The organism is Lactobacillus sp. B4005, from assembly GCF_026536045.1.
In the GTDB taxonomy this organism is placed as follows: Bacteria; Bacillota; Bacilli; order Lactobacillales; family Lactobacillaceae; genus Lactobacillus; species Lactobacillus panisapium.
Map to the genome: position 1 here is coordinate 351,018 of NZ_JAFNOZ010000001.1, position 115,343 is coordinate 466,360.

At 37.3% G+C, this 115,343-nt stretch carries 93 protein-coding genes, 1 pseudogene and 1 riboswitch (1 of these 95 only partly in view); of the genes and pseudogenes, 83 read left to right on the forward strand and 11 right to left on the reverse strand.

What is annotated here, in order from left to right; all coding sequences use genetic code 11:
* From J3U73_RS01785 to J3U73_RS01795, 3 genes are all read left to right on the forward strand, one after another.
* Positions 1 to 1,008, forward strand: a 1,008-nt coding sequence (locus J3U73_RS01785) for an SLAP domain-containing protein (RefSeq protein WP_267409403.1), incomplete at its 5' end; no start/stop codon positions are given.
* A gap of 388 nt (positions 1,009 to 1,396) precedes the next feature.
* Positions 1,397 to 13,645, forward strand: coding sequence for an SLAP domain-containing protein (locus J3U73_RS01790; protein ID WP_267409404.1), 12,249 nt, complete (start codon positions 1,397 to 1,399; stop codon positions 13,643 to 13,645).
* 273 nt (positions 13,646 to 13,918) lie between these two features.
* Positions 13,919 to 24,238 (forward strand): SLAP domain-containing protein, encoded by a 10,320-nt coding sequence (locus J3U73_RS01795; protein WP_267409405.1) that lies wholly within the window; start codon positions 13,919 to 13,921, stop codon positions 24,236 to 24,238.
* Between the two features lie 84 nt (positions 24,239 to 24,322).
* Here the strand turns inward: J3U73_RS01795 and J3U73_RS01800 are convergent, their stop codons facing one another.
* From J3U73_RS01800 to rpsD, 3 genes are all read right to left on the reverse strand, one after another.
* A complete protein-coding gene (locus tag J3U73_RS01800; RefSeq protein WP_267409407.1) occupies positions 24,323 to 25,639 on the reverse strand; it encodes a replication-associated recombination protein A in 1,317 nt (438 codons plus the stop codon).
* Entirely contained in the window at positions 25,639 to 26,109 is a 471-nt protein-coding gene (locus J3U73_RS01805; RefSeq protein ID WP_267409408.1) for a YueI family protein, read from the reverse strand. The genes J3U73_RS01800 and J3U73_RS01805 overlap by 1 nt, the downstream gene beginning before the upstream one ends.
* Before the next feature lie 69 nt (positions 26,110 to 26,178).
* Positions 26,179 to 26,790, reverse strand: coding sequence for a 30S ribosomal protein S4 (gene rpsD, locus J3U73_RS01810; protein ID WP_103751508.1), 612 nt, complete (start codon positions 26,788 to 26,790; stop codon positions 26,179 to 26,181).
* Positions 26,791 to 27,216: 426 nt separating this feature from the next.
* Here rpsD and ezrA point away from each other — a divergent pair, with 426 nt between their 5' ends.
* From ezrA to mreD, 10 genes are all read left to right on the forward strand, one after another.
* Positions 27,217 to 28,932: a septation ring formation regulator EzrA gene (ezrA, locus tag J3U73_RS01815; protein WP_267409409.1), complete on the forward strand. Its 1,716-nt coding sequence runs from the start codon at positions 27,217 to 27,219 to the stop codon at positions 28,930 to 28,932.
* Between the two features lie 273 nt (positions 28,933 to 29,205).
* Positions 29,206 to 30,363 (forward strand): cysteine desulfurase family protein, encoded by a 1,158-nt coding sequence (locus J3U73_RS01820; RefSeq protein ID WP_267409410.1) that lies wholly within the window; start codon positions 29,206 to 29,208, stop codon positions 30,361 to 30,363.
* A 6-nt stretch (positions 30,364 to 30,369) separates the two neighbouring features.
* Positions 30,370 to 31,587, forward strand: a complete 1,218-nt coding sequence (thiI, locus tag J3U73_RS01825) for a tRNA uracil 4-sulfurtransferase ThiI (RefSeq protein ID WP_267392727.1) — start codon at positions 30,370 to 30,372, stop codon at positions 31,585 to 31,587.
* 270 nt (positions 31,588 to 31,857) lie between these two features.
* The gene (locus tag J3U73_RS01830; protein ID WP_267409411.1) at positions 31,858 to 34,497 is read left to right on the forward strand and encodes a valine--tRNA ligase; all 2,640 of its coding nucleotides are present in this window, start codon (positions 31,858 to 31,860) and stop codon (positions 34,495 to 34,497) included.
* A 1-nt stretch (position 34,498) separates the two neighbouring features.
* The gene (locus J3U73_RS01835; RefSeq protein WP_267409412.1) at positions 34,499 to 35,785 is read left to right on the forward strand and encodes a bifunctional folylpolyglutamate synthase/dihydrofolate synthase; all 1,287 of its coding nucleotides are present in this window, start codon (positions 34,499 to 34,501) and stop codon (positions 35,783 to 35,785) included.
* Entirely contained in the window at positions 35,763 to 36,443 is a 681-nt protein-coding gene (locus J3U73_RS01840; RefSeq protein WP_267409413.1) for an HAD family hydrolase, read from the forward strand. The genes J3U73_RS01835 and J3U73_RS01840 overlap by 23 nt, the downstream gene beginning before the upstream one ends.
* Positions 36,444 to 36,478: 35 nt before the next feature.
* Positions 36,479 to 37,102, forward strand: a complete 624-nt coding sequence (locus J3U73_RS01845; protein ID WP_267409414.1) for a JAB domain-containing protein — start codon at positions 36,479 to 36,481, stop codon at positions 37,100 to 37,102.
* Positions 37,103 to 37,198: 96 nt separating this feature from the next.
* The gene (locus J3U73_RS01850) at positions 37,199 to 38,203 is read left to right on the forward strand and encodes a rod shape-determining protein (RefSeq protein WP_220269564.1); all 1,005 of its coding nucleotides are present in this window, start codon (positions 37,199 to 37,201) and stop codon (positions 38,201 to 38,203) included.
* 50 nt (positions 38,204 to 38,253) lie between these two features.
* A complete protein-coding gene (gene mreC, locus J3U73_RS01855) occupies positions 38,254 to 39,105 on the forward strand; it encodes a rod shape-determining protein MreC (protein ID WP_267392722.1) in 852 nt (283 codons plus the stop codon).
* Positions 39,105 to 39,632, forward strand: coding sequence for a rod shape-determining protein MreD (gene mreD / locus J3U73_RS01860; RefSeq protein ID WP_267392721.1), 528 nt, complete (start codon positions 39,105 to 39,107; stop codon positions 39,630 to 39,632). The genes mreC and mreD overlap by 1 nt, the downstream gene beginning before the upstream one ends.
* A 28-nt stretch (positions 39,633 to 39,660) precedes the next feature.
* On the opposite strand, the gene J3U73_RS01865 is transcribed toward mreD, so the two are convergent.
* Positions 39,661 to 39,792, reverse strand: coding sequence for a DUF4044 domain-containing protein (locus tag J3U73_RS01865; protein ID WP_220269567.1), 132 nt, complete (start codon positions 39,790 to 39,792; stop codon positions 39,661 to 39,663).
* 102 nt (positions 39,793 to 39,894) lie between these two features.
* On the opposite strand from J3U73_RS01865, the gene J3U73_RS01870 reads away from it, so the two are divergent.
* The 30 genes from J3U73_RS01870 to J3U73_RS02015 all read left to right on the forward strand — a co-directional run bounded on the left by J3U73_RS01870 (position 39,895) and on the right by J3U73_RS02015 (position 67,684).
* Positions 39,895 to 40,221 (forward strand): DUF3397 family protein, encoded by a 327-nt coding sequence (locus J3U73_RS01870; RefSeq protein ID WP_220269568.1) that lies wholly within the window; start codon positions 39,895 to 39,897, stop codon positions 40,219 to 40,221.
* A gap of 169 nt (positions 40,222 to 40,390) precedes the next feature.
* A complete protein-coding gene (gene mraZ, locus J3U73_RS01875) occupies positions 40,391 to 40,822 on the forward strand; it encodes a division/cell wall cluster transcriptional repressor MraZ (RefSeq protein WP_220269569.1) in 432 nt (143 codons plus the stop codon).
* A gap of 7 nt (positions 40,823 to 40,829) precedes the next feature.
* Positions 40,830 to 41,777: a 16S rRNA (cytosine(1402)-N(4))-methyltransferase RsmH gene (gene rsmH, locus J3U73_RS01880; protein WP_267409697.1), complete on the forward strand. Its 948-nt coding sequence runs from the start codon at positions 40,830 to 40,832 to the stop codon at positions 41,775 to 41,777.
* A gap of 14 nt (positions 41,778 to 41,791) precedes the next feature.
* Positions 41,792 to 42,154, forward strand: a complete 363-nt coding sequence (gene ftsL / locus J3U73_RS01885; RefSeq protein ID WP_267409415.1) for a cell division protein FtsL — start codon at positions 41,792 to 41,794, stop codon at positions 42,152 to 42,154.
* Positions 42,154 to 44,319, forward strand: coding sequence for a penicillin-binding protein (locus J3U73_RS01890; RefSeq protein ID WP_267409416.1), 2,166 nt, complete (start codon positions 42,154 to 42,156; stop codon positions 44,317 to 44,319). Before ftsL ends, J3U73_RS01890 begins: the two co-directional genes overlap by 1 nt.
* Before the next feature lie 8 nt (positions 44,320 to 44,327).
* Entirely contained in the window at positions 44,328 to 45,290 is a 963-nt protein-coding gene (gene mraY / locus J3U73_RS01895) for a phospho-N-acetylmuramoyl-pentapeptide-transferase (protein WP_267409417.1), read from the forward strand.
* A 6-nt stretch (positions 45,291 to 45,296) separates the two neighbouring features.
* Positions 45,297 to 46,676, forward strand: a complete 1,380-nt coding sequence (murD, locus tag J3U73_RS01900) for a UDP-N-acetylmuramoyl-L-alanine--D-glutamate ligase (protein WP_220269573.1) — start codon at positions 45,297 to 45,299, stop codon at positions 46,674 to 46,676.
* Between the two features lies 1 nt (position 46,677).
* Positions 46,678 to 47,784: an undecaprenyldiphospho-muramoylpentapeptide beta-N-acetylglucosaminyltransferase gene (gene murG / locus J3U73_RS01905; RefSeq protein WP_220269574.1), complete on the forward strand. Its 1,107-nt coding sequence runs from the start codon at positions 46,678 to 46,680 to the stop codon at positions 47,782 to 47,784.
* 21 nt (positions 47,785 to 47,805) lie between these two features.
* Positions 47,806 to 48,657: a cell division protein FtsQ/DivIB gene (locus J3U73_RS01910; protein ID WP_267392718.1), complete on the forward strand. Its 852-nt coding sequence runs from the start codon at positions 47,806 to 47,808 to the stop codon at positions 48,655 to 48,657.
* Between the two features lie 60 nt (positions 48,658 to 48,717).
* On the forward strand, positions 48,718 to 50,076 hold the full coding sequence (gene ftsA / locus J3U73_RS01915) for a cell division protein FtsA (RefSeq protein ID WP_220269576.1): 1,359 nt from the start codon (positions 48,718 to 48,720) through the stop codon (positions 50,074 to 50,076).
* Positions 50,077 to 50,090: 14 nt separating this feature from the next.
* Positions 50,091 to 51,428, forward strand: coding sequence for a cell division protein FtsZ (ftsZ, locus tag J3U73_RS01920; RefSeq protein ID WP_267409418.1), 1,338 nt, complete (start codon positions 50,091 to 50,093; stop codon positions 51,426 to 51,428).
* Positions 51,429 to 51,442: 14 nt separating this feature from the next.
* Positions 51,443 to 51,886, forward strand: coding sequence for a cell division protein SepF (locus tag J3U73_RS01925; protein ID WP_267409419.1), 444 nt, complete (start codon positions 51,443 to 51,445; stop codon positions 51,884 to 51,886).
* Positions 51,886 to 52,188, forward strand: coding sequence for a YggT family protein (locus J3U73_RS01930; RefSeq protein ID WP_103751531.1), 303 nt, complete (start codon positions 51,886 to 51,888; stop codon positions 52,186 to 52,188). Before J3U73_RS01925 ends, J3U73_RS01930 begins: the two co-directional genes overlap by 1 nt.
* Entirely contained in the window at positions 52,188 to 52,997 is an 810-nt protein-coding gene (locus J3U73_RS01935; protein ID WP_267409420.1) for an RNA-binding protein, read from the forward strand. The genes J3U73_RS01930 and J3U73_RS01935 overlap by 1 nt, the downstream gene beginning before the upstream one ends.
* Positions 52,964 to 53,749, forward strand: coding sequence for a DivIVA domain-containing protein (locus J3U73_RS01940; RefSeq protein WP_267409421.1), 786 nt, complete (start codon positions 52,964 to 52,966; stop codon positions 53,747 to 53,749). Before J3U73_RS01935 ends, J3U73_RS01940 begins: the two co-directional genes overlap by 34 nt.
* Positions 53,750 to 53,970: 221 nt before the next feature.
* The gene (ileS, locus tag J3U73_RS01945) at positions 53,971 to 56,760 is read left to right on the forward strand and encodes an isoleucine--tRNA ligase (RefSeq protein WP_267409422.1); all 2,790 of its coding nucleotides are present in this window, start codon (positions 53,971 to 53,973) and stop codon (positions 56,758 to 56,760) included.
* Positions 56,760 to 56,978 carry a cold-shock protein gene (locus J3U73_RS01950; RefSeq protein WP_103751535.1) on the forward strand — a complete coding sequence of 73 codons (219 nt, stop codon included), beginning with the start codon at positions 56,760 to 56,762 and terminating at the stop codon, positions 56,976 to 56,978. Before ileS ends, J3U73_RS01950 begins: the two co-directional genes overlap by 1 nt.
* 4 nt (positions 56,979 to 56,982) lie before the next feature.
* Positions 56,983 to 57,546, forward strand: a complete 564-nt coding sequence (locus tag J3U73_RS01955) for an NUDIX hydrolase (RefSeq protein WP_220221085.1) — start codon at positions 56,983 to 56,985, stop codon at positions 57,544 to 57,546.
* A gap of 1 nt (position 57,547) precedes the next feature.
* On the forward strand, positions 57,548 to 57,910 hold the full coding sequence (locus J3U73_RS01960) for a hypothetical protein (protein ID WP_267409423.1): 363 nt from the start codon (positions 57,548 to 57,550) through the stop codon (positions 57,908 to 57,910).
* Positions 57,911 to 57,927: 17 nt separating this feature from the next.
* Entirely contained in the window at positions 57,928 to 58,623 is a 696-nt protein-coding gene (locus J3U73_RS01965; RefSeq protein ID WP_267409424.1) for a 5'-methylthioadenosine/adenosylhomocysteine nucleosidase, read from the forward strand.
* A gap of 3 nt (positions 58,624 to 58,626) precedes the next feature.
* A complete protein-coding gene (locus J3U73_RS01970; protein WP_220269584.1) occupies positions 58,627 to 59,784 on the forward strand; it encodes a cysteine desulfurase family protein in 1,158 nt (385 codons plus the stop codon).
* 50 nt (positions 59,785 to 59,834) lie between these two features.
* Entirely contained in the window at positions 59,835 to 60,176 is a 342-nt protein-coding gene (locus tag J3U73_RS01975; RefSeq protein ID WP_103751540.1) for a DUF1831 domain-containing protein, read from the forward strand.
* A 5-nt stretch (positions 60,177 to 60,181) separates the two neighbouring features.
* The gene (gene mnmA, locus J3U73_RS01980) at positions 60,182 to 61,303 is read left to right on the forward strand and encodes a tRNA 2-thiouridine(34) synthase MnmA (protein WP_258566337.1); all 1,122 of its coding nucleotides are present in this window, start codon (positions 60,182 to 60,184) and stop codon (positions 61,301 to 61,303) included.
* 170 nt (positions 61,304 to 61,473) lie between these two features.
* Positions 61,474 to 62,133, forward strand: a complete 660-nt coding sequence (locus tag J3U73_RS01985; protein WP_267409426.1) for a histidine phosphatase family protein — start codon at positions 61,474 to 61,476, stop codon at positions 62,131 to 62,133.
* Positions 62,130 to 62,780, forward strand: coding sequence for a tetratricopeptide repeat protein (locus tag J3U73_RS01990; RefSeq protein ID WP_267409427.1), 651 nt, complete (start codon positions 62,130 to 62,132; stop codon positions 62,778 to 62,780). Before J3U73_RS01985 ends, J3U73_RS01990 begins: the two co-directional genes overlap by 4 nt.
* Positions 62,773 to 65,130, forward strand: a complete 2,358-nt coding sequence (locus J3U73_RS01995) for an ATP-dependent RecD-like DNA helicase (protein WP_267409428.1) — start codon at positions 62,773 to 62,775, stop codon at positions 65,128 to 65,130. The genes J3U73_RS01990 and J3U73_RS01995 overlap by 8 nt, the downstream gene beginning before the upstream one ends.
* A gap of 24 nt (positions 65,131 to 65,154) precedes the next feature.
* Positions 65,155 to 65,544, forward strand: coding sequence for a DUF1828 domain-containing protein (locus tag J3U73_RS02000; RefSeq protein ID WP_267409429.1), 390 nt, complete (start codon positions 65,155 to 65,157; stop codon positions 65,542 to 65,544).
* A gap of 64 nt (positions 65,545 to 65,608) precedes the next feature.
* On the forward strand, positions 65,609 to 66,316 hold the full coding sequence (locus J3U73_RS02005; RefSeq protein ID WP_267409430.1) for an ABC transporter ATP-binding protein: 708 nt from the start codon (positions 65,609 to 65,611) through the stop codon (positions 66,314 to 66,316).
* Between the two features lie 18 nt (positions 66,317 to 66,334).
* Complete coding sequence (locus J3U73_RS02010) at positions 66,335 to 67,126, forward strand: ABC transporter permease (RefSeq protein WP_267409431.1); 792 nt, start codon at positions 66,335 to 66,337, stop codon at positions 67,124 to 67,126.
* Between the two features lie 144 nt (positions 67,127 to 67,270).
* Positions 67,271 to 67,684: a GNAT family N-acetyltransferase gene (locus tag J3U73_RS02015; protein ID WP_267409432.1), complete on the forward strand. Its 414-nt coding sequence runs from the start codon at positions 67,271 to 67,273 to the stop codon at positions 67,682 to 67,684.
* 64 nt (positions 67,685 to 67,748) lie between these two features.
* Here J3U73_RS02015 and J3U73_RS02020 read toward each other — a convergent pair whose 3' ends face one another.
* The 4 genes from J3U73_RS02020 to def form a co-directional block, all read right to left on the reverse strand.
* Positions 67,749 to 68,699, reverse strand: coding sequence for a diacylglycerol/lipid kinase family protein (locus tag J3U73_RS02020; RefSeq protein WP_267409433.1), 951 nt, complete (start codon positions 68,697 to 68,699; stop codon positions 67,749 to 67,751).
* 42 nt (positions 68,700 to 68,741) lie between these two features.
* Positions 68,742 to 70,421, reverse strand: a complete 1,680-nt coding sequence (rnjA, locus tag J3U73_RS02025) for a ribonuclease J1 (RefSeq protein WP_220221095.1) — start codon at positions 70,419 to 70,421, stop codon at positions 68,742 to 68,744.
* 5 nt (positions 70,422 to 70,426) lie between these two features.
* Positions 70,427 to 70,651, reverse strand: coding sequence for a DNA-dependent RNA polymerase subunit epsilon (locus J3U73_RS02030; protein WP_103751550.1), 225 nt, complete (start codon positions 70,649 to 70,651; stop codon positions 70,427 to 70,429).
* Between the two features lie 173 nt (positions 70,652 to 70,824).
* Complete coding sequence (def, locus tag J3U73_RS02035; RefSeq protein ID WP_103751551.1) at positions 70,825 to 71,379, reverse strand: peptide deformylase; 555 nt, start codon at positions 71,377 to 71,379, stop codon at positions 70,825 to 70,827.
* Positions 71,380 to 71,633: 254 nt separating this feature from the next.
* On the opposite strand from def, the gene typA reads away from it, so the two are divergent.
* The 9 genes from typA to holA all read left to right on the forward strand — a co-directional run bounded on the left by typA (position 71,634) and on the right by holA (position 81,334).
* Positions 71,634 to 73,475, forward strand: a complete 1,842-nt coding sequence (gene typA / locus J3U73_RS02040) for a translational GTPase TypA (protein ID WP_267409434.1) — start codon at positions 71,634 to 71,636, stop codon at positions 73,473 to 73,475.
* A 92-nt stretch (positions 73,476 to 73,567) separates the two neighbouring features.
* Positions 73,568 to 74,755, forward strand: a complete 1,188-nt coding sequence (locus tag J3U73_RS02045; RefSeq protein ID WP_220221097.1) for an FtsW/RodA/SpoVE family cell cycle protein — start codon at positions 73,568 to 73,570, stop codon at positions 74,753 to 74,755.
* Positions 74,745 to 75,089 carry a YlbG family protein gene (locus tag J3U73_RS02050; protein ID WP_103751554.1) on the forward strand — a complete coding sequence of 115 codons (345 nt, stop codon included), beginning with the start codon at positions 74,745 to 74,747 and terminating at the stop codon, positions 75,087 to 75,089. The genes J3U73_RS02045 and J3U73_RS02050 overlap by 11 nt, the downstream gene beginning before the upstream one ends.
* A complete protein-coding gene (gene rsmD, locus J3U73_RS02055) occupies positions 75,086 to 75,640 on the forward strand; it encodes a 16S rRNA (guanine(966)-N(2))-methyltransferase RsmD (RefSeq protein ID WP_103751555.1) in 555 nt (184 codons plus the stop codon). The genes J3U73_RS02050 and rsmD overlap by 4 nt, the downstream gene beginning before the upstream one ends.
* Complete coding sequence (coaD, locus tag J3U73_RS02060; RefSeq protein ID WP_103751556.1) at positions 75,637 to 76,122, forward strand: pantetheine-phosphate adenylyltransferase; 486 nt, start codon at positions 75,637 to 75,639, stop codon at positions 76,120 to 76,122. Before rsmD ends, coaD begins: the two co-directional genes overlap by 4 nt.
* The gene (locus J3U73_RS02065; protein ID WP_103751557.1) at positions 76,122 to 77,174 is read left to right on the forward strand and encodes a SepM family pheromone-processing serine protease; all 1,053 of its coding nucleotides are present in this window, start codon (positions 76,122 to 76,124) and stop codon (positions 77,172 to 77,174) included. The genes coaD and J3U73_RS02065 overlap by 1 nt, the downstream gene beginning before the upstream one ends.
* 56 nt (positions 77,175 to 77,230) lie before the next feature.
* On the forward strand, positions 77,231 to 77,950 hold the full coding sequence (locus tag J3U73_RS02070; protein ID WP_267409435.1) for a helix-hairpin-helix domain-containing protein: 720 nt from the start codon (positions 77,231 to 77,233) through the stop codon (positions 77,948 to 77,950).
* Positions 77,919 to 80,201 (forward strand): DNA internalization-related competence protein ComEC/Rec2, encoded by a 2,283-nt coding sequence (locus J3U73_RS02075; protein WP_267409436.1) that lies wholly within the window; start codon positions 77,919 to 77,921, stop codon positions 80,199 to 80,201. Before J3U73_RS02070 ends, J3U73_RS02075 begins: the two co-directional genes overlap by 32 nt.
* Before the next feature lie 146 nt (positions 80,202 to 80,347).
* Positions 80,348 to 81,334 (forward strand): DNA polymerase III subunit delta, encoded by a 987-nt coding sequence (gene holA, locus J3U73_RS02080; RefSeq protein WP_267409437.1) that lies wholly within the window; start codon positions 80,348 to 80,350, stop codon positions 81,332 to 81,334.
* A gap of 53 nt (positions 81,335 to 81,387) precedes the next feature.
* Here holA and rpsT read toward each other — a convergent pair whose 3' ends face one another.
* The gene (gene rpsT, locus J3U73_RS02085; RefSeq protein ID WP_103751560.1) at positions 81,388 to 81,639 is read right to left on the reverse strand and encodes a 30S ribosomal protein S20; all 252 of its coding nucleotides are present in this window, start codon (positions 81,637 to 81,639) and stop codon (positions 81,388 to 81,390) included.
* 199 nt (positions 81,640 to 81,838) lie between these two features.
* Here rpsT and rpsO point away from each other — a divergent pair, with 199 nt between their 5' ends.
* From rpsO to yihA, 7 genes are all read left to right on the forward strand, one after another.
* Positions 81,839 to 82,108, forward strand: coding sequence for a 30S ribosomal protein S15 (rpsO, locus tag J3U73_RS02090; protein ID WP_046306781.1), 270 nt, complete (start codon positions 81,839 to 81,841; stop codon positions 82,106 to 82,108).
* A gap of 161 nt (positions 82,109 to 82,269) precedes the next feature.
* Entirely contained in the window at positions 82,270 to 84,051 is a 1,782-nt protein-coding gene (locus J3U73_RS02095) for a ribonuclease J (RefSeq protein ID WP_220221101.1), read from the forward strand.
* Positions 84,052 to 84,053: 2 nt separating this feature from the next.
* Positions 84,054 to 84,887: a tetratricopeptide repeat protein gene (locus tag J3U73_RS02100; protein WP_267409438.1), complete on the forward strand. Its 834-nt coding sequence runs from the start codon at positions 84,054 to 84,056 to the stop codon at positions 84,885 to 84,887.
* A gap of 184 nt (positions 84,888 to 85,071) precedes the next feature.
* Entirely contained in the window at positions 85,072 to 86,262 is a 1,191-nt protein-coding gene (gene tuf, locus J3U73_RS02105; RefSeq protein ID WP_267409439.1) for an elongation factor Tu, read from the forward strand.
* Between the two features lie 141 nt (positions 86,263 to 86,403).
* Positions 86,404 to 87,726: a trigger factor gene (gene tig / locus J3U73_RS02110; protein ID WP_267409441.1), complete on the forward strand. Its 1,323-nt coding sequence runs from the start codon at positions 86,404 to 86,406 to the stop codon at positions 87,724 to 87,726.
* 126 nt (positions 87,727 to 87,852) lie between these two features.
* Complete coding sequence (gene clpX, locus J3U73_RS02115) at positions 87,853 to 89,121, forward strand: ATP-dependent Clp protease ATP-binding subunit ClpX (protein WP_220269604.1); 1,269 nt, start codon at positions 87,853 to 87,855, stop codon at positions 89,119 to 89,121.
* Positions 89,111 to 89,695, forward strand: coding sequence for a ribosome biogenesis GTP-binding protein YihA/YsxC (gene yihA / locus J3U73_RS02120; RefSeq protein ID WP_103751566.1), 585 nt, complete (start codon positions 89,111 to 89,113; stop codon positions 89,693 to 89,695). Before clpX ends, yihA begins: the two co-directional genes overlap by 11 nt.
* A 34-nt stretch (positions 89,696 to 89,729) precedes the next feature.
* On the opposite strand, the gene J3U73_RS02125 is transcribed toward yihA, so the two are convergent.
* Positions 89,730 to 89,849 carry an SPJ_0845 family protein gene (locus J3U73_RS02125; RefSeq protein ID WP_258562449.1) on the reverse strand — a complete coding sequence of 40 codons (120 nt, stop codon included), beginning with the start codon at positions 89,847 to 89,849 and terminating at the stop codon, positions 89,730 to 89,732.
* Positions 89,850 to 90,030: 181 nt separating this feature from the next.
* Here J3U73_RS02125 and uvrC point away from each other — a divergent pair, with 181 nt between their 5' ends.
* The 8 genes from uvrC (at position 90,031) to J3U73_RS02165 (ending at position 99,056) form a co-directional block, all read left to right on the forward strand.
* Positions 90,031 to 91,833: an excinuclease ABC subunit UvrC gene (gene uvrC / locus J3U73_RS02130; protein ID WP_220269606.1), complete on the forward strand. Its 1,803-nt coding sequence runs from the start codon at positions 90,031 to 90,033 to the stop codon at positions 91,831 to 91,833.
* Between the two features lie 76 nt (positions 91,834 to 91,909).
* Positions 91,910 to 93,214 (forward strand): GTPase ObgE, encoded by a 1,305-nt coding sequence (obgE, locus tag J3U73_RS02135; RefSeq protein ID WP_220221105.1) that lies wholly within the window; start codon positions 91,910 to 91,912, stop codon positions 93,212 to 93,214.
* A gap of 23 nt (positions 93,215 to 93,237) precedes the next feature.
* Positions 93,238 to 95,157 (forward strand): acyltransferase family protein, encoded by a 1,920-nt coding sequence (locus J3U73_RS02140; protein WP_267409442.1) that lies wholly within the window; start codon positions 93,238 to 93,240, stop codon positions 95,155 to 95,157.
* Between the two features lie 12 nt (positions 95,158 to 95,169).
* Positions 95,170 to 96,108 (forward strand): ribonuclease Z, encoded by a 939-nt coding sequence (rnz, locus tag J3U73_RS02145; RefSeq protein WP_220233019.1) that lies wholly within the window; start codon positions 95,170 to 95,172, stop codon positions 96,106 to 96,108.
* A complete protein-coding gene (locus tag J3U73_RS02150; protein ID WP_103751571.1) occupies positions 96,105 to 96,899 on the forward strand; it encodes an SDR family NAD(P)-dependent oxidoreductase in 795 nt (264 codons plus the stop codon). Before rnz ends, J3U73_RS02150 begins: the two co-directional genes overlap by 4 nt.
* A gap of 9 nt (positions 96,900 to 96,908) precedes the next feature.
* A complete protein-coding gene (locus J3U73_RS02155; RefSeq protein WP_103751572.1) occupies positions 96,909 to 97,130 on the forward strand; it encodes a lipopolysaccharide assembly protein LapA domain-containing protein in 222 nt (73 codons plus the stop codon).
* Positions 97,131 to 97,243: 113 nt separating this feature from the next.
* Positions 97,244 to 97,435 carry a 50S ribosomal protein L32 gene (gene rpmF, locus J3U73_RS02160; protein WP_046306801.1) on the forward strand — a complete coding sequence of 64 codons (192 nt, stop codon included), beginning with the start codon at positions 97,244 to 97,246 and terminating at the stop codon, positions 97,433 to 97,435.
* 73 nt (positions 97,436 to 97,508) lie between these two features.
* Positions 97,509 to 99,056 carry a bifunctional metallophosphatase/5'-nucleotidase gene (locus tag J3U73_RS02165; protein ID WP_267409444.1) on the forward strand — a complete coding sequence of 516 codons (1,548 nt, stop codon included), beginning with the start codon at positions 97,509 to 97,511 and terminating at the stop codon, positions 99,054 to 99,056.
* Between the two features lie 49 nt (positions 99,057 to 99,105).
* Here J3U73_RS02165 and J3U73_RS02170 read toward each other — a convergent pair whose 3' ends face one another.
* Entirely contained in the window at positions 99,106 to 99,312 is a 207-nt protein-coding gene (locus tag J3U73_RS02170) for a DUF2929 family protein (RefSeq protein WP_103751574.1), read from the reverse strand.
* Between the two features lie 105 nt (positions 99,313 to 99,417).
* Here J3U73_RS02170 and J3U73_RS02175 point away from each other — a divergent pair, with 105 nt between their 5' ends.
* The 16 genes and pseudogenes from J3U73_RS02175 to der all read left to right on the forward strand — a co-directional run.
* The gene (locus J3U73_RS02175) at positions 99,418 to 102,543 is read left to right on the forward strand and encodes a DNA polymerase III subunit alpha (protein ID WP_267409445.1); all 3,126 of its coding nucleotides are present in this window, start codon (positions 99,418 to 99,420) and stop codon (positions 102,541 to 102,543) included.
* Between the two features lie 165 nt (positions 102,544 to 102,708).
* Complete coding sequence (pfkA, locus tag J3U73_RS02180) at positions 102,709 to 103,668, forward strand: 6-phosphofructokinase (RefSeq protein ID WP_220221109.1); 960 nt, start codon at positions 102,709 to 102,711, stop codon at positions 103,666 to 103,668.
* Positions 103,669 to 103,698: 30 nt separating this feature from the next.
* Entirely contained in the window at positions 103,699 to 105,468 is a 1,770-nt protein-coding gene (gene pyk, locus J3U73_RS02185; RefSeq protein ID WP_267409446.1) for a pyruvate kinase, read from the forward strand.
* Between the two features lie 185 nt (positions 105,469 to 105,653).
* A complete protein-coding gene (locus tag J3U73_RS02190; protein ID WP_267409447.1) occupies positions 105,654 to 106,541 on the forward strand; it encodes a S1 RNA-binding domain-containing protein in 888 nt (295 codons plus the stop codon).
* On the forward strand, positions 106,534 to 107,433 hold the full coding sequence (xerD, locus tag J3U73_RS02195; RefSeq protein WP_103751579.1) for a site-specific tyrosine recombinase XerD: 900 nt from the start codon (positions 106,534 to 106,536) through the stop codon (positions 107,431 to 107,433). The genes J3U73_RS02190 and xerD overlap by 8 nt, the downstream gene beginning before the upstream one ends.
* Positions 107,434 to 107,441: 8 nt before the next feature.
* Positions 107,442 to 107,792 carry a reductase gene (locus tag J3U73_RS02200; RefSeq protein WP_103751580.1) on the forward strand — a complete coding sequence of 117 codons (351 nt, stop codon included), beginning with the start codon at positions 107,442 to 107,444 and terminating at the stop codon, positions 107,790 to 107,792.
* Between the two features lie 4 nt (positions 107,793 to 107,796).
* Positions 107,797 to 108,534, forward strand: a complete 738-nt coding sequence (locus tag J3U73_RS02205; RefSeq protein WP_267409448.1) for a segregation and condensation protein A — start codon at positions 107,797 to 107,799, stop codon at positions 108,532 to 108,534.
* A complete protein-coding gene (scpB, locus tag J3U73_RS02210) occupies positions 108,524 to 109,135 on the forward strand; it encodes an SMC-Scp complex subunit ScpB (RefSeq protein WP_220269612.1) in 612 nt (203 codons plus the stop codon). The genes J3U73_RS02205 and scpB overlap by 11 nt, the downstream gene beginning before the upstream one ends.
* The gene (locus tag J3U73_RS02215) at positions 109,132 to 109,851 is read left to right on the forward strand and encodes a pseudouridine synthase (RefSeq protein WP_103751583.1); all 720 of its coding nucleotides are present in this window, start codon (positions 109,132 to 109,134) and stop codon (positions 109,849 to 109,851) included. The genes scpB and J3U73_RS02215 overlap by 4 nt, the downstream gene beginning before the upstream one ends.
* 26 nt (positions 109,852 to 109,877) lie before the next feature.
* A riboswitch (FMN riboswitch) is annotated at positions 109,878 to 109,992 on the forward strand.
* A gap of 92 nt (positions 109,993 to 110,084) precedes the next feature.
* A complete protein-coding gene (locus tag J3U73_RS02220; protein ID WP_220221112.1) occupies positions 110,085 to 110,768 on the forward strand; it encodes an ECF transporter S component in 684 nt (227 codons plus the stop codon).
* Positions 110,769 to 111,156: 388 nt separating this feature from the next.
* Positions 111,157 to 112,005 (forward strand): annotated as a pseudogene (locus tag J3U73_RS02225) (NAD(P)H-binding protein).
* Positions 112,006 to 112,017: 12 nt separating this feature from the next.
* Positions 112,018 to 112,470, forward strand: coding sequence for an Rrf2 family transcriptional regulator (locus tag J3U73_RS02230; protein ID WP_267409698.1), 453 nt, complete (start codon positions 112,018 to 112,020; stop codon positions 112,468 to 112,470).
* A 99-nt stretch (positions 112,471 to 112,569) separates the two neighbouring features.
* The gene (locus J3U73_RS02235) at positions 112,570 to 113,049 is read left to right on the forward strand and encodes a LysM peptidoglycan-binding domain-containing protein (protein WP_267392687.1); all 480 of its coding nucleotides are present in this window, start codon (positions 112,570 to 112,572) and stop codon (positions 113,047 to 113,049) included.
* 42 nt (positions 113,050 to 113,091) lie between these two features.
* Positions 113,092 to 113,766, forward strand: coding sequence for a (d)CMP kinase (gene cmk / locus J3U73_RS02240; protein ID WP_220269615.1), 675 nt, complete (start codon positions 113,092 to 113,094; stop codon positions 113,764 to 113,766).
* A 72-nt stretch (positions 113,767 to 113,838) separates the two neighbouring features.
* The gene (rpsA, locus tag J3U73_RS02245; RefSeq protein WP_103751587.1) at positions 113,839 to 115,044 is read left to right on the forward strand and encodes a 30S ribosomal protein S1; all 1,206 of its coding nucleotides are present in this window, start codon (positions 113,839 to 113,841) and stop codon (positions 115,042 to 115,044) included.
* Positions 115,045 to 115,108: 64 nt separating this feature from the next.
* A protein-coding gene (gene der / locus J3U73_RS02250; RefSeq protein WP_267409449.1) for a ribosome biogenesis GTPase Der crosses the window boundary here: on the forward strand, positions 115,109 to 115,343 show its start. It continues 1,076 nt past the right edge of the window; 235 of the gene's 1,311 nt are visible here — the first part of the coding sequence; the start codon lies at positions 115,109 to 115,111; the stop codon falls past the right edge of the window.

The following is a 115,343-nucleotide window of genomic DNA, read 5'->3' on the forward strand; positions in this document are numbered from 1 at the left end:
GGCTCAGGCAGCAATGGTTCTGGTTCTAATGGCTCCGGCAGCAATGGTTCCGGCTCCAATGGCTCTGGTTCTAATGGCTCCGGCAGTAATGGTTCCGGCAGCAACGGTTCCGGCTCCAATGGCTCAGGCTCCAATGGCTCCGGCTCTAATCAAAAGAATTCTTCTGAAGATGTTGATGTCGATCTCAATAATGGTCAGAAAGTAAAATTGATGCATAATGCGTACATTTACGACCTTCATGGTGATCGGGCAAATCGGATTACTCTAGGGGCTGGCTCAGTCATTACCGTTTATGGCATTAAAAATATTGCTGGCAAAAACTACTATATTGTTGTTGATCGAGGGGCAAATAATAGTAAGTACCTCATTAAAGTAGCGAATATTGAAGCTAGAAAACTAGAGCTTAAGCACAATAGTTACGTATATGACAAGCATGGTAAACGGTTAAAGAAGGCCGGCGAGTTGAAGAAAGGCGCATTTATTGATACTTATGGTGCGGCTGTCACTATTCGTGGACAAAAGTACTTCATTATTAACAGTAATCAATATGTTAAGGCAAAAAATGTTGCTGCTAAGGCAAGCTCAGTAGGAACTTCTAAAGTTGAGGCAGCTCCAATCAGCACCCCTGTAGCTAACACTCAGAATCAAGATGTATTTGAAAAAGAAATAATTCATAATTCATATCTGTATGATGGAGAAGGAAGAATAGCTAATAAGTTAATTATTTTAGGTGGTTCCGTAATTAAGACCACTAATCCAAAAATGATTAACGGTAAATTATTCTATAAGTTAGATGATAATCTATATATATCTGCAAGTAATATAGACGGTAAAAAGAGTAAGTTAACTCATAATGCATTTATCTATAGTAAACATGGTAATCGAATTGGTAAAAAAGTTTTGAAGAAGCATAGTCAGGTGAGAACCTATGGTGCTGCAGTCAAAATTAACCATAAAAAGTTTTATCTAGTTGCTAAAAATAAGTATGTAAAGAAATCTAATTTTTAGTCAATAATTTGGTTAGTTGAGTAAAAAATGTCACAAGTTATTTTGTAATAGCTTGTGGCATTTTTGTTTTTATCTTTATTTATATAGTATATCTTTATAAAATTATCTATATGAATATATAAAATATAAAAAGTATAATAAAAATTTATTAAATAAATAAGTGATCTAAGAAGTTATTTGTCTTCAATATTTATTGTGCTGATAGTCGATAAATTTTTCTAGTATTTTCAGGAATAACGACGACCATAATTTCTTAAGTGATAAAAAAGGCTGTTTTTAAATAACAATAACTGTTGTATTTTTAATATAATAATAAGCAATATATTAGCATTTATTAGCCTTACCAATAAAATAAAAGATATAAAGTGTCTTTATAGGGAGGCTAATTATGTTAGGAAAAAATAATTTAAATGAGAAAAGAAAAAAAATGAATATGCAAAATAAGAAGGAGCGATTTTCAATTAGGAAATTCACGGTTGGCGCTGCTTCTGTTTTGCTTGGTTTTACTTTTTTTGGAATGAATACTCAATTTGTAAAAGCCGATAATATTAATTCTAAACAAGAAGTAAAAAAAGAAAATATAGATACAAAGCAGTCTGATGTAACATCAGTCAATGAAAATAAAAATACAAAACAAGATTTATCTACATATTCTGGGCTTACTTCTTTTTTAAAAACAAATACTGGTAATTCAGAAAATGCTACCAAGCCAGAAACCGGTAAAACGCAACAGACTAGTTTAGCAGGTCAAACCGGTATTGATAAAGACAAGGCCACTCAAATAGACAATAATCAAAATAGTCGAACACAAAATTCTAATGGTACTGATACTTCAGATCAAACGGACAAATTAAATTCGAATGGTTCGAATTCAGACCAAACGGATAAATCTAATTCGAATGGCTCGAATTCAGACCAAACGGATAAAAATAACTCAAAAGGTTCCAATTCAGATCAATCCTCTGATATTACTGGATCAGGTGATAATAGCAAGGATAATGGTAAACTACCAGATAATTCAAAAGACAATAATAATCCAGCAAATACTGGTGATCAATCAGGAAAAACTCCTGACAGCATTAAGAAAAAAGACACTGACTTAACTGCTAATGATAATAAAACCAGTGATCAGCCAACAATTGTTAATGGTGCAGCTCACGTCTACACTTGGGCACAATTTAAAAATGCTTATCAGAATAAAACTGTCAGTGAAATCGATATTATGCAAAATATTGTTGCTGACAATAACGTCAACTGGATTGGATTCGACTTTGATGGTAGAACCCTACTTATTAAGAGTTATGATGCTGATAAAAGAACGGATAAATATACCATCAATTTTAAAGGTAATCACCCTAATTTAAAGGGATATACTTCTTTGGATTTAACATATGAAAACCTAAATATCTGGAGTGCTGACTTTTATGGTATTGCAAGGGCATATGATTTGATAGGTGATAATTATGCTAACATTACTTTTAAAAATGTTGATTTTCACGGCTCTCAGATGATATATACCAACAAAAATACGCATATTTTCTTTGTTGGCAATAATACTGCAGAAACAGTTAAGACACCATATGACGTTAATGGACCATCCGATGCAAATAACCAGCAATTATTTCAATATACTGGTGATAACAACTCAATTACTTTTTCAGGAACATTTGTTGGTAAAACATATGGCGGTAATGTAATTGAAATGTCTGGTGACTATAACAAGGTTACTATCGATAAGGGGGCAACAGTTAGCTTGTACCCACGTGGTAATGGTGATGGTACTAGTTTGATTAGTAATCCTGCAGAAACGACTGGAACCATTTTTGCAATTGTTTTAAGAGGTAATAATGAATCCGTTGATGTTAACGGGACGCTTAATATTGTAGTTCAAAATGATAAATATAAAGGGCAATATGATAATAACCAAGCTACTGCCATTTACATAAATGATAGTCCAACTTCAACTTTTAACATCTTAAATGACGCCACGGTAAATATAAATACTAACGGTGATATTGCCGACTATATGCTAAAAAGAAATGTTATTTACGACGGTGGTAATTTTAATATTAGACCAAGAGGGACACTGAATGTTACTGGTCAAAATATGGGTAACTATTCAGACACATTGGTTTACATTAAAGGTAAAGCCGATGTCGAAAACGGTGGTTTTAACATTAGATTGTTGGATAATGCAGGCACTGGTGCTATCACTTTAGTTGATGTCCAGGGTGGTACTTTAATTGTTAATAACCCCACTTCTTTAATTTTAGATGCACACTTAAATAAAAATCCTAATACCAGTATTATCGGTGCAATGCCAATAACTATTACTAATGTTAGACAAAAATTTGATTTGAGTGGATTAGGCATAAATATTAATGAGCTTCAGTTGCCACCATTCCATGTTTTAAAAGTAAGGAAGACTAATCAAACAATTCTTGTGGATAATATCGAATTACTGAATGGACTTCGTAAAATTACCCAAAAGGATTTAACTGATTTAAAGGACAAAATGGCCAACGCTGGTGTCAAGTTCGAGGCTTTACCGCCTGACGTAATCACTTCTTTACAATCGGCTGCAAGTACTAATGCCACTTATGACAGTCTTTTTAAAGATATCATTGAGAAGGCTTTTAATAACCAAAATAATTTCGGTTATAACAACATTAGTTTTATTCCAGCTAATCCGAGCGGATTTTTGGATATTGATCCAAGTAAAGTTGATGTTGTTAGAAATAGTGATGGATCCCAGACAATTTCTGGTGAAGCAGGAAGCGTAATTAATTATGATGCTGCCTTGGACGGGCCAGATACTGATTTGCAACATCCAAAAAACATTTTTAGTTTAGTTTTACCTGTAGCTACTAAGGCTTATATCACAGCAAACCTAGTTGACGGTAATAAAAATAAGTCTGTTTGGTCACCAAAAGATGAAAGCGGCAATGAGCTAATAGCTAATCCATATGCGGATACAAATGATTCTTTGCGAGATATAAGTAATAGCTCTCTTAACCCATTACCTAAACAATTTGCTGCTGTTGTTAATGATGACGGCTCCTTTGAATTTACTATTCCAGCTGATCAAGTACTTAAGTTGAATAAAGCGTATTCAATAGAATTGTCACCAAGTGCCAATTTTATTGGCTATGATCCAACTGATGTTAATTCAGGAAGTAGGCCAATTTCTAAGTACTTAAATATTCAAACTCTTAACGAAGCGCGTAATCATGCAGCTCAAGAAATAAACGATGCTATTAATAATGCAAAAACTAATCTACCGAATAATCTGACTCCAGAACAAAATGCAGCATTTAATGATGCCATTGCTAAAGCAGCTGCAGCAGCTTCACAAACTATTACGGATGATAATAAAACTACCTCGGTTTACGATCCAAGTGCAAATACCTATGTTGAAGTTAATAATCGGAAGCAAGCAGCTATAGATATCATTGAGCAAGCACTAAAAAATGCCAAGTCATCTTCAGAAACTGAAACTAATCGTACAGATGCAATTAATGAGTTAAATGATGCTGCCAATAAACAAATTAGTTCTTATCCATCTCAAACCACTGCAATAAATCAAGCGCGGGATAATGCCATTAACCAAGTTAAAGCTGCAAAAACTCCTGAAGAAATTACCAAGGCAAAGGATACAGGTGTTGATGCAATTAATCATGTAGCACAAGAATATAAAAATGCTATTAAGGCAGATTTAAATAATCAAATTAAGCAAGTTAAATCGGCTTTGCAAGGTATTGCAGAAGATACAAATCTAGATCAAAAGCAAAAAGATGATATCTTAGCACTGGCTGATCGACTTAATCGACCGCAGGCAATCATTGCAGATAAGGGTGACATTGATAAAGATGAAGATCAGTCATCCGTTGAAAGTCATCAAAAAGAGGCACAAGATGCAATTACTGCTTTACAAAATACAATTAATGCAATAACCAAGCTTGAAAATTCTGCTAAGGATCAAATTACAAAGCATACCGATAAAGCTGAACAAATAAAGGATGCACTAAATAAGACGGTTCATGACGTCATAACAGGGGATGATCCTGATGGCTCTAAAGGTCTAGAGGTAATTGATAAGGTATATGCTGACCAAGAAGCAGAAAACATTATTAATGCTGCACAGGCAGCCAAAAAGCGTGTGCAAGAATCAGGGTTATCAGCTGCTGATCAAGCTAGCTATTTAACCGAAATTGATAATGCAGTTAAATTAGCTACAGCACAGCCTGGAACTGATGGTTATGATGCTAATGAATCTATCTATGGCACTTCGGATGAAAACGCTATCAAGCAGAGAATTGCCAAGGCACAAAATGCTTTTGCTAAAGCGGCAGCTAAGGCTGAATTGGTAGGATTTGGTCAAACAAGTAACACCAATATCGGTGTTACTACGACTCCTGCAATTGACCAAGCAATTAAAGCTGGCTTGACTGCTATTGATCAAGCAACTGATATTGATGCTGCAGAAGAACAAGCAAAGAAAAATGTTTTGAAAGAAATTTCTAAGAAGAAGTTAAATGATGCTGAATCAGATTTTGAAAATCAACTGGATAATGTTACTGGCTTGACTGCAAAAGATATTGATGATGTCAAAGAGCAGGCAAGAAAATTAATCAATAACGAGCAAAAGCCAGTTGGCTATAATCAAAAGATTGATCAGGCAGATAGTTTAGAAGCAATTGATTCTGTCAGAAACGATGGAATTGACGCTTTAAGCAAATTGCTAGCTGCTCAAACAGAAAAGGGTCAACTTAATAAGCAAATCACTGAAGCTACGCAAAAGATTCGTCAAAAGCAAGAGCAGGCCAATCAGGTTATCGATAATATTAATTCTTTAACTGACGAACAGAAAGCCGCATATCATAAGCAGGTTAATGATTTAGCCGATCAAGGAGTTAATGATTTAGCAACGACACAAAGTTCTAAGATTGATGATTTGGTAAATACAGTTAATGGCAACATTGATAACGTGGTAACCAAAGCTCAAGGTAAAGCTAATGAAGTAGTAGAAACTGCAAAAACTTCAGCTAAACAAAAACTTGCAGATGAAGCAACTGCTGCTAAGAATGCAATTGACCAAATTCCTGATAGCCAACTTAGTCAAACAAGTAAGGATTACTACAAGGACTTAATTGATAAGCATGTTAAGGAAGCTACAGATAAAATTGATGCGACTACAGTTGTTGATGCAATAGCTTCAATTCAAAAAGATGGTGAAGCTAATATTAACCGTGATTTGAATGATGCTCAGATTTCGGCTGCTAGGTCAAAAGCTATTAAAGATTTACGTGATGCCAAAGAAGCAGCTAAAAAAGTGCTCAATGATGCGCATGATGCAAAATCAATTAGTGATAGTAGTTGGCAAGATAAGCTTAATCAAATTGATAAATACTATGATCAAGCTACCGAGGCAATAGCTGTAGATTACCAGCTTGGAGATATCACCAATCATGCTACAAAAGGAATAGCAGATATTAAGAGTGTAGCTGATAGTATTTCATCGGATATTGAATCGCAAAAATTAGCACAACAAAAGCAAAATGCGCTTAATGATTTACAAAAAGCGGTAGACAATGTTCGGAATCATATTACAAATGATCCTAATTTATCACCTACAGAAAAGACTAAATATTATAATCAAATTACCGAAAAGTTTAATAATGCTCAATCTGCTATTCAAGCGGCTGATAAGGATCAAGTACAAGCAGCTTTAAACGATGGTAAAGCGGAATTAAATAAAATTCAAGAAGATGCTGATATTCAATCAGCCAAGGATAAGGCAATTTCTGAATTATTAGCTGAGAAAAACACAATTTACCAAAAGATCGGTAACTTGGATGAAGTTACAAGCGCAAACAAAGATCAGCTGCGGAAAAAAGTTGATGCTGCATATGATGCTGCAATAAGTAAAGTTAATAATCCTTCTCCTGCAACAATTGACCAAATTACCTCGGAAAAAGAGCAAGGTAAAAAGAATATTGACGATGTTATTACAGATTTAAATATCAACAAGATTATTAATCAACAAAAGCTTGATCAGTATGCTGAACAAGCTATTAATCGGATTCAATCTTCAACGGACATTTCGCAAGATCTTAAGAATCAAACCATTACCGCAATTCAGTCAGCTCGTGACAGTGCGAAAGCAAAAGTAACTAACCAAACTGATATCGCTTCAGCTAATAGTGCTGAAAAAGACGGTGAAAAAGCAATTGATTTGGCTGAGTCACAAGGCAATGGCTTAGATACTCTTAAAAATAATGCAAGTAAGCAAATTAGTGATGCCGCTGATTCGGCCATTAAGCGCTTAAATGATTTATATAACTCCTTAAGTGATGAGGCTAAAACTGAACTTAAATCTACTTTTGATGACGTCACTAATAGTATTAATACAACTGCGCAAAATGCAAAAGCTCAGATTAAAAAAGCCACAAACAAGCAAAATGTTTCTGATATTTATAATGACGCAATTAATTCTATTAGAAACGCGGAATCAAAGGCAAACCTGTCAGCAACTAAATCGCAAGCTAAAGAAGCTATTCAAAAAGCGGCAGACGAAGCTAAAAAGAATCTATCTGATCCAAAAGATCAAGATGCTATCGATGTTGTTGCCAAACTAGGAGTATCTGATGTTGACGCAGCGCAAGATATTGATACTGTAAACAAGATTAAGGGTAATGCTATTGATGGCATTAAGAATATCACATCAATTGCTCAATCAAGTGATGCAGAAAACACTCGGAGATTAAAGCAAGAAGCAATCGATGCTTTAAATCAAAAACTAGGAGACAAGACCCAAAATACTGGTGCATTAGGTGATGTTGGCAATCTGATAGACTTAACTGACCAGCAAAAAGCAGATTACCAAAATGCATTGCAACAAGCGCATGATCGTGCAGTTGCAAATGTTGAGGGTGCTACTAAGGAAAATATTGATACTGAAAAGAACACCGGATTAAAGAACATTGATGACATTGTTACAGCGGCAAAATTGCAAGCAGCAAAGAATAGGGCAAAAGCTGATTTGGATCACCTTGCTCAAGATGCTGTTAATAAAGATAAGAAAGATGAAACTACAATTAATGCTGAACGTGACAAGGCAAAAGCAAATGTTGATCAAGCTCAAAACCAAGATGAAGTTAAGACAGCTAAAGATAATGGGACAACCACAATAACTAATATTGTTAATACAGCTGATAACGAACAGCTTACTGCTAATAAAACAGCAGCTAAATCTAGTTTTGAAGAAGCAGTAAATAAGTTACAAACTCAGCTTAATAATGATTTAGCGAATAAAAAGATTGGTCAAGATCAGTTTGATGACTTAAAGAGCAAGCTTGACCAGATACGTAGTGATGGTGAAACCAGAATTACTTCTTCTACAAAGCAAACAGACCTGGATGATGCGATTGCTAAGAATACATCTGATTTGAATGGCATCAGCTCTGCAATCACCAGCGCAGAGAACTTAAATGAAGCACTGGCAAAATTACAAGATGCAGTTAATAAAGCAACTGCTTCCGCTAATAAGATCGCTAACGATGATCCTGAATTAGCTGGAAGAATGAGAGAACAGATTGAACAAGAACGTTCTAAAGCTGCTAAAAATATTCAAGCTGCTAAAAATAGTTCCCAAGATGCTAATGTAGCCATAAATGAGGCAACGGCTAACGGTGTTAATGCATTAAATCATTTAACCGAACGCTTTGAGCAAAAGAATAAGGTAATTAATGATTTAAAGCAGTATTCTCAATCTGCTAAAACAAGTTTACAAGATCCAAATTTGTCTTCGACAGAAGTTGCTACTGGTGAGCAAGCTATCAACCAAGCATTACAACAAGGAATTACTAATATTTATCAAGCAACAGATACTGATGATTTGGCTAAAATCGAAGATACAGTTAAGCAAAACATTGATAATGCTAAATTACCAACTAGTTTATTAGCAGAGAAAAATAAGCAGATTAGTGCATTAGATCAATATGTAAAAGATAAGGGCGATATCAATAGTATTGCCAAAGATCTAAGCGATGAGCAAAAGCAAGACTTACAAAATCAGGTTGATCAGGCAGTTAAAAAGGCAAAAGAAAAGATTCAGGCAATTAATTTACCTGAAAACGCGCAGGCTGCTGACTTAGAAACTGCAAAGAATAAGATTTCAAATGCTGAAAAAGGTATTCCAGAAAACGGAGGAACCGCCGACTTTGGTGAAGCAGGTGTTGACAAAGTTTACACTTTGGCTAAGACAAAAGAAGCAATATTCCAAGCTAAACAGGAGGCAATTGCTGAATTACAACAAAATAAAAACGCAGCTAATAAAGCCGTCGAAGATTCAGGATTGTCTGCCAGCGATCAAGCAAAACAAAAGCAAAAGATTCAAGATATCTTTGACAGCAGTAAGGATAAAATTAATAATATTTCTGATAAAAAGCCAGATGGAACTGATAAGACCGTAGAAGAAGTCACGCAAGAAGCAAAGGCCATTGTTGATGCCGCTTCTAAGGGTTATCAAGGACCAAATGGTGAAAAAATACCAGGATTTGATCAAGTTAAAAATGATGCTGATCTTGCGGGTGCCAAGACTACTGCTGAAGGAATCCTGCAAAATAAACAGACTCAGGCTAAGCAAACAATTGATCAGTCACAGCTGACCCAAGAGCAAAAGACTGCTGCTAAAAATGCAGTAGATACTGCCTATGAAAATGCCAAAACTGAGATTGAAAAGCAAACAGATATTAGTAAAATTCCAACTGATGAAGCACAAATTGGTCAAGAGATTGATAACATTATTAAGAATTCATCTAGTTGGGTTAAAACTGATCAAACCAATGCACTGAATGGTACTGAAGGTATTGATGGTTTGCAAGAGCAATTTGACAAGTTAACTGCCGAACAGAAAGCAAATCCTGAATATAGTGGCAACATTAAGGACATTACTGATAGCATCACTGCAATTAAGCAAGCTGATAACATTCAAGCAATCAGTGCAGCCTATGACAAGGGAATAACTGCCTTGAATAAGCTCAAGGGAATGGAAACTATCAATGAAAGCCTTAATAAAGCTAAAGCTGATATTAATGCCAACAATGATTTGGATCAAGATAAGAAAAATGAACTTATTCAGAATGCAGAGAATCATGCTAAGGAAGGTAAGCAGAATATCGCTAACGTAACTGCTCCGACTGGTGATCCTGAAGCAAAGAAGAATCAGATTTCGCAGGCAGCTGACAATGCGGTAAATGATATCCAAAGCGAAGTTAACAAAGCAACTGATGCAAGTAGAACTAAAGCTGATGATGAACTAAAGCAAAAGTATCAAGAAGCAATTGATAAGCTTCATGAAGAATACGGCGCTGAGGCTATCACGAGTGCAACCGATAGTGCTTGGAATACTCATCAACATGTTACTGGTGATACTCCTGATGAGATTCAAAAGAGTAAACTCGATGCAGAAAAGGCAATTGCCAAGGGTGCAGTAGATGACGCTGCTGCCAATGCCAAGAACAAGCTTGATAAAGATGAAACCAAGAAACCGGATGGTTCGAAATACACTGACAAAGAAAAGCAGGATATTAAGGATCAGATTGATAAAAATTCTAAGGATGCTAAAGACAAAATAGATCAAACTACAGGTAAGAAAGACGATAAAACTGGTAAAACTGATACAGATGATGCCCGTGATGAAGGAATTACCATTATTGGTGGATCTGAAGTTGGAATTGATAAAGCTGCTGCGCAAACTAAATTTGATCAAGACACTGCTAAATTGCAAAAGCAAATTGACGATGATTTAGCTGCTAATAAGTTAAGTCAAGATCAATATAATCAATTAAAGAATCAGATTAGTCAAGTCAAACAAGATGGTACAAAACGGATTAGCGAGTCGACTACTGCTGAAGAATTAACTAAAGCACAGGAACAAAATCAAGCTGATTTAAGTAATATAAGTTCTGCTATTGCTAGAATTGAAGCAATCAATCAAATCAAGCAAAATGCAATTAATGAATTGCAAGTAAATAAAGCTGCTGCTGATCAAGCTATCGAAAAATCAGGATTGTCTGCTAGCGATCAAGCTAAACAAAAGCAAAAGATTCAAGATATCTTTGACAGCAGTAAAAGTAAAATCAACAGTATTTCTGATAAAAAGCCGGATGGAACAGATAAGACGATTGATGAGATAACCCAAGAAGCAAAGGCCATTGTTGATGCCGCTTCTAAGGGGTCTCAAGGATCAAATGGTGAAAAAATACCAGGATTTGATCAAATTAAAAACGATGTTGATCTTGCAGGTGCCAAGACTACTGCTGAAGGAATCTTGCAGAATAAGCAGGCTCAGGCCAAGCAAATAATTGATCAATCACAGTTGACTCAAGTGCAAAAGACAATTGCTAAAAATTTAGTAGATACTGCCTATGAAAATGCTAAAACTGAGATTGAAAAGCAAACAGATATTAGCCAGATACCAACCGATGAAGCACAAATTGGTCGAGAAATTGACGATATTATTAAAAATTCTTCTAAATGGGTCACTATTGATAAAAATAATGCGCTGGTTGGTGACGGTGATGTTGCAGGTCTGCAAACGGGCCTTGACGAATTAGCTGATAGACAAAAATCGAATCCAGATTATGCTGCTGATATTAAAGATATTACAGATAGCATTGAAGGAATAAAAAATGCTAGTGAAATAGAAAAGGTCACTGCTGCATACAATAAGGGTATGACAGCTTTGAACAAGCTTAAGGGTAAGGAAACTGTCCAAGTTGCTTCTGATAAAGCAATCAGCGAACTTATTCAAAATGATGATATTGACGAAAACACGAAAAATCAGATGATAGCTGCGATTAAAGACCAAGCCAAAAAAGGTAAGGAAAACATTTCTAACATTTCTAATTCAGCTAGTGATCTAGAAACGATAAAAGGTCAAATTAGCGATGCTGCTATCAATGCGGTAAATGAAATTCAAAGCATAGTTAATAAAGCTACGAATGAAAGTAGAACTAAAGCTGATCAGGAGCTGCAACAAAAGTATCAAGAAGCAATTGATAAACTCCACAAGGAATACGGTGCTCAAGCTATCACGAGTGCAACTGATAGTGCTTGGAATACTCATCAACATGTTACAGGTAATACTTTCGATGAGATTAAAAAGAGTAAGCTCGATGCAGAAAAAGCAATTGCCAAGGGTGCAGTAGATGATGCTGCTGCCAATGCCAAGAACAAGCTTGATAAAGATGAGACCAAGAAACCGGATGGTTCAAAATACACTGACAAAGAAAAGCAGAATATTAAGGATCAGATCGATAAAAATTCTAAGGATGCTAAAGATCAGATCGATAATTCCGACGATTCTAGTTCAATCGACAAGCATCGAGATGATGGAATTACCATTATTGGTGGATCAAATGTTGAAATTGATAAGGCTGCTGCGCAAACTAAATTTGATCAAGACACTGCTAAATTGCAAAAACAAATTGACGATGATTTAGCTGCTAAGAAGTTAAATCAAGATCAATATGATCAGTTAAAGGAAAAGATTAGTAAGGTCAAACAAGATGGTACAAAACGGATTAGCGAGTCAACTACTGCTGAAGAATTAGCTAAAGCACAGGAACAAAATCAAAATGATTTAAATAATATAAGTTCTGCTATTGCTAAAATTGAAGCTACAAATAATGGTTCATCTAATAATTCTAATTCGGGTGGCTCTGGAAGTTCATCAGACGGTTCTGGTAATTCACAAGTACCTGTAGCAACTAAGCCTGGAACTGGTGGAGATAAGGATGTTGATACCTCTGTAGCCAATGCCGAGGAAGTTACCTTAATGCATAATGCTTATGTTTATGACCTTGACGGTAAGAGGTGCAATAAGATTATTCTTGGAGCAGGTTCAATTGTCAAGACTTACGGTATAGAAAATATTAATGGCAATCAGTACTACATCTTAATTGATCGGGGCGATAATAACAGAAAATATTATTTGGCGATTGGCAACGTTAAGTATTTGGTACAAAAATTAAAGAATGATGCTTATGTATATGATAAGTATGGTAATAAGCTCAAGAATCTGGGCGTTATCAAGAAGGGTAAGACTGTTAATACATACGGCGATGTAGTCAACATTCGTGGTCAAAAGTACTTTATCATTGATACGAACAAATACATTAAGGCAAGCAAGGTTGACATTAAGAAAATCATTCCTAAGACCGAAAATGTTAAGGTTACGCCAGTAAGCGTTCCTGAAAACAAGAAAGAAAACGCAACGGTCGAAAAAACAATCATGCATAATGCATATCTATATGACGAAAAGGGAGTGAGATGCAATAAGTTAATTTTCGGTGCTGGTTCCATCATTGATACGGTCGGCATTAAGCGCATTAATGGTAAGCTCTACTATGGTTTGGCTGATGGAATGTATATAGCTGCTGGTAATATTGATCCAAAGCAATTGAAACTAAAGCATAATGCCTTTATTTACGGTCAATATGGTAATCGCTTAAGTAAGAGAATTCTACGCAAGCATAAGAAAGTAAGGACTTATGGTGCACCAGTAAAAATTAAGAATAAGCTTTATTACATTGTTGCTAAAAACAAATATGTAAAGAAGGCCAATTTTTAAAAGCTAAATAGATAAAATAAAAGTGGTACAACTTGTTGAAAATACAGGTTGTACCATTTTTTATATTTGATTTAGTTTTGTCTTATATTATATGTATACATAGATACGTATAAACAAGATTTATTAATAAAAAAATAGGAAAAATAGGCCTATGATGATAATAATTTTAGCGTTATAATAACTACTTTTACTATAATCTTTTATAAAATATATTAAAAAAGCTTTAAAATTGACTTTAATAATTACAGATATTACGGTATAGATGTATAGGCTATGGTTAATAGAAAGGATATCTGTATGTTAGGTAAAAATAATTTTCAAGAACGATTGAAGCAAATGGAAATGCAAGATAAGCATGACCAGTATTCAATTCGCAAATTGAGTATTGGTGCAGTTTCTGTTTTATTAGGCTTTTCATTTTTCGGTATAAATGCTGAATCTGTTAAGGCAAGCGAAATTAGTCCTGAACAACAAACAAGTCAGGTTGCCACAGATTCGACTACCAAAACGGCAAATAATGTAGTAAAAGAAAATAATCATACTGACTTAAATGAAGAAAAAAGTAATAAGCCAGATTTGACAACATATTCTGGTTTAAGCTTGTTTTTTAAAGAAAGCAATGTAGATCAATCTTCAGCTTCTCAAACAAAGCAGGACAGTAAGGTGTCGAAAGTCACCCAAAAAGCTATTAATGATTCATCTGCTCCTAACCATGAAGAGACAGAAAAGAGCAATTCTTCTACTGAAGTGGCCGACTCTAAGGAAAATAATGATGCAAATGACAATGCTTCTGCTAACTCTGGAACTAGTAATAGTAACCAAAAGCAAGATAAGCAAAATAAAGGCGACCAAACTAATAATGATTTAGAGCAAAATAAGCTGCCAGATGATTCTTCCAATAAGCAACCGACTAAGCCGGCCAAACAACAACCTAAAGCTAACCAAAATCTAGGCTTGGTGGATATAATAGGTGATACACCGCAAGTAGAAGGCAATGTTGCTAAGGTATATAATTGGCGTCAATTTGTTAATGCCTATCAGCAAAAAAAGATTCCTGCTAACACGACAATTAACGAAATCGATATTATGAGTGATATTTCAGCTGACCAAGATAATGGCACTACTGGTTTTGATTTTACAGGAAGAAAATTGCTGATTAAATCGTCTGGTTTGGGTAGACACAAAATTGATTTTAAAGGCAACCATCCTAACTTAACTTCTGCTAATTCTCTAGACTTGACCTATGAAAATTTAGATTTATACAGTGCTGATTTCTTTGGTGTTATTGATACGGCTAATGTTGGTAATCAAAAAGAAGCCGTAATTACATTTAAAAACGTTCGTTTCCATGGTTCACAGATGGTTTATTCAAGTTCTAGAACGCACATCCATTTTGTGGGTGACCAAAACGTGGCAGAAACAATTCATTGCCCATATCCTGGTACTACTGCTTCCAATGGAGATAACCAGCAATTATTTGAGTTTACCAAATCTGATAACACAATTGATTTTGACGAAGGTAACTTTATCGGCAAAACAATTGCGGGTAACATCATTCAGATGGATGGCAGCAATAATACCGTCAACGTAGCTAAGGGTGCAACAGTCAACTTAGATCCTCGTGGTAATGCCGATGGTATTAATGCGACTAAAGCTAATCCAGCAGAAGGTACTGGAACTGTTTTTGCAATCGTAATGCGAGGCGATAAAGAAACGGTTAATGTTCAAGGCGATTTGAATATTAATATTGGTTCAGGTATCTTTTCAGATTACGATTACAAACAGGCTTCTGCCATTTATATTAATAAAACTACTAAGGGTAACACTTCCGCCTTTAATATTCTAAATGGCGGAAATGTCAAAATTAATACTAATGGTGATATTGCTGCTTTCAATAAGAGAAGAAATTTGTTGTATGATGGTGGCGACATTAATATTCGACCAAGAGGTTCTTTAACCATCATTGGCCAGAACATGGGCGTATATAACGATACTTTGGTTCTGATTGAAGGAACTGCTACTGTTCAAAATGGTAGTTTTGAAGCTCGGCTAGAAGGAGCAGATACTGGTAGAAACGCAATTATCTTGGTGGATACTGGCCAGGGTGGTTCAATTATTGTTAATAACCCTCGTTCCTTAATATTGGATGCACATTTAAATAAGAATCCAGGAACCAGCATTATCGGGAACAATAAGATTTCAATTACTAACGTCCGCCAGGCACTTGATCTAGGTGACTTACTCAATGGGATTGGTCTTACGGGATCAATTGCGCTTCCGCCGTACCATGTTTTGCAGGTTCAAAAGGGTAATGACACACTCAACGTTAATAAAATTGAAATGTTGAATGGTAATACCAAGATTACATCTGATGATGTAAAAGAGTTAGAGAAAAAACCTGTTGTTTCAGCTATTTTAAACCAGATACCGTTCTTAAAGACAATTTTAGAAGATGCAGGTAAACAAAATTCAACTTTTGATACAGTCTTTGCTCAAGTAATTTCTAAGATTTTTGCCAATAGCTTACTTCCCGGATATAACAACGCTCGCTTTATTCCAGCTAATACAAGTGGTTTTTTAGACATAGATCCAACTAAAGTTAGTGTTGTCACCAATGAAGATGGCTCAAGAGAAGTCGTTGGTGCTCCTGGATCTGTGCTAAATTATCAAGAAAGCAAGGATGGACCCGAAAGTGATGGCTTATTCAATAAGATTCTTCCGGGCGGAACTGATGCCTATATTTTAGCTAGCCTAAAGAGTCCTAGTGGCAAAATAACTAGCTGGTTCCCGAAAAACGAACAAAATGGCAATATGATTGAGAGCCCATATGGTAAAACCGCAGACTCAGATGGAAGTCTTAAACAAAAGCAATTTGCTGCCAAAGTCAACAATGACGGTTCCTTTAGGTTAGTTTTACCGACATCAACTACAGCTAATCTTGATGAAAAAACTCAAATTTTATTGACACCGCATGCTAACTTCGTTGAATATGATCCGCTCGCTCTTGATGAAGGATCACGGCCAGTTGCAATTGACTTGAAAATTGCTTCATTAGCTAATGCGCAAAAAGAAGCGGCACAAGCAATCAAAGCAGCAATTACCCAAGCCAAAAATAATTTACCGGCAAGCCTAACTCCAGAGCAGGCTGCTGCTTTCAACCAAGCAATGGCCCAGGCAGATGCTTACACGAAACAACCAACCGAAAAGGGTTATGATGAAAATACTTCTGTATATGGGGCAAAAGATCATTTGTCCGTAAGTAGTAGGCAAAAGAAAGCGCTAGCAATAATTCAAGCAGCAATTGATACGGCTAATGCTCATGATAATTTACAAACTCAAAGGTCTAAGGCAATTGACGAATTACAATCATTAGCTAATGATCAGTCGGCTGCTTATCCATCAATTAAAGACAAAATTAACCAAGCATTGGTAACTGCTACAAACAATATTAAGTCATCTACTACTACTGCAGATAATTTAGCTGACATTTTGGCTAGTGAAAAAGAGAATATTATCGGAGTCGTAAAATCTTATAAGAATAGTTTTAAACCAGAACTGAGTGAGTCGTTAAGGAAAGCAAAAGATGATTTAAAGACTGCAGGGGGAGATAATAATTTAACTGAAACGCAACAAACTGCAATTAATGGATTGATTGATAGCCAAGAAATTACTGCGGTCAATGATGCTATCAAACAAGACGGTGCCATTGATCTAGCTCAAAATGAAGACCAAGTCAAGACTGCAGTTGAACAAGCTAAAGGTAATTTAAAATCAATCCAAGATAAAATTGCGGCTATAAAATTAGTTGAGCAAGAAGCCAATAAGCAAATTGAGCAGCACAGCCAAGATGCTAGTGAGATTAAGGACGCTTTAAATCAAGCTGTTAGTGCAATTCTTGCTGGTAGTGATCACGATGGTTCTGCAGGAAGGGATGCTATTGCCAATGTCCATAATGAAAAGACACTTGCCGCTGCTAAAATCGAAATAGCTAATGCTGCCAGTGCTGCTAAACTGAAACTGCAAAACAGTGGCTTAAACGTTGATGAACAGCAGAAGTACTTAAATGCAATTGATCAAGCTGTTTTAGTTGCGACTGCTCAAAAAGATTCTCCTTCTTTTGATGAAAATAAATCAATTTATGGTAGTAACAATGATCAAGAGATAGCAAATAAAGTTATGCAGGCCAAGAATCTCTTTGAAAAGGAAGTTGCTAAAGCTGAACTTGCCGCTTATGTTAATGAGATTGAGCAGGCATTAGAAACAACTACTGCTGAAAATGACAAAATTAGCACCGAGCAAAAAAATGGTACTGCCAATATAGATGCAGTAAGCGACAAAAATGAAGATGGTTCTATTGCTGATATTGCCGAAAAAGTTTCTGCAGCCAAAGCAACTGCAAAAGAAAATATTTTAAATGAAGTTAAAATTCTCGCAAAAAAGAGACTTGAGGACAAACGTGATACTGTCTTAGATAATATTAGAAATATTTCTGGTTTAACAAGTGAGAATATTGCTAATAACGAAAAAGAAGCTAATAACTTATTAACTTCACAAGACAAAACTGGCTATAGTGATTTAATTGACACTAGTCAAGACTTTAGTGAAATAAAGACGCATATTAGTGAAGGAATTAAAGCATTAGCAGATTTGCAAACAGCTGCTAATGAAACTGCTCAGCGCAATAATGCCATCAGTAACGCCAATAATGCAATCGTTGCTAAGCAAAATGATGTCAATAAAAAGATTGACGAGTTAGATGTTTTAAATGATCAAGAAAAGCAGAGCTTTAAAGATCAAATTGCTGCTGCAATTGTTAGTTACAATAATGCGGTAGAAAAAACGCCAACTTCTGCTATCAGCAAGTTAGCAGATGCACTGGTTTCACAAATCGATAACATTCTTCAGGATGCAACTGGAAAAGTTTCTACCGAATTTAAGGCACAAAAAGAAGCTGCTTTATCTAGTATTAGTAAGCAGGCACAGGATGCTCGTGATCAAATCAGTAAAATTAGTGATGAGCAATTAAGTTCCACTAATAAAGAATATTATAATGATCTAATTAATCAAGCTGAACAGTTGGCAACAACCCAGATTAAGGCCGCACAAAATACTACAGATTTAAATGCGGCTGCAAATCAAGGAAAAGTTGATATTCAGGATGCTCTTACCAAGGCCTTAGTTGAGGCTGCAAGATCAGCAGCAATCAATGATTTGTTAACTGCCAAAAAGAAAAATGTTGCAGTAATTGAGCAAGCTTCAACGGATCATAAGATAAGTAAGGAAAGTGCACAAAAATACATTGATTCAATTACGGGCTATTATGATAAGGCTGTTGGTCTAGTTAAAAATGATACCAGTATTGTTGACATCAATTCAGACAGTACGCTGGGTATTAATAGCATGAACAATGTTGCTAATAGTATTGCCGATGATGAAGAAGTTCAGCAACTAGCAAAGCATAAGCAAGATGCTTTGGCTGAACTTGACCGGTTGGCTAATTCTACAGTAGCCGAAATTAAGGCTAATGCCTCACTGTCTGGCGTAGAAAAAGATCAGTATGAAAGCCAAATTACAGATGCACTTTCTCAAGCTAAAATAGCAATTGAGGCAGAGACTGCTATTGACGGTATTGATCGCCAAAAAGATGTTACTAAGGCAAAATTAGCTAATATTGGTACGACGGCAGCATTCCAAGGAGCTAAAGAGGAAGCTTGGAACAAGTTAAATACTGCTAAGAGCATTGTGACTGATCAAATTAATAAGCTTGATAGCATTGATCTTCCAACTAAGAATAAGTTTTTGAAAGAGGTTCAAGATAGCTATGATAAGTCATATGCTGCAATAAAGGACCCTAATCCGGAAACGATTGAGCAAATTAAACAAAGTGCCGATAATGGGGTAACAGAGCTTAAAAACATTGTTAGTGATGTCAATGTCGCTATTGCCATCAGTCAGCAGAACTTAAACAATCACGTTACCAAGGTAATTCAGGAAATTAATAATTCTAGCACTCTAACAGATGATGCTAAGAAAGAAACAATTGCAAAGATTGAAGATACTTCGGCAACTGCAATCCAAAATATCGGAAAGGCTACTTCCGAACAAGATGCTAAAAAGGCGGAAACTGACGGAGAAAATGCAATTGATAAAATTGCTGCAGAAAGTTTAGACCTTGCAGGCTCAAAAGAACAGGCGAAAGCTTCAATCACAACAGCGGCTAATAGTGCTAAGAGCGATCTAAAAACTCAATATGATCAGTTTATTAAAGACTATAATGATTTTATTCAAAATAATCCTAATTTGACTACTACTGAAAAAGCAGCAATTAAAGAAGATTATGATAATGCAAGTAGTGCTTACGAAAAAGCGACAAGTAGCGGACAGTTAATCGATACAGCATTAACAACTGCTACGACAAAAATTGATAAAGCTAAGAATAAGTCTGAAGTAAGCGATGCATTAGTTGATGGCAACCATCAAATTACAACTATTGAACAAGAAACATCACTAGCAATCATTAAGGCACAGGCAAAACTTAATATCAGAAAGGCCAGCGCTGATGCCCATACTAAATTAACAGATGAAAAAGATATAGCTGCTTTAAACGATGTGGTTAACCAAGGTTTGGCTAACATTGATGCTGAAACTGATGCTGGACTTGTTGCTAAAGATGAAAAAAATGCGATTAATGGCATTAACAACGTTATTTCGATTGCTAATTCTGAAAATACTAAGAAACAGCGAGAAGCCGCTTTAAATGAATTGGCTGCTATTTTGAATGGTGATCCTGAAACTGGCACGGAAGGAATTCTTAAGCAAATTGCTGATCTTTTAGATGAGAATGGAAAACAGGGATTAACTCCAGAACAAGTAGCTGCTTTCCAGCAAAAAGCACAAAATGCTTATGATACTGCAAAAGGTATTATTAGTGGTGCTGATGCAAAAGATATTGCCGGTTTAAAGGCAGAAGCAATCGCAAACATTAATCAAACATTGATAGATGCTAAGTTGCAAGTTGCTAAAAATAAGGCAATAACTGAGCTCAATAACATTGCCGAGAAGACGCGCGATAATGCTCCCAAGGAAAAGGATGCAATTGAGCAGAGCCTAAAAGATGCAATAGCAACTATCAATCAAGCCACTGATGTCAATTCGGTTGATGCTGCTAAGTCAGCTGGTGAGAAGGCGCTTAACGGTATTGTAGCCCAAGCCAAAGATTCGGCACTGAAAAATGAAAAAGTGGCAGCTAGGGATGACCTGACTAAACAGGCCGGTAAACTCAAAGATCAAATTAGTCAATCGTGGCAAAATCATTTGATTGATCAAACACAATATGATCGCTTAACCAATCAAGTTAACGAAGCACTTACAGCTATCAATTTGGCTCTTGATGGTGCAGGCAGTATTGATGAAGTAAGGCTTGCTAAAGGAAATGGGCAGACAAGTTTAGATCAGATTAAGACAGATCTTGATCAATCTGAAGCGTTAAACAAGGCCCTGAGTGATTTGGATAAGGCAAGTCAGAATGCATATCAAATCGTTGATCAGGTGGCAGCTCAAATTGGTAAGACCCCTGAAGAAATAAGTCAAATAGCTAATACAATGAAGGATCTGATTGACAAGGAACACGATAAGGCAGTTAACGATATCAAGACGGCTCAAACCGGCGTAAAGCCAATTTCAACCATGAAGCAAATTGTTAAAGATGCCCAAGATGCTGTTACCAATTTGACTGATGGCTTCCAGCAGAAAAATGAGTTGATTGGCGAGTTAAATAAACATGCGGATGAAATTAAAGCAGTGCTGTCTGATCCGAGTTCCAAACTTGATCCACTTCAAATTACAGCTGGTGAAAATAAGATTGATCAGGCACTGCAAAATGGTATTTCTGCTATTCTAAAAGCAGATAAGACTGCTGATTTGCAATCATTAAAAGATAATGCAATTACAGCAATCGATAATGCTAAATTACCAAGTGATCTCTTGACTAAGAAGAACACTGCAATTGCAGCGATTAATGATTATGCCGCTCAAGCTAAGAAGACCATCGATCAAAATCAAAAATCTGATGAAAATCCGAATGGTTTGGCAAAAGAATTGATTGATTCGCTAAAAGATCAGGTTGAACAGGCTAGAAAGAAGACCATTGATCAGATTAATAACGTTAACTTAACTGCCTTAACTCCAGATAGTTTGAATGACGCCAAAGCTAATATTAGTGCAGCTTTAAACGGTAGTGTACCTGAAGGACAAGCTCCTGATTTTGGTAAAAAGGGAATTGACGTTATTGTTAATTTGACGAAACAAAAAGCGGGAGTTGTACAGGCAAAGCAAGAAGCAATTGCCAAGCTTGAAAATGAAAGAGCTGCTGCTTTAACTGCTATTATTAATTCTAAACTGTTGCCAGATGAGCAAATACCATTTAAGAATAAAGTGCAACAATTATATGACAGCAGTAAGCAAGCTATTAATGATCTTACTGATTCAGATGAACAGGAAGTTAAGAAGAAGGCAGATGACATAATTGCTAATGCTGGTTTGGCTGATTTAATATCGCAGGCAAAACAGCAAGGCAATAAGTCAACTGCTCTGCGTGACCTTGTTTCTAAAAAGGCCAAAGCATCTAAAATTATTAATGCTTCTCAACTATTGCCGGATGATAAAAAAGATGCATTAGCAGAAATTGACCAACTATTTACTGCTGCTAGTGATAAGGTTAATGAAGGAAAAGACATACCAGAAGATGTTGGTAAGGAAATTGATGAATTATGGCAAAGTGGTCATATGCCAAATGACTGGTTCGCCAAAGCAAAAGAAAATGCTCTGAATGGATCAGATCAGATTGGCGGCTTGCAAACCGAATTTAATAAATTAACTGATGAGCAGCGTAATAATGAAGCTTATAAACAATATCTTGCAGATATCAATGACGGTATTAGTGCATTTGGTCAAGCTAATACGATGGAAAACATCAATGACGCTTACGACAAAGGAATGACCGCAATTAACAAGCTAAATGCACAGGAAGAGATTTCACGGAATCTTGAACGCGCTAAAAATGAAATTAACTCTCATCAAAGCTTGAGTCAGCAGGATAAGGATGAGTTAATCAAGAAAGTAAACGATTATGCAAAAAGCAGCCGGAATGAGATTGATAACATTGTGGCTCCAGTCGGCGATACTACAGGTAAAGCTGAGCAGATTAAATCTGCAATTGATAATTTTAAAGCCAACATTGAAAGTTATATCAATCAAGCTAAGACTCTTGCCAAAAACAATGCAGACCAAGAAATCAAGGAGACATATCAACATGCATTAGAGCAACTGAATGAAAAGTTTGGTTCACACGTAGTTACTGCAGCTACTGCTAAAGCATATAACAATCATGAACATGTAACAGGTGACACACCTGAAGCAATCGAGGCTGATAAGCTAACTGCAATTAAGGAAATAGCTGATGCAGCAATTACGGACGCAATCAGTAGTGCACAAAAAGTTGTGGCTGAACTCAAGCATAAGGACGGATCTGATTATTCGGCTGCTGACAAGGCAATTCTTACTAAGGAAATTGCTAAGCAAGGAAAAACTTTAACTGATAATCTTGCTTCGATATCCGATCCTGAGCAAATTAAAGCACTAATTACGCAAGCAGTTAGTCATTTATCCTTAATTAGTTCTGACCCTAAGACTATTTCTGAGATTTTGCAAAACAATTATCCAAAAGATAGCAATATTAGTAATCCAGTTGTTAATCCAATAACTAATCCGGATAATAAGAATCCTGAAAATAAGACAGAAGAAGTAATGTTAATGCACAATGCATACTTGTACAATGCTAATGGTCAGCGGGATAATCAAATTATTTTAGGTGCTGGCTCAATTGTTACCAGTCATGGCATTACCCGAATTAATGGCCGCGATTTCTACATTTTGGTAGATCAAGGTGCAAAGCAGAAGAAGTATTACTTAGCTGTTGGTAATGTGCAATCTACTAGCCGGATTTTACGTCATAATGCCTTTGTCTATAATAAGCATGGCAAACGAATTATGAGTGCAGGTATCCGTTATAAGGGCAAGCAAATTAAAACTTACGGCTCTCAAGTTACAATTAAAGGCAAGAAATACTATATTATTGCCCATAACCGCTATGTCAAAGCAGCAAATGTTGGCAGTAAACTTATTCAAAATGCTCAAACGGCTAATGTTGCCGCATCCAGCACTTTAACTAGCCAAAATATCATTGAAAAAAGAGTTATGCATAATTCATATCTGTATGATCAAAGTGGTATTCGAGCTAACAGATTAATTGTTTTGGCAGGCTCAAAGCTTAATTTTGAAAAACAAACGACTATCAATGGTCGTCCATTCTATTGTTTGAGTGATGGCTTGTATATTGCTGCCAACAATATTGATGGTCAAAGTGTTGGGTTAAAGCACAATGCATATATTTATAATCAATACGGACAGCGTCAAACTAGAAGAATGCTAAGAAAGGATCAGCAGATAAGAGTTTATGGTGATCCAATCAAGATTAATGGTCACAAATATTATATTTGCGATATCAATAAATTCGTGAAAGTTGCTAACTTCTAGTTTTAAATAAGCGATAAAAAAGAAGTCGTAAACCGATAAAGTCGGTTTACGACTTCTTTGTATTATAAAAATGCATGACTGGGCTTAATTATGAGACTTTTTACGTAAGCCTTCGTCTTGCATTTGTCGTAAAATCTCGTATTGCTTTTTAAGGGCTTTTTCTATTTTTGAATTTCCTTTGGGCGCAAAATATTGTTTACCAGTTAATTTGTCTGGCAGGTATTGCTGAGCCACCCAGTCGCCGGAGTATGAATGCGGGTATACATAGCCAGTGCCATGTCCTAATTTTTTTGCTCCAGAATAGTGTGCATCTTTTAAATCATCAGGGATACTGCCGTAATCAGTACTTCGAACATCGTTTAAAGCGGAATCAATTGCGCTAATCGCACTATTACTTTTGGGCGATAACGACAATTCAATAACCGCACTGGCAAGAGGTATTCTCGCTTCGGGAAAGCCTAAACTTTGCGCAGCCAGAATGGCTGTAATGGCATGTTGGGCAGCAGCGGGGTTAGCAAGACCAATATCTTCATAGGCAATTACGCTAAGCCGGCGGCAGATTGAGATTAAATCGCCAGATTCAATTAAACGCGCTAAATAATGTAAAGCAGCGTCCGTATCAGAGCCGCGAATTGATTTCTGGAAAGCGGAAACTAAATCATAGTGTCCATCACCATGAGCATCAAAATTTTGACTACGCATTTGAATTGAATTAGCCATCTCGTCTTGGTTAATAGTAAAACCTTTTTCGGGATCTTTTTTAGCCATAATGAGTTCTTGCTTTGTAGAACGCACAGCTAATTCAAGTCCATTCAGGGTAGAACGAAGGTCGCCATTTCCTTTTTGAATTAATAATTGCTTGGCATCTGCAGTTAGCTTAACTTTATATTTGCCTAAGCCTTCGGTCTGATCGCTTAATGCACGGTCAATTGCTTTAGCAACATCAGTTTCAGCAAGCGGTTTAAGTTCAAAAATTTGGCAACGTGACCTAATGGCAGGCGAAATCGAGATATAAGGATTTTCAGTTGTAGCACCAATCAAAATGATTTGACCGGATTCTAATAATGGTAAAAGAAAATCCTGCTTAACTTTGTCTAAACGATGAATCTCATCGAGCAGGAGGATTACTGTTCCGCTCATTTTACCTTCAGCTGCAACTTGTTCAAGCTGTTTTTTACTATCAGTTGCCGCATTAAGTTTACGAAAAGCGTATTTGGTTGAACCAGCAATTGCACTAGCAATACTTGTTTTACCTATGCCCGGTGGCCCATAAAGAATCATTGAGGAAAGAAGTTTGGCTTCAACCATTCGGCGAATTATCTTGCCGGGCCCGATTAAATGTTGTTGTCCCACAACTTCATCTAAGTTTTGTGGTCGCATTCGATATGCTAAAGGTTTCATTATTTGTCTCCATGAAAAATCCGTTTCCAAAAACCGACTTTTTTAGGTTTAGTTGGTTGGCTCAGCTCCGTTTTAGGTATTTCTGGTGGATAAACTTGCGCAATTTCGATTCGCATTTTATTAATTGCTGTTTGCGCAACTACCAAAATCGCCGTATCATCTGGGCCAGTTTTAGCAGTTTCGTCACTGACAATGGTAAATGGAATGTTATTTTGACTGCATTGGGTTTCTACTTGACTTAAAAAGTCATCATTTACATTGCAGTTAATTAAAAGTGAATATTTAAGATAGTCCTGAAAGTGAGCTGAAAATAGGTCAGTTAATTTTTTATTTTCAACTTCCGCATTTGTCATTCTGACAAAAACCCGCTCACGTAGTGATCCTAAAAATCGCCGGCGTTCATCAGGCTTTGTTTGGGGGGTGATTCCTTGTGCTGCATTGGCAACTCTGGTATTTAAATCATCGGACATTGTTTGCTTGTTCCTTTCGAGTAACAAAAAACCCTTTCCATGTAGGAAAGGGGATTTGCGGATAAAAAATTAAAGTAACTTGTTGTAGTATTCAACAACTAAAGCTTCATTAATTTCTGGTTCCATTTCGTCACGTTCTGGAAGACGTACAAGTGAACCTTCCAATTTGTTGTCATCAAATGAAACAAATGATGGACGGGATGCAGCTGCTTCAAGTGCATCTTTAACTTGTTGTAAGTTCTTTGACTTTTCCTTAAGGCCAATAACTTGACCAACTTTAACTTCGTAAGATGGAATGTCAACACGTTTGCCATCAACAGTAATATGACCGTGGTTTACTAATTGTCTAGCTTGTTCTCTAGTAGTAGCTAAGCCTAGACGGTAAACAAGACTGTCTAAACGGCATTCAAGTAAAATCATGAAGTTAGTACCGTGCTCACCTTCACGGATTTTACCAGCGCGCTTGAACAAAGTTCTAAATTGACGCTCATTTAAGCCGTACATCCAGCGCAACTTTTGCTTTTCGTGAAGCTGCTCACCGTATTCTGACAAACGACCACGTGAATTAGGACCGTGTTGACCAGGAGCATAGTTACGACGGCTAAGTTCCTTACCAGTACCTGAAAGTGAAATACCTAATCTTCTTGAACGTTTCCAACTTGGACCTGTATATCTTGACATAAAATCCTCCAATAAAATCTGATAACAGTTTTTGGAGTAAAATATTACGTATAAGTTCAACATTCGTGCATCTTAATTTTCATTTTCGCCTGTTGCAGCGTCGGTTACTCGTTCACTTAAACGTATTAAGATGTTGACGTTCTTGTCACTTATAGCTGCAAATATTTTACAACCTCTACATTATAGCGAGCTGTTCCTACTAAATCAAGAAAAAAGTTAAATGAATGCTAATTCTGTAGTAAAGTCATAAGTACTAAATTTTTACTTGTAACGAAAATAATCGCAAAAAACTATTATAAAGGTAAATTTTAGTAAAGAATTAGCTCTGATAATTCATGAACTAGATACTTCTGGTACTTCTTGAAATCAGGTTCCCACACCGGTAAAGAAGTTTGGTATAATTGGAAGTAGTTTTGGAGGAAAAATATGTCATCAACTCAGTCAATTATTGTAATAATTGCAATTTTAATCATCATTCTAATTATAGCATTTATGCTCATCGTTAATCGGAAGCAGCTGCGGGAAATAATTGAGCTTGACGACTTGATTACCAAGATTGAGAAAATGAACTTGGACGCAGACATTATCAAGCTGGATAAAATGGACCTTGCGGGAGAGAGTTTAACGACATTAACTACTTGGCGCAAAAATTATGATCAAACCACAACGAAGAAGATTCCAGAAGTACAGGATTTGATTGAAAAAGCTGCTGAACAAAATGGTCATTATCAGCTTTTTAAGGCTAGGAAAAACATCAATCAGGCTCAGGAAATTATGAGACCGACTTTTGATGATGCAAAAAATACTAAGGAAGTATTTAATGAACTCCTTGAATCAAACCGCGAAAATCAGATGCTACTTAATGATCTAAATAAAAATTACCAGGATATGCGCAAGCAGGTTTTAGCTGATTCCTTTGAATATGGTCAAGCATTAGACCAAATTGAAAGTGAGCTGTCTGCAATAGAAGGTGACTTTACCGAAGCCAAAAGTCTAACTGCACAAGGTGATCAAGTTGAAGCAAAACGAGTCCTGTCAAAAATCAAGGTTGCATTAACTGGTGTGAAAACTAAATTACCAGAAATCAGACAGGCTCGTCATGAACTTGATACGGTTTTCCAGGATCAACTACGGGAAATTTCTGATTCATACAAAAAAATGATGTCGTCTAAGTATTACATTACCAAGATTGATATTCTAGCAGAAATTAAAAAAGTGCGAACTGAAGTTGATGATGCGCGTAAGTTGTTACAAGATCTAAAAATCGATGAACTTAATAAGAAGATTAGTAAAATTCAAAAAGAAATTGCCAACTTATACGATGTCTTAGCGAGGGAATACAAGGCTCGTCCTTTTGTTGAGGAAAATCAGGACAAAATTCAGCGCCTTCTTTCTCATGAACAAGTTGAATCGAAAAAATTAGTTGAGAAGTTGCGTCATATTGATGAAAGTTACGAGTTAACTCACGGTGAATTAGCTGAAAGTCGGCAGTTAGAGCAAGAAGTAAATAATATGAATCATCAGTATACAGTTGACACTCAAAATATTGCTGATGGAAAGGGAGTCTATTCCGCTATTAAGGCTTCTTGGTTAAGTATGCTTGAACGTCTGCGCGAAATTGCTGATAAGCAAACCAAGATGGGACAAGATGTTGATGGCTTATATGATTCCGAAAATGTTGCCAACGACTCAGTCAATCGCTTTAAGCAGGAAGTTTCATTAGTATATCGCCGCTTGGAGCGAAAAAATCTACCAGGTAACCCTGATACTTTTGTTCAAATGTACACTTTGGTAGTAAATGAGATTGGCCATGTTGCCAAGGAACTTAGCGAAGTAAGAATCAATATGGAAAAAATTTCTAATGAATTAATTCAGATTTCAGATGACGTTGAACGTTTGAAAAGAGAAGCGGATGATATCATTAATTGTGCCGATTTAGTAGAGCTGACCTTGCAGTATTCTAATAAGTATTCAAACAATGAAGCAGTCAAAAAGGCGCAAACTAAGGCAATGGAATTGTATAGCCAAGAATTTAATTACAAAGATGCTCTTGACACCATTGCCACTGCTCTTGAAAAAGTGGAGCCAGGATCATATCAACGCTTAGAAAATGCGTATTATTCAGATAAGAAAAATAACTAACCTTAAATTCGAAAAAGTACTGTATCAATGGCAAAATACGGTACTTTTTTGTTGTCAAAGTAAAATTTTTGAACTATTCACAAAAATAGTGTTACTATTTTAGAGCAATTTTCCATCTAATATTAAGGAAGCAGTGGTTCTTTCTTACTTATCACTGCAAAAAGAGAATTATAATTTCCTTATCTAAATTGCAATTGAAGCGTTGGAGCTTTTAAGTTACAATTTATTAGTTAACAATAGCTATTTAGAGCTTTTTGAGGGGGAGTAAAGTTTGTGATTTATTTTGACAATAGTGCAACGACTAAAATTGATCCGTCTGTTTTAAGTACCTATGATCAAGTCGCGCAAACTATTTGGGGCAATCCGTCAAGTTTGCACAAATTAGGTGACCGGGCGTTTCAATTATTGGAAAGCTCCCGAAAACAAATCGCTAGTTTATTAGGAACACAAACCGAGGAAATCTTTTTTACTTCTGGTGGAACTGAATCTAATAATTTGGCGATTAAAGGAACGGCTTTTCAGAAAAGAAAATTTGGCAAACACTTGATAACTTCTAGTGTTGAACATGCGTCTGTCACAAATGCTTTTAATACTTTGGAGTACCTCGGCTTTCGGGTTACGCACTTGCCAGTTGATAAACAAGGGCGAGTTAATGTCAACGACCTTCGTAATGCAATTGATTCAGATACTACCTTAGTTTCAATAATGGGTGTTAATAATGAAATTGGCACCATTCAGCCAATTGATGAGATTAGCGATCTGTTAAGCAATTATCCGACTATCAATTTTCATGTAGATAATGTTCAGGCATTAGGAAAAAATATTTGGTCACGTGTATTCACCCCGCGGGTCGATTTTTCCAGTCTTTCGGCGCATAAATTCCATGGACCACGCGGCATTGGCGTTTTCTATAAAAGAGAAGGTAAGATGCTTGTACCCCTTCACGATGGTGGAGGGCAAGAAAAAGGCATGCGTTCAGGAACCGAAAATTTACCGGCAATTGCGGCAATGGCGAAAGCGATGCGTTTAGTCTTAACTGATGAAAAAGCTAAGGCTGATAAAGAAGCAGCAATTAAAGCTAAGATTGTTGATTATCTGCAAAAAAAGCCAGGAATTAAAATATTTTCACCAGTTAACGATAATTTTGCTCCGCACATTTTATGCTTTTCACTAGAAGGCATTCGGGGCGAAACACTTGTCCATGCTTTGGAAGAACATGATATTTATACTTCCACAACCTCTGCTTGTGCTTCAACCAAGGTAGATGAGGCAAGTACTCTTATTGCTATGCATATTGATGATAAAATCGCGACTAGTGCCATTAGGTTGAGCTTTGACGAAACAAATACACTTGAAGAAGCGGATGAATTTATCGCGGTTTTTGACCAGATTTACCGTCACTTTGCTCGAATTAATCATTTAGGAGAATAATTTTTAATGAAATATACTGAAGTTATGGTTCGCTATGGTGAACTTTCAACTAAGGGAAAAAATCGCAAAGATTTTATTGGTCGTTTGGCTGGTAATGTTACCAAAGTATTGCGCGACTATCCGCAAGTTGAGATTCACCCTAAACATGACAGAATGCACATCGTATTGAATGGTGCACCATTTGAAGAAATAGACCAACATTTGAAAAAAGTGTTTGGCATCCAGACATATTCACCGACAATTAAGGTTGATAAAACGCTTGAGGCAATTGAAGAAACTGCTCTTGCCTTGATGAAAGAAATTTACCAAAAAGGCATGACATTTAAAGTCAATACCAAGCGTAGTGATCATCATTTTGCTTATGATACCAATGAATTAAATTTAATGATTGGTGATTATCTTTTTGACCATATGTCTGATTTAAAAGTTGAAATGAAACATCCTGATCTTGTTTTACGTATAGAGGTTCGCCAGGACGCAGTCTATCTTTCAAACCAATTATTGCGCGGTGCAGGCGGAATGCCTGTTGGAACAGGTGGGCGTGCTGTTATGATGCTTTCTGGTGGGATTGATTCTCCTGTCGCATCGTATCTTGCCTTAAAACGTGGCGTTGATATTGAAATGGTCCACTTTTACAGTCCGCCTTATACGACAGAGAAGGCTTTGAATAAGGCCAAGGAGTTAACAGGAATTTTGGCTAATTATGCCGGACGAATTAACTTTATTGCTGTTCCGTTTGCGGAAATTCAAGAAATAATTAAAGAAAAAATTCCTGAAGGTTACTTAATGACGGTTCAGCGCCGCTTTATGTTGCGACTGGCTGACCAAATTCGGGCAAAAAGAAAAGACCTAGCAATTTTCAACGGTGAATCTGTTGGTCAAGTTGCTTCGCAAACGCTTGAATCAATGACGGCCATTAATGATGTAACAACGACTCCCGTATTGCGTCCCGTTGCTACGATGGATAAAACAGAGATTATTAGTTTAGCTGAAAAAATTGGAACATTTGACTTATCAATTCAACCATTTGAAGACTGTTGTACAATTTTTGCTCCACCACGTCCTAAAACTAAGCCTAGACTTGATAAGGCACGGGAATATGAAGCTCGGCTTGATGTTGATGGCTTAATTCAGCGTGCGCTTGCTGGTATTAAAGTAACGCCAATTTATCCTGACGAAAAGTTCTTGGCTGATAAAGCCGAAGAAGATACTGCACTACTTTAAAAAACATGTTATAATGCTAGCAAAGCAAAAATCAAGAGGTATTAACCTTATAAATAGAGAAAGGCCCAATGTTGGTGAAAGGCCGAATGAAGGTTAATTGGTAGCTTGATTAAGCTGGTTAGCTGAACTATTAGTAGGCTAATCCGGTAAGTTCACCGTTATCACTTTCAAGAGAAGCAAGTTTTAACTTGCTTAACCTTAGGTGGTACCGCGGTTAATTTAGATCGTCCTAGACAATTTGTCTAGGATTTTTTTATTGGGAGAAAAATTATGTCAGATTTAGCACCTAAATATGATCCCCATGAGGTTGAAGAAGGCCGGTATCAAGAATGGCTTGATCAAGATCTTTTTAAACCTTCTGGAGATAAAAAAGCTCACCCTTATTCAATTGTTATTCCTCCACCCAATGTTACTGGTAAGCTGCATTTGGGTCATGCTTGGGATACAGCGATTCAAGACACTTTAATAAGATATAAACGAATGCAAGGTTATGACACACTCTATTTGCCCGGAATGGATCATGCCGGAATTGCTACACAGGCTAAAGTTGAGGCAAAACTGCGTAAGCAGGGCAAAGACCGTCATCAGATGGGCAGAGAAGCTTTCGTTAAGCAAGTTTGGGACTGGAAAGATGAATACGCCAATATTATTAAGAGTCAATGGGCAAAGATGGGCTTGTCACTTGACTATTCTCGCGAACGGTTCACTTTAGATGAAGGCTTGTCCAAAGCGGTTCGGCGGGTTTTCGTTCAACTATACAACGAAGGATTAATTTATCGTGGTGAATATATCATTAATTGGGATCCAGAGCTGCAAACGGCACTGAGTGATATTGAAGTTATTCACCAAGACGATAAAGGTGCTTTTTATCACATTAAATATCCATTTGCCGATGGTTCTGGGTTTGTTGAAATTGCAACTACTCGTCCAGAAACCATGTTTGGTGATACTGCTGTTGCGGTAGCTCATGGAGATGAACGATACAAAGATATTGTTGGTAAAGAATTGATTTTGCCACTTGTTGGCCGTCATATTCCGATTATTGAAGATCAACATGTTGATCCGGAATTTGGAACTGGTTTAGTAAAGATTACACCAGCTCACGATCCGAATGACTTTGCCGTAGGCAATCGTCACAATTTGAAGCGAATTAATGTCATGAATGATGACGGTACGATGAACGAAAATGCTGGTAAATACGAAGGCATGGATCGTTTCGAATGTCGTGAAGCAGTTGTCAAAGATTTAAAAGATCAAGGCTATTTAATTAAAGTTAAGCCAATTGTTCACTCTGTTGGTCACTCAGAGCGTTCTGGTGTTCAAGTTGAGCCGCGTCTGTCTACCCAATGGTTCGTTAAAATGAAGCCGTTAGCAGAAAAGGCATTGCAAAATCAGGAAACTGAAAATAAAGTGACATTTATACCTGAAAGATTTGAGCAGGCTTTTAAACAATGGATGGAGAATGTTCATGATTGGGTAATTTCGCGCCAGTTATGGTGGGGGCACCAAATTCCAGCTTGGTATAACAAAAAAACTGGTGAAATATACGTTGACGAGCATGAACCAAAGGATAGCGAAAATTGGGAGCAAGACCCAGATGTTTTAGATACTTGGTTTTCAAGCGCATTATGGCCATTTTCAACGATGGGCTGGCCTGATGAAAATTCTGCCGATTACCAACGCTATTTCCCGACAAATACTCTAGTCACTGGTTACGATATTTTGCCTTTCTGGGTTTCACGTATGATTTTCCAAAGTCTTCATTTTACCAAGAAACGTCCGTTTAAAGATGTTGTTCTCCACGGCTTAATTCGTGATGAACAAGGCAGAAAGATGAGTAAATCGCTCGGTAACGGTGTTGATCCGATGGATGTTGTTGATCAATACGGCGCAGATGCCCTAAGATGGTTTTTACTTAATGGAACTGCTCCAGGCCAAGATACACGTTATAACCCTAAGAAGCTTGCTTCGGCATGGAATTTTATTAATAAAATTTGGAATGCCGCACGGTTTGTAATTATGAACTTGCCAGCAAATGCCAAGCCAGCTCATATGCCAGATACTGCCAATTTTGACCTGGCAGACAGTTGGATTTTCGACCGCTTAAATCACACTGTTAGTGAAGTTATTCGGTTGTTTGATGAGTATAAATTTGGTGAGGCTGGCCGAGAATTATACAACTTTATCTGGAATGACTTTTGTGACTGGTATATTGAAATCTCAAAGGTTGCTTTAAACAGTGAAAATGAAGAACTGAAGACAAGAAAGCAAGCTAACCTCGTTTGGATTCTTGACCAAACTTTGCGACTTTTGCACCCAATTATGCCGTTTGTTACTGAAAAACTTTGGCTGTCAATGCCGCATGATGGTCAGTCAATCATGACTGCTAAATATCCAGAAGTACACTCAGAATTTGCTAATGAAAAAGCAGATCATGATATGGCTTTCTTAATTGAAGTGATCAAGGCTGTTCGGAACATCCGTACTGAAGTTAATGCCCCATTATCATCACCAATTGACATCATGATTCAACTTGAAGATGCCAAAAACGAACAAATTCTGACTGATAATGAAGAGTACGTTAAGAACTTTTTGCACCCGAAGAAGTTGACTATTGCAACTGAACTTGCTGCACCAAAATTAGCTAAGACAGCAGTTATTTCAGGAGCACAAATCTTTGTTCCATTAGCTGATTTGGTTAACATTGACGATGAAATCAAGCGAATGGAAAAAGAAGAAAAAGATCTGGTTAGTGAAGTTGAGCGTTCAACCAAGAAGCTGAGCAATCAAGGCTTTGTTGCCCATGCTCCTGAAGCTGTTATCGACAAAGAAAAAGCTAAAAAAGCTGATTATGAAAGCCAACTTGACAGTGTTCGCCAGAGAATTGAAGAATTGAAAAAGAGTGAATAATGTGAATTTTACCAATACTCAAGATGTGATTAGTTATTTATATTCGCTACCGAAGTTTCATGAAAAAGCAGATTTATCATACATTAAAAGAACTTTGGCTGCTTTACACAATCCTCAAGATAAAGTAAAAACCGTTCATGTCACGGGCACTAATGGTAAGGGTTCAACTTGTTATTATTTAAGTAATTTGTTGCAAAAGGCTGGTCAAAAGACCGGCCTTTTTGTTTCACCCTATGTTTTCGAATTTAATGAACGAATTCAGTTAAATGGACAAAACATCAGTGATGACCGTCTCATTGATTTGGCTAATCAGATTGAAAAAGTTCTTAGCAAGATTCGTCAAACCGAACCTGACTTTGCATTAGCGACTTTTGAATATGAAGTGGCGATGGCTTTTCTTTATTTTGCTCAGGAAAAATGTGACTTTGCCGTGATTGAAGTGGGCATCGGTGGTGAACATGACAAAACTAATGTGATTACCCCAAAAGTAAGTGTCATCACAACAGTAGGGCTTGATCACGAACAAATTATTGGCCCAACACTTGAGGATATTGCCCGCGAAAAAAGTGGCATTATCAAGAAAAATTGGCCGGTAGTTTTAGGCAATATTCCCGAAGAAGTATTACCAATTATTTTAGCTAAGGCCAATGACGAAAATGCCCCTGTGAAGCTCTGGAACAAGAATTTTAGAATGGAAACTGAGCAAAATAAGGACATGATATATCGTGACGGAAACAGCACCCTATCTTTTATCGCCCGACCTAGAGTAGAAGGAATTGATATTTCCGTGGCTGTTCAGGCTTTTAAGTTATTAAATTTGAAGTTAACTGATCTTCAAATTGAAAGAGCAATTAATGAAACTGTTATTCCAGGTCGTTATCAAATTTTGGAAACCAAACCGCTTATTATTCTTGATGGTGCTCATAATATTCAAGCGATGAAAAATCTGTTAACTTTTGCTCATGAGCAGCAGCAAAAACGGCATGGAATAATTAGAATTTTGATCATGATGATGAAAGATAAAGATTTAACAGAAGTTTTTGCTCTATTTAAACCTACTGACCGCGTCATGCTTACAACAATTGACTATCCACGGGCGGCTAAAGAAGCCGATTTTCCACCAGAAGTTCGGGAAAAATACGAATATCATTCGGATTGGCAAAAAACCTATACCCAGATGAGACAAGCTAGCCAGGCAAATGATATACTGCTAGTAACAGGTTCGTTTTATTTGGTGGGCAATATCCTACAAATGGAGGAAAAGAATGAGGATAGAAAACAGCACTGATGAAATTAATGGTGTGCTTTTTGATATGGATGGCTTACTGGTTAATTCAGAAGAATTATACTGGCAGGCGAATATTCAAGCGTCTCATGAAGCCAATTTATCAACTCCAGATGATATGTACTTAAAATTGGTTGGTTCAACTAATAATGATATGCAAAATTTTTATAATGAGTATTTTGAAAGTAGTGTTCAACGTGATCAGTTTATTAAAAGAACTGATGAACTGGTGTGGCAATGGACTGACCAGGGAAAGCTGAAACTGCGTCCGGGAGTGCAAGAAACTTTAGATTTTTTGCATGAGCGTGACATACCGATGGCTATTGTCACTAGTAATACAGAAAATGTTGTTGAGCATAATTTATGGGTGACGGGAACGCGAAATTATTTTCAGTTTCACTTAAATTATGATAACGTTTTAAAAAATCACGTTAGACCTAAACCAGCACCGGATATTTACTTGTTGGCTGCCAAAAAAATTGGGGTTGCAAAAACTAATTTGCTGGCATTTGAAGATTCTTCACCAGGGCTACAATCAGCGGTAAATGCTGGAATCAAATGCATGATGGTTCCAGAACTAATACCGGCTAGCAAAAAGGATCATGAAATTGCCACGTGCATTTGTAAAGACTTTTTTGCAGTTTTAAAGCAATTTCAGTAATTTTCTACGTATTTAATAGTGAAAGGAATGATTTAATGAAAATTATGAAGTCCAAGCACTATTTAATTAATACGGATATGGAATTGTTGAGCACTTTATTTGGTCAATTAAAGGAAGAGGGAATTACTAAATTTGAACAACTAATCCAAAAAATAAAAGGATTAGGGTTAAATGATTTTAATGATTTATTTAAATATTTATCGGGCGCAAATTGTCCTGAGAACATAGCTATTATAAGTGAAGATTTGCTTGAAAGATTGCGAATGGCGTCATTTGATCGTGATGATGTGTTGACTTCTAGTAATGAGGTAGGCATGTATTTGACTAATAAATTAGCCAATCGCAAGCAAGAGGAACTGTGGGCTTTTTATATTGATAACAGCAATCATATTATTGCTGAAAAATGTCTGTTTAGGGGAACTTTGGATAAATCTGTTGCACATCCACGTGAGATTTTCCGCTGGGCAGTAATATATCCTTGTGCAGGTATATTCGTAGTTCACAATCATCCCAGTGGTAACTTGATTCCTTCACAAAGTGATTTGGAATTAACCAAAATGTTGCAAAAAGCATCGAAGATGATGCATGTTGATTTTTTAGACCATTTTATTGTAGGAAAAGGGCGTTATTTAAGTATGCGCGAGCACCAATTGTTTTAAGTTCGTCTTAAAGTTACACCGCAAATCTTTTTTAAATTGCACTTTATGCTATAATTATTCAAGATTTAGAGACTGCAGGAATAAGGAGAGATTTTCGTGTTTGGATTAGGAGCAAAAAACATTGGCATCGATTTAGGAACCGCCAATACGCTTGTCTATATGGAAGGCAAAGGTATTGTATTAAGGGAGCCTTCCGTTGTTGCCAAAAATACACAAACTAATAAAGTGATTGCTGTCGGTTCAGAAGCAAGAGAAATGATTGGTAGAACACCATCATCAATTGTTGCAATTCGACCAATGAAAGACGGTGTGATTGCGGATTATGATACAACCGCATCGATGCTCAAGTACTTTATTGAAAAAACAGTTGGTAATGCGAAGCCTTCAGTAATGATTTGCGTTCCTTCAGGAGTAACTGAAGTAGAAAAGCGTGCTGTCATCGACGCTGCTCGTGTTGCTGGTGCACGTGAAGCCTATGTAATTGAAGAACCCTTTGCCGCAGCTATTGGTGCTGGTCTTCCAGTGATGGACCCAACAGGCTCAATGGTTGTTGATATTGGTGGAGGAACAACTGATGTTGCTACTATTTCGTTAGGTGGGATAGTTTCTTCAACTTCAATCCGTCAGGCAGGTGATAAATTTAATGCTGCTATTGTGAATTACATTCATTCAAACTTTAACCTGCTTATTGGTGAGCGTACAGCAGAAGATATTAAAATCCAGATTGGCTCGGCTTCGGTTGACAAGGCAAAAGATATTGAGACCGTAAATATTCGTGGTCGTGACTTAGTTACAGGCTTGCCAAAATCCGTTGATGTAAAGGCTGTTAATGTTTCTGAGGCAATTCAAGATGTTGTCCAAGATATTATTGTTGCAATTAAAGAGACGCTTGAGCAAACATCACCAGAAATTGCTGCTGATGTAATTGATCACGGTATAGTTTTAACCGGTGGAGGAGCATTGCTTAAGAATTTACCAGATGTAATCTCAGAAGCTACTAAAGTTCCTGTCTTTATTGCTCAAGATCCGCTTGATTGTGTTGCAATCGGTACCGGCAAGTCTCTTAAAAATATTGAAGTAATGCGTAGAAGTCGCAAATAATATTACAAGTCGGCCGTTTATGCCGACTTTTCTTTAGGGATCGATTCCAAATGAAGAAGTTTCTACAAAACAAAAAATTATTATCAGTTTGTATTGCCATTATTGTGATTTTTTCGATTATTGGTGGATCTGTAAGCTTGCGAAACAAAAGAAACACACCATTAGTTGTTCAAAGTTTTGGCAATGATATTGTTGCTGTAGGAGCAAGGATTGTTGACTTACCAATTGGACTTGTCTCTGGCAGTTTTAACACGGTTCATGACTTACTAAATACACAAAATGAAAATAATTATCTGAAAAGCCGGGTAACGGAGTTAGAACAAACGAAGACACGGAATGCTAGTCTAGAGGCTGAAAATCGTCAATTAAAAGAAGCGTTAAAAGTGAAAAAGACTCTAACAGACTTTGATATTGTTAATGCCTCCGTTATTTCTCGTTCACCTGATAGCTGGACCGACCTACTTGTGATTAATAAAGGTGCAACTGCCGGCCTTAAGAAAAATATGGCGGTTATGTCTGGTGGCGGAGTTATCGGTCGAATTATTGAAGTCAGTGCAGCTTCGGCCAAAGTTGAGTTAATTACTGCAACTGACAAGTCTGCTAATCGTTTCGCCGTCGAGGCGGAAGCAACCAATGGCAAAAAGGTTCATGGTATAATCACTGTTATTGGTAATAAGACTTTAGCTTTCACACAAGCAATTGATAGTCAGAAGCTAAAACAGGGAACCAAAATTTATACCAGCGGAATGGGTGGCAATTCCCCAAAGGGGTTGTTGGTTGGTAAAGTAGCAACTACAACCCATGATACTTTTGGCTTATCAGATCTAATTAGAATAAATCCAGCTGGAGAATTAAACGATCCGTCGGTTGTTACCGTTATTAAAAGGACGGTGACGGATTAATGCGTTCTTTACAAAAATATACGTTGGCTCTAGGTTTAATTTTGGCTTTAGCTTTAAATGGGAGTCTATCATTATACTTACATCCATTTTTTAACTTAGGCGCGAATCAATTGATGCCTATAGGCATGATGCTGATTGCTCTGTTTGATGATACCAATTCCTACGAACTCTGGTTAGCTGCAGGAGCGGGTATAGTTAGTGATATTTATTTTTATGGTGTTTTAGGACTTTATTCAGTTTGCTTGCCTTGCGTATGCTTGTTGTTGCAAAAAAGTGCTCGGTTCTTTCCAGAAGTTTTTTGGGTAAGGTTAATAGCGGTCTTACTGAGTACAGTTTTAATTAACAGCTATAACTGGTTAGTTTTAAACTTAATGGGTATCAGCAACATTTCCGTTTCTGCATTACTGGGCAGTTTTTTGCCAACTATTGGTTGGTCATTTGTATTCATATTGATTACCTACAGAGTTTGGGGTATGCTAGCTAATAATTTTCCTTTTATGGTAAAACTTGAAAATTATCAAAATTAAAAACGTGAGAAATTATTTCTCACGTTTTTTATTCGAAATATCCTAAGGACATTAAAGCGTTAACTAAAACAGCCGCTAAGGTTATAATTGCCATTAGCCATGCCATAAAGATAGTCAATTTTTCAAATCCTGATTTTTTCTTTTTATGTTTCCGTGTCATCACTAGACCTCCCGTTTGAACAATATTTTATTCTACTTAATGGTTTTTTTCAAACAGCTATTAAGCTAAAATGGAAATTAAGTAATAGTAGAGGACAAAAATATGTTTTTAATTTTTTTATTACCACTTATTGGGATTTTTTTGGCAGTTTTACTAAATAGGCTTTTTCCAAAAGCACAATTTCATGGGTATGATATTCTCCCATTCTTCTTAGTGATTGCCTGCCACTTAATTGTGGTTCAGCAAAAACGATCCGAATTTTTACCATACGGATTTTTGCTGTTTTTTATATTTATAATAATAATTGCAATATCTGAGGCCGTTAAAAATAAAAACATTTCTTTGGGCAAAATTTTTCGTGAAATTTGGGACTTTCTCACTATGAACACGATATTCTGGTACATTGGACTATTATTTATGATGATTTAATGGGCTGACGTGACACTAATAAAATGAACTTAAAGGGTCGAAATCTCGCATGAGATTTCGATCTTTTTTTGCTTTTAAACATGGATAAATAAAAAATGTAAATTTTATACTAAAAAGTGGTAGGAAGTGGTGAAATGTGGTAAATTATTAATTGGAAGGGGGCTAGACCATGTTCATGGGTGAATACCATCACAATCTTGACAATAAAGGGCGGTTAATTATTCCCGCTCGTTTGCGTACTCAGATTGGTGACAAGATGATTTTTACTCGTGGAATGGAAGGCTGCATTTTTGGCTATACTACTGAAGCATGGCAAAAAATTGAGGCTAAGTTAGCACAACTTCCGTTGACTAAGAGAAATGCGCGTAGTTTTACGCGTTTGTTCTACTCTGGTGCAATGGAATGCGAATTCGATAAGCAAGGACGTGTTAATCTGACCACAACACTGAAGAAACACGCATCTTTGATTAAAGAATGTGTCATTGTTGGCGTTTCAGACCGGATTGAAATTTGGTCAAAAGAACGTTGGGAAGAATTTAGCGACCAAGCTAATGAAAACTATGATGACATCGCAGAAGATTTGGACGATATCGAGCTTTAATATGACTATAGAATTCAAACACACCAGTGTACTCTTACATGAAACAATCGAAAATTTAAAACCCCATGATGGTGGTCTTTACGTAGACGCGACTTTCGGTGGTGGCGGACATGCAAAATATTTGCTAAGCAAAATTGATCGAGGAACACTAATTGGTTTCGATCAAGATGAATATGCAATAAAGTCAGCACAGTTAAACTTTGCAGATTTGTTAAATCCTGATAGTGAACCTAAGTTAAAACTTGTACACGACAATTTTAGTCATTTGAAGGAGAACCTAGTAGATCTTGGTTATCAAAATGACATTGACGGTATATACTATGATTTAGGGGTTTCATCTCCTCAATTTGATCAAGCAGGACGTGGCTTTTCATACCGTTTCGATGCTAGATTAGATATGAGAATGGATCAAAGCCAAGCACTTGATGCATATCAATTAGTTAACAATTCGAGTCAAAAAGAATTAGCTAATATTTTGTATAAGTTTGGGGATGAAAAATATTCCCGCCAAATTTCTCGCAAAATCGTCGAAAGAAGACAAAAGAAACCAATAGAAACAACTTTTGAATTGGTAGAGGTTATTAAAGAAGCAATACCTGCGTTTGCACGCCGGACTGGAGGCCATCCTGCAAAGAAAACATTTCAAGCTTTAAGAGTGGCAGTTAACCACGAACTTGATGTTTTGCAGGAATCACTTGAAGAAGCCATTGAGCTTTTGAAGCCAAACGGTAGAATTAGTGTGATAACTTTTCAGTCTGACGAAGACAAAATCGTAAAAAACATTTTTAAGAAATACTCAGAAGTTGAAGTTCCGAGAGGAATGCCGATGGTACCAGATAGTATGAAGCCAACACTTCGCTTGGTTAATCGTAAACCAATCATTGCTTCAGACGAAGAGTTAAAAAACAATAACCGCTCACACAGTGCAAAGTTGCGGGTTGCGGAAAAATTGTGAAGAGGAAAATAGTAATGGCTGATAGTTTAGCAAGAAAAGTAGAATTTAATCCTAATAAACAACAAAAGCCTGAGCAACGAAAACGGCAGGTCTTAGATCATAGTCGCATTGCTTGGAATGGCCTAGAAAAATCTTTGATTGTTCTAGGAACCATTATTACACTGGGATTAATGACCCTATTAGTTTCTTCAAGCATTTCTGCCACTTCAGCACAACATGAATTAACCAGTGTGCAACGTGCAGTTGCAAAAGGGCAAAATCAAGTTAGTGACTTACATCAAGAATTAGGTGAGTTAACCTCAAGCGCAAGAATGAATAAAATTGCCAAGAATAAAGGGTTGACTCTAATTGAAAAAAATATTAGGACTATTCGCTAATGAAAAAGCACAATAGTAATTTAATTTTGCAAAAATCCAAAGCTCACAAATACCGTTTTACAGTAGGTAGATTCCTCCAGGTAACCGTAGCTTTGGTTTTTCTTGTATTTATAGGCAGATTTTTGTATATTGGAATCTCCAAGACTGTTAGTGGAGAAGATTTAACTAAAAAGACAGAACAGCTTTATATGCGTAATCAAGTTCTGAAGGCAACTAGGGGAACGATTTATGATCGAAATGGTTTAGCGGTTGCACAGGACTCGCATCTATATACTGTTTATGCCATCTTGGATAAGTCTTCGATCAATTATAAAAATAAGCCTGAATACGTTGTAAATAAAGAAGAAACGGCTGCCAAGTTAGCTAAGGTGCTGCCATTATCAAGTAGTCAAATACTGCGTTATTTGAATCCTGCTCATCCTGTTTTTCAAGTTCAGTTTGGGACTGCGGGAATTGGTTTAACCAAAAGGCAAAAGGATCAAATTGAAAAAATGAAGCTTCCGGGAATCAAATTCTTCGAAACGCAATCACGCCTATATCCTAACGGTAATTTTGCTTCTCATGTGATCGGGGTAGCAAGCCCCGAATATGATAAGAAGAAGCGAACCCAGAATTTAGTTGGTACAATGGGGCTTGAGGCTTGGTATAACGATCAGCTTTCCGGTAAGGATGGTTATCAAATATCATCAGTTGATGCTTCTAATTTTCAAACACCGAATAGCGTTCAAAACTTTCAATCACCTAAAAATGGTAATAATCTTTACCTAACTATTGATTCTCAACTTCAAGAATATCTTGAAAGCCGCTTGTCATATGTTCAAAATAATTTTTCCCCAGTTTCAATGACGGCTGTGGTCGAAGACATAAAAACGGGTAAAATTTTGGCTGCTTCACAAAGACCAACTTTTAATCCACAAACAAAAAAGGGAATTGAAAATTCTTATCGTAACATTTTAGTGCAAGATACTTATGAACCGGGTTCTGTTTTCAAGGTATTAACGCTATCTGCGGCGGTTAATAGTGGCAGTTATCATCCAAATCAATACTATAATTCAGGGTCAGTCACGGTTAGCGGTTCTGTAATTCACGACTGGCAACCGCATGGCTGGGGTAGTATTCCGTTTTCTCAAGCCTTCCCACGGTCCAGTAACACCGGATTTGTCCATATCGAGCAACAAATGGGCGCAAAAACTTGGCGTAAGTATCTGAATAAATTTCATATCGGTCAAAAAACGGATGTAACATTACCAGGGGAACAACCAGGGTTACTTGCGTTTAAATCGCCAATTGACCAAGCAGTTACTAGTTTTGGCCAAGGTGTTAACGTCAATGTGATGCAAATGATGCAGGCATTCAGTAGTTTGGCTAATGACGGTCAAATGGTTAAGCCTCAATTCGTCGACAAAATTACTAATGCCGAAGGTAAGACAATTTCTGGTTATCAAGTAAAAAAAGTTGGTCAACCGGTTTATTCAAAAGAAACGGCTCAAGTCGTCTTAGCAAATATGCGACGGGTGTTAAATAAACAAATTGGTACTGGATCTGTTTACCGTATTAAGGGTGAAAGCATTGCCGTTAAAACTGGTACAGCACAAATTGCTAATCTTAAAGGTGGTGGCTACCTCAAGGGCGATAATAATTATACTTTTTCAGTTGTCGGTGTGACGCCAGCTAAACATCCGCGGTATTGTATCTATATTACTGTAAAGCAGCCACGTAAAATGACTAAACCAGCTGAAGTAATCCTGTCATCAATTTTTAAGCCAGTGATGAACCGGGTCATTTTAATGTCGAAAAATGAGGTCGATGATTCAACGATTGTTAAAATACCTGACTTCACAGGAATGACTTATTCTGAGGCACAAAAAAAGGCTCGTCAACTGGGCTTAAGGCTTGCCAAGATAGGTAGTGGTGATAAAATAACTGAACAGTCAATTAAACATAACCAGAAGCAAGAAGCCGGAAAGCGAATGTTTGTCATGACTTCCGGCAAGATTACTTGTCCAAATATGAAAAACTGGACAATTGACGATTTGCACCAGTTTGCTGACTTGACTGGCGCAAAAATTACAATTCAGGGAACTGGCGTCGTGAAAGAGCAAAGCCGTTCGGTGAATTCAACCATAAAGTCGGGAACAAAAATCAAAGTTAAATTAAAGGAGTAGCACTTTTTATGCTAGTAATCAGCATCATTGCATTAGTTAGTTCATTAGTCTTAACCGGTATTTTTTTACCGTGGATGATTATTTTTATGCGGAGCCATCATGAAGGACAAGAAATTCGAGATGAAGGTCCAAAGTGGCACGAAAAAAAATCAGGAACGCCAACGATGGGTGGTGTTGTTTTTGTTCTTTCGACGGTTATTTCCACCGTATGGGTTGCCTGCTGGCAAAATCAATTAAATAAATTAATCTGGATTTTATTAATCAGTTTATTAGGATACGGTATTATTGGCTTTTTAGACGATGGTATTAAGCTATTTTATAAACGCAATCTTGGATTAAAAGCCTGGCAAAAATTTGCACTACAGATTTTGATTGCAGTCATTATTATTGGTATTGCAGCAACAGATCATTTTAGTTTTGGTCTATATATTCCCTTTATTGGCACTGTCACTAGCGTTGTTCTATTCACAATTTTTGAAATTTTCTGGCTGGTTGGCTTTTCAAACGCAGTTAATTTGTCAGATGGGCTAGATGGGCTAGCAACAGGGTTATCAATCATTGCATATGCGACATATGCCTATTTGGCTCTTAAGCAAGAGAATTTTGCGGTTCTCATTTTCTGTATGAGTGTTATCGGCGGTTTAATTTCATTTTTTATTTTTAACCATAAACCTGCTAAAATTTTTATGGGTGATGCCGGCTCCTTAGCACTTGGTGGCGGATTAGCTGCTGTTAGTTTATTCTTAAATAGACCGTGGTCATTGCTTTTGATTGGAATTGTTTTTGTTTGCGAAACGGCTAGTGTAATTCTTCAAGTTATTTCTTACCAGACTACAGGCAAAAGAATATTCAAAATGACGCCGATTCATCACCATTTTGAGATGCTTGGCTATTCCGAATGGAAAGTTGATATCATTTTTTGGATTGTTGGTTTAATTGGTAGTATTTTATATTTAATAATTTGGGGTTAAAAAATAATGAGGCAAATAAAAAAATATGTCGATAAGAATATTTTAGTTTTAGGCCTAGGAAAAAGTGGTTTTGCAGTAAGTATGTTGTTGCTTAAACTTGGTGCAAAGCTGACTTTGAACGACCAGGCAGAACTTGCACAAAACGAGCATGCCCAAAAGCTCAAGGAATTAGGTGTACGCGTAATTGGTGGTCACCATCCAGTTGAACTATTAAGTGACGAGCATTTTGATTATTTAGTCAAAAATCCTGGTATTCCGTATGACAATCCAATGGTAAAAAAAGCTCTTGATTTGTCTATTCCAGTAATTACTGAACCAGAAATTGCCCTAAACGTGAGTGAGGCACCTTATGTTTGTGTTACCGGTTCAAATGGTAAGACTACGACAGTTATGCTGACGCAGCAAATACTTGAGCATCATTTAGCCCCGCAAAATCACCATGCTTATGCTGTTGGTAATATCGGAGTTCCAATTTCTCAGGTGGTCGAAAAAGCTACCAAGGATGACATTTTAGTTGTTGAAATGTCGAGTTTTCAATTATTGGGAGTGGCTGATATTGACCCTAAAGTTGCAGCAATCGTTGATATTTATCATAATGTCCACTTGGATTACCACAAGACATATGCGAATTATGTTAATGCCAAATTAAATGTTACGCGAACACAAACGTCCCAAGATTACTTTTTGGCTAACTTTGACCAAAAGGAAATTTTAGCAAAAGAAAAAGAAGCAACCAAGGCCAAGGTACTAACCTTTTCTGAGAATGATCAAGCAGCAGATTATTTTATCGCTGATGGTTATTTGCAGAGTCATGAAGGTAAGATTATGAAGACACAGGACATGAAACTCCCGGGAATTCATAATCAGCAAAATGCTCTTGTTGCCAGTGCAATTGCGCAGATGATGGGCGCAAATGATGACGATATTCGCAAGGTGCTAGCTACATTTACCGGAGCTAAGCACCGATTGCAATATGTTATGACATTAGACGATCGAAAAATATATAACGATTCAAAGTCAACTAATATCGAGGCTGCAACCGTGGCCATACCTTCCTTTAGTGAACCAGAAGTGCTGATTGCTGGCGGCCTTGATCGCGGATTTAATTTTGATTCATTGGTGCCGTTACTAAAAAAGCACGTCAAAGCAATTGTTCTGTATGGTGAGACGCGCTATTTACTGGCTGATGCAGCTAGAAAGGCCGGTATCAAGGAAATTGTTATTGAAAATTCACTTCAAGAAGCTGTCCCTAAGGCCTATGAGTTAACCAGTCCGGGTGATATTTTGCTATTTTCACCAGCCTGTGCTTCCTGGGATCAGTTTAGAACCTTTGAAGAACGTGGTGATTATTTTGTAAATTTTGTTAAGGAACTTAAAACGAAGTAAAATGAGGATTATTTTTACAGGTGGCGGTACAGGTGGCCACATTTATCCAATAATGGCATTAATTGAAAGATTAAAAGAAAGAAATATTGCAACAAATGATGAAATTCTATTTGTTGGGACTAAAAAGGGACTTGAAGCGAAGATTGTTCCTGCGGCAGGAGTTAACTTTCAGACAATTGAAATTCAAGGATTTAGTCGGAAACATTTATTAAGCAATTTTGCCACTGTTAGCCTATTTATGAAGGCTACTAAAAGGGCTAAGAAAATTATTACTGATTTTAAGCCTGACGTAGTTGTTGGGACCGGGGGCTATGTTAGTGGAGCAATAGTTTTTGCTGCAGCCAAGTTGCACGTTCCCACGATGATTCATGAATCTAATTCGGTTGTCGGTGTGGCAAATAAGTTTTTAGGTCATTATGTTGATAAAATATGTTATACCTTTGACGATGCTGCTAAACAATTTCGGGAAAAGAAAAAACTGGTTAAAACTGGTAATCCACGTTCGCAACAAGTTTTAGGTTTGGCTGCGTCGAAGGTAGATTTGCAGAGTAAGTGGGGCTTAAATCCTAAAACTCCCACCGTTCTAGTCTTTGGTGGCTCCCGTGGGGCGTTAACGATTAATCGAATTATGTTAAAATCGTTAACTAAATTGGAAAAGAAGCCCTATCAAATTATTTGGGTAACTGGAACTTATTATTATGATGAAATCCAGAAGAAACTAGCAGGCATTAATTACGGGAAAACAATTAAAATTCTTCCTTATGTCAAAGATATGCCAGCGTTGCTACCGAAAATGACGTGTGTCGTCTCAAGATCAGGTGCGACGAGTATTGCCGAAATTACAGCACTTGGTGTGCCGGCAATTTTAATTCCAAGCCCTAACGTGACTCATAATCATCAAATGATTAATGCTTTAGACCTTGAGAAAAGGGGTGCAGCAACAGTAATTGCCGAAAATGACCTAAACCCTAATAACTTTATCTCTTCAATCGACCATATTTTGCTTGATAGCAAATATGCTGATGAAATGAGTAATGCTTCTAAAAAGCTTGGCGTTCCTGACGCTTCTGACCAAGTAATAAAGGTAATGCAAGAAATTGCAAAATAATTAAGAGTGGAGGTGAGACAGTTGACAAAAAAGCGGATAACTAAGATTGATCCCAAGGAAAAGCTGTCACGCTATTTGGATTACCAATCTAAGCAAAAGAAAAGAAAAAACCAAACTAAAATCTCTGCCTCACTTTCTAAATTGCATGGTGAGCGTAAAAGCGCTCTTTTCAAACGGTTAGGCTTAATTGTGGGTATCTCTCTTTTGTTTATTATTGCTTTAGGCTATTATATTTCACCGCTTGCCAATATTAAGAGTGTCAAAATCCAAGGTGGAAATGATTTACCGATTAAGCAAGTTGTTAAAACTTCTGAAATTCGATCAAGTGACAAGGTTATTGATTATATACTCCATTTAAACGATGTTAATAATAAGTTAACTAAAAAATATACTGAGATTAAAAATGTTAATATTAGCGTAAATCATTTTAATCAACTGGTTTTACAGATCAATGAATATAAAACGATTGGTTATATTAAAAAAGAAAATGGATATTGTAAAATTTTATCCCACGGAAAGCTAGGCACGCAATTATTACCTTGGAATAAAGTAAGTCAAGATAAGCCAGTTTTTATTGGCTACAATCATGAGGTTTCTTTGAAAAACGATCTCAAACTATTTAATAGTTTGCCCAGCGATTTTCAAAGTCAGATCAAGCTTTTGAGCGGAAATACCCGTCGAAAATCGCAAGTGATTTTTTTGATGAAAGACGGAAATGTAATCATCGGCAACGTCTCGACTCTCAAAAGCAAATTAAAGTATTATAATGAAATAAAGACTAAAGTAGGAAAAAATAGTTTGATTGATTTGGAAGTAGGAGCATTTAGTCGCCCACTTACTCCAAATGAAAAGCGGACTTATGGCTTAACATAAGCTGAATTTATGCTTTTTTTATGTTAAACTTTTTAAAAGAGCATCGACGGGGGGTTAATTTTGGACAATACAAATCTTTTGGTGGGACTGGATATAGGTACTACCAGCGTAAAAGCAGTTGTTGCGGATTCAGGCAAAGTAATAGGTGCAGTGGCGGTTCCAAATAAAGGAATGCGTCACGGCAATATTGTTGATATTGATGAAACAGCGAATGCGATTAGACGTGCATTAAAAGAAATTGCAAATAAGACTAATGCAAAAATTTATCGTGTCGTAACTGGCATTCCGGTAGGAATGTTGCAGCTAGAAACGGCAAGCGATTTAATTAATGTTAGCGACAATGGTCAAGAAGTCGGCAATAACGATGTAAGACGAGTTGTTCAAACAGCAATTAAATCGGCAGTCAAAAGTGAAAGGGAACCAATTGCTTTCTTACCAAGTCGCTTTTTAATCGATGGCAGAACCGAAGTTGACGATCCTCGCAAAATGATTGCACATTCTTTGGCTGTGCAAGGTATTTTGCTAACTGCACCAGCGAGCCCATTGCACAATATCAAAAAAGCAGTCGAGCGTGCAGGCTATCAAAATAACTTCTTTATTCCAACCCCTCTTGCTATTGCTAGTGTTGCCCTTGATGAAAGTGAGCGCACATTTGGTTCAATTATTCTTGACTTAGGCGGTGGAGTTACCACTGCAACAGTTATTCACAATGGTCAGATCAAGTATGCAAATATTGACTTCGAAGGTGGTAGTGATATTACAAATGATATTTCTGCCGTTTTAAGTACATCTAAGAGCGATGCGGAGCAAATTAAGTTAGATTATGGCTACGCTGATCCAAATTTAGCGTCAGCTAAGAATAAATTTGCGGTTAACAGTGTTGGTTCTAACGGCCAACAAATGGTTGATGAAGTCTATCTAAGTGAAATTATTAATGCACGAATTTTGCAAATTGTCAGTCGAATTGAAAAAGGCTTAGTAAAGCATGATGCACTCAAACTTCCGGGTGGGATTGTGATTACTGGCGGCAATAGTTTGCTTCAGGGAATTGATAATATCATTGCTTCGAAACTGAATATTAAAACGCGAATATATCAACCTGATCAAATTGGGATGCGTAATCCAGTTTATTCGGCTGCTTATGGTATAGTAAACTATGCATATAAAATGTCTGATATTGACTTTTTGGTTATCAGTGCCATTTATGGTAAAAACGTATTGGGAGAACCAGAAGAGCACAACGAAAAAATTGCTAAAAATTCAAAAAGAGCAGTTGCTGGTAATGAAACCAAAGTAAAAGAAGAATATAATAGACATGAGTTGTTAAAGCGAGAGAAGAGATCGCAAAGCAAATCAAAAAATAATACGCAAAATAAAGATAAAAGCATTAAGAATTTCTTTAAAAAGTTCTTTGATTAAAGGTGGTTAATTAGATGGATTTCACATTCGATTCGGACGACAATAAAAATGCTGTCATCAAAGTGATTGGTGTCGGCGGTGCTGGTGGTAATGCTGTTAATCGAATGATCGATGACGGCGTACAAGGAGTTTCTTTTGTAGCTGCGAATACTGATGTTCAGGCTCTTAATAGTAATAAGGCAGAAACTAAAATTCAGCTTGGGCCGAAACTAACTCGTGGTTTAGGTGCAGGTTCACATCCTGAAGTAGGTCAAAAAGCTGCAGAAGAAAGCGAACAAACAATTGAAGATGCACTAAAGGGTGCAGATATGATTTTTATTACCGCAGGAATGGGTGGTGGTACTGGTACAGGTGCCGCACCTGTTGTGGCAAAAATTGCGCGTGAAACTGGTGCTTTAACTGTTGGTGTAGTCACACGACCATTTACATTTGAAGGCCCGAAGCGTTCAAAAAATGCGGCTGAGGGTATTTCGCAATTAAAGCAATATGTTGATACACTTGTTATTATTGCAAATAACCGGTTGCTTGAAATGGTTGACAAGAAGACGCCAATGATGGATGCCTTTAAAGAAGCTGATAATGTATTAAAGCAAGGTGTTCAAGGTATTTCTGATTTGATTACTTCAACTGATTACGTTAACCTTGACTTCGCTGACGTTAAGACAGTTATGGCTAATCAAGGTGCTGCTTTAATGGGAATTGGGCGCGCTAGTGGTGAAAATAGAACAGTTGAAGCTACTAAGTTGGCAATTTCTTCACCGCTTCTTGAAGTTTCAATTGATGGTGCTCGGCAAGTTCTATTGAACATTACTGGTGGACCTGATTTGACTCTATTTGAAGCACAAGATGCTTCAGAAATAGTTTCCAAGGCCGCTGGTGATGATGTCAACATTATCTTTGGTACTTCAATTAATCCTAATTTAGGAGACGAAGTTGTTGTGACTGTTATTGCAACAGGAATTAGTTCGCAGGCTGAAGAAGAGGCTTCAAAGCAGCTACCTGGCCGCAGTCATCAAGTTAAGGCTCAACCAAGCAAAGAGTCACGTTCGCAAATACCAGAACAAGGTACTGCAAAACCTGCTGCTGAAGAAGAAACGGCGGTTAACCAGCAAACACAGGTACAACCAGCACCTAAGCATAAGACTATGGTTGACCCTACGAGTGTTTGGGGCTTAAATAGTGATGACACCCAAGAAACTAGACGTTCGACACCAGCCAGTGTTGAATCTAGTGAGAGTCAGACTTCTTTTGATGATGACGATCAAAGCAGTATTTCACAAATTGAAACGAGTGCTATTGACGACGATGATACAGATGATATCCCGTTTTTTAGACACCGTGGTGAAAACTAATAGGAGGCAATGTAATGGCTTTTAGTAAAATAGGTAAGTTTTTCGGTGTTTCTGATGACGAAGACGAGTTATTAGACGGCGAAGAATATGTTGATGACCAAGAAATAACCGATGAGAATAATATTCCAAATGGTGCGATTGATCATGATAAAGTGGTTTCCATCAAATCTGGAATCAATTCTGCTAAAAGCAAAATTGTTTTGTATGAACCCCGTGTTTATTCAGACGCAAAAGATGTTGCACAAAACTTGCTGAGTAATAAAGCAGTAATTATTAATTTCAGTCGAATGGAAGATGCCTCAGCGCGTCGAATCGTTGACTTTATTACTGGCACTGTTTATGCGTTAAATGGCGAGATTCAACGTATTGGTGACAAAATTTTCTTGGCAACCCCGCCGAAGTTTGTTACTAACGGTAAAATTAGCGATTTAGTAGATAAGAAAGATAATTTGAGTTAATGCTTACAGCAATTTATTACATCCTAAATACCATTAAGTGGATTATTTGGGTATACAGTATTGTTATGGTTATTGATGCAATTATGAGCTGGGTGCCGATGCTACGCGATTCATTTGTAGGTCGACTAATTGATCGTCTAGTTGACCCTTATGTAAATCTGTTCCGCAAAGGACCAATTCAAACTTTAACTAATTCGACTGGTTTGGATATATCGTTTTTAATTGGATTGTTAGTGCTTTATTTTATTCAAGATTACGTATTGGGCTGGATTGCTAATATTTTATTAAGGATCTTTTTATAATGAAGAAACGGCAAGCTAGCAAATTCTATCCATATTTTGATTCAGAAGAAAAATCGGTTATTGATAAAATGACCGGTTTTTTCAATAGCATTGTTTTTAAGCATCAACCTATTTTGACTGATTTTTTAAATCCTGGTGAACGAGATATTTTAAAAACAATTAGTGGTAACGACCTGTTTATTCAAGAATTTGGTGGATACCCTAATGCTGAGAAAAAACGGGTTTATATGACTGAGGACTGGGTCAATTTAGCTCCTTGCGCCTATGAAATTACACCTTGCGAAATAGTGTATCCGCAAAAATTCGCGCACTTATCGCATAGTGCGATTTTAGGTAGCATAGCTAATTCTGGAATCGAAACTGATACTTTTGGTGATATCATTACTGACAATGCGGGTCATTGGCAAATCTTTGTAAAAAATGAGTTAGTTACTTTTTTTCAGGAAGAGATTAGCCGAATTGGCCGCTCGCAAGTTAAAATTCGGCCAATTACTGCCAAAGATATTTTGCATGCTGAAGATGATAGTACTGACGCAACGATTATCGCTGCATCGTTAAGAATTGATGCAGTATTATCGGGCATTAGTAAACAGAGTCGTAAAATGATCAAAGACGCAATTACCGCCAATTTAGTGAAATTAAATTGGCATGGAGTGCGAGATTCTAATATAATAGTAAAAGAAACTGATATCATTAGTTTGCGACATTTTGGAAGATGCCAGGTAATGAATATCTCGTCTACGAGAAAAGGTAAATTTAAGGTGGTGCTGAAGCTGTGGCAGACAAGAAAAAACAGACAAAAAAACTAACCCCCATGGACATTCATGATCAAGAATTTAAAAAACGAGGCCTAAGTGGCTATGATCGGCACGAAGTTGATGCTTTTCTAGATCGGATTGTTGATGATTATGGAGATGCACTTGATGAAACGGTTGATTTGAAAAATAAAATTACACAACTAAATCATCAAGTTGAAAAATTACAAGCGGAAGTAACCAGGTTTCATAAAAATGAATCAGCAGCCAAGGCTCAATTAGCTGATGCACATGTAAAAGCCCAAGAAATCATTAATACAGCTACGCAACAAGCTCATAATGAAACTGCTCAAGCTAAAGTTGATACTGAGTACCAGAAGCAGCAATTAGATACAATCAAAGCAGATTATGATCGGGTTAAAAAAGAAGTTGCGGGTTATAGACGTTACATTCAGGAACTTTTGCAACAAGCAATCAAAAATCTTGATGATGAGAAATGGCAAAAGGCCCTTGATAAATATTTTTCGACTGAACGTTTTTACCCACCAGATGGTGCTGAGCCTATCATGTTAACAGATGCAGAAGAAGTTGTTGATGAAGATGACGACGATGATGTTACTGTTGAGGTTGACAATGACGGAGATGATGAAGTAAACTTTGATGAAGACACCGCAGATGATCCTAAGCCAATGGCTGGAGATAGTTCTAATTCTGAAACGGTGAATTTACGAGAAAATGAAAATGCGCCAATTGTAGAACCTGGTGCTCAAATCATCTTTCCCGATAGTGATAAGAATCATAAATAATAAACAGGCAGTAAAACTTGAAAGCAAATCAGCGAATTAGCGGTGGTGTAAGGCTAATATAAGAGCTCGATAGTTGATCAGCTGCTAACTAAATTGTTTATTCGGTAATTGCACGTTACGCAATCTATAAGTGGAGCTTAAAAGCTCAATTTAGGTGGTACCACGATGAATAAACCTCGCCCTAATTTTAGGACGAGGTTTTTTGACAGAAAGGAATTTAAATGAGAGTGAAAGATACGCTGAATTTAGGTAAAACTAAGTTCAAAATGCGCGGCAATCTTCCAGTTCGTGAAGCCGAGTGGCAAAAAGAATGGGATGAAAATAAATTATATGAGCAACGACTAAAACTAAATGAGGGTAAACCACGGTTTGATTTACATGATGGTCCTCCGTTTGCTAACGGCAACATCCACATGGGTCATGCTTTAAATAAGATTTCAAAGGATATTATTGTTCGCTTTAAAAATATGAGCGGTCACTATGCTCCTTATGTTCCTGGCTGGGATACGCACGGCTTGCCAATTGAGCAGCAATTAGCGAAACAGGGCGTTAACCGCAAGGAAATGAGTCGAGCAGATTACCGTCAATTATGTGAAGACTACGCTAAAAAAGAAATCAAAAAGCAAATGGCTGATTTTAAGCGCCTTGGTGTAATGGGCGATTGGGATCATCCTTATATAACGTTGCAGCCGGAATACGAAGCTGAAGAAATTCGTGTTTTTGGTAAGATGTATGAAAAGGGCTACATTTATAAGGGTAAAAAGCCAGTTTATTGGTCACCATCAAGTGAATCCACTTTAGCGGAAGCCGAAGTCGAATATCATGATGTTAAATCACCTTCAATTTTTGTTGCATTTCCGGTTAAAGACGGTAAAAATATTTTAGATCCAAAAGACACCTACTTCTTGATCTGGACAACCACGCCATGGACTATTCCTGCAAACCAAGGTATTACCGTTAATCCAAGCTTTGACTATTCCGTTGTAAAAGTAAATGACAAAAAATATGTCGTTGGAACTGACCGCTTAAAAGCAGTTGCCGAAACTTTAGGTTGGGATAATTATGAGGTAGTTCAGCACCTAGCAGGCTCAGATATGGACCGTATGCTGGCAACTCATCCATTATATGGCCAGAATGTACTGCTGATGAACGCTATGCACGTTACCGCAGAAGATGGTACAGGCTTAGTTCATACAGCTTCGGGCTTTGGTGAAGATGACTATAATGTGGCCCAAAAGTATGGTTTGCCTGTCTTTAGTCCATTGGATAACAAAGGCTGCTTTACGTCTGAAGTACCAGATCCCGATTTAGTGGGCATGTTTTATGATGATGCAAATAAAGTAGTTGCAGAAAAATTGCGCAAATCCGGCAATTTGCTAAAATTGAGTTTCTTTACCCACTCATATCCACATGATTGGCGTACCAAGAAGCCCGTAATTTATCGTGCCACAACTCAATGGTTTGCTTCAATCGAAAAATGTCGTCAACAAATTCTTGATCAAATTGATAAAGTTAACTTCACACCTTCGTGGGGTAAAGTTCGTCTGCATAATATGATTAAGGACCGGGGAGACTGGGTAATTTCGCGTCAACGTGCTTGGGGTGTTCCATTACCAATTTTCTACGCCGAAGATGATACGCCGATCGTAACGCCAGAAACAATTGAGCATATTGCGCAAATCTTTGCTAAAGAAGGCTCAAATGCCTGGTATAAGCACACTGCCAAAGAATTATTACCGGAAGGCTTTACCTCTGAGCATTCACCAAATGGTGAATTCAGAAAAGAAACTGACATTCTAGATGTTTGGTTTGATTCAGGGTCATCACACCAAGCTGTAATGGCTAAAAGACCAAACTTGCGTTTTCCTGCCGACTTATACCTTGAAGGTAGTGATCAATACCGGGGATGGTTTAACTCAAGTTTAATTACTTCAGTTGCTACTACAGGACAAGCGCCATACCGCAGTATTTTATCTCAAGGGTTCGTCCTTGATGATAAGGGACATAAAATGTCTAAGTCACTTGGTAACGTTATCGCACCAAATGATGTAATCAAACGGATGGGAGCCGAAATTATTCGACTCTGGGTTGCTTCTGTAGATGCAACTTCCGACGTTGCCGTTTCGCAGGATATTTTGCAGCAGACCTCAGAGAGCTACCGGAAGATTAGAAATACATTCCGTTATATGCTTGCCAATACGTCTGACTTTGATCCAGAAAAAGATCGAATTCCGTATGAAGAGTTAAACTCAGTTGATCAATATCTCGAAGTACTTTTGAACCAATTGGTAAAAACTTGCTTAGATAAATACGAGCAATATGATTTTAATACGGTCTATAAGAAGGTCTTTTCATTTATTTCAAATGATTTATCTGCGTTCTACTTGGATTTTGCTAAAGATGTTTTGTATATTGAAGGTCAAGACAGTCATGCTAGACGCTCAATGCAAACCGTTATTTACGATGCAGCAGTCAAATTAGCCAAAGTATTAACGCCAATCTTACCTCACACGATGGAAGAAATTTGGTCATTTTTAAAAGAAAAAGAAGACTATGTCCAATTAGCTGACATGCCAGAAGTTTCCGAATATCAAAATGAGGCGGAACTACTAGCAGACTGGAAACAATTTATGAGTATGCGTGACGATGTTTTGAAGGCTTTAGAGCAAGCACGTGATAAGAAGTTGATTGGTAAGTCATTTGAAGCTGCAGTGACAATTTATCCTGATAAGGAAACTGAAGCCGTTTTAGCTAAACTTGATGCCAACTTCAGACAAATTCTAATTGTTTCTAAATTAACCATTGCAACTGACCCAGCACCGGCAAATGCCGAAAAATTGACTAATGGGTCATATATTGTTGAACGTGCTGAAGGCGAGGTTTGTCCACGTTGCCGGATGATCAGAACTGATATTGGTGAGGACAAAGATTTGCCACTAATTTGTGGACGTTGTGCTAAGATAGTCAAAAGCGATTATCCAGATATTGTCCAAGAAGGATTAGAGGAATAATGCGTTTAGGTACAGTAAAACAATTTGATCAAAACAGCAGTTTTGGTTTTATTGAAGATAGTGAGAACCATAAATCGTATTTTGTATTTTATACTGCAATTAAAGAAGAGGGCTATCGTCGTCTTCAAGTTGGGCAAAAAGTTAAATATCAACTTGCTCAAGGAAAAAATGGGCTTCAGTGCGTAAATGTTTACTTGGCCCAATCTACAGGAAAGTGAATAAATGGATTTAACAGAAACTGAAATTTCTTCAAAACAGATTTTCTCAGGTCGAATTGTTGACCTCTCGGTTAGAACAGTTAAATTACCTAATGGTGAAACTACTCTTAGAGAAGTGGTTAAGCATCAACCTGCAGCGGCAGCTATTGCCGTAAATGAAAAGCAAGAAATGCTTTTAGTTGAACAATGGCGGGAACCAATTAAGGAACTAACTTTAGAAATTCCTGCTGGTTTGGTTGACGAAACTGATGCGAGTCCTTTGGACGCGATGAAACGGGAACTGAATGAAGAGGGCGGCTACCATGCCGATTATTGGGAAAAAATCACAGATTTTTATTCGTCACCTGGTTTTACCAATGAGAAATTGTATTTATTTTATTGCGATACATTAACAAAATTGACTGATAAAAGGCCACTTGATTCTGATGAATTTTTAACTGGCCATTGGTTCAGTTTAGAAGAGTTGAAGAGACTTTCTGCACAGGGTAAAATTGTTGATGCAAAGACATTGTATGCAATGAGCGTATGGGAAAATATGCTTTTAACAGGTGCAAACGCAAAGGATTAAGATGACTGAAAAACGATCAGATTACCGTAAGAAAAATAAGCATAAAAAGAATAAGGGCTTTTTCAATACAATTAAATCGGCATTTGATGGCAATGATGAGGAAGTTGACGTTAACCCTGAATTTACTCGGTCTGAAAATGATGGTGCGTCGAATGTTCAGCAGCCAAATAGGGAAAATACGCGCGAAAAGCGGCGAAAACAAGGCAATTTTAGCCAAAAAACTGCTAATTCGCATATTTCCCCGAATGACCGTACACTTACTAGTGAACAAAAAGGTCTTAGACTAAAGAAAAAATTGAATCGAGCAATTTTTATTATGCTAGTTTTAATTATTTTGGTATTACTGGCGTTATTTCATCTATAAAATTAACGAGGGTAAAAATGAAGATAGCAATTATTGTCCCAATGGAAATTGAGGCAGAATATTATCATAAGTATTTTCACTCTGGTAGCAAAGAAATGTTCGGATCAACGTTATTCGAGCATTTTTGCGTTAACCATAATGATATTTATATTGGTTTGAGTGGAATAGGTAAAGTTCAGGCTGCGATGAACCTAGCTAGCTTGCTAAGCATAGTGGATATTGACTTAATATTCATGACAGGTTCCGCTGGATCTTTACAGGCGAAAGTGCACAAAGAAGATTTGATACTAGCTAACGCTTTTGCTTATCATGATGCGCATAACACTCTTGCTGGTGATTATGTTGAAGGGCAAATTCCGGGAGAACCCGCAGTTTTTAAACTAGATTCACCTGCTAGAAAACGATTTGCTACTTTTTTAGAGCAACAGAACGTCAAATTTCAAGAAGGTTTAATAGTTACTGGAGATTCTTTTATCGGCTCTGAAGCGCAAAAAGATGCGATTAAGGCGAACTTTGCAACTGCTTTAGGAGTTGAAATGGAAGGAGCAGCTTTTGCACAGGTTGCCGCGCATTTTAATAAACCATTAGTAGCTATGCGTGCTATTTCAGATAATGGCGATAATGATGCAAATGAAGATTTCGATCATTTTGCGCAAAAAGTAGGGTCAAAGGCTGCTAAATTAATTTGTGCCTATTTAGAAGAGATGAATTAAATCATGAAACAAATATATCTTGATAATGCAGCTACAACACCGATGTCTCCCAAAGTGATTGATGTGATTACCAAGGAGATGAAGGATGATTTCGGCAATGCTTCTAGCACTTATGAGTTGGGGAGAAAAGCACGGCATGTAATTGATCAGGCTCGTTCAAAAATTGCGGCAGCGATTAATGCCAAGGATAATGAAATCATCTTCACCTCTGGGGGCTCCGAAAGTAATAATACCGCTATTTTAGGTACTGCTCACAGTCGGCAAAACGAAGGTAAGCGTATTATTACGACTAAAATTGAGCATCCTTCTGTTTTAAACCCAATGAAAAAGTTAGAGCAAGAAGGCTTTGATGTAATTTATCTTGATGTAGATGAACATGGTCATATTGCTCTTAATGACCTAAAAAAAGCTTTAACGCCTGAAACGATTCTGGTATCAATCATGGCGGTCAACAATGAAATTGGAGCAATTAATCCATTAAAGGAAATTGGGGCAATTGTAGCTCAAAGCAACGCTTATTTTCATGTTGATGCGGTTCAGGGGCTGGGTAATATTGATTTGGATGTCAAAGAAATGAAGATAGATTTGTTGTCTACTTCAGCCCATAAAATAAATGGTCCCAAATTTCTTGGCTTTTTATATGAAAATAACCAAATTAAGTTACCGCCACTCGTTTACGGTGGAGAGCAAGAAACTAAAAGGCGGGCTGGAACGGAGAATGTTCCTGGTATTGCTGGTTTTGGTGAAGCTGTTACAGAAATTACTGCTATTGATAAGAATGATTTGCAGAATAAATATCAAAAATTACAAAAAATTATTTTAGACAAATTGACTGCAGAAGAAATTGCTTATCAGATTAATGGTGGCGTGGGTGAAAATGTATCCCATCACGTTCTAAATTTACGTCTAAATGGTGTTTCAACTACAGTGCTGCAGGCTAATCTTGACCTAGCTGGTTTTGCTGTCTCGGGTGGCTCCGCTTGTACAGCTGGTTCACTTGAGCCGTCGCATGTGTTAATTGCTTGTTTTGGTAAGGATTCTCCTAGAATTTCAGAATCAATCCGAATTTCATTTGGCCGGTATAATACTGAAACAGAAGTAGAGGAATTTGCTGAGCAACTAAGCAAGATCGTTAAAAAAGTCCAACAAAGGGAAAATTAGTTGCTTTTTAAGAAAAATTAACTTATTATTTGTAAGCAAGAGGTGTAATCATGGCAAATACAGTTATAATCAATGGTGATAATCGTAAATTTACGCTTAGTCCAGAACTAAAGCTTTATGCATTAATTGATGCGGGCTTTGTTAAAACAGTTAAAGGGAATTTTAATTACGAACATCCTTTGTACAATGATTCACCTTATAATGCGCCAACCAAGCTTAAGATGACGATTAACAAAGATTTGAACCATTTAACGATGGTCATTACGGATCGTAATGGTTTGCAAAAAGTGAATATTTTTAAAAACAAGCAATTAGCGCCCACGGTTGAACTTTTGAACTATATTTTAAAAGATCTTGAAGAGCGTAATATTATTGTTGCTGTAAAGGATTGATTTAATTGGCTAAAAAGACCAGAGTTGTTGTTGGAATGAGTGGCGGAGTTGATTCCTCTGTATCTGCATTATTGCTTAAAGAGCAGGGCTATGATGTCATCGGTGTTTTCATGAAGAACTGGGATGACACAGATGACGCCGGTGTTTGTACCGTAACTGAAGATTACGAAGATGTTAAAAAAGTTGCAGATCAGATTGGTATTCCATATTATTCAATTAACTTTGAAAAAGAATATTGGCACCGCGTTTTTGAATATTTTTTAAACGAATATCAAAAAGGACGGACGCCTAATCCCGATGTAATGTGTAACAGTCAAATTAAGTTTAAATCGTTTTTAGAATTTGCTTTAAATTTAGATGCCGACTATATTGCTATGGGTCATTATGCTAAGACCGTGACTGATAAAAACGGTATTACTCATATGATGCGTCCAAAAGATGGGAATAAGGATCAAACCTATTTTTTAAGTCAATTGACGCAAGACCAAATAAAGCGGGTGATTTTTCCGTTAGCAAATCTAACCAAACCGCAGGTTAGAGAAATCGCCATTAAAAATGGTTTAGTAAATGCTAAAAAGAAGGATTCTACTGGAATTTGCTTCATCGGTGAACGTAATTTTCGAAAGTTTCTGAGTGAATTTTTGCCAGCACAAGCGGGTAAAATGGTTACTCCTGACGGTAAGGTCGTAGGCGAGCATGCTGGTTTGATGTATTACACCATCGGTCAACGTTCAGGTCTAGGACTTGGCTCGACCAAGGAGTCTACTGCACCTTGGTTTGTGGTCGGGAAAAACTTAGCTAAGAATGAACTAATTGTGGAGCAAGGCTATGATAGCAAGTTGCTTTATGCGACTGAGCTTAAGGCAAGCGGGATGACGTTTTTTACTGGTCAGCCTGATCATGACTTAACGCTCCATTGTAGCGCAAAGTTTCGTTACCGTCAGCCAGATGTTGAAGTAACAGTGGATTACCACGCAGCAACCAATACCGCGACGGTTTACTTTGCTGAGCCGGCTCGAGCAGTTACACCTGGTCAGGCACTCGTTTTATATAATGGTGAAGAGTGTCTTGGTGGCGGCAATATTGATTGTGCTTACCAGAATGAGCAAAAATTACAGCTAGTTTAAACAGTAATAACAATTAAGAAAAATGTGTATAGAGCATTTTTCTTTTTTTGTTGGCTTTTTCAAATACAACATAAGATTGTTAGTCTTATTGAATTTTTTGCTTTTTTCAATTGCGTTAATTAAATGATAAACTATGAAGGTAACAATAAGAGGAGATTGATCGATTAGTAATGCAGATTTATTTTATAAGGCATGGAAAAACAGAATGGAACTTAGAACGAAAATTTCAGGGAGCACATGGTGATTCTCCACTCTTACCCCAAAGTTTAATTGATATTCAAAAACTTGGACATTATTTAAGTCAAACGGAGTTTGCTGGCTTTTATTCTAGTCCGATAAATCGTGCATATGAAACTGCCAAAAGATTAAAGTCGAGTATGTCTTCTTCTTTAATAATTAACCGAGACAAGCGTTTACGCGAATTTGACTTGGGTAAAATGGAAGGACTTAATTTTTCAGAGGCTGCTAGGCAGTACCCACAGCAAGTCGCTGATATTTGGGATAGTCCTGAAAAGTATGATGGTAAAAGCATCGGTGGAGAAAATTATTCAGACGTGATTCAGCGTGGATGGAGTTTTGCCCAGGAAATTGCTCAAAAATATCCTGATGATAGCAATAAAGTAATTGTTGTAAGTCATGGTGCAGCTTTAAGCGCGATCATGGGCGGACTTTTAGCTTATCCTCTTTATGATATTCGTCATAATGGCGCCCTCAGTAATACTAGTTTAAGTATTTTGGAAACGACCGATCAGGGAAAAAGTTTTCACTTACTCGTTTGGAATGAAACTAAGTTTTTAGGAAGAAAAATATTAGGAACAGATTCACTATGACAAATGACCAAAATAACCAAGCAAAAAATAAGCAGCAATCTGAAAAGCAGATTCATGATCTGATTACTAAAATTGATGCAGACCCGCAAAATACTGAAAATTACCTAAAACTTGCTACTTGTCTAATTGAACAGGGGAGTTTTGACCAAGCAACGCAGCTTTTAGAACAAGCAAAACATCTTGTTAGAAATCCGCAAGATTTAGACTATGATTTGGCAGTTTGTCTATATCTGCAAGGCGATTTTGCTAAAGCTTTAGAGTTATTAAACAAAATCCCAAATGATGACTTGGTCTTATACCAAAAGGCTCTGGTTTTTCTCAAATTGGGACAAAGACAGAAGGCTTTAGCCCATGCATTAACAATCAAAAATATCGATAATCGGGTTAAAGAATTGCTAGGAGATATTTGGTTAAGCCTAGGTAATTTAACTAGTGCAAAATCGAGTTATCAGCAAGTAAACGAGAATCAAAGAAGTGCTAAGGTCAATTTCATGCTAGGCATAACAACTCTTAATGATAATCGCAAGGAAGCTGAAGAATATTTACACAAGGCTAAACAAGAGGATCCTAAATTTTACCAGCAGGCTCAAGAACAATATGATGCAATTTTAAAAATGATTAACGATTCGGAAAAGAAAAATGACTAAGTTTAACGGTAAATTAAATCGAATAGTTTTTGAAAACGATCAGGATCTTTTTAAAATTCTTGATGTAACTATCATTGGTAAACTAGAAGATTATGATCGAGAAGAAATTAAAGTTACTGGTAGTTTTGGCGATATTCAGGAAGGTGGAACTTACACTTTTGACGGCAAGCTAGTCGTACATAATAAATTTGGCTTGCAATTTCGCTGTGACAGCTATAAGCAATCAGTTCCGCAAGAAAAAGGAAGTTTAACACGCTATTTAAGTTCCAGTAAATTTCCGGGAATTGGGAAAAAGGCTGCGGATACTATCATCTCAGCTTTAGGAACAAATGCTTTAACCGTGTTAAAAGATAATCCGGCTAAAGTGGCCACATTGCCATTAACCAAAAAGCAAAAGGACAGTTTGATTTCGGGTGTTAATTCAATGGACTCATACTCAGAGATTGTTCTTAAATTAGCACAATTTGGCTTAAATAAAAAAGTGGCAGCTAGACTGTATCAAATTTATCACGGTGAAACTCTCGCTAAATTGGAGCAAGATCCGTATGCCGCGATTGCAGAAGTTACGGGCTATGCGTTTAAAAGTGCTGATAGAATGGGCAGTAAATTAGGAATTGCTGCCGATGATCCGCGACGTATTAATGGTGCAATTTTCCAAATTTTACTCGATGAACTAAGTAAAGAGGGAAATACCTTTGTAAAGTTGGCGTTACTTCTAACACAAGCAAGTAAGTTATTACAAATTAAACAATTTGATCCCATTGCTACGTGCGTTAACAATCTCCAGCACCAGGGCAAAATTGTTGTATCTGGTGAAGATGCTGCATTGCAGTCTATTTTTGAGACTGAAAACGAAATTGCTCTCACGATGAAGAATTTGATTGAGCGGAAGAATACCACCAAGCCATATAAGGAACGAGCAATTCAAACGGCCATAAAAAATGCTGAGAAGAAATTAAAAATTAGCTATGACGACACCCAAAAGCTGGCCATTAAAAATGCTTTAACTAACCCGATTTCGATTCTGACAGGTGGCCCGGGAACAGGTAAGACAACTATTATCAATGGTATTTTACTTTCATTGCGAGAGCTGGCTGAAATTCCTGCTTCGTCTTTGTACAGTAGCGATCCGCCTTTTTTGCTAGCTGCTCCAACAGGTCGGGCTGCTAAAAGAATGGAAGAGATTACCGGTATTACGGCCAAGACCATTCACAGGATGTTGGGATTAGGAATTGGTGAAAATGACGCTACTGATTTAAACGAATTAAACGGCGAAATTTTAATTATCGATGAAATGTCTATGGTTGACATGTTTTTGTTTAAGCAACTGATTTCTAGCATTAATGATACAAAGCATATCGTTTTTGTTGGAGATAAGGACCAATTGCCATCGGTTGGTGCAGGCAATGTCTTTAGTGATTTAATTAAGGCTAATGCTTTTCCTACAACTGTTTTAAAGCAAATCCACCGTCAAGGAGACGACTCGAGTATTATTACGTTGGCTCATGATATTAATGAGGGTGAAGATCAGCAATCTTTGTTTACTAAAACTAAAAATTATTCTTTCATTTCTTGTCCGCCGCATGAAGTTGATCATGTAGTAAGCCAAATAGTTGAAAGAGCTATTGCCCATGGTTTTGCTAAAGATGACATTCAAGTCTTGGGTGCCATGTATCAAGGACCAGGTGGAGTAACCAATCTGAATAATGTTATACAGGAAATTATGAATCCGGCTAAACCTAACAGTAAAATCCTCGAAGTTCATGATGAAGCTTTTCGGATAGGGGATCGGGTTTTACAGTTACAAAATAACCCTGAAAAAGATATATATAATGGTCAAATTGGTAAAATTTTAGCGATTGATGAAAAAAATCCGCAAAAGTGTATGACTGCAGACTTTGATGGACGGGAAATAAACTTTAGCAAAAAAGATTTATTTGATTTGACCAGAGCTTATGCAATAACAATTCATAAGGCCCAAGGTTCGGAATTTCCACTAGTAATTTTGAGTTTAACAATGCAAAATTATGTTATGTTGAAACGGAATCTGCTGTACACGGCGGTTACGCGTGCCGAAAAAAACTTGGTTTTAATTGGCGATCCTCGGGCGTATGTGATGGCGCTTAATACTTCTGGTAATGATCGGCAAACTGGTTTAAGTCAGAAATTGCAAGAGCAATTAGGCGTTGTTAGTCAGACAACCCCTGAGAAAAAGGTAGAAACACCAAAAGTAGACGAGCAGGTAGAAGAAAAGCCTAAAGATTATTTACTTACTTCTGAATTAATTTACGCTGGTAAAATCGACCCAATGATTGGAATGGCTGATATTAAGCCAGGAATGAAGCATTAACTCAGAATAGGAGAAACTTTTTAAATGAACCAAAATTTTGCTAATGAAAGTCAACAATTAAAAAAGGCAATCGGCTCGTGGGTCCAGGACCAGACGCAAATTTGTCAGATCGCAGATAATGCTTGGGAAATTGTTACGTTTGTTCAAGATGCAATGGGTGAGTCAATCTATTGTTTTGTAGAACAAAAAGATGATTATTTCCGGGTTGGCGATGATGGTCGAACTCTTTTTAAAATTGATCCCAGTGCCAGTGATCAAAACTTGCTAGATTCGGCAGAAGAACTAATTTTAGCTGATGGCTTTGAATATGATGCAAATACGGGTGAAATTTGGGCTCAAGCAGATGAAGAAAGCTTAGTAGCGGTCATAATGGAATTAGTCCAACTTGCCGCAGCGATTTCCTACCTAAGTTGATATTGTTACACTTCAATGTTATAATTCATTAATTCTTAAAATTTAATGAAAAGAGGACTTGCTAATGGCGCTAAAATTTGAGCAACTAACAAAAAAATATGGCAAAAAAATGGTTTTAAATCAAATTGATTTAACAATTAATGTTCAGCCAAAAGTTGTAGGCCTAATCGGCCCAAATGGTGTAGGCAAGTCTACACTTTTGCGTCTTATTGCAGGAGTTCTGGAGCCAACGGAAGGCCGAATAACCAATGATCAAGTAGCCCAAAATTATGCTAAATGGGCAAGTTCACACACGTCTTTTATTGCTTCTGGTGAAAGAGGACTAATTAACCGGCTGAATACTTGGGAAAATTGTCAATTTTTTGCCTCAATTAAGGGTGTTGATCCCAAAGTTGCCCAAAAGAGCATTGCCAAATTGGCTGCTGAATTGAATTTTTCTCCAAATATGAAGACAATTTTTCAAGAATTATCGACAGGTCAAAAGAAGAAGGCAGCAGTTCTAGTTGGTGCCGCCATGCAAACGGATTTTGTTCTTCTTGATGAACCATCAAATGGCTTAGATATTTCTGCGCAAAAGGATTTGGCAGACTTCATTTTGGCACTGAAAAATAATCAGCATAAACTGATTTTTGTTTCGTCGCATGATACTCAGATGTTATCGGGGGTCGTTGATCAATATCTCTTTATTAAAGATAAAGTGATTCCACGTGTAGTTGATCATCATCTCGAAGAAGCTGATTTGTTGGCAATTTACCATAATATATACAGCTAAAGTCAAGGGGTGAATTAAATGAATAAGTTAAAACAGCTGGTAACTTTGTTTGTGGTTCAGCTTAAGCTGCAGCTAAAAATCAAACTGCGTTATCTCAGTGCAACAATCACCGAAATGATCATATATGCTGGTGCCCTGCTACTCATTTTATTCGGAGCAAACGGTAATAATATTGGTCAGCAATATGGGATCAAGGGCAATGTCTTGATAACTCTAATCGGCTATTTGTTCTGGAGCAATGGTGTTTCTGCCTTAAACTCATGTAGTAGTAGTGTCGAAAGCGATGAAATATCGGGAATATTTGAAACTGAGGCGCAATCAGCTCTTCCCTTATGGCTAATCTATTTAGTCCAAACAATTGTTGAAGAACTCTACACCTGGATTTATTTAATCATTATCAGTATTGTCACGAGCTTTTTTGGTCATTTTTCATTGCTTGACTTGTGTATTGCTTTTTTACTAACATTTGTTTTTACCTTGATTTCAAACTTAGGAATGTTTGGTATTGGGATGATTTTTGCCTCTGGTTCAATTCATTATAAGCGAATGGGACAGTGGGCAACAATATTGCAGGCCTTACTGGTGATGTTTTCCAATATCTATCAACCAATGATTACGCCTTATCAGCAGATTATTCCCTATGCCAGTGGTATCGAAATCGTACGGAGCTTATTTATAGGTAAAAGCGTTCCGCTTAATACCTACATAATTTTTGTAGTAGTTAATTTGTTTTGGCTAATTGTTGGCATTGTTATTTTCAATTATTGCTTTAAAAAGGAAAAAAAGAATGGTTCGTTTGATGCATTTTAGATTAATTTTTAGAGAGAAAGAAAGGGTATTATTTTAAAATTTAAACAGGTTAAATGGTTATCTGCCAATTATCGGAAAGTTAAAAAACTATATTTAAGTGCTTTCCCGCAAAATGAGCGATTCCCACTTTGGCAGTTGCAGTTATTGTCCTTAAAAAAAGCAGTTCAATTTGATGGTCTGTATGATCAGGATCAGTTCATTGGTCTCACTTATACTGCGGTTGATAAAAAGGCGGTTTATCTTTTCTATTTAGCAATTGAGCCGGCCAAAAGAGGACACGGGTATGGCAGTCAGGTACTGACTTTACTAAAAGAAAGATATCCCGCTAAGCAGATCTTCTTAGATATTGAGCCCGTTACTTCTGAGGCCGACAATTATGAACAGCGACAAAAGCGCTTAGCATTTTATCAGCAGAATGGCTTTAATTTGACTAAGCATCGCTTAATTGACGATGGTGGAATTTATGATATTTGTACTACTGGTAGCCACGTCAATCTTCAAGAATTAAACAAACTTACACGTAAAATGAATATTTTTGCTCAATCCAAAATCGTATAGTCTTTATCAAATTTAAAGCAAAAAAAGAATCATGAAGATAAGTTCTTCATGATTCTTTTTGTTTTCACCGGTACAGTCTAAATTGATCAACAGCAAATTCAAGTTTAAAGGGCTGTCTTTTTATTTGCTCGCCATCAACTTGGGCGAATTCTTTTTGATTAGTTATAACCGTAATTTTATCTGCCTCAATATAATGAAATTGCGGGTCATTAAGATGAGAACCATCTTTTAATAGATCTAGAAAAAGCTTAACTAATTTTTTTAAGCTATCCTTTTCAACAATGACCGTGTCAATTTTATGACTATCAATTTTAGCGCAAGGTAAAAGTGGAATGCCACCACCAAGATATGGGTGGTTAGTTGTAGTTACTAAAAAGGCATCGTTATAATGCCATCTTTTACCATTAGCTTCCAGATCAACGTGAAAGGTATCCTGCTTGTATAAGGCCGATAAAATATGAAGAACGTAGATTAACTTGCCTTCATTTAGTTTATTCAGCAGTTTTTTTAGGTTAGAAATATTGCTAAGGTGGTTCACATATGCGTCAAAGCCAATCCCAAAACTATTCGCAAAATAATAAGTTTGCTCACTAATCTCGGGAAGTCTAAAGGAGCCACAATCAGTTAGGGTGGGGGTAAAGACGTGCTGTTTTATATTGTCAAGAAGCACTTGCGGATCACTCGGAAGATTAGCAGCACGGCCAAAGTCATTTCCGGTTCCGGCCGGTAAGTAGGCGAACGGGGTTAACGGATTCTGCGATCTTTTGATACCGTTTAATACTTCGTTTAGTGATCCATCACCGCCAATAATAATCAAAACTTCGTTTTTTAAATGCTGCTTGTCGGCATATGTTTGTGCTAACCGAATGGCTTCACCGGCAAATGCACTCTTTTTAACATCAAAAGTTATCTTTTCCTTTATCAGCAATAAAACCATACGATCTAATATCTTTTTTGCACGACCATTACCAGCAGTTTCATTGACGAGTAGGTGTATTTTTAAATTAGAATTCATTTTGTTTTTTACTTTAAATAAAAAAGCCCGGTTGGGCTTCAATTATTTTTTCTCAACTATCATCGGCAAAATCATTGGCCTTCTTTTAGTTTTGGAATATAAGAAATCCGCTAAATTCTCAATAATTGCCTTGCGAACAACGCTATCTTTAGGCGTTTCTACTTTATCCATTTCGCTTTTGATAATGTGATAAATGTGTTTTTGCGCTTGATTGATTAATTCTGTTGACTCCCGCATGTAGACAAAACCACGACTTAAAACATCGGGGCCAGCCAATACTCGTTTATGCTTGTAGTCAACTGTTGCAACTACCACGACTAAGCCGTCTTCTGATAACACTTGGCGATCATGCACAACCACATTACCCACATCTGCAGTTCCAGACGTATCAACATAAACATCGCCGGCAGGAACATGACCTGCAATTCTTGAACCTTCTGGGCTAAAGCAGAGGACTTCACCATTTTCTAAGACAAAGGTGTGATCTTCTGGTACTCCAGCAGCTTGTGCCAATTCCGTATGTACAACTTGCATTCTATATTCACCGTGCACAGGAATCATATATTTTGGCTTAGTCAATCTGACCATCATCTTCAGCTCTTCCTGACCACCATGTCCAGATGTGTGAACGTTATTGATGCGACCATGAATAACATTTGCGCCACCTTCCATTAGCTTATTAATGAGGTGGTTAACACTTAAAGTGTTACCTGGTATTGGATTGGAAGAAAAGATTACTGTATCGCCCGGTTGTAAACTAATTTGCCGATGCGTACCATTGGCTATGCGAGAAAGAGCGGCTAATGGTTCTCCCTGAGAGCCAGTACAAAGAATCATTGCTTGTTCAGCTGGAGTATGGTTGATTTCATTAGCGTCAACGATTAAACCTTCAGGTACATTTAAATAGCCGAGGTCAATTCCGTTTTGGACGCCATTTTCCATACTTCTACCAAAAATGGCAACCTTTCTTCCGGTATCAATTGCCGCTTCGATTGCTGTTGATACCCGGTAGAGGTTGGAGGCAAAGGTGGCAAAAATAATTCTGCCATGAATGCCTGTGATTATATCATGCAGTGAGTGGGCAACGAATCTCTCCGATTTAGTAAATTGCGAAACTTCGGCATTAGTCGAATCCGAAAGAAGGGCCAGCACGCCCTCGTTACCAAGTTTAGCCATTCTCTGAAAATCTGGTGCAGGTTGGTTCATTACTGGAGTTAGGTCAAATTTAAAATCACCAGTAAAAACAACCGCACCCAGTGGTGTGTGAACCGCGATTCCGAGTGTATCAGGAATTGAGTGAGTAGTTCTAAAGAAGGTAACAGTTAATTTCTTAAATTTCAGAACTGTATCTTCATGTTCTTCATGAAGTTCAGTTGTCCGCAAAATACCATGTTCTTCAAGCTTTCCCTTAATTAGTGCAAGTGCAAAAGGTGTAGCATATACGGGAATTTCAGGTATTTTTTCTAAAAGAAATGGAATCCCGCCAATGTGGTCTTCGTGTCCGTGGCTAACTACCAAGGCTTTGATTTTTTTCCGATTTTTAATTAAATAAGAATAATCGGAAATAACATAATTAATACCAAGAAGATCATCCTCAGGGAATTTAATTCCACAATCCATGATAATAATTTCATCTTGGTATTGGACACAATACATATTTTTGCCGATTTCGTGCAACCCCCCGATTGCAACGACAGCGACTTCATTATTTTTAATACGCACTTAAATTACTTCTTACTCTCGAAAGACGTCAATTTAAAATCAGCGTGCTCTTTTTCATATTCGAGTGAATTTCCAGCTAATTCTTGGATGAGTTCAATGTTGTAGGGGGTATTTTCCTCAACCAAAGTTCTAGCTGTGACTAAATTTTCAGCCTCTAAGTAAAGAGTCTGAGTAGTTTCACGACGAGGGTTAACTACCTTATCTTTTTGATACAAAACTTTGTAGATCATATTTGTATTCTCCTTATTCAGTTAATAAAACGTTCTTGTTTGGGTAGCTTAAAGTACCCAATAGCTAGTAAAATTTTACCATAATTGTTATTTCAAGTATAGAATCGAGTTCTAATAGTTTAATAAAAAAACCGTCAAACACCAGCTGACGGTTTAATTTCGGGTATACTCAATTAATAAATAACAACAGTATCATCATCTAATTGGAACGGATTTTGTTTGTTAATCCGGTCATAAAAGAGGTGACCACGTAAGTGCTCAATTTCGTGTGAAGCAACAATGGCAGGGTAGTCTTTAAGCCGAATTGTCTTTTCTTCACCATCGACTGTATAATAATGAATTTTTAATTTATCTGGTCGTGGTACATAACCATCAATCACTTTATCAACACTTAAACAGCCTTCGCCTTCGCTGAGACATGCTTGACGAACGGATTCAGATAAAATTTCTGGGTTAACAATTGTTTCTTTAAAAATAATTTCGTTTTTATCGTTGGGTACGAGCAAGGATGCCATTTGGACGCTTTCGCCAACCTGCGGTGCTGCAAGTCCCACACCGGCACGCAATTGGTGCTTCTTAGCGATTTCTGGATCTTGTGAGTTAATTAAGTATTCCATCATTTCATCAGCAAGATGGCGATAATGGTCGCTTAAAGGAAAAGTTAGCGGTTTTGCTACTTGTCGTAACACAGGATCACCGTCGCGGGTAATATCTTTCATTAAAATCAATTACATTCACTCTTTCATAAAAAGTTATATCTATATTTTTACCATAAGTTAGGCTAATTTGTCTGCTTTTTATTCTATACTAAATTTTTAATTTGAAAAAGAGGGATAAACGTTGACCAGTATATAGTTAGGTGTTAAAATCAATGAGCGTAAATATACAGATATGAAACACTTCGATTAGCATGTTTTTGACGTGCCGCCGAAACTGTGACATTGTCACAGTTTTTTTATTGAAGAGTGGAGGAGGAATACTTTTGTCAGAAAAAAGAAGAGACGATATTAGGAATATAGCTATCATAGCTCACGTTGACCATGGTAAGACAACCTTGGTTAACCAATTATTGAAACAATCCGACACTCTGCCCGAACATATGGCTCTGGAAGATCGTGCAATGGATTCTAATGATATTGAACGTGAACGTGGTATTACTATTTTATCTAAGAATACTGCGGTTAAATATGGTGATACTACCATCAATATTTTGGATACGCCTGGACACGCCGACTTCGGTGGTGAAGTTGAACGTATCATGCACATGGTTGATGGGGCTTTGCTATTGGTAGACGCCTATGAAGGTACAATGCCACAGACTCGTTTCGTGTTGAAGAAGGCATTAGAAGCTGGTGTTAAACCAATCGTTGTGATTAACAAGATTGATCGCCCTGGCGCACGTCCTAAAGAAGTTCTTGATGAAGTTCTGGAATTATTCATTGAATTAGGAGCAAATGATGAACAGCTTGACTTCCCAGTTGTTTATGCTTCAGCATTGAATGGTACTTCCTCATATGATGCGGATCCAGCAACTCAAAAAGAAACGATGAACCCTATTTTTGACACAATCATTAAAGCTATTCCAGCTCCACTTGATAATGCTGATGAGCCACTTCAATTCCAAATTACAATGCTTGACTGGGATGATTATGTTGGCCGTATCGGTGTTGGTCGTATTTACCGTGGTAGTGTAAAGGTTGGCGACAACATTACAGTTATGAAACGTGATGGTTCACAACAAAACTTTCGGGTTACTAAATTATTTGGTTTCTTTGGTTTGAAGAGAAATGAGATCACAGAAGCTAAAGCTGGTGACATCATTGCAATCAGTGGTATTAACGATATCTTTGTCGGTGAAACTATTGCTTCTGCTGAAGATCCTGAAGCATTGCCATTTCTTAAGATTGACCCACCAACTTTGCAAATGGACTTTGTTGCTAGTGACTCACCATTTGCAGGTCGTGAAGGGGACAAGGTTACCCCAAAGAAATTGGAAGACCGTTTAATTAAGCAAACGCGGACGGATGTTTCTTTGAAGGTAGAACCAACTGATCAAATTAATGCGTGGACAGTATCTGGTCGTGGTGAATTGCACTTATCAATTTTAGTTGAAGAACTTCGGCGTGAAGGTTTTGAATTGCAACTTTCTCGTCCAAAAGTAATTTACCGGGAAATTGATGGTCAAATGTGCGAACCATACGAAGCTGTGCAAGTTGATACGCCAGATGAATATGTTGGTTCGGTCATTGATTCGCTTTCCCAACGTAAAGGTGAAATGAAGAACATGGAATCTACTGGTAATAACCAGACTCGCCTTGACTTCTTAGTACCTTCACGTGGACTAATTGGTTATAACAATGAATTTATGTCTCTAACTGGTGGTTATGGTATTTTGAACCATAGTTTTGACTGCTATAAACCGGTTGTTAAAAACTGGGAACCTGGTCGTCAAAATGGTGCATTGGTTTCAATTAGTCAAGGTAAATCAACTACGTATTCGTTACAAACTGTTGAACAACGTGGAGAACTATTTATTGGTGCCGGTGTTGAAGTTTATGAAGGAATGATCGTTGGTCAATCATCCCGTGACCGTGATATTGCAGTCAATGTTATTAAGGGTAAAAACCTAACTAATACGCGTGCTGCAGGTAAGGATCACGCCGCCGCAATCAGAACGCCAAAAACTTTAACTTTGGAAGAAGCCATTGAGTTCTTAAATGATGACGAATATTGTGAGGTAACACCTAAATCAATTCGGTTACGTAAGAAGATCTTAAACACTTCTGAGCGGCAAAAAGCTGATAAGAAACGTAACAAAAAGTAAATATTATCAACAAGAACGGCACTCACTGATGAAGTGGTGCCATTTTTGTTTTATAATAAAGGATAATAATTTACAAAAAAGGAGGGCTACTTTTGCGACAGAAATTTCAACATCTGGACTATAAAATTTTAGTTCCTTATCTGTTACTAGTTGTATTTGGCATTATCATGGTCTATTCAGCTAGTTCTGATATTTTGCTCGTAAATGGTTTTAAGCCGGCAACATATGGAATCAAACAAGCAATATATGCTGTGTTTGCCGTCTTCCTTTTTGCGGCAGTAACTTTCTTATTAAGGCTCGAAATCTTTAAAAATACTAAGTTTGTGGCTTGGTTTTTAGGTATCAGTATGATGCTACTGCTATATTTGATTATCCTGAAGATTTTTAAAGGTTCTGACGCAGCAGTCAACGGAGCGGTAGGTTGGATTGATCTAAAAGTCATCAAAATACAACCGCTTGAAATTGCTAAGTTAGCTCTGGTGCTTTATTTAGCTTATTATCTTGATCGTCACGACGGTTCTTTTAATCAAGGATATATTATTCAAAATCTGTCTAGACCAGCAATTTTAGCTGGCGTAATGATGTTTTTGGTTGTTCTTGAGCCTGATTTAGGCGGAACAGCAATTTTGGCAATGATTGTAATAGTGATGTTTTCTGTTTCTGGAGTTCCAGCCAAGAAAGCAGTCCTTTGCTTGTTAGCAATTGCTATTGGTGTTTTTTTTCTCGTTTTTTTAATCATTAAATGGAACCCCAAGTTTTTACAAGATAGTTACCAATATCGGCGACTCATGTCATTTATGCATCCCTTTGAGCTTGAGCAAAAAGGCGGAGCTCAATTGGTCAACTCCTATTATGCTATTCATAATGGTGGGCTGTTTGGTGTCGGCTTAGGAAATAGCATGCAAAAGCGGGGCTATTTACCTGAACCATATACTGATTTTATTTTAGCTGTGGCGGCTGAAGAAATCGGAGTAATTGGAGCTTTAGCCGTTTTAGCGCTGTTGTTTTACTTGATGTGGAGCATTATGGATGTTGGTATTCATGCCGAATCACAGTTTGATGCGTTAGTTTGTTTTGGTGTTACAACCATTATTTTTACGGAGACTTTATTTAATGTTGGGGCTGTTCTAGGTTTACTACCGATTACTGGTGTTACTCTGCCATTTATTTCCTATGGTGGATCTTCCTTAATCGTGCTTTCGACTTCAATCGGACTAGTCTTGAATATCGCTGCAAATGAACGAATTAGAAAAGAGGAAGAGGCTATTAATGAGCATTAACCATGATTTAGTAGCTAGTAATGTAACTAAGAGGCAAGGCTTAATTGTTTACCTGAACTCTGTCAGCAATCAATATAAATTGAGACGCTTTGGCGATATCGTTTATTTTTCGAAAAAAATGAACTATTGTGTCTTATACGTTGATCAAAAAGATGCTGATAAAACTATTGCTGTTTTGAACTCACTCGATTTTGTTAATGGTGTTGACCGTTCCAACGGTGAAAATATTGATTTATCAAGTACACATATTGAACAGCAGATTAAAGACTTAGCCAGTGAGGCAGAAGAACAGTTGCTTGAAGAACAAGAAAAAAATACGGAACAGTTATCATGAGAATTATTGCAGGTAAATATGCTAAGCGGAATTTATTGACGCTTAAAAGCCAGAAAACTAGGCCAACAAGTGATAAAGTCAAAGAATCGCTTTTTAATAGCTTAGGGCAATTTTTTGCGGGGGGCCAAGTTCTTGATTTATACGGAGGCAGCGGTGCACTAGCAATCGAGGCGGTTTCACGAGGATTAGAGCATGCCACAATTGTTGATATCAATTACCAGGCCGTTGAAATCATCCGTAAGAATGTCGCATTAACTAAAGAAGAGGATCGGTTTACTGTATATAAAATGTCTAGTAATGCTGCTTTAAAAAAATTGGCAAGTGAAAAACAAAAATTTGATTTAGTCTTCTTAGATCCCCCTTATGCTAAGCAAAAAATTGCAGCTGATATGAAGAAAATGCTTGAAAAAGATTTGTTAACTAATGCGGCAATTGTGGTTGCAGAAACAGATGATGAAACCAGTATTGGTGAAGTTGAAGGTTTTTCTTTAACGAAAAAGCATCATTTGGGTAAGACAATTGTTCGTTTTTATCGAAAGGAAGATAAATGAGTTTCGCACTTTTTCCGGGTAGCTTTGATCCCATTACTAATGGTCATGTCGATGTAATTAACAAAGCCGTTAAAATTTTTGATAAGGTTTACGTTGTGGTAATGACTAATACTTCAAAAAAATATCTTTTTGATGTTGATAAACGGGTTAGTCTTGTGCAAGATGCCACCGAAGGTCAAGCAAAAGTCGAGGTTTTAAAACGACCTGATAAATTAACTGTTAATGTTGCGCAAGAGTTAGGTGCGTCAGTAATTATCCGGGGCGTACGTAATAGTGAAGATTTTTTGTATGAACAGGAAATCGCAGCCATGAATCATGATTTAAATCCTAAAATCGAAACGGTTTTATTTTTTACCGAACCTAATAATAGTTATGTCGCTTCAAGTGTTATCAAGGAGGTTGCACAGTTTGGTGGAAACATTAGCAGCTTTTTACCAGCAAGCTCGGCAGCGGCTTTAAAAGAGAAGTTGAGGAAGGGCTAATGAGCGATCATCCAAAACCACAAGGTAAAAAGACTAACAAAAAACGTAACTGGCTACTCGCCATTTTGGCAGTTTTATTAGTTGCCATCGGGTTAAGCTGGCCAACTGATTACTATATTGAAATGCCAGGAGAAGCTGTTCCCATTAACCTATTTATGAAGAGTAAAAACAAGAAGCCCAATAATTTTTACTTGGTAACGGTGAGTGAAACTACGCGTCCCGCCTCGGTTTTGCGGTACCTATTAAGTTATACGCAAAAGTTTTATACGCGGGTTCCCAAGGAACAATTACTCGGCGATGCCACTAGCAGCCAATACCAAGAATTACAAAATTGGTATATGGAAACAAGTCAGCAAAATGCGATTTACTATGCAGCCAAAAAGGCTGGATTAAAGCCTAAATTGAATTATGAGGGCGTTTATGTCATGCAGGTTCAAAAAAATTCCAGCTTTAAGAGTAAGCTGCAGATTGGAGATACCGTCCTCGGAGCTAATGGCAAGAGATTTCACTCTACTGAGGAAATGATCGCTTATTTTCAAAAAATGCAAATCGGTTCGAATGTCGTTATTAATGTTCTACGCAACGGTCGCGAACGTAAATTTACTGGTAAGATCGTGAAAGTTGCTGGGACGAATAAGCCAGGAATCGGAATCCAATTAATTGAACACGTTAAAATCACGACTAAGCCCAAACTAAGTATTAATGCTGGAGCAATTGGCGGCCCTTCAGCGGGATTAATGTTTACCCTGGCTAGCTATGAAACTTTTACTCAGCAAAACCTGGCAAAAGGTCATAAAATAGCCGGTACGGGAACAATTTCTGTTAAAGGCCAAGTTGGTGCGATTGGCGGCGTAGACAAAAAAGTTGTGGCCGCAGATAAGGCTGGCGCGGAGGTCTTTTTCGCACCAACTGATACCACGGTTTTAAAAAAGAGCGAAAGTAACTACGCGGTTGCTTGTAAAACTGCTAAAGAAATTAAAACTAAGATGAAAATTGTTCCTGTTGGAACCTTTGAAGATGCTTTAAATTATTTAAATAAACATTACCGCTAAAAAGTTCAGAAAAAATTTCTGGGCTTTTTTTCGTACTTATATTAGAGGTGATAAGTATGAATTGGAAAAAAATCAAAGATTTCCTTCTGGAAAACAAAAAATATGTCTTGATTGCTGGAGTTGCTATTATCGCTTTCTTTTTATATTTACACCAAAGCCAAGGTGAACAAGAAAGTGGCAACAATATTGTCAAAAGTGAACCCAAAGTGGTTAATTCAACGTCTTCTGTCAAGCAAGATTTAGATGATAAAAAGCAAAAGGAATCAACTTCGGTTAATCAAAAAACAAGTGAGGTAACTTGTGATATTGGGGGAGCAGTTAAAAATGAAGGAGTTTATACTTTAAAAAATGGTGCTCGCTTGAATGAATTGATTATGGCAGCAGGTGGTTTAAGTAGGAATGCCCAATTAAAAAATGTTAACCGGGCATTAATTCTAAAAGATCAAGACAAGATCCACATTCCATATCGTGGAGAAAAAGTGAGAGGCAATCAGATTGTTTTATCAGTTAATGAAAGTTCTAATTCTTCCGCCAATAATGCAAGCAGCGAAGAGACGCCAGATGCAAAAGAACAAGAAAAAAGCAGCAAGGTCAATATTAATACAGCCAATGCTCAAGAATTACAAAAGCTGAACGGGATTGGCGAGAAAAAGGCAGAATTAATTTTGGCTTACCGCCAGAAAAAAGGCCAATTTGCTAGTATCGAAGACATAAAGCAGATTTCTGGAATTGGAGACAAGACATTTGCGGCGCTTAAAGATCAACTCGAAGTTTGATGTCATTGAGCCTGGTCTGTTCTTAGTTGCCGCCTTATTACTAGTTGATTGTAGCTTTTTGCTTTACCAATGCACGACTATCATAGCTAAAGCAGTTACTGTTTTATTAGCTATCTATTTATGCGGATTGGCCATAGCGAAATATCGCAAACTTGTATTTGTCCTTTTATTGCTGATAACCAGTTTTTTGCTTGTAAACTGGTTTACTGCTCGTCCCAGTTCTTTATCTCTTACTAAAAATTCGGTGATTAAACTTTATCCTGATGAAACTAAACTCAGCGAGGACTGGCTTTCAGGCCAAGGGACATTAAATGGTAAAAAAGTCTTAGTGACAGCTAAATTAAGTCAAAAACAAATTTGGCAAGCAAAACAAGGAAAAACAATCTGGCTAAGTGACTTGCAAGGTGAAATAAATTCAATTGAACCGGCAACAAATTATGGTCAATTCGATGCGCAAAAATACTATGCTAGTGAGAAAATTTGGCAAAAAGTTAATTTAAAAGCATGCAGAATATCCTTTAAAAGAACTGGTTTAATTGATTACTTGCATCACTTGCGCTACCAATTACAAAGGTATTTTCAAAGAATGCCGCAAATTTTAGGATTTTTTAGCAGCGAACTAATTTTAGGAGAAAATCCTAATTCAGCTAATCAAATTATCTTAAATAATTATCGAGATCTGGGAATTATTCATATTCTAAGTATTTCTGGACTTCATGTTGGCATTTACACCATAGTAATTACAGCAATTTGTTCCTTTCTTAAGATGACCGAAAAGGAAAGTTTTGTTAGTTGTTTGCTAATATTAGTTATTGGGATTTTTCTAAGCAAAGGCCAGGCCGGCTTTTTTCGAGCTAGTTTAACTTTTGTTTTAAAGCAAATCTTCAAATTTAAGAAAATTCCAATCGCGCAATATGACATCTTGGGGCTCGCCTGCATAATTCATTTACTATTTGATCCGCGATTAATGAGTGGAGTGGGTGCTTTATTGAGTTATGTATTGGCACTAGGATTAGAAATGACCAATAAAATGTCCAGTATTAAACAGTCAATAGCTTTAAATGCTTTGCTATTGCCATTATTACTGTTTTACTTTTTTCAGTTTAATTTTTTAACCGTTATTTTTAACATTTTCGCGGTACCATATTTTAACTGGATTGTAATGCCGTTAACATTTTTAAACTTATTCATTTTTGCCAAACTACCAACAATATCTGGTTTTTTTGAATTCATTTTAGAAACCGGTGAAAAGATGATTGGTCAGATTTCGACTACACAATTGGGCTTATTGTCGTTTGGTAAGATTAATTGGTGGCAATGTGGGGGAATGCTTTTAGTGACGGGTGGAATAATAGTTTGTCTGAATGACGGTGTTTTACTTAAGAAAATTAAATTTATTGGCGGACTTGGTCTCTTACATGGGTTGCTTTTTTGTACGATTCACTTTCCTTTAACGGGACAAGTAAGTTTCATTGATGTTGGGCAGGGAGACAGTATCTTAATCACTACGCCTTTTCCGCGAAAGGTCTACCTTATCGACGTCGGCGGCAAACTTAATTTTGGCAAACGAAAATTTACCCCGCAGGTCAATAAAATTACCCTTCCACTGTTAAAAGCATTAGGAATAAATCAAATTGATGGCATTTTTGTTACTCACCAAGATGCAGATCATGTTGGTGATTTGGGTCCGCTATTAAGTCAAATTAAAGTAAAAAAGCTATATATGGCTGCCGGACTCATTAAAAACCCATCATTTGCCAAAAGAATTGCAGGGCATCTTACTTCTAACCAATTGGTGGAACTTATAGCCGGTGATCAAGTAATTGAGCCTCAGATTAGTTTTAATGTTGTTTATCCTTTTAAGCCCGGTCCAGGGAAAAATGAGGATTCTTTGTCGTTAACTTTTAAATTAAAAAATAAAAGATGGCTTTTCACGGGAGATCTAGGTCAAGAAGGCGAAAAAGAGATTATGGCCAATTTTCATCTAAGAGCTAATTATTTTAAACTAGGCCATCATGGCAGTAAAACCGCTTCGAATCCCATTTTCTTAAAGCAATTGCAACCGGAAATGGTCTTTATTTCTGCCGGAAGGAATAATCATTTCGGGCATCCTCATCCAGAAACAATTGCAACATTAAGAATGCAGCATATTCCTTATGCGTCTACACAAGACTGTGGAATGATTACTTGGACTTATAGCAGGTTTGCAAGTTCGAAGTTCTCTAGTTTTTTACCAGTAAAAGCAAAATAAAAAAGCCTAATGCAGAAAGCAATAGGCTTTAATAGCTAGAAGGTAGGTTGGATAAGTGAGGTATCTGGGAAACTAAAGTTAGTTCTTGGAATGTGATATGATTATTACTGTTTATAAAACTAATTAGCTTTAAGGTGAAGAAACAAATGACACTACTTTCCTTATTTAAAAATACCGCCAGCAATAATCCGCAGACGATACTGGTCGGGGAAGATAGCTTTTTAAATGACTATCTTTCCCGTTCGTTGATGCATGAAGAGCGCTTTTCTTCCTATGAAAAAGTGATAATAGATTGTGAAACTGATGGTTTGGATAATCTAATTGCCGATATCACGGAATCTAGTTTATTTAGTCAAAAAAAGATGATAATCGTGAAGAATCCTTTTTTCCTGACTGCCAAGGTTCCCAAAAAGTACCAAAAGCAAGTAAATCAATTGCAACAGATTTTTACTAATATGGATCAATTGGATGATGTTCTGGTATTAGTAGCCTCGTATGAGAAATTAGACCGCCGAAAAAAATTAACGAAAACAGTTTTAAAACAGTTTAATGTCATAGAGACAAAAGTTAAGACCTATGAAATTAGTAAAATAACTAAATCATTAATTACGGCCGAAGGTTATCAAATTTCAAAGTCTGCTTTACAGTTGTTGCTTGAACGAAGCGACCAAATTTTAGATACGATTTTAAGCAACTTTAATAAATTGAAAGTTGCTGCGGTCGATCAAAAAATTACTGAGACACTAATTAAGAAGAATGTTGATCTATCTTTTGCCCAGAATGTTTTTGCAATACTAGAAACGGCATTAAAACATAATTATCGTGAAGCGTTAGATCGGCTAGATAATCAGTTGCGTGAAGGTAGCGGTCCCGTTCAATTATTAGCCGTTTTTGAAAATCAATTAGAATTGATTTTAGTAGCTAAGATTTTGAAAAGTCGGGGTAGGAGTGAACCAGAAATAGTTCGGGAACTTGCTGTTCACCCATACCGGATTAAATTGGCGTTAAACAATAATTTGGAAATCAAGCAACTAGCTAGTTTACTAAAAGAGGCAATAAGACTAGATTATAATTATAAAAATGGCCAATATCGTGAAGATAATTTTTTAAAGCTATTTATTTTAAGCGTCTAAAAAAGGCAGGGATGATTATCCCTGCCTTTTTAAAATTGATAGTTTAGTCAAATTTATTTAGCTAACTTAGCTAAGCGACTCTTGTCACGGCTAGCCTTGTTTTTATGAATAAGACCTTTTGAAGCAGCCTTGTCCAAAGCACGAGCAGCAGCAACATGTAATTCGGAGGCGTTTTCAGCACCAGCGGCTTGAGCAGTCTTGAACTTCTTAACAGCAGTTCTTAATTCTGACATTTGAGCAGCATTGCGCTTTCTAGCAGCGTCTTGAGTTTTAACACGCTTAATAGCTGATTTGATTTGTGGCATAAAATTCACCTCCATTGACCGTAATTTTACTTAATAGATTATACTGAAGAATAAATGCAGATGCAAGACAAATTATGCTTGCTTTTTAAAAAAATAATCTGTATTATACTATTGTTGTGAACCGTTAACGCTGTTTGCTCGCTCACACCTGACGGTTAACGTTGTTAACGGCAATTTATTTTATTGAAAGGTGAAAATTATGGCAATTTCTAAAGCAGAAAAAGATGAAATTATTAAGCAATTTGCTACTCACGAAGGTGACACTGGTTCAACCGAAGTACAAGTTGCTATCCTAACTAAAGATATTAACAATTTAACTGAACACATGAGACAACACTCTCATGACCACCACTCATATGTTGGTTTGCTCAAGAAGATTGGTCACCGTCGTAATTTACTTCGTTATTTACAAGATAACGATATTAATCGTTACCGTGAATTAATCAAGAAGTTAGGTTTGCGTCGTTAATCGCAAAAATAATTATTAAGAAGTCAGTTCTATAAAAGAACTGGCTTTTTATTTTTGTCATAAATGCATTTTATGCTAGAATAAAAAAAGGTACTTTTTACGTTGTGATCACGCTGATCCATAAATTAACAACTGAATAGCAAAAAAGAGAAGGAAATAAAATGACTGATCAAGTTAAGATAATGATTTTGAGCGGTGTTCGTGAGCAAGGAAAAGACATGTTCGCCGTTCAAGTTAATGACGAAATTTTTGTTCTTGATGCCGGCCTAAAATACCCTGATAGTTCATTATTTGGAATAGATTTGGTAATTCCAGATCTTGATTTCTTTGAACAATATGGTGATCAGGTTGTCGGCATTTTTTTAACTCATGGACACGCAGATTCAATTGGTGCGTTGCCATATATTTTACGCAAATATGATATACCTGTTTTTGGTTCGCAATTAACAATCGAGCTCGCAAAGATTACGGTTAAGCGGGAAAATAAACGGCTGAAAAATAGTCTGTTTCATGTTATTGATGCTGAAACTGAAATCGAGTTTAAAAATGCTAATATTTCATTTTTCCATACAACTCATTCAATTCCAGATTCACTTGGTATTGATGTTCATACGCCAGCTGGCGAGGTTGTATATACCGGCGACTTTAAATTTGATCCATCAGCGACACCGAAATATCGAACAGATTTGGATCGTTTAGCTGAGATTTCACAAAAGAAAGTTTTGGCACTACTCAGTGATTCTTCTAACGCAGAAGCATCATTTCCTAATGTTTCCGAGCAAGAAATTGGCGATTATGTCACTAATGTTTTTCGCAATGCTAAGGGACGCGTCATTGTTGCAGCTAAGGCATCTAATTTAATCAGAATACAGGAAGTTTTAAATGGCGCTCATAAAACTGGTAGACATGTTCTTTTAACAGGACGTGATGTTGCCAAAATAGTTAGAACTGCCATGGACTTAGGGTATCTAAAAGTACCAAAGAATCTCTTAATTCGGGTAAAAGATTTAAAGACGACGCCGGATGATAAAGTTGTCATTCTTGAAACTGGTCAAATGGGTGAACCGCTAAACTCATTACAGAAGATGGCTAAAAAGCGGCATAGCATGATTACGATTCATGAAGGCGACTTAGTCTTTATTGCTACGACGCCTTCACATTCTGTCGAAACAGTTGTAGCTCAAACTAGTGATTTGGTTTATCGCGCTGGCGGAACAGTTATTGAGCTTGGAAGAGCTAAGCATACCAGTGGACATGCAACTGGACGCGACTTGCAAATGCTAATTGATATTTTGAAGCCGCAATTCTTGATCCCAGTTATAGGTGAATACCGCTTAATGGAAGTTCATAAAAACTTGGCAATTAGAGCTGGAATTGCCAAAGAAAATATTTTGATTACTAAAAATGGCGATTGTTTAGACTATGACTTTAAGCAGCACAAATTCCATCTAACAAACCCAGTGCCGGGAGAAGACATCATGATTGATGGCTCGGGAATTGGTGATGTTGGTAATATTGTTTTGCGTGACCGTGAAGTGTTATCTGACGATGGCATCTTTATTGCTGTAGTTACAATTGATCGGCGTAAAAAGAAAATTATTGCGCAGCCACAAGTCACTAGCAGGGGATTTGTTTACATTAAAGCAAATCATAAGCTAATGCATGACAGTATTGAACTGATTAAGACCACTATCAAAAATAATTTTGAACACAAAAAGTTCGACTGGACGGAAATTAAGCAAGATGTTAGAAACGATCTTGAAAAGTTTTTATACAAAAAGACTAATCGTCGTCCGGTAGTTTTACCAGTTGTTATGGAGGTTAACCAAAATCGCCATCGAGCTATGCAAAAACGTGGCAATAAAAACGAGAATGGTAAAACCAAGGAACATCATCCCGTTGATGTCAATAAAACTGGTCAAAGAATAGTTAAGAAAGATTAACGATGACGACGTTAAGCCAAAAAAATTTGCTAAAGTTAGCGAAAAAGAATGAAGCTGAAGGTAATTTTTCATTAGCTATCCAAAGTTGTGAAGAAGCTTTACGAGCTGGCGATAGTCAAGAAGTAATTCTGCAGCTGTGTGACTTATATTTGAAGGACAAACAAGAATATTCTGCGTACACGCTCATCAAAGAAGAAAAGGATTTATTTTCAAATCAGGCGATCTTTGATGAGTACAGCAAAATTTTGCGGGCCAATCATTTTCTAATTGAAGCTCTCCAAGTCCAAAAATTAAGTCAGGACGAGTGGATTATTGAAGTAGAGCCCATTTCTGAAACTGAGCAGCAACAAATAATGCAGCAATTCAGACAAAAGAACCAGCCAACTAAATTTGATTATGAACAATTATTTAAGCTGAATCCTGAGCATTTTACGACTTTCGCGCAAAGCTTATTGCTTGATCCGAGTTTAAACTTCGCCGTTCGTTTGGTTTTGTGCGAAGATTTAGCCCGGCTGCAGCTTAAAACGGAATTTACGGTTTTAGTGCTAGGTCAACAAGAAAAATTTGTTCCCGCTAAAATCAATTTATTGGAAAAAGATCCGATATACCGTGAAGTTGTTTCGGGGATTGGCTCACGGTATTATCATCGTCCTAGCCAATTGCCAGCCGTTTTAGGCGAGGTCAATCTAATTTTAGGCAGCTTATATCCGGTATTGCCGAAATATATTACAGAGCCTGACAGTTTCGCTAGTGACTTAGCTTCTTATATTGATCATCATGATGGGCGCGCAAACCAGGACCTGTTCGTGCGAATCGATCATAGTTTGCCGAAATAATTTAGATAAAAAGTCTTTACTTTTTTTTCGTATTTAGTATAATATCAAAGGACGTTTTCATTAGGCATGGCTCTATGCATTAAAATACTAGGCATTTGCCAATGAAAGTAGTACAATATTCAACAGAGAACTATCCGTTACTTACTCAACGGACTTCTTGCAAATTTACAGGAGGGTCATTTTAATGGCAGAAAAAGAACATTACGTTAGAACAAAGCCACACGTAAACATTGGTACCATCGGTCACGTTGACCATGGTAAGACCACTTTAACAGCGGCTATTACTAAAGTTTTATCAGAAAAGGGCTTGGCAAAGGCTGAAGATTATTCAGAAATCGATGCAGCTCCAGAAGAAAAAGAACGTGGTATTACTATCAATACCGCTCACGTAGAGTACGAAACTGAAAAACGTCACTACGCTCACATGGATGCTCCAGGTCACGCTGACTACATCAAGAACATGATTACTGGTGCCGCACAAATGGATGGTGCTATCTTGGTTGTTGCTGCAACTGATGGTCCTATGCCTCAAACTCGTGAACACATTTTGCTTGCTCGTCAAGTTGGTGTTAACTACATCGTTGTCTTCTTAAACAAGACCGATTTAGTTGACGATCCAGAATTGATCGACTTAGTTGAAATGGAAGTTCGTGACTTGTTGACTGAATACGATTATCCAGGTGATGATGTTCCTGTTATCCGTGGTTCAGCATTGAAAGCTTTACAAGGCGACAAGGAACAACAAGAAGTTATCATGAAGTTAATGGACACAGTTGATGAATACATTCCAACTCCAGAACGTCAAACTGATAAGCCATTCTTAATGCCAGTTGAAGATGTTTTCACTATTACTGGTCGTGGTACTGTTGCCTCAGGTCGTATTGACCGTGGTACTGTTAAAGTCGGCGACGAAATTGAAATTGTTGGTTTAGTTGACAAAGTTCTTAAGTCAGTTGTTACCGGTTTGGAAATGTTCCACAAGACTTTAGATTTAGGTGAAGCCGGCGATAACGTTGGTGTATTGCTTCGTGGTATTGACCGTGATCAAGTTGTTCGTGGTCAAGTTTTGGCAGCACCTGGTTCGATTCAAACTCACCGCGAGTTTAAGGGTCAAGTTTATGTCTTGAAGAAGGAAGAAGGCGGACGTCACACTCCATTCTTCTCAGACTACCGTCCACAATTCTATTTCCACACTACTGATATTACTGGTGAAATTGAATTGCCAGAAGGTACTGAAATGGTTATGCCTGGTGATAACACAGAATTTACTGTTAAGTTAATCAAGCCAGCAGCCATTGAAAAGGGTACTAAATTCACTATCCGTGAAGGTGGTCGTACTGTTGGTGCTGGTCAAGTTACTGAAATTCTTGACTAGTTCGAAGAAACAGTTTAAAAAGATGTACTTCTTCATAGAAGTACATTTTTTTTGTCTAAATTTGTTTTTTACGAGCGTTTAATGTAAGATAATTTAGTATGTAACGATGCAGTTTAACTTGACATTGGAGGTATTTAATTAATGTCTGTAAAATGGAATAAAACCGGTAAAACTACTGGCGAACTTACTTTTGATATTTCCCAAGCTGAGGTGAAGCTTGGATTAGATCAAGCATTCAAAAGAGTAAAGAAAAATTTGCGTGTTCCTGGCTTTAGAAAGGGTCACGTGTCCCGTGTTATTTTTGATCAATACTATGGTGAAGAAGCTCTATACGAAGACGCTTTAAACCTTGTTTTGCCCAACGCATATGCAGCTGCTATCAAAGAAGCTGGAATTTCTGCTGTTGGTCAACCTCAAATTATTCCGGATTCAATGGAAAAGGGCAAAAACTGGACGATGAAAGCCACGGTTACCGTTGAACCAGAAGTTGAATTAGGCGATTACAAGGGAATAGAAGTACCCAAGCAAAACACACGTGTTTATGCTAAAGACATTGATGCTGAGCTTAACAAAGAGCGTGAAAAGAATGCTGAACTCGTCCTTAAGAAGAGTGCAGCTGCTAAGGGTGATACTCTAACTATTGATTACAAGGGTACTATTGATGATAAGGCCTTTGATGGCGGCTCTGCAGAAGACTATGCTCTCGAACTTGGTTCAAATACCTTTATCCCCGGCTTTGAAGATCAATTAATTGGTCATAAGGCTGGCGATGAAGTAGATGTTGTTGTTACTTTCCCGGAAGATTATAGTGCAAAGGATTTAGCTGGGAAAGAAGCCCATTTTGCTACCAAGATTCATGAAGTTAAATCAAAGCAATTGCCTAAACTTGATGATGAGTTTGCTAAAGATGTTGATGATTCGGTTGACACTCTTGATGACTTGAAGGAAAAGATCAAGAAAGACCTAAAGTCTAAGAAAGAAGAAGCTGCTAAAGACGCAATTGAACAAGCAGCAGTTGAAGGTGCAGTAAAGAATGCCAAAATTGATGAAATTCCTGATGCAATGATTCAAGAAGATGTTAATACACAAATGAATCAATATTTGGGTAATATGCAACGTCAAGGTATTGACCCACAGACATACTACAAGCTTACTAATACTACTGAGGACCAATTACGTGCTCAATTTAGTAAGGATGCAGCTGAAAGAGTTAAGACCAACTTGGTTCTTGAAGCAATTGTTAAGAAAGAGGATATCAAGGCTTCTAAAGAAGAGATTGATAATGAAATCAAAGATCTTGCTGGCGAATACAATATGGATGAAAAGACTGTTCGCAACACCTTAACTGATGAGATGCTATCTCATGACATCAACGTTCGTAAAGCCATCGATCTTGTAGCTGATAACGCAAAACAAGTTGCTAAATCCAAAAGCAAAAAAGATGATAAAAAATCTAAAAAATGATAGGATTTAAAATCTAGGTAAAAAGGTGGTTATTGAACTGCCTTTTTATTTTTCTACAAGCAAATTATTCAAGCAATACGCTCGATGTATGATACTCTTATTCTTGTAGATATGAGGAGGAATATAATGGCATCACAGTTTACTGATCAGGAAGAAATTAAATGTTCTTTTTGTGATAAAACACAGGATCAAGTTAAAAAAATGATTGCTGGTAACGGAGTTTATATTTGTAATGAATGTGTCGACTTGTCAAAGAAAATTATTGATGATGAGTTAAAGTCAGATTCATTAAAAAAGGCTAGAGACCTTCCGAAACCAATGGAAATAAAAAAGCAGCTTGATCAATATGTAATTGGACAAGAAAGCGCAAAAAAAGTTTTATCAGTAGCCGTTTATAATCATTATAAACGGATTAGTCAAATGGATGTTGATTCTTCAACCGAATTGCAAAAATCAAATATTGCACTCATTGGTCCAACTGGCTCAGGTAAAACTTATCTGGCACAAACTTTAGCCCGAATTTTGGATGTTCCGTTTGCCATTGCTGACGCTACTACCTTGACTGAAGCTGGTTATGTCGGTGAAGATGTCGAAAACATTCTGCTGAAATTGTTGCAAAATGCAGATTATGATATTGAACGTGCTGAACGTGGAATCGTTTATATCGATGAAATTGATAAAATTTCAAAAAAATCAGAAAATGTCTCGATTACACGTGATGTTTCTGGTGAAGGGGTTCAGCAATCACTTCTAAAGATTTTAGAAGGCACTGTTGCTTCAGTTCCACCACAAGGTGGTCGTAAACACCCACAACAAGAATTAATTCAAATTGATACCACCAATATTTTGTTTATCGTTGGTGGAGCTTTTGATGGTATTGAACAAATTGTCAAAGGCCGTATGGGCAAAAAGATTATTGGTTTTAGTGCCGAAAACAAGTTAAACAAAACTAAAGATGATTCATGGACGAAGCATTTAACTACCGGTGATTTAGTTAAATTTGGAATGATTCCAGAATTTGTTGGCCGAATTCCAATTATTACCACCTTAGATAAATTAAATCAAAAAGACTTAGTTAGAATATTGACTGAGCCTAAGAATGCGTTGGTAAAACAATACAAGAAGTTATTGTCGCTTGACCAAGTTGAACTCGACTTTTCTGACAGCGCACTGAGTGCTATTGCCGATTTAGCAATCGAAAGAAATATGGGTGCGCGTGGACTGAGAACAATAATTGAAAATGCAATGATGAGCATTATGTATCAGACACCTAGTGATCCAGATATTGAAAAAGTCGAAGTGACTAAGGATGTAATTACTAAAAACGCAGAACCACGAGTAACTCGGAGAGCTAGCGAGGACACCCAAGAAGTTAAGGCAGCAAATGATCATTAAAAGTAGCGATTATGCAATTAGTGCGGTAAAAGAAGAACAATACCCTAAAGATAATTTGCCTGAGATTGCCTTGGCAGGAAGGTCAAATGTGGGTAAGTCTAGCTTGATTAATTCACTGTTAGGTCGCAAAAATTTGGCAAGAACATCATCACAGCCAGGTAAAACCCAGACACTAAACTTTTACGTTGTCAATCAGGATTTTTATTTGGTTGATGTGCCGGGGTATGGCTATGCGAAAGTTTCGCAGGTGCAACGACAAAAGTTTGGTGAGATGATTCAGGACTACTTGGAAACAAGGGAAAACCTTCAAGGGTTAATTCTTTTAACTGATTCACGTCATGAACCAACAAAAGATGATGTTGCAATGTATAATTATGCTTTATACTTGAATTTACCAATTTTAGTTATTTGTACCAAAATTGATAAAGTTAAAAAGAGCCAGGAAAACAAGGTAATAGCTAATTTGAACAAGAAGCTAGATTTAGCTTATGACAATGTTAGTGTACTTACTTATAGTGCAGTTAAAAAGACCCATGTAAAAGAAGTATGGGATTGGATCGAGCAAAATTTATAAAATAAAAATGACTCTCCTTCTTAGAGAGTCATTTTTATTTACTCTTTTCTTTGCTGTCTTTCTTACTAAGCTTTTTCTTTTTATCCTTAGGAACAGTAGCAAATTTATCGAATAACTTTTCTAATTCATCTTGTTTTTTAAATGTTAAGCCCATATTTTCGTTCCTTTCATTAATTATCATCATTATAATAAATAAGCGGTTAACAAGCCAGTAATATTCTGGTTCGATTTAACCGTCATTTTATTATCCAGTCTTAGATTGTGGTCATTAAAAAATCATTAGTTCGCATTTTGTGGTAAAATTGATAGAGCAAATTTTGGGAAGGAGTGATTTTTTGGCATCAGAATTAATTGAAAATAAATTGAAACTTCTCCCAGCAAAACCCGGCTGTTATTTAATGAAAGATATTAATGGTAAGGTCATCTATGTTGGCAAGTCAAAAAATCTAAAAAACCGGGTACGGTCTTATTTTAAAAGTAAGCAAGTAGGTAGACGAGCTGATCTGGTTAGAGAAATTCGTGACTATGATATAATCACGGTTTCAACTGACAAGGAATCTTTTCTGCTTGAAGTTACTTTAATTAAAAAATACCAACCATATTATAATGTGCAATTAAAACAGGGAACAGGCTATCCTTACATTGAAATTACCAATGAACGTGATCCACAGACTAAGCTGACAAGTATTGTCAGAAAAGATGGCGGTTATTATTTTGGACCATACCCAAATGTATACGCGGCGCAAGCAACATTGAAGTTTATTCAGAAGGTTTATCCTTTAAGACGCTGCAATGGGCGGCAGAAAAGACCGTGCCTTTATTATCATATGGGTCAATGCTTAGGTGCGTGTTTTAAGACCGTCCCTAAGTCAGTTTATAGCGCCCAAATTAAAAAAATTAAGAGCTTTTTAAATGGTGATATCGGGCGTGTTAAACAAGAATTGAATCAAAGAATGGTTGCAGCATCACAGAATCTTGAATTTGAGCGTGCTGCGGAAATTCGTGATCAATTGAAATACATTGAAGAAACAGTTGAAAAACAAAAAATCATCTCCAATGATAATACACAGCGTGATATCTTTAATTTTTATGTCGATAAATCTTGGATTTCAATTCAGATCTTTTTTCTTCGGCAAGCAAAGCTGCTTCGAAGAGAAACTAGAATGTATCCTTTGACGGACACTGGGGATCCGGAAGACACTTTTACCTCATTTATTGTTCAATTCTATGGCCAAAAAAATCGTGTTCTTCCCAAAGAGGTTTTAGTTCCTGCTGGAATTGATAATGAGGCACTCAGCGAAGTGCTCAAGGTTCCTGTTAGGACACCCAAAAGGGGACAAAAGCGGTCTTTATTATCAATGGCAAAAGAAAATGCCAAGTTGAAATTAGACGACAAGTTCCGTTTGTTAGAATTAGGCAATCGTAAAACTAAGGGAGCACAAAAAGAGATTTTTGCTGCTCTAGGGTTGCCATACGGACATGTTATTGAAAGTTTTGACCACTCACATATTCAAGGAACCGATCCAGTTTCAGCGTTAGTTGTATTCAAAGACGGCGAGCCCGATAAGAATTCATACCGTAAGTATAAGTTAAAGGGTGAAGTTGAACACCAAAATGGGGGCGACGAGGTTCGCAATACGCGTGAAGTTGTGCGAAGACGCTATAGTCGGCTTTTACGTGAGCATAAACCAATGCCTGATTTGATCCTAATGGATGGTGGACAAATTCAAGTTGATGCGTGTGAAGATATTTTACATAACGAACTTAATCTTAATATCCCCGTTGCGGGGATGGTAAAGGATGACAAGCACCGGACTAACCACTTGCTTTATGGGGATCCCATTAATGGGGTACCGATGAAATTAATTCCGATGGATCCAAAGTCACAGGGATTTTATTTGATGACCCGGATTCAGGATGAAGTTCACCGCTTTGCGATTACATTTCATCGCCGAACACATGCTAAAAACGCACTGTCAAGTAAACTTGATTCAATTAAGGGCATCGGACCTAAGAGTCGTAATAAATTATTGCGCACTTTCGGTTCATTGAAAAAAATTAAAGAGGCATCGGTTGAACAGTTATGTGATGCTGGTTTAACTCTGCCCCAAGCACAGACGGTTAAATTGACATTATAACCGGTAATTTTCCCACGAAAAATAAGCCTTTTGTGGTATAGTATTTAAAGTTAGAGCAGACGGAAGGAGAATTTGCATGCCTACATTTGTCGATCAAACCAAGATTGAAGTCCAAGCCGGTAAAGGCGGGGATGGCATGGTTGCTTTCCGCCATGAAAAGTACGTTCCAAATGGCGGACCCGCTGGTGGAGACGGTGGCCGTGGCGGTAGTATCATTTTTGTAGCTGATAGTGGCTTAAGAACCCTAATGGATTTTCGCTATCGGCGTAAGTTTAAAGCTGAGAGCGGTGAAAATGGCCGTATTAAGTCACAATATGGTCGCGGTGCCAAAGATTTATATCTTCGTGTTCCTGTCGGAACTACCGTATATGATTTTAATACCAATGAAGAAATTGGCGATTTGACTAAAAATAAGCAAGAGCTTGTTGTTGCCCGCGGTGGTCGTGGTGGTCGTGGCAATATTCATTTTGCTACGAGTGTAAATACTGCACCAGAAATTGCTGAAAATGGTGAACCGGGTGAAGACCGAGTTTTGCGGTTAGAACTAAAGGTTTTAGCTGATGTTGGTCTTGTCGGTTTTCCTTCAGTTGGGAAGTCAACGCTGCTTTCAGTAGTTACTAAGGCAAAGCCTAAGATTGCAGCTTACTCGTTCACTACTTTAACTCCTAATTTGGGCATGGTGATTTTGCCAGATGGCCGTGATTTTTCAATGGCTGATTTGCCAGGATTAATTGAGGGTGCTAGTCAGGGAGTTGGCCTTGGAATTCAATTCTTACGTCACATTGAAAGAACCAAAGTAATTTTACACTTGGTTTCAATGGATCCTGAAAATGGCCGAGATCCTTTAGAGGATTACCAAAAGATCCGTAAAGAATTATTGCTTTACGACCAAAGCCTAAAGGAAAAGCGTGAGTTAATTGTTGCAACTCAACTGGATTTGCCTAATTCGGCTGAAAAATTGGCGGAGTTTAAAAAAGAACTTAGCCAAGCTGGGATTGACCAGCCTGTTTATGCAATTTCAAGCGTAACTCATCAGGGCGTTAGCCAATTAATGCAAGATACTGCAACGGTAGTGGCGGAAGTAGAAAGCAAGCAGGCTGAAAAGGAAGTCAAGCCGGCAGCTGGCGTAAAGGAATACAAATACCAGGCGCCTAAGAAAAACGAATTTACGATTACTAAACTTGAAGATCATGTTTTTGAAATTAAAGGTGAGAGTTTAGAACGACTAGTTGAACGAACGAACCTTGATTACCAAGATGGTGTCTTACGTTTAGCACGCAAATTGAAGAACCTGGGTGTAGATGAAGCATTGCGTGAAAAAGGAGCCGTTGACGGCGACGATGTAATAATTGGCACGTTCAATTTTGAATTTGTCCAATAATAATTAAAAAGAAAAGTAGAAATATGGCAAAAAATCGGTTTATTACAGGATATTCTGGACTTAGGGCGTTAGCAGTTATTGGGGTGATTTTATATCATCTTGATCCTAATACTTTTGTTGGTGGTTATCTTGGGGTACCGATTTTTTTTGTATTATCAGGATACTTAGTTACCTGCCAAATGCTTAAGGCATATGATGATCACGGCTTTTTTGATAACAAGAATTTTTATTTAAAAAGGCTGAAAAAGCTTTATCCGCCTTTAATTGCGCTATTATGGCTTTGTGCCGCTTATATTTTTGTCTTTCAGCGAAATTTATTGGCTAAGTTGAGTCAGATTGTGATAACGAATCTGTTAAATGTTTATAATTTTTGGCAGATTTTAAATGGTCAAAGTTATTTTGAGCGTTTTGCCGCCAATGAATCGCCTTTCGTGCATTTATGGACAATGTCGATTAACGGACAATTCTATTTTTTGTGGCCATTAGTGATCTTTTTGCTGGTTAAATTTAGTAAAAAACGGGAAAACACTTTTTGGATTCTATTTAGCGTCTCAATGTTATCGGCACTAGAAATGGCAATCATGTATAAAACCGGTGTCGATTTAAACCGGATCTATTATGGCACTGATACAAGATTCTTTTCACTGGGACTTGGTGCCAGTTTAGCTGTAATCTGGCCAATGGATAAATTAAAGGCTAAAATCGAGCGAATTGATGCTAATTTGCTCGACATTAGTGGACTAATCTCGCTTCTTGCTATGGTCTTTTTATTTTTTAGTCCGTTGATGAATCCGGAAAATGCTTTTCCTTATTATGGTGGGATGCTCTTATTTACTGTTTTTACGGTTTTATTGGTTGGAATTATCGCACATCCTTGTAGCCATTGGAATAACTGGCTAACTAACCCACTTTTTAACTGGATTGGCTCTAGGAGTTACGGTATTTATCTTTACCAATTTCCCGTAATGATCTTTTTTGAAGATAAAGTAACTAATATGGCAGATCATGTTTTGCTGTACCGTCTAATTGAAATTTGCTTAATTTTGATTTTGAGTGAAATGTCCTACCGTGTGATTGAAAAGCCATTGGGTAAGGTGACGTGGGCAAAAACTAAGAATTACTTAGATAGTCTTTTTGATAAAACAAGAGAAAGTAATGCCCCTCAAATTAAGGCCGTTATTGCCTGCTTAATTTTTGTAATTGGTAGTGTCGCAATTCTTGTTTCGCCAACAGCAAGAGCCGAAGATTATAATAAATCACAGTTAGCACAGCGAATTAGTGCTAATCAACAACGGCAAAGCAGGGAAAATAAGACCTTAATTGCTAAGCTGAAGAAATCAAATACTAAGGGACCGAGGGCTACTAAGCTGATTGCTCAGGCTAAACGTTCAGCTAAGAAACACCCGGTAAATAAATCATTCAAAAAATTCGGCATTAGTCAGGTTGATTTACAATTGGCTCATCAGGTGCCATTGACTGCAATTGGTGATTCAGTGATGGCAGGCTCAAGTAATGATTTAGCTAAATTAATGCCTAAAGCCGTCATTGATGCGGCCGTTTCCAGGCAATTATCGGTGGCGTTTGGGCTAATTAACCAATATAAATTGCAAAAAGTTTTAGCTAATAATGTCTTAATTGCCTTAGGGACAAATGGCCCATTTCCAATGTCAGATTTAGATCATTTGATGACTGAAATTGGTCCAAAAAGACAAGTATTTTGGGTGAATACTCATGTTCCAAATAAGCCTTGGCAAAATCAGGTAAACAAAACTTTGCAAACTGCAGCTAAGCGCTACCACAATTTAACAGTTATTAACTGGTATAATCATTCGCAAGCGCATTCTAACTGGTTTTATGAAGATCAAACCCACCCAACGCCAGTAGGATCGAAGTATTACAGTGCTTTCATTGTCAAAACAATTGTTGAGCACGCTAAATTTTAGAATAGGAATTATATGGAATTACAATTTTTAGGTACAGGGGCAGGCCAACCATCAAAACAGCGTAACGTCTCAAGCATTGCGCTTAAAATGTTAGATGAAATTAATGAAATTTGGTTATTTGATGTTGGTGAGGCAACACAACACCAAATTTTACGGACTAATATTCGTTTACGGAAGGTCACTAAAATTTTCATCTCCCATAATCATGGTGATCATATTTTTGGCTTGCCAGGGTTACTCGCAACTAGATCATTTCAGGGTGATGTCGGTCCGATAACAATCTATGGTCCTCCAGGTTTAGAGCAATTTGTAAGGACTGCTTTAAAAATTTCGCGGACAAAGGTTTCATACCCCATAAAGTTTGTTGCCTTGGAAGAGGGCGGTTTAATTTTTCAAGGACAAGGGTTTAAGGTTTATGCCGAAAAATTAGCCCATCGCGTTCCCAGTTTTGGTTACCGGGTTGTCGAGGATGCACATCAAGGCGAACTTTTAATGGACAAATTAACGCAATATAATATACCTAATGGGCCATTACTTGGTAAACTAAAGAATGGCGAGACTATTACCTTGGATGATGGGACAATATTAGATGGAAATGATTTTTTAGGTCCAAATAAAGCTGGTAGAATAGTTACTATAATCTATGATACGCGTTCAACTCCTGTGATTGCCCAACTCGCCAAAAATGCTGATGTACTGGTCCATGAATCGACTTTTGCTGGCCATGAAGCTGATTTAGCTCGTTCTTATTATCATTCAACAGCAGTTGAAGCTGCAAAGATTGCGCGCGATAATGGAGTAAAGCGGTTGTATTTGGACCATATCTCTGCTAGATATCTAGGTGCTAAAGCCAAAAAACTAGAGAATCAGGCTGTAAAAATATTTCCTAATACCAAGCTAGCAAATGATTTTGATCGAGTTATAATTCCGATGAAAGGTGAGAAGAAATGAGTGATTCATTAAGAAATAAAGTTGTTGTTGTTACCGGTGCTTCTAGTGGAATTGGACATTCAATTGCTTTAGAAAGTGCGGGTCGCGGCGCTACTGTTATCTTAATTGCCAGAAATAAAAATAAACTGGAGAAAGTAGCCGCTGAGGCACATGAATTATCAGGTGCTCCTACCTATATTTTTGCTACTGACATGGGTGAAAGTGAGCAAATCGATGCTGCTTTTAATAATATCGTTAAGGTAACAAAACATGTTGATTATTTGGTAAATTGTGCTGGCTTTGGCAAGTTCGAGAATTTCGTCGAAATGGATCGGCGTGAAGTAACTGCGATGTTCCAGGTCAATGTATTAGGTTTAATGTACTTCACTAGACTGATTGGCAGGCTAATGATGGATCAAAAAACTGGTCAAATAATCAACTTTGGCTCAATGGCTGGTAAGATGCCAACCGTTAAATCTGCTGCTTATAGTGCATCAAAAGCTGCCGTTATTCAGTTTTCTAATGTTTTACGGCTTGAGCTAAAGCCTTTTGGTGTTAAAGTAATGACGGTTAACCCGGGACCGGTTTACACTAATTTCTTTAATATTGCTGATAAGAGTGGTAATTACGTTAAAAATGTTGAGCGCTATATGCTGGATCCCGATGATGTGGCCTGGCAAGTTGTCCATTTCTTTGGCAGCAATAAGCGCGAATTGAATTTGCCGCTAAGTCTTGCATTTTTAGCTAAACTTTATAATCTGTTTCCAGCAATTGGAGATGAATTATCGCTTAAGTTTGCATCAAGAAAGTAGTGCAGAACAATGAAAGATAAAACTCGACAAATTAAAATGGTATTGATTTTAATCCTTTGCCTTTTGGCAGTAATCTTTGTTGTTCTCAATACCAACAATGTGGCCATCAATTTTGGCTTATTTAATGTGAAAGTGCCATTGATAATTATTTTGGTTATCATGATTATTATTGGTGTCCTCATTGGTTGGTTTTGTGGTTCAAACGGACATAATCAAGATAAGAATAACTAATATATCTTGATTTATTTAAGATACAATAGTATCATTAACAAACGTGAAGTGTTTTAGGCACTCTTTTATTAGTGACCTAAAAACGTAATTCTACAATAAAGGAGATCAAATAAATGGCAGTTCCTAAGAGACATACTTCTAAGCAAAAGAAACGTTCACGTCGTGGCCATATCAAGTTAGCTGTTCCAGCAATGCACTATGATGCAACTACTGGTGAATATCGTTTAAGTCATCGCGTTTCACCTAAAGGTTATTACAAGGGTCGTCAAGTTGTTAGTGAAACTAACGCAAGCGACAACAACTAATTAAAAAGGGCACCTATTATGTGGTGTCTTTTTTTTACCTAAAATTATTTAATTGCCACGGGAAAGGTAAATAATGAAACTAGTATTTTTGAGTTCAAGCGATATTCATGGTTATATTTTGCCAACTGATTATCAAAACCAGCATGACACTGATGCACCAATTGGGTTAGCTAGGGTGAGTGCAATCTTTAAAGCCGAGCAAGCTCGTTATGGAAAAGAAAATGTCATTCTAACGGATGCGGGTGATTACTTACAAGGATCACCACTTGCCTCTTATGTTCATTCGGTTAAGAATTACCGTGCTTTGTCTAAGTACTTAGCTTTTGACCAAGCAATTGGCTATGATGCCCGTTGTCTAGGGAATCATGATTTTAACTATGGGCTTGATTATCTCAAATATTTTCTTAGTCATAATTTCAGTCCAATCGTGAATAGTAACATCTTGGATCAGACGACTAACCAACCGGCTTTTGGCAATGATTATTTGATTATTGAAAAAAATGGGCTAAAAATCGGACTAATTGGTTTGACAACGCAAAAGGTCCCTAGCTGGGAATCGGCAGCGCATGTCGCTGGCTTACGGTTTGCTTCTGCCTATGAGCAAGCAAGTTATTATGCGCAATTATTGCGGCCTCAAGTTGATGTCTTAACAGTTTTATATCATGGCGGTTTTGAAAAGGATCCAGAATCAGGTCAGATAACTGAACCAGCAACGGGGGAGAATGAAGGTTACCAAATATTAACGCAAATTCCAGAAATCGATATCATGCTAACTGGGCACCAGCATCTCCGAATGAGCCTAGTAGCCCATGATACCGCGATTGTACAACCGGGTTATCGCGGAGAAGCGGTGGGAAAAGTTGTTCTTGAAATTGATGAGCAAACAAGAAAAATTAAGACAAAAACGGCTTCGTTGATTGATGCTAAAGACTTTGCTCCTGATCCAGAAATAATCAAACTAGCGGCGACCTTGAATAAAGAAACGCAAATTTGGCTAGATCAACCTGTTGCTAAGCTTGCTCAACCGGCACCAATTAATAATGCCGAGCAAGCTCGCATCAAAGGAGCACCATTTGTCAACCTTCTGCAGCAAATGCAACTATATTTTACTCATGCTGATGTTTCTGCGACTGCTGTTATGAGCGATACAGCTAAGGGCTTTGGCAAAAGTGTCACCATGCGTGATATTTTATTAAATTACCCGTACGCAAACCAGTTATGCAAAGTTAAGCTTACTGGCCAAGAACTACGTGAGATTATTGAATATAGCTTATCCTTTTTAACAAAAGACGCTAAGGGACAAGTCACTTTTTTATCTGCTAAGCGTGATCAATTATTTAATTTTGATATCTTTTATCCTATTAATTATCAGGCAGACATTAAGAAAAAACCGGGCCACCGATTGACTAAGCTTGAATTAAATGGTCAACCAATTAAAGATAAAAAAACGTATTATTTAGCTGTCAATAATTACCGCGCAATGGGCGGAGGATTTTATCCGGGTTATGCTCCCGAAAAAATCACATCAATTCTTGCTAAAGATTATGTTCAAATGTTTCAAGAATTTTTGACTGAAGCTAAACCTCAAGTCGATTGCAAACCAAACTTTTTATTGCAATAAGAAAAGCCATTAACGCATTTGCGTTAATGGCTTTTACTATTGATCTATTTTATTTAAGCTTAGAATACTTGCTCTTATCTTTACTTGAGTGGGCGGTAATAGTTGGAATAATGGCAGCGAATAACACTCCAAAAATTAAACCAACAATCGCAGCTTCGCCCAAGTTAAAAACATTTTGTGTTAAAGGTGCGGCAATAAAACCGACGATTAACATATAAACAATGCTCCAGCAAATTGTTACGATATAACGACTCATAGCAGTTCCCTCTTTCATAGAAGAATTTTAGCAAAGTTTGTGCAGGTTTTCAAACTAAAAGAGAGGTTTTTGGTATACTAAATTTAAAATAAAGGAGGAGTCCAGATGAAAGTTGCGGCACTGCAAAATATTAGTTCATTTACATTGTTAGAAAGCCCAATTAAAATTAGGGACTTATTGAGTGCGGCCAAAAAGGCTGACTATGAAGCAGTTGCGTTAACCGATATTAACGTTACTTATGGTCTGGTCAACTTTTATGAAATTGCGCAAGAACTTGGTATTAAGCCACTGCTAGGGATGCAGCTTAGGCTAAACGGATTGATTGATAGCGCACACCACTATGATTTGATTGCTCTAGCTAAGACGGATGAAGGCTACCGCAATATTTTACGAATTTCGAGCAGAATTAATCTGTTAACTGAAAATGGGACAAAAAAGGCAGTTTTAACTTTAAAAGAAGTCCAAAAAGATTTGCATGATATCGTACTTATTGTTCCAGCTAACACGCATAGCGAGCTTTTACAGCTGCAAAAGCAAGATGAACAACTCGGCAATGATTTATTACGTCAATTATTGGCATTAGTGGACGATAGTGACTCAGTTTATTTAGGGGTTTATGGCTCAGAAAAGCAGCAGACTTATATCAATTATGTTAGAGTATTGTCTAAACAATTTAAGATACCACTTGTTAGTGTTGAAGATACGCAATATTTGCAACCTCACGATCAATTTCTTGCTAAAACATTGCGAGCAGTAAAAAAAGGCGAGATGCTGCAAGACATAGATGAACTAGCAAAACAAAAGGGTTCACACTATTTGCCTTCTGCCCAAGAACTTAGCAACAGGTATCATGAATTGGATTTGGATGATGCTTTAAAGAATACGCACAAGCTTGCACAAGAATGTAATGCTAAAGTTATTTTTCAAACCCCTGTCTTACCCAAATACAAGCAAACTAAGTTTAAAACGTCGAAAGAATATCTTTACTACTTAGCACAAAAGGGATTACAGGAGCGCTTTAATGGTGGGCAAGCACCGGAAAAATACCAAAAGCAGCTTGATTACGAACTCCAAGTAATCGATCAGATGGGATTTAATGATTACTTTTTAATTGTGTGGGATGTAATCAATTATTGCCATCGAGCCGGAATTGTCACGGGACCAGGACGAGGTTCTGCTTGTGGTTCGTTAGTTTCATATTCTTTGCGAATTACGGAAGTTGATCCGATCGAATATCAGCTGCTCTTTGAACGCTTTTTAAATCCTGCTCGACATGAAATGCCGGATATTGATTTAGATATTCCTGATAATCGCAGAGATGACGTAATTAAATACATGTTTGAAAAATACGGAATGGATCATGCAGCGCAAATCTTGACTTTTGGAACATTGGCCGCAAAGCAAGTATTGCGTGATACGGGACGCGCTTTTGGCTTAAAAGAACCGGAAATGGCAAAATGGTCGCAGAGTGTGCCTTATTCTAAGACTAAAATTTCACTACCAGAAGCTTACGAGAATTCGTCTAAGATGCGGTTACTTGTTGGAGCTAATACTAAAAACAAATTATTGTTTGAAACAGCTAAGAAGCTTGAGGGCTTACCGCGGCATTATTCAATTCATGCTGCTGGCTTAGTCCTCAGTGATAATTCAATCGCAGCTATTTCTGGCTTGCAGGCAGGGCAGCTTGGCATCCCGATTACCCAGCAAACCAAAAAATATGTTGAAGCGCTTGGACTTTTAAAAATCGACTTTTTGGGATTACGAAATCTAACCATTTTAGGCGATACCGTTGACATGATTCACAGTCAAGGAAAAAGAATTGATGTCAATCAGATTCCGTTAGATGATCCAGCGACGATGAAAATGTTTCAAGAAGGAAAGACTGATCTTGTTTTCCAATTTGAATCAGGCGGGATTAGAGGAGTTTTGCGCGAATTGCACCCCGATAACTTTGAAGATTTAGTAGCCGTCAATGCCCTTTATCGTCCAGGTCCGATGCAAAATATCCATTCTTTTATTGCCAGAAAAAGGGGAAAGGAAAAAGTTACTTACCCCGATCCTAGTTTGAAGCAGATTCTGGCGCCCACGTATGGTATCTTGGTTTATCAAGAGCAAGTTATGCAGACGGCCCAGATTTTAGCTGGCTTTTCGTTAGGAGAAGCTGATATCTTGCGGCGGGCAATGTCAAAAAAGAATCAGAAAGTGATTGAGCAAAAGCGGGCCGAATTTATTAATGGCACGGTCAAAAATGGTCGTTCACGTGAGGTAGGACAAAAGGTTTATAGCTACATTGAGCAATTTGCCAATTATGGCTTTAACCGATCACATGCAGTCGCGTACACCAAAATAGCCTTTTGGCTTGCCTACCTTAAGGTGCATTTCCCTGCAGAATTCTACGGTGCCATGTTAAATTCTAATAGTGGCAATCATTTCAAAGTTAGTGATTACATCATGCGGGCACAAGGCGCTGGGGTTAAAATCTTACCACCGGATATTAATAAAAGCGCACTAAGCTATCAAATTGTTAATGGCCAAATTTTAGTTGGTTTGCGGGCAGTTAAAGGTCTGAGAAATGACTTTCTGACTCAAATTATTAAGCAGCGTAACAATAAGCTTTTTGATTCGTTTGATGATTTTTTACGGCGGATCAATTCAAATTACTTGAAGATTAAAATGATTCAACCTATGATCAAAGCTGGTTGCTTTGATAACCTGAATGCCAACCGAAATGAATTACTGGAAAATAGTCCAGAAATTATTGAAAATATTCAGTTAACTGGTAATAATCAGGCACTATCTGAAAGTCTCGGTGGGGTACCAATTAAGCAGGCTCCTGAACCAACTAGCGCGGAAAAAGCTGATATGGAGCAAGAAGCTTTAGGCTTTTCCACGATGACTTCGCCTCTTGTTGCTGTTCAAAAGTATGCTGAAAAATTTAAGGCTAGGCCACTAGAGCAATATGAAATTAATGATTCGGGAGTTGCCGTGGGAAAACTGATGTCACTAAAACTGATCAAAACCAAAAAAAATACCACGATGGCTTTTGGTAATTTTGTTGATTCGACTGGTCGCCAAGATATTGTAATTTTTCCTAATATATATGAAAAAAATCAATCTATTTTAAAAGAAGGTAACATCTATTTATTGGGAATAAAAGTTCAAAATGACCGTTTTGATTCAAGTAAAAAGCAGTATGTTTTGACTAATTTACGGGTGGTTAATTACAAATAAGCATTTTTTGCGCATACTTGAGCAATTTCAGACTGATAGCGCTAACAAGCAAAAAGACTGGTAAATCAAGAAAATATCTCATTTTTTGTGAGATTTTTTTGGCAAAGAATGTTAAAATTTAGTGGATGTGAGAAATTACACAATAAATCTTAATGAGGTGAATTCATGAAACGAATTGGTATTTTAACGAGCGGCGGCGATGCTCCTGGTATGAATGCAGCCGTTAGAGCTGTTACCAAGACTGCTATTCATAACGGGCTTGGTGTCGTTGGTATTCGTTATGGCTTTGCCGGGTTAGTTGCGGGTGACTTTGTTACGCTAACTGCTGAAAAAGTTGACCACATGATAAGTTTAGGCGGCACTTTTCTTTACAGTGCACGTTTCCCAGAATTTGCACAAGAAGAAGTGCAAAAAAAGGGCGTCGAACAGTTAAAGAAACATGACATTGATACTGTTATCGTTATTGGTGGTGACGGTTCTTATCACGGTGCTTTGGCATTAACCCGTCTAGGCATTAACTCGATTGGTCTGCCAGGAACCATTGATAACGATATTCCTTGCACTGATTACACCATTGGCCTTGATACAGCCTGCAATACAGCTTTAGAAGCAATCGATAAGATTCGTGATACTGCTAGCAGCCATCACCGCGTTTTCATTGTTAACGTAATGGGACGTGGCTGTGGTGATATTGCAATGCGCGTAGGTCTAGCCAGTGGTGCAGACGCTATTGTTGTTCCTGAACGTCCTTATGATATTAAGGAAATTGCTCAGACACTAACACGTGGCTTTGCAGAAGGCAAGGATCATGGTATTATCGTATTGGCTGAAGGCGTAATGGATGCCGATGAATTTAGAACTGAACTTCTAAAATACGGCGATTTTGACGCCAGAGCTAATATCTTAGGTCACATGCAACGTGGTGGTTCACCAACTGTTTTGGATAGAATCAATGCGACAAAAATGGGTAATTATGCTGTTAAGTTACTTCTCGATGGTAAAGGCGGTTTAGCTGTCGGCATGGAGAATGGCCAATTAGAAACACATGATATTCTCGATTTGTTTGATGATACCCACCGCAGTGATGAGACGTTATTAGATATAAATGATGAAATGACTAAATAATTTAGTCGATTTTGGGGAGATTTTTACATAATGAAGAAAACTAAAATTGTTAGTACCTTAGGGCCAGCATCGAATGATATTGAAACTATTACTGCTCTAGCAAAATCTGGAGTAAATGTATTTCGTTTCAACTTTTCACACGGTGACCATGCTGAACACCTTTCGCGGATGAAGATGGTTCGCCAAGTTGAAAAAGAAACTGGTTTAGTTCTTGGTATTGCTTTAGATACTAAAGGTGCTGAAATTAGAACCACTGATCAAGAAGGTGGCAAGTTCACTCTCAACACTGGTGATAAGATCCGCGTTTCAATGGATGCAACTAAGCCAGGTAACAAGGACATGATTCATGTTACTTACGACGGACTTTATGATGATACTCATGTTGGTGGTCACGTTCTAATTGATGATGGTTTAGTTGATTTATTAATTAAAGAAAAAGACGATGCTAACAGAGAATTAGTCTGTGAAGCACAAAATACTGGTGTAATCGGTTCTAAGAAGGGTGTTAATGCACCTGGCGTTGAAATTCGCCTTCCAGGAATCACTGAAAAAGATACTGATGACATTAAATTTGGTTTAGAGCACGGAATTAACTTTATTTTCGCTTCATTTGCTCGTAAAGCTCAAGATATTCTTGACATCCGTAAGCTTTGTGAAGAAGCTGGTTGTGATTACGTTAAGATTTATCCTAAGATTGAATCACAAGAAGGTATTGACAATGCCGATGAAATCTTACAAGTTTCTGATGGTTTGATGGTTGCTCGTGGAGATATGGGTGTTGAAATTCCGTTCATCGATGTTCCATTTGTTCAAAAAGATTTAATCAAAAGAGCTAATGCCCTTGGCAAACCAGTTATTACTGCTACACAAATGCTTGATTCAATGCAAGAAAACCCACGTCCAACCCGTGCGGAAGTTTCTGACGTTGCTAATGCTGTTCTTGATGGAACCGATGCAACAATGCTTTCTGGTGAATCAGCAAATGGTTTGTACCCAGTTAAGGCTGTTAGTGCAATGGCTGAAATTGACGAAAGAACTGAGCAAGAACTTCTTAAGCGCAATACTTTAGCTTTACAAAGATTTGAAGAATACAAGGGTTCAAACGTAACCGAAGCAATCGGTGAATCTGTTGTTCGGACTGCTCAAGAATTAGGTGTCAAGACTATTATTACTGCAACTAATTCTGGTTACACTGCAAGAATGATTTCTAAGTACCGTCCAAATGCCAACATCTTGGCTTTGACATTTGATGAAAAGATTCAACACTCACTTGGCATTTGCTGGGGCGTTCAACCAATGCTCACTGAAAAGCCTGAATCAACTGACGACATGTTTGAAGTAGCTGCTAAAGTTGCTAAGGAACAAGGTTATGTTAAAGATGGTGATTTAGTAATTATCGTTGCCGGTGTTCCTGTTGGTGATTCTGGTACAACTAACTTGATGAAATTACAAATCATTGGTAGCAAGTTAGCTCAAGGCTTAGGTGTTGGTAATGGTTCAGTTGTTGGCAAGACTGTTGTTGTTAACAGTGCTGAAGAAGCTATTAGCAAGACTAAGGAAGGCGACATCTTAGTTGCTAAGACTACAGACCCTGACTACCTGCCTGCTATTAAGAAGGCTTCTGGCTTGGTTGTAGAAGCTTCTGGTTTAACTTCACATGCTGCTGTTGTTGGACTTTCACTTGGTATTCCAGTTGTTGTTGGTGTAACCGAAGCAACTGAGAAGATTGCTGGTGACACAACTATTACAGTTGATGCACGTCGTGGTGCAATTTACCAAGGCGAAGTTTCAAATCTTTAATTTTGTGAACCAATATTAATGAAAAAGTTAGCAGGGATGCTAGCTTTTTTGTTTTTTCAAGAATCTAATACTCATTTTACTGGTGCTACTGCTCGCTAATTAAATAAGATTAGCGATTGTCAAATTCTTTCGGTAAAATGGTATACTTGGTAAAGATGAAATATGTAAAATTAGGGGAGAAGTTTATGCTCGGCACGATTGCAAAAGGAAAAATTATTGACCAAAATGATGAAGCATATTATGTTCAGATTGAGGGACTGACTTACGAATTAAAGCGCAAGGAGATTACTCAGGAACAGCAGCCTAAGCTTGGCGATGAAATAAAGGGCTTTTTATATGACGACAAGCAGCATAACAGGGAAATGACACAATTTCTACCTTTTGCGCAACAAGACCAGTACGGTTGGGGTAAAGTAACCGATGTAAAATTCGATTTGGGCGTTTTTGTTGATATTGGCTTACCGGATAAGGATGTCGTTTTATCAGTTGATGATTTGCCCTTTGCCAAAGAGAGGTGGCCCCGTAAAGATGATCAATTGTTAGTTCACCTTGAAACAGACGATAAAGAGCGAATTTGGGCCAAGTTGGCTGATGAAAATATTTTTGAGCAATTGGCAGCCCATTTTCCTAACGATATGAAAAATAAGGATGTTTTTGGAACAGTCTATTCTAGCCGAGAAATTGGCGCTTTTGTGATTACTACTGATTATTATTTAGCTTTTGTTCATGCCTCCCAGATGAGTCGTCCACTACGTTTAGGTGAGCAGTTTAAAGGTCGTGTAATCGGCATTAGTCAATATGGCAGGTTGAATTTGAGTAGCTTGCCACGTGCTTTTGAAGAAATAGATGATGATGCCCAAATGATTTTAATGAGTTTGCGGCGAAAGAATACTAAAACATTACCGTTTTACGACAAATCTAATGCGCAAGAAATTAAGAATTATTTTGGCATTTCAAAATCGGCCTTTAAACGGGCTCTGGGCCATTTGCTTAAAGCACGTTATATTTCGGAAGATAAAACTGCCGGTACGATTAGTTTGATTAATGATCCAGAAGACGAGCAAGATGCATAAACTGCGAGAAGATGTTGAAGATTATTTAAGATACAGCCAAATTGAGCGCGGACTCAGTGACAATACCATCACTGCATATCGGCAAGACTTAATGGATTTCTTGACTTTTTTAAAAAACGAGGGTTTTACGTCTTGGCCAACAAAAGCAGTTGATATCGATGCGTTTTTAGCTGGTCAAAAAGACTTAAATAAGGCAACTAGTTCAATTAGCCGCATGATTTCGAGTTTGCGGAAATTTTATCAATGGCTTGTTCGTCAGAATATCCAAAAACTTAATCCAATGCTTGAAGTTGACTCACCAAAAAAAGAGCATAGATTGCCGGTAGCGTTAAGTGTCGCTGAAGTTAATAATTTATTGCAGCAGCCTGATGTAAAGAAAAAACTTGGTTTACGTGATCGAGCTTTGCTCGAAACCCTATATGCAACGGGAATTCGTGTGAGTGAGTTAATTAACCTTAAATTTAATGATTTGCATGAAGAATTAAAATTATTGAAAGTATTCGGTAAAGGTTCGAAGGAGCGCTTGATTCCGATTAGTGACGTGGCGATTTCTTGGATTAACAGCTATCAGGAAAAAGTCCGTGATCCTTTATTACTAAAAGTAGGTAAGAATACTGACTTTATTTTTCTCAATAATCGTGGCGGTGCTTTAACTAGACAGGCAGTTTGGCAAATTATCAAACGTTATTGTCAGATGGCGGGGATAACCAAAAATGTTACACCGCATACCTTGCGTCATACTTTTGCGACCCATTTACTGGAAAATGGTGCAGATTTACGCGTGGTGCAGGAAATTTTGGGCCATTCTGACATTAGTACAACGCAGATTTATACCAATCTATCCCAAAAGCATATTTTAGAAGTTTATGCAAAAACACATCCGCGATTTTAGGTGAACATATGTTAATTGAATGCAAAAATGATAAAGAAAAAGTAGCGATGGGCTTATTGTCCTACCTCCCAGACTTTAAAAATTTAGCTAATCTAAAAGATGAAATTCGGCTTAATAAAAACAGTAAGGAATTTCGGTTATTTTTGTATCGTGACCATAATCCCAACTTTGTTGGCGTAATCGGCACTCAGTGGGATGAACAATTTATTGTCATACGCTACATTTCCCTTGCTCCAGATTACCGTAAGAAAAAATATGAAGAGCAGGCAATCTGTGAATTAGCGGCTGGCAATCCCCAGAAAAAAATAACCACTGTCCCAGAATACGTTTATTTGATGAAATATTTAAAACAGAAATAGAACTATGACCAGTAACTTAACTTTAGAATTGCCCAATTTTGAGGGGCCGCTTGATTTACTTCTTCACTTAATCAAATCACAAAAAATTGATATCTATGATATTCCAATTGCTCAGATCACCAGCCAATATTTGTCTTACTTGCATGAGATGCAGAAACTAAACTTGCAAATTGCTGGCGAGTATTTTGTCATGTCGTCAATGCTGTTGAGGATCAAGTCGCAATCACTTTTGCCTCAAAATGATTTTACCGAAAATGATGAACCCGAAGAAGATCCTAGAGATGAGTTGGTACAACAGCTAGTTCAGTATTCCGTTTTCAAAAAAGTATCGGCTTATTTTAAACAGCGAAATAATGAAGTACCCATTACAGCTGCTAAAGAAGAAAGTATACCAGCTGCCAAAAGGGTGCAACCGTTGCCTTTAGGTCAAATTACCTCTTCAGAATTAGCAAATACTTTCATAGTTGTACTTCAAAGATTAAGACTCCGCCAGCCTGATATTGTTTCGGTTAATGTGAAAGAAACGCCAATTAATGATATGATTGACTTCTTACGCACCAAATTGGCTAAGCAGAAAAAAATTAGCTTTTTCTCCTGTAGCGACAAGATGACTAGCTTATCAGATGTAATTGGCTTGTTTTTAGCATTATTAGAATTATGTAAAAAACAGGAAATTAAGGTCAAGCAGTCGCGAATTTTCGGTGATCTGGAATTAGAAAGAATTGAAAAAGATGGTAAGTAAAATTGCACAATTGGAGGCATTGCTATATATAGCAGGCGATAATGGTATTCCAAGTGAAAATTTGTGTGAGTTAATGCAAGTTGAGCATTCCGCATTGCGCGAATTAGCCAAAAATCTGGCAGCTAAGCTTAAGCAAAATCAAGATTCTGGTCTCCAGGTGATACACATCAACCATAATTATAAATTGACTACTAGACCAGAAGTTAGTGAAGTAGTGGCTAATTTTTTTCAAAAAGATTTGTCAAAGTCGTTAAGTCAATCGGCACTAGAAATTTTATCAATTATTGCTTATCGTCAGCCCATTACGCGCATTGAAATAGATGAAATTCGTGGGGTAAATTCGTCAGGGGCGCTCCAAACTTTAATTTGGCGTGGACTTATTAAAGCAGATGGTAAAAAGGATGCACCAGGACACCCCAATTTGTATGTCACCAGTGATTATTTCTTACAGTATTTTGGCTATCAAAGTCTAGCTGACTTACCTCTGATAGAAGACTTTGAAGATGAAAGTATTAACTCTGAGGGTGAAATCGACTTATTCTCAGCTAATGGAAAAGCAGATAAAAATATTGCTGAAGCACAAAAAGGAGATAAAGAATGAGTTTACAACGTTTACAAAAGGTAATCGCAGAGGCGGGAATTGCCTCTCGTCGTAAGGCTGAAAAAATGATTGAAGAAGGCAGAGTAACCGTTGACGGCGAGATTATTACCAAACTTGGAACCAAGGTAGATACTTTTAGCAATATTACGGTTGATGGGGAACCAATTGAGCGTGAAAGTCTGCATACTTATCTTTTTTATAAACCACGCGGCGTCGTTTCAACAGCAAATGATGACAAGGGAAGAAAGACCGTAGTAGATTATTTTTCCGATTTGCCTTATCGGCTATACCCAATTGGCCGGCTTGATTATGATACTTCAGGTTTGTTATTAATGACTAATGATGGTGAACTAGCTAATTTAATGATGCATCCTCGCAATAAGGTTGCTAAGGTCTATGTAGCAAAGATTGAGGGTCAACTGACACCAGAGGAAATTCATCGTTTATCTCATGGAGTCAGAATTGATCGTCATCGAAGTGCACCAGCTAAAGTAAAAATTATCCGGAGCGATAAAAAGAAGAATAGCCAAATTGTGCAGTTAACGATTCATGAAGGACATTACCATCAAGTCAAAAGAATGTTTAAAGCCGTAGGCCATCAGGTAAAGAAATTATCCCGTGAACGATACTCCTTTTTGACTTTGGGTAATCTTGTTTCTGGCAAATACAGGGAACTTACCCACAGTGAAGTTGACAGATTAAAACAGGTAGACTAGTATTTACTTGTAGTTAAATATCAGTTTGTTGTCTTCATGGCAGGGTGAAAATCCCGACCGGTGGTGAAAGTCCACGACCCACTTTTGTGGTGGAACCAATTATGGTACCGATAGTTAAAGTCTAGATGAAAGAAGACAGGCTAAACTAAAAGTTAAGACTTATTTTTGAATACTTACTTTTATTAGGTCTGTTGCTAGGAGCAACAGACCTATTCTTTTTGGAGGTAAGTATTGTGAAAAGAAGAAATATCACAAATCTAACTAATATAATTGCTTATGTACTAATTGGAACCATTTCATTTATCTTAATGGAATTGGCTTTTCCTCTCCCAGTAGCTAGCTTTTTAAAATTCGACTTTTCTGATGTTATTGTTACGATTGGGACCTTTTTATTCGGTCCAGTACCTGGTCTTATTATTGCCGCTGTTCGAATGTTAATTGACCTGATTTATAAAGGATTTGCATTGCCAAGTGTCATTGGCCAATTAGCTGCTTTAGCCGCCTCTATGTCATTTGCACTGCCATTTTATTACATTGCTAAGGATGTTTCGGCTGGCGAAAAAAATGCCAAAAAACTTTATGTTAAACCAATTATCGGAATTATTTTGGGCATAATAGCGATGACAATTGTTTTATCCTTGTTAAATGCCTTAATCTTGACGCCAATATATGCAGTGACTACGGTTACGAATTTACCAGCAATTCACGGCTATACTGGACTGCTTAACTTTACGGAGAAAGTTTATCTTGGTCAACTTCTCCATATTCCGTCAATGTCTACGTATATTTTTGGCATAATCGTCCCATTTAACTTATTAAAAGGAGCAATAAATGGGGTAGTGGTTTATTTCCTATTTGAAGTTGTTTTACGCAGCTTAAAGCCATTCGTAAGAAAGCATTTTAATTTAAAGAATTAACTTAATCTTGGGATATTATTTTTTAAAATATGATTAGGAAAACAGTTCTCGTTCAAGAACTGTTTTTTATTTGCCACTTTTTGCCCAATCATTTTAAAGTTGAAAAAACCAGTAAAAATTGATTTTATTTTTGGTAAAATATCGCAAATCATATTTTTAGGCATTAAGCTACAAGGTAACTTGATGCTTTTTCGTGACTAAAATTTAGCGGCCTTATAGCCAGTTAAATTAGTAAAATTGTAGTGACCATAAATTTTACATTCAGTTAACCGCCCCAAAAGAATCAAAAATCCAAGTATTTCTTGTTGTTTTATTATTTACATGTAGTGCAATTAAACTTGTCGAAAATAAAACAACAAATTATGAATTCTGAAAGGTAAGACTAAAAATGAAATACGCTGTTACAGCTGCAACCGGAAATTTTGGCCAACTGGCTGTGAAATACTTAAGTCAATTAACTAGTTCAAAAAATATTGTCGTCATTGCCAGAAATCGGGAGAAAGCCGAGAAACTTTTTCCCAATTTTGAAATAAGAATTGGTGACTATGATAAGCAAACTTCAATTACCGAAGCATTGCAGGGAATTGATCGGGTCTTATTTATTTCCTCTCAACCTGGCGGAAAAGTTGACCGCAAAGTGCAGCACCAAAATGTAGTTAACGCGATTCAGGCAAATCCTGTTAGCTTTGTGGCCTATACTAGTTTTGCTCATGCTCAAAGTTCACCTACACCGCTAGCTCAAGATCACAAGCTAACTGAAGTCATGATTACTAAAACCAATATTGCGCACTCGTTTTTGCGTAACAACTGGTATTTAGAAAATGAAGCAGGATTTTTTGCAAGTGCTAAAGAAGCACAAAAAGCTGTTTACTGGGCAGACAATTCTGCCGGCTGGGCTTTAGAAAGTGAATATGCACAGGCAGCTGCTAATGTTTTAACTTCTTCAGAGCCACGTGAAGTTTACGAATTTACGGGCAAGCCAACTACTTATCAAGAGCTAGGACAAGCTACAAGCGAAGCATTGGGCAAAAAGTGTTCAATTTTGCAGGTCTCTCGTGAAGATTATATTGCTGACCTGGAAAATAAGGGGTTGGATCACTCAACGGCAACTCTTTATGCCTCTTTCTAAGAGCCAATTGCTAGCGGTTCCTTAAACGAAACTAGTTTAGATTTACCATTAGTGTTAGGACACCCATTGACCGATTTAAGTACAGCAATCAAGAAAATTGTTTTATAAAAGGGGAACAAAATTAAATACTCTTATAAATTAAGTGATGCTATTCATGTTTTAGCTTATTTATTACTTTGCCCAGATTCTGACCATTCGAGCAAAGCAATTGCGGCAAGCGTAGAAGCTAATCCTAGTGTAATTAGAAGCATAATGAGTGACTTACGCAAAGCTAATTTACTTTCTAGTCATCAAGGTTCAGTTAAACCAACTTTAGTTAAGTCGCCTTCCGAAATCAGTTTATTCGATATCCATCAAGCTCTTAATGTTAATCACCATCTTTTCTATGTCGATCCTGATACCAATCAAAATTGTATTGTGCGTAGAAATATTCAACCAGTTCTTCAAAATGTTTATGGTGAAATTGAAAAAGATGCAGAAAAGAAAATGATGGAAATATCTTTGGAAGATATCGTTAAGCAAATTAACCAACAAATTGCGGACCATGCTTCTTCAAACGAAAATACTAACTAAAAACAGTTTCTAAATTCAACTTGATTCAATATTATTTTTATCCATTTTACCTATTAAATATGCTAAAATTAAGCAAGTTAGGTGAAGGAGGTTTTCAAATTGAATCAGAACCCGCAAGGACCGTTTAAGCATTATGAACGCCCTCATAATTCTAGGACGATGATTAATAAGTCAGGCTCAAAATACTGGATGATCTTAATGGTTCTTATAGTTATTATTATTGTTGCTCTTGTACCGGTTGTGCATCATTTAGCTGCAAATAGTGAAACCAGCAACCGGGTAGTTGAATTGCAAAAAGCGACTAAGAAGCGCAAACGGGTAACAGAAAAGAAGACTTCCAAGACTCAAATTAATGCGAAGGTTAAAGACAGGGCAAAGAAAAAAACATTATCCAAGCCTAAAGTTCAGGCACAGGATAAGCCAGCTGAAACAAAAGTTAAACAATATACAGTTCAAAGCGGCGATTCTTTAACTAGTATTGCAGATAAATTTAACCTAACGGTTAATGATTTGGCACAACTTAATCAACTTAATCCAGAAGATCAAGTAAATGCCGGTCAGAAGCTGAGAGTAAAGTAGTTAATAGAAAGGGCAGGGACTTCAAGTCCCTTTTTTAATGGCATGCAGATAGCAATTGATGGACCAGCTTCAGCTGGTAAAAGTACAGTCGCAAAAATTATTGCGCAAAAATTGGGTTTTACTTACATTGATACTGGGGCAATGTATCGTGCCTGCACGGTAATAGCAAAAGAAAATCAGCTTGATTATGGTGACGAAGAGGCGATCCTAGCCGCAGTTGATCAAAATCAAATTGAATTAAAAGTAGTTGATGGTGAACAAAAAGTTTTTGCAGGTAAAAATGATGTTACACAGGCAATTCGGATGCCTGAAGTTTCAGCAAATGTTTCCCAGGTTTCAGCACTTTCTGGCGTTAGGCAAAAAATGGTCAGTCTTCAGCGGCAAATGGCAGGTAAGATGAATGTCGTAATGGATGGGCGTGATATTGGCACTACAGTCTTACCCCATGCGGAAGTGAAAATTTTTTTGGTAGCTTCAGCACAATCTCGTGCCCAAAGAAGAATGTTAGATTTGAAGCAACGCGGAATAAAAAGCAGTCAAACATTGACAGAGATTGAGGAAAGCATTAAGCAACGTGATTACAAAGATTCTCATCGCAAAATTTCACCGTTAAAAAAGGCGCCAGATGCGGTTGAAGTTGATACGACTAAGATGAGTATTGAACAAGTTGTTGACGCAATTTTGGCTGAAATTGCTAAAAGTCAAAAAAATATTTAAAAAAGGTGCTAAAACAGTAGAAAAATATCTCACTTTCATTTAAAATTAGATTATGATATTGGGAGGTAAATAATGTCAGAAAACAGTAATCAATTTTTAGATGCATTAAAGCAAATGCAAGGAGTTGAGGTCGGCGATATTGTAGATGTTGAAGTATTAGACGTTGAAGAAGGTCAAATCGATGTTGGTGTTGAAAATGCTGGTGTCGAAGGTGTGATTCCACGTCGTGAATTCACTTCAGATCGCAACGTTGATCTACGCGAAGCCGTTAAGCCAGGAGACAAGTTTAAAGCTTTAGTCTTGAGAAAAGCTGGTGGAGACAAGGAGAACGGTGAGTTCTTCTTCTCAGTAACTCGTCTTAAGGAAAGAGAAGCTTACGACGAATTGCAAAAAGACTTTGAGGCAGGTAAAACAATCGAAGGTACTGTTACTTCATCAGTACGTGGTGGTTTATTAGTTGATGTTGGTACAAGAGGATTCTTACCAGCTTCACTTATTTCCAACCGCTATGTATCTGATCTTAAACCATACATTGGCAAGACAATGAAGCTTAAGATTACAGAAATTGATCCAAGCAAGAACCGTTTGATTCTTTCTCACAAGGATTTAATTGAAGAAGAACGTGAAGAAGCCTTTGATAAAGTTGCATCACAATTAGTTGTAGGTGATGTAGTAGAAGGCAAAGTTTCTCGTTTGACTAACTTTGGTGCTTTTGTTGATGTTGGTGGTGTAGACGGTTTAGTTCACATCTCTGAAATTTCTTACAAGCACGTTGATAAGCCTAGTGATGTATTAAAGGCTGGTCAAGATGTTAAAGTTAAAGTTATTGGTATCGATGATGACAGACACCGCATCTCCCTTTCAATCAAGCAAACTGAACCTTCCCCATTTGAACAAGCTACCGCTGAATTACACGAAGGCGACATTTTTGAAGGTGAAGTTAAGTCTTTAACTAACTTTGGTGCCTTTGTAGAAGTTGCTGATGGCATTCAAGGCTTGGTCCACGTTTCTGAAATATCATATAAACACGTAGACAAACCTAGTGATGTTCTTGAAGTTGGACAAACAGTTAAGGTTAAAGTTTTGAACATTGACCCTAATGAACGTAGAATTTCACTTTCAATGAAGGCTGCTGATTCTAAAGGTTCTGAAAATGAAGGATCTCATTCACACAGTTCATACAACAGAAACTCTGTTAACAAGAAATACATGAACAACGATGACAGTGGCTTTGCTTTAGGTGACATTATTGGTGACCAATTGAAAGATCGTCGTTAGTTGTAAATTTAATGAGCCGACTTTTTAAGTCGGCTTTTTTTATTATTAAAAGGAGGCTGAAAATATGGTTTTACCTGTAGTTGCAATTGTAGGACAACCAAATGTTGGTAAATCTACTCTTTTCAACCGGATTATTAATGAGCGTTTGGCAATTGTAGAAGATAAGCCCGGCGTTACCCGTGACCGCAATTATGCCCAAGCTGAATGGATGGGACATAAATTTGACTTAATTGATACTGGCGGTATTACTTGGGAAAATGGCCGAATCGAAGATGAGATTCGTGCCCAAGCCGAAATAG

Bases quoted from the DNA above. Each gene is read 5' to 3' on its own strand.
- J3U73_RS02065 (WP_103751557.1), top strand. From the start codon at position 76,122: ATGAGCGATCATCCAAAACCACAAGGTAAAAAGACTAACAAAAAACGT.
- tig (WP_267409441.1), top strand. From the start codon at position 86,404: ATGTCTGTAAAATGGAATAAAACCGGTAAAACTACTGGCGAACTTACT.
- J3U73_RS01950 (WP_103751535.1), top strand. From the start codon at position 56,760: ATGCGTTTAGGTACAGTAAAACAATTTGATCAAAACAGCAGTTTTGGT.
- thiI (WP_267392727.1), top strand. From the start codon at position 30,370: ATGAAATATACTGAAGTTATGGTTCGCTATGGTGAACTTTCAACTAAG.
- J3U73_RS01970 (WP_220269584.1), top strand. From the start codon at position 58,627: ATGAAACAAATATATCTTGATAATGCAGCTACAACACCGATGTCTCCC.
- J3U73_RS01960 (WP_267409423.1), top strand. From the start codon at position 57,548: ATGACTGAAAAACGATCAGATTACCGTAAGAAAAATAAGCATAAAAAG.
- mraZ (WP_220269569.1), top strand. From the start codon at position 40,391: ATGTTCATGGGTGAATACCATCACAATCTTGACAATAAAGGGCGGTTA.
- ftsL (WP_267409415.1), top strand. From the start codon at position 41,792: ATGGCTGATAGTTTAGCAAGAAAAGTAGAATTTAATCCTAATAAACAA.
- clpX (WP_220269604.1), top strand. From the start codon at position 87,853: ATGGCATCACAGTTTACTGATCAGGAAGAAATTAAATGTTCTTTTTGT.
- J3U73_RS01790 (WP_267409404.1), top strand. From the start codon at position 1,397: ATGTTAGGAAAAAATAATTTAAATGAGAAAAGAAAAAAAATGAATATG.
- pfkA (WP_220221109.1), top strand. From the start codon at position 102,709: ATGAAACGAATTGGTATTTTAACGAGCGGCGGCGATGCTCCTGGTATG.
- rpsD (WP_103751508.1), bottom strand. From the start codon at position 26,790: ATGTCAAGATATACAGGTCCAAGTTGGAAACGTTCAAGAAGATTAGGT.
- J3U73_RS01965 (WP_267409424.1), top strand. From the start codon at position 57,928: ATGAAGATAGCAATTATTGTCCCAATGGAAATTGAGGCAGAATATTAT.
- J3U73_RS02190 (WP_267409447.1), top strand. From the start codon at position 105,654: ATGCTCGGCACGATTGCAAAAGGAAAAATTATTGACCAAAATGATGAA.
- J3U73_RS01795 (WP_267409405.1), top strand. From the start codon at position 13,919: ATGGTTAATAGAAAGGATATCTGTATGTTAGGTAAAAATAATTTTCAA.
- J3U73_RS02175 (WP_267409445.1), top strand. From the start codon at position 99,418: ATGAAAGTTGCGGCACTGCAAAATATTAGTTCATTTACATTGTTAGAA.
- rpmF (WP_046306801.1), top strand. From the start codon at position 97,244: ATGGCAGTTCCTAAGAGACATACTTCTAAGCAAAAGAAACGTTCACGT.
- J3U73_RS01865 (WP_220269567.1), bottom strand. From the start codon at position 39,792: ATGACACGGAAACATAAAAAGAAAAAATCAGGATTTGAAAAATTGACT.
- J3U73_RS02100 (WP_267409438.1), top strand. From the start codon at position 84,054: ATGACGACGTTAAGCCAAAAAAATTTGCTAAAGTTAGCGAAAAAGAAT.
- J3U73_RS02140 (WP_267409442.1), top strand. From the start codon at position 93,238: ATGGCAAAAAATCGGTTTATTACAGGATATTCTGGACTTAGGGCGTTA.
- mreD (WP_267392721.1), top strand. From the start codon at position 39,105: ATGCGTTCTTTACAAAAATATACGTTGGCTCTAGGTTTAATTTTGGCT.
- coaD (WP_103751556.1), top strand. From the start codon at position 75,637: ATGAGTTTCGCACTTTTTCCGGGTAGCTTTGATCCCATTACTAATGGT.
- J3U73_RS02095 (WP_220221101.1), top strand. From the start codon at position 82,270: ATGACTGATCAAGTTAAGATAATGATTTTGAGCGGTGTTCGTGAGCAA.
- J3U73_RS02050 (WP_103751554.1), top strand. From the start codon at position 74,745: ATGAGCATTAACCATGATTTAGTAGCTAGTAATGTAACTAAGAGGCAA.
- J3U73_RS01840 (WP_267409413.1), top strand. From the start codon at position 35,763: ATGAGGATAGAAAACAGCACTGATGAAATTAATGGTGTGCTTTTTGAT.
- J3U73_RS01990 (WP_267409427.1), top strand. From the start codon at position 62,130: ATGACAAATGACCAAAATAACCAAGCAAAAAATAAGCAGCAATCTGAA.
- mreC (WP_267392722.1), top strand. From the start codon at position 38,254: ATGAAGAAGTTTCTACAAAACAAAAAATTATTATCAGTTTGTATTGCC.
- J3U73_RS01995 (WP_267409428.1), top strand. From the start codon at position 62,773: ATGACTAAGTTTAACGGTAAATTAAATCGAATAGTTTTTGAAAACGAT.
- J3U73_RS02205 (WP_267409448.1), top strand. From the start codon at position 107,797: ATGACCAGTAACTTAACTTTAGAATTGCCCAATTTTGAGGGGCCGCTT.
- J3U73_RS01985 (WP_267409426.1), top strand. From the start codon at position 61,474: ATGCAGATTTATTTTATAAGGCATGGAAAAACAGAATGGAACTTAGAA.
- murG (WP_220269574.1), top strand. From the start codon at position 46,678: ATGAGGATTATTTTTACAGGTGGCGGTACAGGTGGCCACATTTATCCA.
- J3U73_RS02125 (WP_258562449.1), bottom strand. From the start codon at position 89,849: ATGGGCTTAACATTTAAAAAACAAGATGAATTAGAAAAGTTATTCGAT.
- J3U73_RS01935 (WP_267409420.1), top strand. From the start codon at position 52,188: ATGAAGAAACGGCAAGCTAGCAAATTCTATCCATATTTTGATTCAGAA.
- J3U73_RS02010 (WP_267409431.1), top strand. From the start codon at position 66,335: ATGAATAAGTTAAAACAGCTGGTAACTTTGTTTGTGGTTCAGCTTAAG.
- rpsO (WP_046306781.1), top strand. From the start codon at position 81,839: ATGGCAATTTCTAAAGCAGAAAAAGATGAAATTATTAAGCAATTTGCT.
- J3U73_RS01955 (WP_220221085.1), top strand. From the start codon at position 56,983: ATGGATTTAACAGAAACTGAAATTTCTTCAAAACAGATTTTCTCAGGT.
- rpsA (WP_103751587.1), top strand. From the start codon at position 113,839: ATGTCAGAAAACAGTAATCAATTTTTAGATGCATTAAAGCAAATGCAA.
- obgE (WP_220221105.1), top strand. From the start codon at position 91,910: ATGCCTACATTTGTCGATCAAACCAAGATTGAAGTCCAAGCCGGTAAA.
- murD (WP_220269573.1), top strand. From the start codon at position 45,297: ATGAGGCAAATAAAAAAATATGTCGATAAGAATATTTTAGTTTTAGGC.
- rnz (WP_220233019.1), top strand. From the start codon at position 95,170: ATGGAATTACAATTTTTAGGTACAGGGGCAGGCCAACCATCAAAACAG.
- J3U73_RS01925 (WP_267409419.1), top strand. From the start codon at position 51,443: ATGGCTTTTAGTAAAATAGGTAAGTTTTTCGGTGTTTCTGATGACGAA.
- J3U73_RS02200 (WP_103751580.1), top strand. From the start codon at position 107,442: ATGTTAATTGAATGCAAAAATGATAAAGAAAAAGTAGCGATGGGCTTA.
- J3U73_RS01890 (WP_267409416.1), top strand. From the start codon at position 42,154: ATGAAAAAGCACAATAGTAATTTAATTTTGCAAAAATCCAAAGCTCAC.
- ftsZ (WP_267409418.1), top strand. From the start codon at position 50,091: ATGGATTTCACATTCGATTCGGACGACAATAAAAATGCTGTCATCAAA.
- J3U73_RS02000 (WP_267409429.1), top strand. From the start codon at position 65,155: ATGAACCAAAATTTTGCTAATGAAAGTCAACAATTAAAAAAGGCAATC.
- yihA (WP_103751566.1), top strand. From the start codon at position 89,111: ATGATCATTAAAAGTAGCGATTATGCAATTAGTGCGGTAAAAGAAGAA.
- J3U73_RS01845 (WP_267409414.1), top strand. From the start codon at position 36,479: ATGAAAATTATGAAGTCCAAGCACTATTTAATTAATACGGATATGGAA.
- J3U73_RS01930 (WP_103751531.1), top strand. From the start codon at position 51,886: ATGCTTACAGCAATTTATTACATCCTAAATACCATTAAGTGGATTATT.
- pyk (WP_267409446.1), top strand. From the start codon at position 103,699: ATGAAGAAAACTAAAATTGTTAGTACCTTAGGGCCAGCATCGAATGAT.
- xerD (WP_103751579.1), top strand. From the start codon at position 106,534: ATGCATAAACTGCGAGAAGATGTTGAAGATTATTTAAGATACAGCCAA.
- J3U73_RS01805 (WP_267409408.1), bottom strand. From the start codon at position 26,109: ATGTCCGATGATTTAAATACCAGAGTTGCCAATGCAGCACAAGGAATC.
- J3U73_RS02165 (WP_267409444.1), top strand. From the start codon at position 97,509: ATGAAACTAGTATTTTTGAGTTCAAGCGATATTCATGGTTATATTTTG.
- rpsT (WP_103751560.1), bottom strand. From the start codon at position 81,639: ATGCCACAAATCAAATCAGCTATTAAGCGTGTTAAAACTCAAGACGCT.
- J3U73_RS02150 (WP_103751571.1), top strand. From the start codon at position 96,105: ATGAGTGATTCATTAAGAAATAAAGTTGTTGTTGTTACCGGTGCTTCT.
- J3U73_RS02030 (WP_103751550.1), bottom strand. From the start codon at position 70,651: ATGATCTACAAAGTTTTGTATCAAAAAGATAAGGTAGTTAACCCTCGT.
- holA (WP_267409437.1), top strand. From the start codon at position 80,348: ATGACACTACTTTCCTTATTTAAAAATACCGCCAGCAATAATCCGCAG.
- ezrA (WP_267409409.1), top strand. From the start codon at position 27,217: ATGTCATCAACTCAGTCAATTATTGTAATAATTGCAATTTTAATCATC.
- J3U73_RS02155 (WP_103751572.1), top strand. From the start codon at position 96,909: ATGAAAGATAAAACTCGACAAATTAAAATGGTATTGATTTTAATCCTT.
- tuf (WP_267409439.1), top strand. From the start codon at position 85,072: ATGGCAGAAAAAGAACATTACGTTAGAACAAAGCCACACGTAAACATT.
- J3U73_RS02170 (WP_103751574.1), bottom strand. From the start codon at position 99,312: ATGAGTCGTTATATCGTAACAATTTGCTGGAGCATTGTTTATATGTTA.
- J3U73_RS02005 (WP_267409430.1), top strand. From the start codon at position 65,609: ATGGCGCTAAAATTTGAGCAACTAACAAAAAAATATGGCAAAAAAATG.
- scpB (WP_220269612.1), top strand. From the start codon at position 108,524: ATGGTAAGTAAAATTGCACAATTGGAGGCATTGCTATATATAGCAGGC.
- ileS (WP_267409422.1), top strand. From the start codon at position 53,971: ATGAGAGTGAAAGATACGCTGAATTTAGGTAAAACTAAGTTCAAAATG.
- J3U73_RS02070 (WP_267409435.1), top strand. From the start codon at position 77,231: ATGAATTGGAAAAAAATCAAAGATTTCCTTCTGGAAAACAAAAAATAT.
- mraY (WP_267409417.1), top strand. From the start codon at position 44,328: ATGCTAGTAATCAGCATCATTGCATTAGTTAGTTCATTAGTCTTAACC.
- J3U73_RS01975 (WP_103751540.1), top strand. From the start codon at position 59,835: ATGGCAAATACAGTTATAATCAATGGTGATAATCGTAAATTTACGCTT.
- J3U73_RS01870 (WP_220269568.1), top strand. From the start codon at position 39,895: ATGTTTTTAATTTTTTTATTACCACTTATTGGGATTTTTTTGGCAGTT.
- rsmD (WP_103751555.1), top strand. From the start codon at position 75,086: ATGAGAATTATTGCAGGTAAATATGCTAAGCGGAATTTATTGACGCTT.
- J3U73_RS01800 (WP_267409407.1), bottom strand. From the start codon at position 25,639: ATGAAACCTTTAGCATATCGAATGCGACCACAAAACTTAGATGAAGTT.
- J3U73_RS01830 (WP_267409411.1), top strand. From the start codon at position 31,858: ATGTCAGATTTAGCACCTAAATATGATCCCCATGAGGTTGAAGAAGGC.
- J3U73_RS02020 (WP_267409433.1), bottom strand. From the start codon at position 68,699: ATGAATTCTAATTTAAAAATACACCTACTCGTCAATGAAACTGCTGGT.
- J3U73_RS02215 (WP_103751583.1), top strand. From the start codon at position 109,132: ATGAGTTTACAACGTTTACAAAAGGTAATCGCAGAGGCGGGAATTGCC.
- cmk (WP_220269615.1), top strand. From the start codon at position 113,092: ATGCAGATAGCAATTGATGGACCAGCTTCAGCTGGTAAAAGTACAGTC.